The organism is Xanthomonas sp. NCPPB 3200 (genome assembly GCF_056393585.1).
Genome location: NZ_CM150785.1, coordinates 1,376,882 through 1,492,224 on the forward strand (window position 1 = coordinate 1,376,882; position 115,343 = coordinate 1,492,224).

A 115,343-nucleotide genomic window follows, 5' to 3' on the forward strand; every position below is an offset into this window, starting at 1 on the left:
GGCCGCTGATCTTCTGGTTCCTGGTGGCGTTCGGGCTGGTGCTGCTGGTGGCCACGCTGACCTGGCTGCCGGAGACCCACCCGCCGGAGGCGCGCACGCCGCTGCAGCTGCGCCGCCTGATGCACGACTACGTGCGGATCGGCTTCAACCCGCGTTTTCAGCGGCTGGCGGCGGCCGGTGCGTTCAACTTCGCCGGCATCTTCCTGTACATCGCCTCGGCGCCGGTGCTGATCATGCGCCACCTGCACCTGGGCGAGGGCGACTTCGCCTGGCTGTTCATTCCCACCATCGGCGGCATGACCCTGGGCTCGTTCCTGTCCGGGCGCATGGCCGGCAGCATGGACCCGGTGCGGCAGATCCGCATCGGCTTCATCTGCTGCGGCGTGGCGGCGCTGGCGAACCTGGGCTACACCATGACGGCGGCGCAGATCGCGCTGCCCTGGGCGGTGCTGCCGATCTTCCTGGCTGGCGTGGGCATGGCGCTGATCTTCCCGATCCTGGCGCTGGCGGTGCTGGACATGTACCCGCATCAGCGCGGCCTGGCCTCCTCGCTGCAGGCCTTCACCCAGCTGATGACCAATACGCTGGTGGCCGGGGTGCTGTCGCCGCTGCTGAGTGAACACCCGCGCCATCTGGCGATCGGCATGACCGGTTTTTTCCTGCTGGGCTGGCTATTCTGGCGCTGGGAACGCCGCAGCGGCCGCCGTCTGCGCCGCCGCCAGGCCGAGGAGGCAGTGCCTCTGGAGCCGGCCGACCATCTCTGACCTCACAGGAGCCTGCATGTCCACCGATTCCAAGCTGCGCCGCGATGCCCGCAAGCGCGCCGCCGAGCGCCAGCGCAACCAGGCCGCCGCCAATCCCGCGCCGGTTTCGCCGATCGAGCCGCATGCCGAACTGCGCGACCAGCAACGCACGCTACTGGCCGGCATCGTCCGCCGCGACGGCGAATGGGTGCTGGGCATGGACGGCCGCATTGCCGGCGAAAGCACCAGCGCCGCCCAGGTGCTGGCCCTGATCATGCGCGCGGCCGAGCTGCACGAACGCCAGGGCACGCCGGTGCGGCTGACCTATTCGGACGCGCTCAAGGACGCGGCGCATGCCGAGGCGGCCGCCGATGGCAGGGATTTCGAGGCGTTCCGGATCGAGTTCGCGCAGAAGCTGGTGCCTGCGCGCACCAACTGAGGTCATAACGCAGCGGTGTCGGCGAGACCGGCTCCGGACACGGCCCATTCCGCGTCAGCGGGCAGTGTTCGGTGCTGACCTGCGCCAGCGCTTGGCTGCGGATCAGCCAGCGCGCTGAATCAGCGCGCCGGTGCCTGTCGCTGGACGTCCTGCTGCTGCGCCTGTTCCTGCGCTGCGGCGTTGCGATCCTGCTCGGCGCCCACTGCCTGCGCGCGCTGCAGGCTGTGGTCCACCGGCGTCTGCTGCGCGGCCTGGGCATCGAAGGGTCCGCGCAGGTGCGCCGGCGAATCCAGCGCTCCCTGGACCACGAAGCCCTGTGCCGGGTCGCGGCCGAGCACCACGTGGTCGACGCGCTGCAGCCCGTGCTCGCGTGCGGCCACCAGCGCGCCGGCTGCCAGGCGCTCGCTGTCCGCATCGGGTACGCGGCCGCGCGCGGCCTCCAACTGCTCCACCGCTGCGGTGCATTGGCTCAGCAGCGCATGGTCCGGACTGGCCGGATTGCGCGGATCCGCCGCCGCGGTTTCCGCAGCCGCCTGGCGCGGAAGCGCCTCGGCATCGATGCGCTGCAACCGGCCGTCGTATGTCCCATCGGCGCCGTCGGCGATGCGCTGCAGCCGCTCGACGAACGGATACGGCTCGCCGCCCACATTGCGCGCCATCGCGATCGCGAAGCGTTCGGGTGACTGCGGTGCGGCGTTGCGGTCGCCAACCAGCGCCGTCAGCGAGCTGCCGCCGATCCTGCCGGCTTCGACGCTGGCCTGGGTCTGCTGCATTAGCGCCTGCATCTGCGCCTCGCTGAAGGCCAGCGTGGTCTTCTGCCCTGCCGCAATCGCACCGGTGCCCGCCATGTCGCCGCTCAGCGCGCTGTTGAGATTCTGTGCAATCGCCTTCTCCTCGCTGGCCTCGTTGCGCCCGCCCAGGCGTTGCAGCAGCCCCGGCGCGGCGACATCACCATCGATCTCGAAGCGGTAGCTGCGTTCCTGCACGCGTTCGGTGTCGTTGCCGTCGTACTGGCGCACGATCGTCAGCGGCACGTTGCCGCCGTATTGCAGCTGCTGCACCACGGTGTAGCCGTCCTGGCCCGGTGTGCTGATGCGCACCTGGCTGCCCTGATTCCGGTTGCCGGCCACATCGGCGCTGAGCGGGCCCAATTCCAGCTGCAGACGCTGCTGCGAGCTGAAACTGATCCGCTCCACCGTCTGTAGCTCATCGACGCCGGGCACACCCGGTGCCATCTTGCCCTCGCGTATGAACGCGCCCATGGCTGCACGCGCACGCGGATCGGCCAGGTCGAATTGCGCGCTCTCCACACGCGACTGGCCCAGGGCGTCGGCGCGCCCGAGCAGGGCCTGCGCCGGTCCCACCTTGACGCCAACGGCGTTCACTGCCTCGATGGCTGCATTGGGCCCGGTCACCACACGCACGTGGCGCTCGTCCACGCGCTCGATCAGGTAGCTGCGGCCGCTGGCTTCGGTGATCTCGCTTTGCATGGTGAGGTGTTGCAGACTCGCCGAGGCGTCGCGCTGGGTGTAGGTCTGCGCGTCCATCACCGCGCGCGCGCCGATCGGCAGGCTCTCCGGCTGCAGCGGATTGACGCGTGTGGCCGCTTCTGCAGGCTGGTCTGCACCGGGCAGCGTCAGTGCGTAACGCATGCGCTGCCCGGCACTGGTGCTGGTCTCGATGCTCAGCTTGCTGTCGCCGAGCTTGGTCTGCAGGCTTTGCTGCTGGCCGGTGTTGGCATCGGCCTCGAGGTTGAAGGTGGTGGTCTTGGCCTCGGCGTCGCTGAGCTTGCCCAGGCCGAGCGAGCGGCTGGTGCGCAGGCTGTTCTCGCCCAGCGGCTGCGTCGGACTGCCGCTGCTCTGCTCGCTGGTATGGGAATACTTGACCGTCTGATCTTCGGGGCTGAGCTCGATGTTGCTGCCACCCACTTCCAGCGCGTAGTCGCTGCTCTTGCTGCTGTAGATCGGGTCGAATGCGCGGTCGTTTGCGTCGTCGATGAACTGCTTGTTGCGGTCCGCGTCGCGCGGGTCCGGGCCGGTGGAGGGGTTGTTCACTGGATGCATCCTGCATGCTGCGCCGGTGCAGCGGGCGCGCAGTATATCGCCGGCGTTTTGTGCGTTTATCAAATCAACGTTATGCGGCGGCCAGGTGAGGGCCGCCGCATTCCGCGCGAAGCGCGTGCGTCAGTGCGTTGCGGCGGGCACAGGCGTCGTGCTGGTGGCCGCGGGTGCGTTCGCCTGCCAGCCGCACAATTTTCCCTGGTTCTGCTGCTTCAGCCACTCGTTCATCGGCGCGAAATATTCCAGCATCGGGCCGGCATCCAGGCGGTCGTTGCCGGTAAGTTCCTTCAGCGTGGTCTGCCAGGGTTGGCTGGAACCCCGTTGCAGCATCGACCAGAACTTCTGCCCGGCGTCCTTGTTGCCGTAGAAACTGCACTCGTACAACGGGCCTTGATGGCCGGCGGCTTCGCACAGGCCCTTGTAGAACTGGAACTGCAGGATGTGCGCAAGAAAATACCGGGTGTACGGCGTGTTGCCGGGCACATGGTACTTGGCGCCGGCATCGAAGAACTCTTCGCCGCGTGGGTTCGCCGGTGCAACGCCCTGGTACTTGGCTTTCAGTTCCCACCAGGCCTGGTTGTAACGCTCGGGGGGGATCGAGCCGTCGAACACGCCCCAGCGCCAGCGGTCGATCATCAGCCCGAACGGCAGGAAGGCAACCTTGCTCAGCGCCATGCGCATCTGCGAATTGATCAGCGCCTCGCGGCTGGTTTGCTGTTCGCCCACCATGCCGATCGACTGCAGATACTTGGGCGTCATCGCCAGCACGATGGTGTCGCCGATCGCTTCGTGGAAACCGTCGTTGGCGCCGTTCTGGAACAGTGGCGGCAGCGGGTTGTAGGCCAGGTCGTAATAGATGTGCCCAAGCTCGTGATAGATGGTGGTGAAATCTTCTTCGGTCGGCTTGATGCACATCTTGGTGCGCACGTCCGCACCGATGTTCTGCGTCGCTTCGCCGCCCATGTTCATGTCCCATGCGCTGGCATGGCAGACCACGTCGCGGTCCAGCGGTTTGATGAACTGCGAACGCTGCCAATAGGTGTCGGGGAGCTTGGGCATGCCGAGCGAGGTGTAGAAATCCTGCGCACGTTCGGTCATCTGTTTTGCGGTGCGCAGCTGCGCTTCGCGCTCGGCCTGGAAGCGCGCGCCACTGCCGCCCTCCGTGCCGGTGGTGCGCGCCAGCACCGCACTCAGGTTGCCCTGGTACTGTTTTTCCAGCGCAGCGGTGATGTCCAGGTCGCCGGCACCCGGGTACGGCTGCAGCAGGTCCCACAGATTGCTCCAGTCCTGCTGCCACATATTGCCCATCAGATGCGCCGGCAACATGCCGCCGGCGAGCTCGCCCTTGTCCTTGCCGTACTGCGTATCGAGCTTGCCGCGCGCATAGCACTGCAGTTGTGCGTATAGCGGCTTGACCTGGTCCCAGAGACGGTCGGTCTCGCTGGCCAGTTGCGCTGGCGGCATGTCGTAACCGCTGCGCCACAGCACGCCGACATCGGCAAAGCCCAGCCCGCGCGCGCCCTCGTTGGCGAGCTCGACAAAGCGCTGGTAGTCCTTGCGCATCGGGACTGCAGTGCCATGCCAGCCCTGCCAGGCATCCAGCTGTTCGGCGTAATCACGGCTGCTGGCCAGCACCTGTTCCAGCTCGCCAAGCTGGCGGCAGCGGCGTTGTTCGCCATCGCCCACGCAATAACTGGCCGCACCATAATCGCCTTCCATCTTGGCGGCGATCCGGGTGAGCTCTGCCAGCTTGGCCGGGTCGCGTGGGGCGGGCAGGGCGCTCATCAATTTCAGCAGTTGCAATGCACGCGCGCTGTCGGCCGACATCGGGGTGCCTGCATACTGCTTGGATTGTTCGATCCAGCGGTCCAGTTGCGCCAGCGAGCGTTCGTTGGCCTTGGCGGCCAGCAGTTGCGAGTCACCGTTGATGTAGGTCGAAGACAACCACTGCGCGGCGGTGAGTTCCGGGTAAGCGGCCTTGTACTCGGCGCCGATACGCGCGACGAACTGGTCGGCGCTTTCCTCCGGCGCGGCTTTGGCGGCAGCGGGCTTGGCGGGTGCCGCCGCGTCCTGACGGCAGGCCGACAACGACACGGTGCCGGCGGCCACGGCCAGTGCCAGCCACAACAAACGAGGATTCACGGGTGGTCCTTGCGGTGAAGTCCGACGCAGGCTAGAGCGCGTCGGGGTTCACCGCAAGCGCTGTCACGGTGTACGCGACTTGGGTGGGCTACAAATTCATCTGTGCTCGTCAGAGCAAGTGCCACATTGGCGTGCTCATCGCAGGCGGGCACGGCCGTTACCTGTTTGCCCGCCATGTACTGCCAGTTGCTTCAAGACTGGGGGACCGGTGGCATTGGGTTGATGGAGCGGTGCAGGCGGATCAGTTGCAGAGCGGATGATCTGCCGCTTGGCTGCAAGGCCCTCGCCCGCCCACCATCGCGGGACACGCCGCAAGTACGTCCGTGTAGGCTCTTACGCGGCATCCATGCCGCGTAAGGTCCCGCGACGGTAGGCGGGCAAGGACCAGTGGAGATGGTCGGTGTGCACGGTAAGAGCAGTGCGTCATGCGCGTTGTCCGATACTCGACGTCCGATACACGCGCGACAAGCAGCTTTTCACGAGCTTGCTTTTGGTGTTTTGCTCCAAAGGATTGGGCGACGCCGATGCATCAGCTGCGGAGCGGCTGATCTGCCGCTTGGCTGCGGGGCCCTTGTCCGCCCACCCTTGCAGGACACGCCGCAAGTACGTCCGTGTAGGCGCTTATGCGGCATCCATGCCGCGTAAGGTCCCGCGACGGTGGGCGGGCAAGGACCCGTCGAGATAGTCGGTGTGCACGGTAAGAGCAGTGCCTGATGCGCGTTGTTCGGAGCGTCGTGCGTCCGAAAATCTTTCCATCGCAAGCCGCGCAGCAAGTCTTCAAGAAAGAAGCCGACCAACTTACTGGCGCGGTGTCCTTGCCGGCATGGATGCCGCCAAGGAACCTCCACGGGAGGATTCACGGCGTGTCGCGCGAGCGGCTAGGGCACCGTGCCTTCGATAAGCCATGCTTGAAGAAATCCAGCCGCATTTATCCCGTGCATTGCGCGAACAGATCGCGCTCGCGTGCATAGGCGCTGGTCTTGACCTGCATCAACCCGAGCACCGACGGAAACAGCGCGTCCTGATCGGTGTACTGGCCGGCACGGTGGCGCAGGCAGGTTTCGTCCAGGCCGCGGTCACGTGCGAACTCCGGCGAGAACCACATCACCATCGGCACGTGGGTCTGTTCCTTGGGCGCGATCGCGTAGGGCACGCCATGCAGGTAGAGGCCTTTTTCACCCAGCGATTCGCCGTGATCGGAGAGGTAGATCATCGCGGTGTCGTAGTCCTGCAGCCCGCGCAGCGTGTGGATGGCCTGGTTGAGGAAGTGATCGGTATAGGTGATGGAATTGTCGTAGGCGTTGACGATGTCCTGGCGGCTGCAACTGCCCAGGTCGGCGGTCTTGCACACCGGTTTGAAGCGCTCGAACTGTGCCGGGTAGCGCTCGAAGTAACTCGGCCCGTGGCTGCCGAGTTGATGCAGCACCAGCACGCGGTCGCCGGGCTTTGCGCGCACTTGCGCAGCCAGGTCGCTCAGCAGGATCTCGTCCATGCAGCGGCCATCGGCGCACAGCCCTGGCGTGGTGGCATCGTCCAGCTTCTGGATGTCCAGGCCATCGCAGACGCCCTTGCAGCCGGACTGGTTGTCGCGCCACAGCGTGGAAATGCCGGCATGTTCGAGCACATGCAGCAGCGACTGGTGGCCGCGGATCGTGTCCTCGTTGTAATCGCGGCGGCCGAACGGCGAGAACATGCACGGCACCGAGACCTCGGTGCTGGTGCCGCAGGAATGCATGTCGGGGAAATTGATCACTCCGGCCTGGGCCAGCTCGGGCGTGGTCTGGCGCGCATAGCCGTTGAGGCCCCAGTTCTGTGCACGTGCGGTTTCGCCCAGCACCAGCAGCAGCAGGCGCGGACGGCTACCCGGTGCACGTGGTGTGGCCATGGCATCGTGTTCGACCGGTTGCTTGGGCGCATGCTTGATCGGCGAATCGGATTTGAGGTTCTGCCGCAGTGCCACGATGTAGTTGATCGGCGTGGCCAGGTAACGCACCTCGCGGTGATTGCGCATCAACGCCGAGACGTCCTGTGACGACAGCATCGCGCCGGCCGCGCCGCCCACTGCCACCACCAGCAAGAAGCCGGCACGGATTGCCAGTGATCTGCCGATGCCGCGTGCCTGCAGGCGCGTGCGCCACAACAGCGTGGCCGGAATCAGGAAGTAGCACAGCAGCGGCAGGATCAAGCCGGGCGTGAGCAGTTCGCGCGATTCCTTGTGGTCGGTATGCAGCACGTTGCGCAGCATGTCCGCATCCAGGTAGACGTTGTAGCTGTCCATGTAATGCGCAGCCAGCGCGGTGGTGAACAGCAGCAGCGTCAATAGCGGTTTGGCGTTCCAGCGCCACACCAGCAGGCCCAGCAATAACGCATGCACGGCCACCAGCAAGGCCATCAACGAGATGGCAAACCCGAGACTGCCCGGATGCGTGGCCATGGCCGTGTGCCAGAACAGCTGGTTGCACACCAGTGCGAAGAACAGACTCGACAACAACACCAAGGTTTCGGTCGAGACCGTCGGTCGCGTCGTCCAGCTCAGTGCGCGCAGGCGCTTGAACCCACGCGATTGCGGTAGATAGGTACTCATGCTGCATCCCCCGATTGCAACACCACAACATTGGCGCGATGCGGTCGAGCCAGCATCACGCAGTACAGTGCAAGTGCAGTTCCCCAACACACCGCCAGCGACCACAGGTCGTGCGACAGAAAATGCGCGCCGCGTAATTGCTGTGCAATCCCGAACAACAACCCTGCCGCGATGCCCAGCCACAATGCAGGAACACGCCACGCGGGACGTAGTGCCAGCGCACAGAAATACAGCGCCACCCACGCATAACCGGCGCTGGCATGGCCTGCAGGAAAACAGCCGGACGCAGCAATGCCGTGGCGCGATTCGAATAGCCCGATCATCTGCTGGGTGCCGCCGTAACGGCTCAGATCCCACGGGCAATCCATCGCCGTCCACGACTTGAGCAAGGACACCAGCGAGGTCGACAGTGCGATCGATGCAGCCAGATACGTCAGCGGCCAGCGCAGCACACGCAGGCGCGGCCGGCACCAAGCAACCAGCGCCAGCACCAGCACGCTGACAGCGCCAGCGGTGCTCAACCATTTGCCGACACGGTGAATCACGCCACTGGTGAACCAGTGGTCCTTGAGCAGCCACTGCCCACCTTCCAGCCGATACAGCGCATCGGCAACCCACTGGTCGCCGCCGGCGCCCATCAACAACGCGCTGAGCACCAGCACGCCTGCCAGCGGCAGCCATAGATGCCGAACGAGAAAGCGGGTTTGCGCAACAGTGGCTGTGCGCGCCAGGGCAGGTGCGTATACGGGAAGCGTGGTCATCGAAGCATCGGCCGGTGGTCTATGCCCGGCATCTTCGAAAGCGGCATGTCGGAAAGCGGTCGGACCGGAGTTGTCCGGCGGTTAACGCGCTATCCGGCGTTCAGTCTGTTTCGCTGTCGCCACCGCCGGTGTTGGTGTCGGAGGCGGTTGCAACGCAACCGGCATGCCAGGCCGTGCCCGGCACCAACTGCCATTGATTGCGGTTGGACTCGCCAATATCGATCCGTTGCGCCGGATCGATGCACGCCGGTACCGCCTGCTTGAGGACGAACAGCCAACGGCGCTCAGGTGCGTGTGCAAGCCATGGACCTGCCTTGGCCCACTGTTGCTGCCAACTCGCCTTGAAGCCGAAGTCGGTGACCGGTCGATCCGCCTGCAGCATGTTCTGCTCGCGCCAGGCCAGCATGCCGAGCTCGGCCTCCGGGCCGATGCGCTGTCCCACGCGCTGCATCAAGCGGGCGGCAGAACTGTACGGGTCCAGTGCCGGCATCAAGCCCAGGCCATACACGCTCCACAGCGCGGCGGTCACCACCACCACCGCGGTGCCGGTGCGCTTGCCACGCGACCATGCAATTGCCGCCAGGCCGACCACACCCAGGCCGATCAACCACAGAGCCATCGACCGCAGCGAGGCCAACTCCATCCCGCGCTGCAGGGCGGTGTTTTCCGCCCAGTGCAGATGCAGTGCGATACCGCTGCCCAATGCAAGAGCGGCCAGCGCAAGCAGCAGCAGGTAGCCGGTCAGCAATACGCGGACGCCACGTTTGCGCAGCAGCCCGGCCAGAAGCGGTGCGGCGGCGATGCACAGGGCCGGCAGCATCGGAAAGATGTAGACCTCGCGCTTGCCCGGGCTGGCGCTGAAAAACACCAGCACCAACATGCTCCAGGCAAGCAGCAACAGATAGCGCGGGTCGCCGCGTCGCAGCCGCCGCCACCAGGCCGGCAGCAGCCAGGGCAACAGCAGGCAGCCGGGCAACCACAGCGTGGCGATCACCTGCAGGTAGTACCAGGCCGGCTTGAGGTGATGCCAGGCGTGCGCATAACGGGTACCGGTCTGCTTGAACAACAACTCGTGCGCGTAGGCATGCAGCGCCGGGTCGTTGCTCTGCCACAACGCGATGCCCAGCGGACCAAGCCACACCGCGGTCCCCGCCAGGAACGCGGGCAGCACCAGCAACCAGCTGCGCCCGGCCTGTGCGCGTGCCGGCAGCACGCGCCAGTGCCTGCGCGGCAGCGCCATCCACGGCAGCAACAGCAGCAAGGGCAGAAAGCCCACGCCCTTGGTCACCGTACCCACGCCGGCGGCGAACAATCCCAGCGTCCATGCGCGCCAGTCCGGCCCGCGCAGCAGATGCCGCAGCATCCCCCACAACGACAGCGTGGTCAGCGCCACCAGCACCATGTCGATCTGCGCACGCTTGGCCATCAGGCCGAACTGCAGCACCGCAAACAACGCCAGTACCGCATGCCGCGCCACGCGTCGGTTCCACAACCGCCGCGCAATGTCCCAGGTCAGCCATAACGTGGCGAGCGCAGCCAGCAGCGACGGCAGCAGGAACGCGACCGACCAGTGCGGCACCAGCTCGTAGCTGGCTGCCTGCAACCACATGAAGACCGGCGGTTTTTCGGCATACAGCTCGCTGCCCCGGTGCGGCAATAGCCACTGACCGGTCGCGACCATGCCGCGTGCGGCCAGCACAAAGCGCGGCTCGTCCGGCGGGTTGGGCTGGCGCAGGCCCAGCCCGGCCAGCAGGCTGACGACGATCAGCAACACGGCGGCGAGCAGTGCGCGCTGGCGGGAAGTGGCGGCGGAGATGGCAGGCGACACGCGCACGCCCCGATCGGTGGGGCGCCACACTATCCGGCAAGCAGGTCGGAATTTTGTCGGAGCCATCCAGAGCGGCTGTGTTCGGCCAGGCTCGGTTAGGATGCGCACATCGTCCCTGCCGGGCCGCCCTGGAAACGCGCTCATGCGGCTGCTGGTCATCGAAGACAACCGCAACATGGTTGCCAACCTGTTCGACTATTTCGAAGCGCGCGGGCACACCCTTGACGCAGCGCCCGACGGCATCACCGGCCTGCATCTGGCCACCACCCAGCAGTACGACGTGCTGGTGCTGGACTGGATGATGCCGCGCATGGACGGCCCGGAAGTGCTGCGCCGCCTGCGCGAGCAGCACCAGTCCGAGCTGCCGGTGATCATGCTCACCGCCCGCGACGAGTTGCCCGACAAGATCGCCGGCTTCCGGGCCGGTGCCGACGACTATCTGACCAAGCCGTTCGCGCTGCCGGAACTGGAGGTCCGCATCGAGGCCCTGCTTGCGCGTGCGCATGGACGCCGACGCGGCAAGTTGCTGCAGGTGGCCGATCTGCGTCTGGACCTGTCCACCCTCGAAGCCACCCGCGCCGGCCAGGTGCTGCACCTGTATCCGGCCTGCCGCAAGCTGCTGGAAGTGCTGATGCAGGCCAGCCCCGCCGCGGTCACCCGGCAGCGGCTGGAGCAATCGCTATGGGGCGACGATCCGCCCGATGGCGACATGCTGCGCTCGCATATCTACGAGTTGCGCCGCAGCGTGGACGGCCCGTTCGCGCAGAAACTGATCCACACCCTGCCGCGGCTGGGCTATCGCCTGGCGCCGCTGGAAGGTGCCGGCGATCCGGCCGCGGGCGAGTGCAGCGATGCTTAGGCAGCGCCCGTTGGGCCGCCGCGTGCTGGTGTGGTTGTTCGGCTACACGCTGTTGATGGTGCTGGCGGTGTTCGGCACCGCGCAGTATCTGCACGAGCGCGCAGAACACGGCGTGTGGCGCTCGTTGTTGAATTCGGAGCTGGACAGCATCCTGGACCGCAGTGCGCAGAATCCGGATTACCGCTGGCAGGACTCGGACACCCTGCGGCTGTATCGCGTCGACGGCGGCGCGGCAGTGCCGCCGGTGTTGCGCACGCTGCATCCCGGCCTGCACGACGAGCTGGAAATCGCCGGCCGCCAGAGCGCGGTGATGGTGCGCGACACGCCGCATGCCGGGCGCCTGGCGCTGGTGCTGGATATCACCGACTTCGAGGCGCTGGAGCAGTTCATCACCCGCTGGATGCTGGCGGCAGGCGTCGCGCTGATCGGCATCACCTTGCTGATGGGCACTTATGCGATGGCGCGGCTGGTGCGCCCGCTGGTGGAGCTGGCGCGCGACATCGGCGCGCTGCGTCCGGAGCGGCGTGCACAACGCATTGCTGTTGGCCCGCAGGGCAGCGCCGAGCTGTACGTGATTGCCGACGCGCTCAACGACTATCTCGATCGCAACGGCCAGTTCGTCGAACGCGAACGCGCCTTCATCGACAGTGCCAGCCATGAGTTGCGCACCCCGCTGGCGGTGATCGGCAATGCTGCCGAACTGGCGCTGGAACAAGCCGGCACACCGCCGGCGGTGCGCCACCAGCTGGAGCGCATCGCCCAGACCAGCGCCGCGGTGGAGCAGTTGATTACCTTGTTGCTGGTGCTGGCCAAGGACCCCGGCCGGCTGACGCGCAGCAGCGATACGCTGCGTCTGGACCAGTTGCTGCCGGAGATCGTCGCCGACCACGCGCATCTGCTCGCCGACAAGGACCTGCAGGTACTCACCGACCCGCTTCCGCCATGCAGCCTCACCGCACCGGTGGCGATCGTGCAGACCGCTATCGGCAATCTGTTGCGCAACGCGATCGAGAACAGCGACCGCGGCATCATCCGCGTCTCGCTATCGGCACCAGGTGTGGTGCGCATTGCCGACCCGGGCCACGGCATGACGCCGGAGGAGATCAGCGCAATCTACGCGCGCCTGGCGCGCGGCAACGCACGCCAGGGCAACGGCATCGGACTGGAACTGATCGGACGGCTCTGCGAGCATCTGGGCTGGCATCTGAACCTGGATTCTAATGCCGGGCAGGGCACGGTGGCGACGCTGGACCTGTCCGGGGCATTGGCCGCGACAGCGAAGGGATGATGGGGCAGTCACGCAGGCGGTGACATCGCACGTGGTCGCGCACACGCCACGTGTGTGGCATCTGCCAGCGCCCGACGGCTGTTTACTACGGCGTGGCAGCCACTGCGTTGAGTGGACGCATCGACTGATCTCGAGAGCCGCATCCAGCGTAACGCCCCTCGACCACGGCGCGGGCACTCAGGCCGGCAGCAAACCGCGCGCGCTCAACCAGCTGCGCGCATTTTCTGCGTCCTGCTCGAACCAGGCGCGCGTGGATCCCAGCCGGTAGGTGTAGCCCCAGGTGTCCATGTCGGTCATCAGGCGCGCGCTGCCCACGCCCGGCAATTGCTCGGCCAGCAGGATCTGCAGATAACAGGTGGCGTCTTCCTCATCCACCGAATCGGTGGCGTCGGTATGCACAGCCGCGCGTTTGTCGGCCGGCAGGACGATCAGGTGCCCGGCCTCGTGCAACAGCGAATGCACCGGCGTGTCGTCACGCACATAGACATCGCAGCCGATGATGCCGGCTTCCGGTTCGCCCCAGAAACTGCCAGGGATCGGCGCGCCGGCTTCCACGCGATGCAGGTGCAGGCCATAGCGGGCGAGCAGCGCGGCCGGCGCGTCCAGGCCGATATCGCCCACGCACAACACGCTGGCTGGCTCGGGGCTGGGAGAGGAATCGATGGTCACACGCAAAGGCTCGCGGTCGGTTCGGGCCGTCAAGGCGGCACCGTGCAAACACGGTGCCGCAGGGGCGCTTACTTGTCGCCGTCTTCGGGCAAGGCAACCGAAATATCGAGCACGTCATGCTCGCCATCCTTGACCAGATCAACCCGCACCGCATCGGCGTCGATGTTGACGTACTTCTTGATCACTTCCAGCAATTCGCGCTGCAGCAGCGGCAGGTAATCCGGCCCGCCGCGGTGGTTGCGCTCTTGCGCAATGATGATCTGCAGGCGGTTCTTGGCCGTCTCGGCGGTGTTCTTCTTGCTCTTGAGAAAATCGAGCAGGCCCATGCTTACCCTCCGAACAGCTTGCTGAAGAAGCCTTTCTTCTCCACGGATATGAATCGCATCGGGCGCTCTTCGCCCATGATGCGGGCGACCGCGTCGTCGTAGGCCTGGCCGGCCGGGGACTCGGCATCCAGGATCACCGGCTCGCCCTTGTTGGAGGCGTTGAGCACATCGCCGGATTCGGGAATCACGCCGATGGCCTTCAGCCCCAGCACTTCTTCCACGTCGGTGATGCTGAGCATCTCGCCGCCTTCCACGCGGCCCGGGCTGTAGCGGGTCAGCAGCAGGAAGGCCGGCACGGTCTGGCCTTGCTCGGCCTTGCGGGTCTTGGAATCGAGCAGGCCGATGATGCGGTCCGAGTCGCGGACCGAGGAAACTTCCGGATTGACCACCACCACCGCGCGGTCGGCGAAATACATCGCCAGGAACGCGCCTTTCTCGATGCCGGCCGGCGAATCGCAGACGATGTAGTCGAAGCCGTCGGCGGCCAGGTCCTTGAGCACCTTCTCCACGCCTTCCTGGGTCAGCGCGTCCTTGTCGCGGGTCTGCGAGGCAGCCAGCACGTACAGGTTGTCGAAGCGCTTGTCCTTGATCAGCGACTGCTTGAGCGTGGCTTCGCCATGCACGACGTTGACGAAGTCGTACACCACGCGCCGCTCGCAGCCCATGATCAGGTCCAGGTTGCGCAGACCGACGTCGAAGTCGATGACGGCGACCTTCTTGCCGCGCCGTGCCAGCCCGCAGGCCAGGCTCGCGCTGGTGGTGGTCTTGCCAACGCCGCCCTTGCCGGAGGTGACTACGATGATTTCAGCCAAAGGATTTCTCCGAATATTTCTGTGGTTGGGCTGCGTCAGTCCAGCGCAGCGATCTTGATCTGATCCTGCTCCAGCCAGACCTGGACGGCCTTGCCACGCAGGTCCATGGGAACATCGTCCAGCACCTTGTAGTGGCCAGCGATGGCAACCAGTTCGGCGTGGAAGTCGCGGCAGAAGATGCGCGCGTCAGGGTTGCCCTGGGCGCCGGCCAACGCGCGGCCACGCAGGGTACCGTAGATATGGATGCTGCCGTCGGCGATGACCTCCGCCCCGGCACCGACCGTACTGAGCACAGTCAGGTCGCAGTTCTCCGCATACAGCTGCTGGCCCGAGCGCACCGCGTTGCGTTGCATGCGCCCAGGCGCCGGCCGCGCCGCTGGCGCTGCGGGTTCGGCACGCGCCGGTGGTGGCGGGGGTGGCGGCGGGCTCACCGCGGTCGGCTCGTATTGCGCGCGGAACTTGGCCAGCAGCGGTACGCCGAGCTGTTGCGAGAGCAGGTCGATCTCGCTGGTGCCGTAGGCCAGCGCCACCGGCAACACGCCGGCATCGCGCAGTCCGTCCAGCAGCGCCTTGGCCGTGGCCAGGTCCGGTACCTGCGACAAGCCGCCGAAATCCAGGATCACCGCCGCGCGTCCGAACAACTTCGGCGCGCGGGTCACGCGCTCGCGCATCTCGCGCACCAGGCGCGGCACGTCCAGCGTGCGCACGCGCAGGTTGGCAATGCCCACCTGGCCGATCTTCAGTTCGCCGGCCTGTTCAAAATCCACATTCACGCTCGCCACGCCTCAGCTCCCCGTCGACGGGTTGTCGGTGGCGGCGGCATGACGCGGCCGGCCGACCCACGGCAGGTGGTCGGGCAACTTGCCGGCATAGGTCTCCTTGACCCACGGATAGCTGCACATGTCTTTCATCAGCATGCTGGCGCGCACCTCGACATCGGCCATGGTGTTCTGGCCGACCTCGCGGAAGCCGAAGCTGCCATGGAACAGCAGCGCCGCATCGGCGCCATGGTCCAGGAACACCTCGCAGGCCAGTTGCGGGTAGCGCAACTCGGTGTAGCTCTGCACATCGGCATAGAACGCACGCCCGACGCCACCGCCGCGACGGCGGCTGGCGACCACGATGCGGTCGATATAGAAGAATTCCGGGTAACGGTCCCGGAACCAGGCGAAATTGCTGCTGTCATGCGCACTGCCGCTGCCGAACCCGACCAGGAACCCGGCCAGGTTGCCGTCGCGCTCGGCGACGCGGAAATATTCGGCCTGCTCGTAGAAACGTTGCAGCTTGGTTGAATCCAGCGGCAGGATTGCCAGTCCGGCATTGTTGTTCAGGGCCAGGACGGAATCGAGCTCGTGCTCGCGCACGTCGCGGATAACGATCGACATTGGGACTCCGTGGGGTAACGCTCTCGACCCGAAATCGGATCTGCGTCGGATTATTGCATGCGTGGCCTGAAGCGGCGACCCGCCGTGTGCTGCCAGCCAGGCATGAGAACCGACTGCAGCATGCCAATGCCGGCAGCTCCTGCTGCCAGGCCCGGCGCGCCATGCCACACGCATGCATGACTTCCGGCAAGAGGGCAGCCGCCCGGCGAGCGCCTAAGATGCCTGCATGTTGGGATACCTCAGTCATACGCGCGTCCTGCGCTTCGCCGGCCTGTTCACCTGGGCGATGATCGCCATGCCCTTGGTGTACACCTACTGGCCAGCCGCAGAAGAGGGCGACCACCGCAGCGTGGCCGAAGGCCTGCTGATGTCGGCGTTCTTCGTCGGCTTCGGCGCCAGCTACTTCTGGCTGACCCGCGGCCTGAGCAGCGGCGGCCATGCGCATTGGTACGACCGGCTGATCCTGCTGCTGCTGACCATCTTCGCGCTGGCGGTCAGCTATCTCAGCGGGACCGGGCTGGGCAGCATTCTGATGATGGTGGCGGCGGGGGTGATCCCCTGGTTGCTGCCGCTGCGCATCGGCGTGGCCTGGCTGGTGCTCAGCCAGCTGGCGGTGCTGCCGGTGTTCTATTACCTGCGCCCGGACTTCACCCTGTTCGCCGCGCTGATGCAGTCGCTGCTGTACGGCGGCTTTTCGATGTTCATCTTCGTGACCAGCCTGGTCGCGCGCCAGCAGACCGATGCCCGCGAAGAACAGCGCCGGCTCAATGCCGAGCTGCGCGCCACCCGCGCGCTGCTGGCCGAAAGCGCCCGCGTCAACGAGCGCACCCGCATCTCGCGCGAGCTGCACGACCTGCTCGGCCACCACCTCACCGCGCTGAGCCTGAACCTGGAAGTGGCCGGCCACATCACCGACGGCCAGGCCCAGGAGCACGTGCGCCAGGCGCATACGCTGGCCAAGCTGCTGCTCACCGACGTGCGCGAAGCGGTCAGCCACCTGCGCGACAGCGGCGCGATCGACCTGGAAGCGGCCCTGCGCCCGCTGGTGACCCAGGTGCCGTCGCTGGACATCCACCTGGACATCGCCCAGCCGCTGACCCTGGACGACCCCGAGCGCGCCCACGTGCTGCTGCGCTGTACCCAGGAAATCATCACCAATGCGGTGCGCCATGCCGGTGCGCGCAACCTGTGGATCCAGGTGCGGCGCGATGCCGACACCGTGTTGATCGACGCGCGCGACGATGGCCATGGCGCCGACACGGTGGCGCCCGGCAACGGGCTGCGCGGCATGCGCGAGCGGCTGAACCAGTATGGTGGCCAGCTCGAGATTCAAACCCGGCGGGGTGACGGCTTCGGCCTGCGCATCTCCGTCCCAGGCGCGCCGGCACTGATGCCTGCGGCCGTGACTCAAGGAGTGTTCTGATGATCCGTGTGTGCCTGGTCGACGACCAAACCCTGGTACGCCAGGGCATCCGCTCGCTGCTGGCGCTGGATAACGGCATCGAGGTGGTGGCCGAGGCCTCGGACGGCAAGCAGGCGGTTGAGCAGATCCCGCAGGTCCAGCCCGATGTGGTGCTGATGGACATGCGCATGCCGGTGATGTCCGGCCTGGAGGCGCTGCAGATGCTCTCGCGCAACGGCACGCTGCCGCCGACCATCATCCTGACCACCTTCGACGACGACCAGCTGGTGCTGGCCGGGCTCAAGGCCGGCGCCAAGGGCTACCTGCTCAAGGACGTCTCGCTGGAACAACTGGTCGGCGCGATCCGCACCGTGGCCGACGGCGGCTCGCTGGTGCAGCCGGCGGTGACCCAGCGCCTGCTGTCGGGCCTGGAGCACATGCGCAACGAGTTCGTCAGCCTGGACCGGCCCGATCCGCTGACCGACCGCGAGACCGAGATCCTGCGGCTGATGGCCAGCGGCTTCTCCAACAAGGAGATCGCCAACTCGCTGGGCGTGGCCGAGGGCACCATCAAGAATCACGTCTCCAACATCCTGTCCAAGCTCGGCGTGCGCGACCGCACCCGCGCGGTGCTGAAGGCCTTCGAGCTGCAATTGGTCTGATCGGCAGCGCAGGGGGTGCAGCTGCCGGCGCGCGGCGCTGCGCGCGCTTCGCCGCGCATGTGGCAACGCGCGTGGCGGGGTGGTCTGGTCGTTTCCACGCCGATCATGCGTGCTGCCGGAGGAACGAAAACCGCGCCGGCGGCAATCGCATCACACACAGGCATCGCGCGATGTGCATGATAGCTGCGCGCAATCTGCCCAAACCCTTGTGCAGGTTGGGATTGCGCAGTCATGGACTGCGCGGTTGCGCGGTGGATGACACCGCAAGACCGCGCTACCCGTCGCACAACTGAACATCTTTCTCGAAGCCTGCTAGGATGGCGGCTTCGCTTCACTCAACCCGGCCGTGGGATCGGCCCCGGAGACCTCCTGAATGACCCGTATTATCGAGTTCCTGATCGCCTTGGGGATCGTGGCTGGCTTGTTTGTCGTGGTGGGCTTGGTGTTGCCCTCGGAGCGGCAGATGTCCGAGAGTGTTGAGACCAACCGCAGGATGACGATTGTTTACGACACCGTGAACAGCTTCCGTCGTTTCAAGGATTGGAACCCGCTTGTGCTGCGTGACCCGAAGATCCAGCTGAAGCTGGTCGGCCCGAACGAGGGCAAGGGTGCACGCGTCGAATACAGCTCCACCGAAGGCTACATCGGCGACGGCAGCTGGGAGATCACCAACAGCGTCAAGAACGAGCGTGTTGAGATTTCGATCGACGATCCCACCAAGGGCTACGACAAAGTCACCAACTTCACCCTTGCGCCAACCGGCAAGAACAACAAGAACGTCAAGATCACCCAGGACTACAGCGTCAAGTACGGCTGGAACCTGTTCGGTCGTTATGCCGGCCTGTATGTCAGCCGCCACGTGGGCGACGACCTGAAGCTGGGTCTGTCGCGTCTGGCGACCGCGCTGGCCACCGTGCCGAATTTCGACTACCGCGCCCAGCTCGACGGCAAGCCGGTGTTGAGCGATCTCAAGCTCGTCGATGTGCCGGCCGAGGACCTGCTGGTCGTCAACGCGGGCAACATCGATCGTGACAACGAGACGATCAAGAAGTCGATCAAGGACAACCAGGAGTGGATCAAGCGCGTGATGGACGCCAACGGCCTTGAGGCTGCTGGTCCGGTCCGCATCGTGACCACCGACTTTGCCACCGACAAGTACGCGTTCGACGTGGTGCAGCCGGTCCGCAAGCGTGCCGGTGGCGCGCCGAAGACCGATGCCAAGGCCGACACCGCCAAGGCCGATGCCAAGAAGGATGACGCCGCGGCTGCCGCACCTGTGGATGCAACCCCGGTTGCTGCAGCGGGCGAGGAGTTGAAGGTCAACATCCCGTCGGAAGCACCGGTCAAGTACGAGCGCACCAAGGCACACCGTTCCGCGTTTGCGACCTACGCAGGCCACATGGCCGGCCTGGACGCAGTGCGTAGCTCCCTGCGTGCCTGGGCTGCCACCAACGGCAACGACGTGACCGAGCGTCCGTACGAGTCGTGGAAGGGCGGCGTGGACAAGTCGTTTACGCAGGACGGTACCTACGACGTCTACTGGGCCATCAAGTAATCGTCTCACCACGATGATCTGATCCAGACGAAAACGCGCCGCAGTCCTGCGGCGCGTTTTTTTTTGCGCCACGGCGCTGCAATGGAATCGCCTTTATGTCACTGCTCGAACGTCGCAAGAAACATCCGTCGCTGCTGGCGTTTTGCGGCGCCTTGCTGGCCGCCAGCGCGGTGGGCCTGTCGGCCTATGCCTCGCACGGGGTAGCCGATGCGCTGGTGCAATCGCGGCTGCAACTGGCAGCGCTGTATGCCTTTGGCCACGGTGCCGTGCTGACGGTACTCGGCGCCACCGAAACGCGCGCGCTTGGCCGGCTCGGCCTGTATCTGCTGTTGCTCGGCACGCTGCTGTTTGCCGGCAGCCTGGTCGGCGGCGCGCTGCTGCACTGGCCCACCAGCCTTGCACCGGTGGGCGGCGTCAGCCTGATGCTGGGCTGGGCGGTGCTGGCGATCGGCGCGTTGAGGCGCTGAGCATGCCGCGCCATGCCCGCGGATTCGATGTGGAGGCCGCCTTCGCGCACCTGACCCGGCGCGATCGCGCGCTGGGCGCGTGGATGAAGCGCATCGGCCCGATCGCCGCGCAGCCGGGTTGGCGCAAGCCGTTCGATCCGGTGGACGCGTTGGCGCGCGCGATCCTGTTCCAGCAACTCAGCGGCAAGGCCGCATCGACGATCGTGGCGCGGGTGGAGGCGGCCATCGGTGCGCCGCGCCTGCATGCAGACACGCTCGGTCGCATCGACGACGCGGCACTGCGTGCGTGTGGCGTGTCCGGCAACAAGTCGCTGGCGCTGCGCGATCTGGCGCGCCGCGAGCGCGATGGCGAGATTCCCTCCCTGCGCAGGCTCGCCTTCATGGACGAGGAAGCGATCGTGCAGGCGCTGATCCCGGTGCGCGGCATCGGCCGCTGGACGGTGGAGATGATGCTGATGTTCCGCCTGGGGCGCCCGGATCTGCTGCCCGTCGATGACCTGGGCGTGCGCAAGGGCGCCCAGCGCGTGGACAGGCAGGAACAGATGCCCACGCCGAAGGAACTGGCCATCCGCGGCGAACGCTGGGCCCCGTACCGCAGCTACGCCGCGTTTTATCTATGGAAGATCGCCGACTTCAGCGTGGCAGCCAAAGTGCCGACGCCGCGCTCGCAGGAGTAGGGCGTTGCAGTGCGGTGCGTGCGGCTTGCCGCGCGCATTACGCCGCCGACCAACGCCAATGCCAGGGCTCGTAGATGATGCCGTAGGGATTGTCGCGCGGATAACTCAGCCGGTAGCCAAAGCGATCCGCGTTGTCGCGCAGCCACGCGAAGGCCGGCGTGGTCTCGAAGGATTCTTCCACCGGCGGCTCGCCGGGCGTGCCGATATCCAGTGCATCGCCGCTGTGGTGTTCGCTGAAGCCGGGCGCGGTGTTGACCGCCAGGATTTGCGGCACCGTCAGGCCGCGCGCCAGCTTGCGTTCGAAGATCGCCAGTTGGTAATCGTGGCTGCGATACCCGGACAACGCATCCAGCAGCACGCCAGCGCGTGCAGCGTCGGCCTGCATCTGCCGCCATGCACGGCTTGCGCCGGCGCTGAGCCACAACGGCCGTGCAAAACGATCGCGTCCGGCAAAGTGCAGGGCAGCAGGTTCGGCCACCAGGCTCAGCCCGGTCTGCCGTGGATACGCCTCCACGTCGATTTCCAGTTGCGCCAGCCGCTGCTGCACGCCGCTGACCGGCAACAGCGTGTTCGTCCGGTCCGATGCACGCCCGCCTGGCAGTTCCAGCAGCGCCAGTGCCTCGTCCAGCCCCGGCTCGTACGCCAGTCGCGGGATCAACGGCATCACGCCCTGCGGCAGATGCGCGGCCAGGTAGCGTCCGTCGCGCTTGCGCCGCAGCAGCCAGTCGGCCTGCGCCAGCACGCGTGCATCCGCATTGCCGCGCGCACGCAGCAGGTCTGCCGGCCACAGTTCGATGTCGGAGGTGTTGAGCAGAAAGCGTGGGGAGTTGCGCATCGCCGCAGCTTAGCGGGTGCCACGTGAGGGCTGCCAGTCCGGAGCGGCGCGAACGCTTGCCTGCAGCGATAAAGATGCTCCGCTGAGCGGCGGCGGGGCGGATGCATGCGAGCGGAAGCTGATCCGTTCTGACGATCACTCACGCCTGTGCTTGTTCTCAACCGGGCTTACTTTCAAGCATCGGCGTCCTTGTCGCCCTGCGGCTTCGGCAGGCGCCCGGCCTTGCGTAGCGCATCGCGCAGCACGTATTCGATCTGCGCGTTGAGGCTGCGCAGTTCGTCGTCGGCCCAGCGCTGCGCGGCGGCCAGCACGTCGGCGTTGATGCGCAGCGGGTAGGCCTTCTTCTCGCTCACTCGCGCTCCTGGCGGCCGCTGTGGCGGCGCAGGTGCATCACCATCGACACGATCAACGCATTCACACCGACGAGCATGCCGATCACCACCGCATAGATGCCGGCGCGGTTGTCGCCGGCCCAGTACAGGCAGGCAGCACCGATCAGGATGACCAGGCTGATCAGGGCCCAGCGCAGCCCCAGGCCGCGCGCGCGGTCGTCGTCGTCCGCACCGATGGAGGCGGCGATTGCCAATGCAGGCAAGCCGGAAAGCGCGACGACCAACGGCACCATGACATTCATTGCATCACCTCAATACAGCGAGCCGGCGTTGACCACCGGTTGGGTGCCACGATCAGAACACAACACGGTGAGCAGGTTGCTGACCATGTGCGCCTTGCGCTCTTCGTCCAACTGCACCACGCCGTTTTTCTGTAGCTCGGCCAGCGCCATTTCGACCATGCCCACCGCACCGGCGACGATGCGCGTGCGTGCGGCGATCACCGCATTGGCCTGCTGGCGTTGCAGCATGGCCTGGGCGATTTCCGGCGCGTAGGCGAGGTGGCTGATGCGTGCTTCGATCACGTCCACGCCGGCCTGGGTCAGGCGCTCGTCCAGATGGCGCTTGAGTTGTTCGCTGATTTCGGCCGGATGGCTGCGCAGCGAGATCTGATCGTCTTCGTGCTGGTCGTACGGGTAGCTGGTGGCCATCGCGCGTAGCGCCGCTTCGGACTGGATATGCACGAAGCTTTCGTAATCGTCGACGTTGTAGACCGCCTCGGAAGCGTCCAGCACCTGCCACACGATGACCGCGGCGATCTCGATCGGGCTGCCGTCCAGTTCGTTGACCTTGAGCCGGCCGCTCTCGAAGTTGCGCACGCGCTGGCTGACCCGGCGCTTGGCATAGAAGGGGCTGTTCCAGCGCAGGCCCGGGTCCTTGACCGTGCCGACGTACTTGCCGAACAGGCTCAGCACCGCCGCCTGGTTCGGCTCCAGCGTGTACAGGCCGGCCAGCATGAAGATGCCCGCCGCCACCACCAACAGCGCAATCAGGAACCCGGCTGGAGTCGGGCTGCCGGCCGCCAGGGTCGTGAGAATGAACCAGGCGGCGCCCGCGAACGCGGCGCCAGCGGCGAGGATGACCGGAATGCCCGGCAGTGAGCTGATCGGCTTCTCTTTCATGAGGTGGGTGTCCTTGGGGAGTGGAAAAAAGATATCAAAGTGATATCAGTCTCTGCAAGTCGTGCGGTCGGCGGCCGTGGTGACGGCCCGTTAGAATGGCGGCCCCCTCCCGATCTGGACCGCGCTCATGACTACTCTCGGCACGCCGTTGTCGCCTTCCGCCATCCGCGTGTTGTTGCTGGGCTCGGGCGAGCTGGGCAAGGAAGTGGCGATCGAATTGCAGCGCTTCGGGGTGGAAGTGATCGCCGCCGATCGCTATGCCGACGCGCCGGCGATGCAGGTCGCGCACCGCTCGCATGTGCTGGACATGCTCGATCCCCAGGCGCTGCGCGCGCTGATCGCCCAGGAGCAGCCGCATCTGATCGTGCCGGAGATCGAGGCGATCCATACCGAAACGCTGCTCGCGCTGGAGCGCGAGCAGGGCCAGCGGGTTATCCCGACCGCGCGCGCCGCACGCCTGACCATGGACCGCGAGGGCATCCGTCGCCTGGCTGCCGAAACACTGGGCCTGCCGACCTCGCCGTATCGCTTCGTCAACACGGCTGCCGAGTATCGCGAGGCGATCGTCGCCGTGGGTCTGCCGTGCGTGGTCAAGCCGGTGATGTCGTCCTCGGGCAAGGGCCAGAGCACCCTGCGCAGCGAAGCGGACATCGAGGCGGCCTGGGACTACGCGCAGACCGGCGGACGTGCCGGTGCCGGCCGCTGCATCGTCGAGGGCTTCATCGACTTCGATTACGAGATCACCTTGTTGACCGTGCGGCATGCCGGCGGCACCTCGTTCTGCGACCCGATCGGGCATTGGCAGAAGGACGGCGACTACCGCGAGAGCTGGCAGCCGCAGCCGATGTCAGCGGCCGCCTTGCAGCGCTCGCAGCAGATTGCGCAGGCCATCACCGACGACCTGGGCGGTCTGGGCCTGTTCGGCGTGGAATTGTTCGTCAAGGGCGACGAGGTGTGGTTCAGCGAGGTCTCGCCACGCCCGCACGACACCGGCCTGGTCACGCTGGTCTCGCAGGAGCTGAGCGAATTCGCCCTGCATGCACGCGCGATTCTCGGCCTGCCGGTCGGTGCGGAAAACGGCGGCGTGATCCGTCAGAGCGGCCCGTCGGCCTCGTGCGCGCTGCTGGCGCACGGTCATGGCGTGCCGGCCTTCGACAATGTCGCGCAGGCTTTGCGCGACCCGGACACCGCACTGCGCCTGTTCGGCAAGCCGCGCGTGGACGGTCACCGCCGCGTCGGCGTCACGCTGGCGCGCGCGGACAGCATCGACGCCGCGCGCGAGAAGGCGCGGGTAGCCGCAGAGGCAGTGCAGATCCGGCTGGACTGAGCGCTGCGCGGGTCATGGCGCGGTTGCGGCGACCAGCCGCAATCGCGCCACGAAACAAGCAACCACCCGACGCGTCAAATCCCCAATCCCGAATCACCGCTGCCGAATCACTGCGCCCCAGCCACATCCACCCAAACCGCATGATGATCGCTGCCATCGGCGATCGCCGCTTCCGGCGTGGCGCTGGCGGGCCAGAAGATGCCGCTGCCGACCAGGGTGAACTGGCGCGAAGGCAGCACGTAGTCCAGCCGCATCGTGCCCGCCTGCGGCCCGAAGTCGCCGGTGACCTGGTGTGGGTCGCCCGCATGTGCAATGCCTTGCGCGGCGTATTCGGCGGTTTTTTCCGGGCCGCCTGCACTGTGCGGCGTGGGGTACTGCAGCACCCGCGGGTGCGTGATCAAGGCGCGGATCGCATCGTGCCTGCCGGCGCCGTCGACCGGGTCGTTATTGAGGTCGCCGAGAATGACGAAGCGCGCGTCGGCGGGCAGCCCGCCGCAGCGGCCCTGGTCGTCGCACAGCCAGCTGGCGTCCTTGGGATTGTCCAGATACTCGCGCCACAGCCGCAGCTCGTCGTGGTTGCGGGCGACGTTACGCTTCTCGGCGCCATCGAACACCGGCGGGGTGGGGTGCGAGACCAGCGCGTGCACCACACCGAGCGGCGTGCGCACCGGCACGTCCCAATGCGATTTGGACGACAGCCGCAGCTGCGCCCAGATCGCGTCGCGATAGAACGCTTGTTTGCTGGACGGGTCGGTCGGGCGCAGCGCACCCGGCAGCGCACTCCATTTCAGCAACTGGAAACTGCGCACCGCCTGCGTGTCGATCGGGTAGCGCGACAGCACCAGCATGCCGTACTGGCCGGGATGCAATCCGTAACCCCAGGCATCGTTGCCGCGGGTGCGGCCATCGCCACCGACGCTGCCGTTGTTGTCCAGATCCAGGCCGCTCGGCACGCCGGTATTGACCGGGGCCAGGTAGCGATACGGGTAGCGCAACGCTGCGCCGCCGCTCGGCTGGGCGACCTGCAGATAGCGCTGCTGGAACAGATCGGCGGCGCGGTGCTCGGGGTCGAAGTCGAACTCGTTGAGCAGCACCAGATCCGGACGCACCCGCTGCAGCACCGCGGCGATCTTGCGCGCATGCGCGCTGTCGCCCTGCAGTTCGCGCACCAGGCCGCCGGCCTGATCCGAATACAGCGAGGTGTTGTAGGTCGCGATGCGCAGCTGGGCCGGCGCGGAGGCGGCAGTTGCCTTGGCGCTTGTCTCCGGAGAGGTCGCCTGATGGGCGCAGGCGGCGCAGAGCGCGGTCAGCGCAAGCAGTAAGAGAGGTCTGATCATCGCCACATTCTCGCATGTGCAAGACGACAGCCCGATGTCGTCCCGGCGGGGTTCACCCTTCCGGTGCAGCGGCAGGAAGCCCGCGCCACTGGCGGCCGTCGTAGGCCTCCAGCGCGCTGAAGCGGCGCTTGTAGTTCATCTTGGCATGGCCGTCGATCCAGTAGCCCAGATACACATGCGCGCGGCGCTCGCGTTGCGCCCACTGGATCTGCTGCAGGATCGCAAAGGTGCCCAGGCTGCGCGCAGTGGCATCCGTTGCGTAAAACGTATAGACCGCCGACAACGCATGCTCGGTGACATCGGTGACCGCAACGGCGAGCAGCCGCCCAGGCGCATGCGCCACCGCCGGTTCGCGGATTTCCAGGAAGCGTCCATGCGACCAGCCGCCGATCAGGAACTGGTCGAATTCGGTGGCGCCGTGTTCGTCCATGCCGCCGCCAGGATGGCGGTGCTTGAGGTACTGCCGGTACAACGCGAGTTGTTCGTCGGTGCGCTCGGCAGCGACCACGCGCACCACCAGGTCCTGGTTGCGCGCCAGGCAACGGCGCTGGCTGCGATCGGGCCGGAACGCATCCACCGCGATGCGCACCGGCACGCAGGCGCGGCAACGTTCGCAATGCGGCCGGTAGACCAGATCACCGGAGCGACGGAATCCCCATGCCAAGGCCTGCGGATAGATCGCACCCAGACGCGGGTCGTGTGGATCCAGCACCAGGTCGCGCGCACGGCGCTCGGACCAGTAGCCACAGGCATGCTCGCCGGTCTGGAACAGGCGCAGGTCGTCATGGGTGTCGGCGTGGATGGCCATGGCGTCAGGATAGCGCCTGCGCGTCGCAACGGCGGCGACTGTCCGCCGGATGAATACGCCCGGTTGCCGCGTCAACGCGCACGCCGATGGCTCGTTGATGTGGGTGTTGGTGGCAGCGCACGGTGGATCCGGATGCGCCACCCACGCGATGCGGCCCATGCAGGTGCCGCGTGTGGTTCCCACATTCCAGGAGTTTCTCATGACGTCTCGCAAACCGTTTTTCGCACTGGCCGTGCTGGCTGCCCTGTCCACCGGCGCGGTGTTCGCCGCTCCGCCCGCAGCCGGCGATGCGCCGCGTCCTGCCAAACTCGACAAGAACGGCGATGGCGTGATCGATCGCAGCGAAGCCGCCGCCGACCCCAAGCTGGCCGCACAGTTCGACACGCTGGACACCAACAAGGACGGCAAGCTGTCGCGCGACGAGCGCCCGCATCATCGCGGCCCGGGGCGCGGTGGACGCGGCGAATGGCTGAGCAAGCTCGACACCAACAAGGACGGCCGCATCAGCCGCGAAGAGGCCAAGGCCGACCCCAAGTTCGCCGGGCGCTTCGATGAGATGGACATCAACAAGGACGGCTTTGTCGATCGCGCCGACCGTGAGCTGCGCATGCAGCAGCATCGCGATGCATGGTTTGCCAAGGCTGATACCGACAAGGACGGCAAGTTGAGCAAGGCCGAGTTCGATGCCGCATCCAAGCAGCGCGGCGAGCATGGCCGCTGGGGTCAGGGCGAGCATGGCGATCACGGCAAGCGTCCGATGCCGGCCAAGCCTGCCGCGGGCAACTGAGTTCATCCAGTCGCTTACCCGGTCGCAGTGCTGCGACCGGGGCAGCACTGACGTCACACGCAGCATGTAAACCGCAACACGCAACAAGGCGCCGATCGACCAACGGCCTCCCGCGCAAGCAGGAGGCCGTTTTTGTTGATTGGAATGGCCGCACTTGCCGCATGCGGCGATGAGCTCACGCCGGGATCAGAGCATCCCCAGCTTCATGTAGTGCCGCACGATGGGCAGCATGACCGCCGCCGTGCTCACCAGCATCGCGGCCGGGCTGAACATGCAGCGATACAGCAGCGGTGCCCGCGTGGTGCCGCGTCGTTGCGCATCGCGTTCCAGCATCGGGCGCATGACGCGTGGCAGCACCCGGATGGATTGGTAGTTGAGCACCGCCATGCCTGCGCCCAGCAACAGCAGCGACGTCCATGCGCCGGCATCCAGGCGTTTGAGCAGCAGCGTGCTGCCCACCACCAGCACCGACGTTAGTGTGGTGATGTGCAGGAAACGACGAATCGCCGCTGCTTCGGCGGCGGTCTGCGCAAAGCGCAGCAGATACCAGCACGACCAGTACGTGCCGACGCCGGCAACCAGCACGGCGCCGGCGGCGAATAGCGATGGCAGGCCGAGCCAGAGGCTTAGCGCACCGGCGGCGCTACCCCCGCCCAGGGCCGAGCCGGTCAGCCCGCTCACGCCTAATTTGCCCGCGCCCCCCATGCCGGTCAGCACGATGGCCGCGCTCGCGGTCCCCGGCGCGGCCAGCAGGGTTGCCGAGGTCACCGCGGTGGCAAAGGCCACGCTGGGCGCGCTGGCACGGGCGAACTCGCCGAACCGGCGCAGCAGCTCGCCGCGCACGCTGGCACGTGCCCGCGACAGGCGTTTGCGCACGGCCGCATCGCTCAGTCCGAGCAGCGAAGCGACCTGCCGCGAACTCTGGCCTTCGCGATAAAACAGCAGCAGCGTCTCGCGGCTCTCTTCGGGCAATGCAGAAATGATGTCGAGCGCGGCGATCTCTTCTTCCACCTGCAGCAACTGGTCGGCGGGCGAGGGGGCCGGGTCGGCAGCCATCGCGATCGCCAGGTCCGCCGCTTCGCCGCTGAGCGCGCGATGCCGGTTGGCGCGCAGCCAGTCGCGCGCCAGGTTGCGGGTGATCTGCCGCAGCCACGGCAGGAAACTAGCCGGCTGATGCAATTGCGCCAGCCGCTGCCAGGCGCGCAGAAAGGCTTCCTGGGCGATGTCTTCGCTGGCGGCGATATCGCGGGTGATCGCCAGCGCGATGGCGGTCACCGTGTTCTGGCAGGCGCGCACGATGCGGCCGTAGGCCTGCTGGCAGCCGGCGGCGGCGACCGGCAATTCGCGTTGCAACATCAGGTCCAGCGTGTCGGTGTGCATCGGCGCAATCCATGTCCTGGTCCCAGCATGACGCAGGCGAGCAGCGGATGTGACCAACGTGATGGCGGTGGCGCCTGGCGCACCGCCGGGTGACTGCGCTCAGCGCGCCGGCTGGATCCGTACACGCACTTCGTCGTCCTCTGCGGCGGGCGGTGCGGTGGTGGCGGGCGCTGGCTGCGCGGCCGGCGTTGCCACTGGCCTGGCCGCATCCGGGGCATTGCGATGGCGCAGCACCACGAACATGGCGACCGCGCCGATCACCAGCAGCAGCACCAGCCGGATGCGCCAGGCCCAGCTGCGCGCATTGGTGCTCGAGCCGTTTTCGCCGTCGCGGAAGGTGTACTCCACATTCGGCAGGTCGCGGCGGGTGGTGTCGAGCAGGCGTGCGTCGCGCAGCAGATCGCGGGCGCGCGGCTGGTCGTCGGCGTGCACGATCCACACCGTGGGGTAGGCCTGGGCGTTGCCCTGTTCGAGATAGCTGAACTGGCCGCTGCGCTTGCTCTCGTAGGAGCGGCCGTTGCTCATGCGCACGTCGATACCGGCGTTGCGCAGGAGATCGGCCACGCCTTCGGCGGTTTCGATACGTTGACTGCTGAAGATCTTGCGCATGCTTAAGGGGTGCCAGCGATTGCCGAGCAGGGCGCGCTGCGAATGCGCTTGCTCGAGCTGAAAGAAAGGAGCGGCAAGGACGTCGATCCAGGCCGGAAAGTGCAGGCGGCCATCAGCATGCCTGCGCGCGACGAACGCGGTGCAGCGATCAACATGGCGAGTCGTTTGCCGGCACCGCGATCGCGCTGCCGTCGGGCACCACCCGGATCAGGCCTTCCTGGGTGGTGCTGGCGACCAGCACGCCATCGCGGGTGAAGAACTGCCCGCGCGCCAGGCCGCGCGAACCCTGTGCGGTGGGGCTGTCGAGTGAGTACAGCAGCCAGTCGTCGGTGCGGAACGGGCGGTGGAACCACAGTGCGTGATCGAGCGAGGCCATCTGCACATTCGGCGTGTAGTAGCTGATGCCATGCGGAAAGGTGGAGGTGCCCAGCAGCTGAAAATCCGAGGCATAGGCCAGCAAGGCCTGGTGCAGGCCGACGTCGTCGCCGACCGGGTCGCTCAGGCGCAGCCACATCTGCTGGAAGGGCGGGCGCTTGGGCGGCTTGAGTTCGTCGCGCGGAAACACATGGCGAAACTCGAACGGGCCGCCACGCGACAGCCAGCGCTGCACCTTGGCAGGCAGTTTCTCCAGCACCTCCGCCGCCAGCGGCGGGGTGGGTTCGATGTCTTCGGGCGGCGGCACCACCGGCATCGCGGACTGGTGTTCGGCGCCGTCTTCGCGCTGCTGGAACGAGGCCGCGCAGAAGAAGATCACCTTGCCATGCTGGATCGCAGTGACCCGGCGCACCGAAAAACTGCCGCCATCGCGGGTGCGATCGACGTCGTAGACGATCGGGTGGTCGATGTTGCCGGCGCGCAGGAAATAGGCATGCAGGGAGTGCGCCTGGCGCCCGTTGTCCACGGTGGCCTGCGCGGCGGCCAGCGCCTGGCCCAGCACCTGTCCGCCGAACACGTACTTGGTGCCGATATCGCGGCTCTGGCCGCGGAACAGGTTGTCTTCCAGGCGCTCCAGCGACAGCAGGCTGATCAGTTCGGAGACGACGGGTTCGGCAGTGGCGGACAAGGGGCTGGCCTGGGCGTGCGACGGACCGCGATTATAGCGGGCCGCCCCCTGCGCGCCGTGCGGGAGCGCCTTCAGGCCTTCTGCAGCCGCGCCACCAGGCCGTGCAAGGCGGCCTGCGCATCCGGCGCGTACCAGCCGTCGATGAAGCGCTCCAGCTGGATCAGCTCCGGCGCCAGTGCCGCGCGCAGATCGGCGCGGGCAATCGCGCGCGTGGCCAGCATCGGCTGGCGCGGCAGCTGCTGCAGGTCCTGCAGCCAGGCCACCGCGCGGGCGGTGACCAATTCGCCATCGACCAGTTCGTCGACCAGGCCGATCGTGACCGCCTGCTCGGCCGGCAGCAGCTGCCCGGAGATCAGCAGGCGCTCGGCGCGGTGCGCGCCGACCACGCGGCGCAGCAGGCGCTGGATGCCTTCCGGCGCAGCCAGGCCCACCTGCACCTCGTTCAAGCCGATCGCATACGGTTTGGCGGTATCGGCGCTGCGTGCCATCACCCGGTAGTCGCAGCACAGCGCCAGCACGCAGCCGCCGGCCGGCGCATGCCCGCCGATGGCCGCGACCACCGGCACGCGGCTGTTGGCCAGCGCCTGCGCGGCCTCGAAGAAGGCCGTCCAGCTGGCCAGCAACGCGGCGCGGTCGGTGCCATGCGCCAGCAGGTGCGGCACGTCCATGCCACCGGAAAAGATCCGCTCGCTGCCCGACAGCACGATGCCGTCGGTCTCCTCGCCGGCCTGCTGCACCGCAACGCTCAGGGCCTGGCACAGCGCGCTGTCCAGTGCATTGACCGGCGGGCGCGCCAGACGGATTTCGCGAAGACGGCCATGGTCTAAGATCTGGATGCTCATTCGGGGCTCCTGGAGGTTGGGTCATGATAGACGGCAGTCGAAGCAGGCAGCGCATGTACGCACGCGTGTTCGGTGCATGGGTGATGCTGGCAAGTGCAGGCGCTGGCGCGCAGTGCCTGCCCGAGTTCAAGGGCGGCTGGATCCGCATTCCGCCACCCGGTGGCATGGGCATGGCAGCGGGCTTCGGGCAGTTCCACAATGGCTGTGCGCAGCCGTCGAAGGTCACCGCGGCCAAGAGCAGTGCGTTTGCCGATGTGTCCATCCACGAGACCACGCAAACCAACGGCGTCAGCCGCATGCGCGCGGTGCCGGAGCTGGCGTTGCCGGCCGGCAAGTCGGTGCCGCTTGCGCCGGGCGGCCTGCATCTGATGCTGATGGAAGCGCGTGCGCCGCTGCAGGAAGGCGCGCAGGTGCCGGTGACCTTTACCTTGCAGGATGGCCGCGAGGTCAAGACCACGCTGCAGGCGCGCAAGCGCGCGCCGGGCTCGTAAACGCGCGCGCAGTGCGTGGACGAGCGAGGCTGCAGCCTGCAGCCTGCAGCCTGCAGGTTGCAGTTCTTGCAGAACCCACTGCGCGATGTTGCCGATCAAACCCAATGCGTGGTGGCAGGCAGGCTGCCACTTCACTGTGTCGGTCTGGTCTCGATCACGTGGCCTGTCGGTGGTATCGCGCAGCGGCACGACAGGATCGCTGCAAACAACAACGGCGGCTCCCGGAAGAGCCGCCGTCGTCTTATGGCGCTGGAGATCCAGCGCGCAACCGGCAAATCTCAGCTGCTGGCGGCGCGTACCGCGTCCGGCAGCGATGCGCTCTTGCCGGTCTGCGTATCGATCCACACCACCACCACGTTGCCATCGGAATACAGCACGCCCTCGTCCTTCTGGTCGAGGATGCGGTGACCGATGGTGATGCTGCTGCTGCCCAGGCGCTCGACGAACAGTTCCACCAGGATGTCGTTCGGCCATACCAGCGGGCGCTTGTAGTTGACGTTGGTGGCCGCAACCACCGGCGCGATGCGGTCGGTCATCGCCACGCCTTCAACGCCCAGCATCCAGCGCACGCGCGCTTCCTCCAGATACGAAATGTACTTGGCGTTGTTGACATGGCCCATGCTGTCCATGTCGCGCCAGCGCACGCTGATCGGGATGCGTGCCAACACCTTGTGCTCTTCGCTCATCAGCTTGCCTTCTTCTTTGCGGTTTTCTTGGTGGCGGACTTGGCGACTTTCGCCACCTTCTCCGGTTTGATCTTGCGTGGCGGGCGCGCATCGGGCTTGTTGGCCATCGCCGCCGGCCGGGTCTCGCGCGCCTTCACCGATGGCAGCATCTTGGCCAGGAACTGCCCGGTGTAGGACGCCTTGTGCGCGGCCACATCTTCCGGCGTGCCGGAGACCAGGATGCTGCCGCCGCGATGGCCGCCTTCCGGGCCCAGATCCACGATCCAGTCGGCGGTCTTGATCACGTCCAGATTGTGTTCGATCACCACCACCGTGTTGCCCTCGTCGCGCAGCTTGTGCAGCACGCCGAGCAGCGCTTCGATGTCATGGAAGTGCAGGCCGGTGGTCGGCTCGTCGAGGATGTACAGGGTGCGTCCGGTATCGCGGCGCGACAGCTCCTTGGACAACTTGACGCGTTGCGCCTCGCCGCCGGACAGCGTGGTCGCGCTCTGTCCCAGCTTGATGTAACTCAGGCCCACATCCACCAGGGTTTCCAGCTTGCGTGCGATCGACGGCACCGGCTCGAACAGCCGCAGCGCGTCCTCGACGGTCATCTGCAGCACGTCGCTGATGTTGAAACCCTTGTAGCGGATCTCCAGCGTCTCGCGGTTGTAGCGCTTGCCGTGGCAGACATCGCAGGGCACGTAGACGTCGGGCAGGAAGTGCATCTCCACCTTGATCAGGCCATCGCCCTGGCAGGCTTCGCAGCGGCCGCCGCGTACGTTGAAGCTGAAACGGCCCGGCGAATAACCGCGCGCGCGCGCCTCCGGCACCTGCGCGAACAACTCGCGCAACGGCGTGAACATGCCGGTATAGGTGGCTGGATTGGAACGCGGCGTGCGCCCGATCGGCGACTGGTCGATATCCACGACCTTGTCGAACAGATCTAGATTCTCCACCTCGCGATGCGCGGCCACCGGATGCGAGGCGCCGTTGATCTCGTTGGCCGCCAGCGAGAACAAGGTGTCGTTGATCAGCGTGGACTTGCCCGAGCCGGACACGCCGGTGATGCAGGTCAACAGGCCGGCCGGAATATCCAGGTCGACATTCTTCAGGTTGTTGCCGGTCGCCCCGCGCAGATGCAGCATCATCTTCGGGTTGGGCTTGTGGCGCTGCTTGGGAATCTCGATGCGGCGCTTGCCCGACAGGTACTGGCCGGTCAGCGAGCCGGGTGCATCCAGGATGTCCTGCAGCGTGCCCTGCGCGCAGATTTCGCCACCGTGCACGCCGGCGCCGGGGCCGATGTCCAGCACGTAATCGGCCAGGCGGATCGCGTCCTCGTCATGCTCGACGACGATCACGGTATTGCCCAGATCGCGCAGCCGCGTCAGCGTGCCGAGCAGGCGTTCGTTGTCGCGCTGATGCAGGCCGATCGATGGCTCGTCCAGCACATACATCACCCCGACCAAGCCGGCGCCGATCTGGCTGGCCAGCCGGATACGCTGCGCCTCGCCACCGGACAAGGTATCGGCCTTGCGTTCCAGGGTCAGGTAATCCAGGCCCACGTCGACCAGGAAGCCCAGCCGTTCGCCGATCTCCTTGACGATCTTGCTGGCGATCTCGCCACGCCAGCCCGGCAGCGACAAGCCGCGGAAAAAGCTCAGCGCCTCGTTGACCGGCAGCACCACCAGTTCGGGCAGCGGGCGGTCGGCGACGAACACGTTGCGCGCGGCACGGTTCAGACGCGTGCCGTTACAGGCCGGGCAGGGCTGCTGGCTGACGTACTTGGTCAGCTCTTCGCGCACGGCCGGCGATTCGGTTTCGCGGTAGCGGCGTTCCAGGTTCGGCAGGATGCCCTCGAAGCGGTGCTTGCGCGTGGTGCGCCCGCCCGCATCGGTGAAGTAGGTGAAACTGATCACCTCATCGCCGCTGCCGAACAGCACCGCCTGGCGCACCTTGGCTGGCAGCGTGTTCCACACCGCGTCCACGTCGAACTTGTAGTGCTTGGCCAGCGAGGCGATCAGCTGGAAATAATAGGCATTGCGGCGATCCCAGCCGCGCACCGCGCCGGCCGACAGCGACAGCTCCGGATGCACCACGACGCGATCCGGGTCGAAGAATTCGGCCACGCCCAGGCCATCGCAGCTGGGGCAGGCGCCCACCGGTGCGTTGAACGAAAACAGCCGCGGCTCCAGCTCCGGCAGCGAGTAATCGCAGACCGGGCAGCTGTACTTGGACGAGAACAGGTGCGGCGCCGCGGCCGGGTCGTCCAGCGACTGCACTGCGACCATGCCTTCGCCGAGCTTGAGCGCAGTCTCGAAACTTTCCGCCAGCCGTTGCTTGATGTCTTCGCGCGGACGGAAGCGGTCGATCACCGCCTCGATGGTGTGCTTCTGGCGCAGCGCCAGCGGCGGCACCGCGTCGATCTCGTATAGCTCGCCATCCACGCGCACGCGCACAAAGCCCTGCGCGCGCAGCTGCTCGAACACCTGCGCATGCTCGCCCTTGCGCTCGCGGATCACCGGTGCCAGCAGCATGTAACGCTGCTCCTGGTCCTGCGTGAGCATGTGGTCGACCATCTGGCTGACGGTCTGCGCCTCCAGCGGGAAGCCGTGGTCCGGGCAGCGCGGCTGACCGACGCGCGCGTACAGCAGGCGCAGGTAGTCGTAGATCTCGGTGATCGTGCCGACCGTGGAACGCGGGTTGTGCGAGGTCGACTTCTGTTCGAGCGAAATCGCCGGGGACAGGCCTTCGATGTGGTCCAGGTCCGGCTTTTCCATCACGCTGAGGAACTGGCGCGCATACGCCGACAGCGACTCGACGTAGCGGCGCTGGCCTTCTGCATAGATGGTGTCGAACGCCAACGACGACTTGCCCGAGCCGGACAGGCCGGTGATCACGATCAGTTTGTCGCGAGGCAGGTCGAGGTCGATGTTCTTGAGGTTGTGCGTCCGCGCGCCGCGGATGCGGATGAAATCCATCGCCATGGGGGATCCGATGTCGGGCCGGCGAACCGGCAGTGGTGCGAGCGTGCTCAGCAGGAATGAGTGGCAGTCGATCAGCCTACCCGCCGACCTAGGTGAGGGCAATTGCCCCAAATGCCAGTCTGACCGGGCGCCTGTGGCGGCCGGATGATGCGTTGCACGGGTGGATCGGGCAGGGCCATGGCCGGCTGGCCGGCAGGTTGACCCCAAACCCCGCAAGCCCGTACAATCCCGCTCCTGTCTGCCCTAGGGCACGTCAGTGCGACCATAATAACTACAGAGGAAAACCTGGTCATGTACGCAGTTCTGGTAACCGGCGGTAAGCAATACCGCGTCGCGCAGGGCGAAACGCTCCGCGTGGAAAAGCTCGATGTCGAAGCTGGCAACGAGATCAAGTTCGACACCGTCCTGATGCTGGGCGATAGCGATGGCATCAAGCTGGGCGATGCGCTGAAGGGCGCCTCGGTCACCGCCAAGGTCGTGGCCCATGGCCGCGCCGACAAGGTGCGCATCATCAAGTTCCGTCGCCGCAAGCACCACATGAAGCGTCAGGGACACCGTCAGCACTACACCGAAATCGAGATCACCGGCATCGCCGGTGGCGATAAGAAGTAAGGAGAACCAGTCATGGCACACAAAAAAGGCGTAGGTTCCTCGCGCAACGGTCGCGATTCCAACCCGAAGTACCTGGGTGTGAAGATCTTCGGTGGCCAGGCCATCGATGCCGGCAACATCATCGTGCGTCAGCGTGGCACCCAGTTCCATCCGGGCGCCGGCGTCGGCCTCGGCCGTGACCACACCCTGTTCGCGCTGGTCGACGGCAAGGTGGAGTTTTCCACCAAGGGCCCGAAGAAGCGTCGCACCGTCAGCGTGGTTGCCGAGGCGTAATCGCCCGCTCCATGCAGGCCAGTCCGTCAGGCATCGCTGCCTGGCGGACGAGACGGAAAGCCCCGCTTTTGCGGGGTTTTTCGTTTGACGGCCGGGAGTGGAGAATCGGGAATCGGGAATCGGAAAAGCCGGCTCCTGGTCTCTTCTCGCTCCTTGCTGTCTTGCTGGTGAGTGCGCTCGCCGGCAGGGGTCAGGCTGGTTTCTTTGGCCGATTCCCTATTCCCCATTCCCAATTCCCGGTTGCAAGCTCATGAAGTTAGTCGACGAAGCAGAAATCCTGGTCAGTGCCGGCAATGGCGGCAATGGCTGTGTCGGCTTTCGCCGCGAGAAGTTCATCCCGCTCGGTGGGCCCGATGGTGGCGACGGCGGTAACGGCGGCAGCGTGTGGATCGTGGCCGACGAGAACGTCAATACGCTGGTCGACTTCCGGCATGAGCGGACCTTCAAGGCGCAGCGCGGCGAGAACGGCATGGGCCGCCAGGCCTACGGCAAGGGCGGCGAAGACCGCATCATCGTGGTGCCGGTCGGCACCGTGGTGATGAACGTGCAGACCGACGAAGTCATCGGCGACCTGACCCAGCATGGCGATCGCCTGCTGGTGGCCAAGGGCGGCAAGGGCGGCCTGGGCAACATGCATTTCAAGAGCTCGGTCAATCGCGCGCCGCGCCAGTCCACCACCGGCGAAGAGGGCGAGGAGCGGTTGCTCAAGCTGGAGCTGAAGCTGCTGGCCGACGTCGGCCTGCTGGGCTTTCCCAATGCGGGCAAGAGCACCCTGATCCGCGCGGTGTCCTCGGCAACCCCGAAGGTGGCCGATTACCCGTTCACCACCCTGTACCCGAATCTGGGCGTGGTCAGTGTCGAGGCATACCGCAGCTTCGTCATCGCCGACGTGCCGGGCCTGATCGAGGGCGCGGCCGACGGTGCCGGGCTGGGCACGCAGTTCCTGCGCCATCTGCAGCGCACCCGTCTGCTGCTGCATCTGGTGGACATTTCGCCGATGGATGGTGGGGTGGAGGCGTCGCCGGTGGATCAGGTGCGCACCATCGAACGCGAGCTGGAGCGCCACGATCCGGAGTTGCTGAAGAAGCCGCGCTGGCTGGTGCTCAACAAGGCCGACCTGATGTTCGAGGACGAGGCGCGCGCTGCGGCCGAGACGATCGTGGCAGAACTCGGCTGGACCGCGCCGTGGTATCTGGTCTCGGCGCTGGGTCGCGATGGCACCTTCCCGATCATGAAGGACATCATGGCGTTCTTCGACCGGCAGCGCGAGGACGAGCTCGAGGCGCGCAATGCCGGCTGAGCGCATGCGCAGGCACACAAAAAACCCGGCCAAGGCCGGGTTTTTCTATGCCACCGCAAGCCGGGCCTGCGGTGATGCCAGCACGGCTCGCTTACGCGGCCTTGATGGCCTTGATGCGAGCGGTCAGACGGCTCTTGTGACGCGCAGCCTTGTTCTTGTGAATCAGGCCACGGGCGCTGAAACGGTCGAGGATGGGCTGGGCAACGGCGAAAGCAGCTTCGGCGCCTGCAGCATCGTTGGCGTCAAGGGCCTTGATCACCTTCTTGACGGCGGTGCGCAGCATCGAACGCTGGCCCGTGTTGCGCTCATTGCGCACGACGGTCTGCTTGGCGCGCTTCTTGGCGGACTTGATATTGGCCACGGTGGTGGGTTCCTGAAAAATCGGTGTAGTGGAAAAAGCAAGCGGGAAAGTATGATGGGCTTAGTTATGTACGTCAAGTCAGTTGTCAAGAGGGATGCAGCGTGAGCAAGCCCGGCATGTTGAGAGGCCTGCTCTCATTCAGCAGTATGACCATGGTGTCGCGGGTGTTGGGCCTGATCCGCGACCAGGCGATCTCCACCACCTTCGGCGCCAATGCGGTCACCGACGCGTTCTGGGTGGCGTTCCGGATCCCCAATTTCCTGCGTCGGCTGTTTGCCGAGGGCTCGTTCGCCACCGCCTTCGTGCCGGTGTTCACCGAGGTCAAGGAGACCCGTCCGCATACCGACCTGCGCGAGCTGATGTCGCGGGTGTCCGGCACGCTCGGCGGCATGTTGCTGCTGATCACCGCGCTGGGGCTGATCTTCACCCCGCAGCTGGCGTCGGTGTTTTCCGATGGAGCGGCCACCGATCCGGATAAATACGGCCTGCTGGTCGATTTGTTGCGGCTGACGTTTCCGTTTCTGTTGTTCGTCTCGTTGACCGCGCTGGCGGGCGGGGCGCTCAACAGCTTCCAGCGGTTTGCGATTCCGGCGCTGACGCCGGTGATCCTCAACCTGTGCATGATCGCCGGCGCGCTGTGGCTGGCGCCGCGGCTGGATGTGCCGATCCTGGCGCTGGGCTGGGCGGTGCTGGTGGCCGGGGCGCTGCAGTTGCTGTTTCAGCTGCCGGCCCTGAAGGGCATCGACCTGCTGACGCTGCCGCGCTGGGGCTGGACGCACCCGGATGTGCGCAAGGTGCTCACCCTGATGATTCCGACCCTGTTCGGTTCGTCGATCGCGCAGATCAACCTGATGCTGGACACGGTGATCGCCGCGCGGCTGGCCGACGGCTCGCAGTCGTGGCTGTCGCTGGCCGACCGGTTCCTGGAACTGCCGCTGGGCGTGTTCGGGGTGGCGCTGGGCACGGTGATCCTGCCGGCGCTGGCGCGCCATCACGTCAAGACCGACCGCAGCGCGTTCTCCGGCGCGTTGGACTGGGGGTTCCGCACCACGCTGCTGATCGCGATGCCGGCGATGCTCGGCCTGCTGCTGCTGGCCGAGCCGCTGGTGGCGACCTTGTTCCAGTACCGCCAGTTCACCGCCTTCGATACGCGCATGACCGCGATGTCGGTCTACGGCCTGAGCTTCGGCCTGCCGGCGTACGCCATGCTCAAGGTGTTGTTGCCGGCCTTCTACGCCCGTCAGGACACCCGCACCCCGGTGCGTGCCGGTGTGGCGGCGTTGATCGCCAACATGGTGTTCAACTTCGCGTTGCTGGCAGTGGTCTACCAGATCATGGTGCCGCCCGAGCTCAAGGCGCAGGGCGTGATGCAGGCGCTGGGCAAGCAGCCGGGTCTGCATCTGGCGCTGGGCATTGCCAGCGCGCTATCCAGTTATCTCAACCTGGGTTTGCTGTGGTACTGGCTGGGCAAGTCCGGCGTGTACCAGCGCCGGCCGGGTTGGGCTGGCTATGCGCTGCGCCTGCTGCTGGCATGCGCGGCGATGGTGGCGGTGCTGTTGGGCCTGCTGTGGTGGCTGCCATCGTTCACCGTGATGGACAAGTGGGATCGCATCGGCTGGCTGGCGGTGCTGGTCGGCAGCGGTGGGGCGACCTACCTGGTGGCGCAAGTGGCGCTGGGATTGCGGCCGCGGCATCTGCGCGAGGGCTAGTCGTCCGCCGAACTGGCCGAGTGGGTCCGCAGCCAGCCGTAATGACGGTGGGCGGGGCCAATCCCGGGCCGGGAAGGCGCGCAATCGTCTGCCCGCTTCCGGGACGCGGCGGCACAGGCCCGCCCGGGGCCGCGCCCATGCGGATTGACAGGCACGGCTATACTTGCGGGTTATGCATCAACGAGGGTCGGCCGGCAGGCCGGCATCTGTTTGGATCGAGGAATGAGCAGGCTGTTTAGAGACGTCGAGGGCGGGACGCTGTTCCCGCACGGAAGCGTGGTCTGCATCGGCGCCTTCGATGGCCTGCACCTGGGGCATCGGGCATTGGTGCAGCACGCAGTCGCGCGCGCGCGCGCGCTGGGGGTGCCGGCGGTGGCGGTGAGCTTCGAGCCGCTGCCGCGCGAGTTTTTCGCCCCGGCCGCGCCGCCGCCGCGGCTGACCCTGGCCCGCGCCAAGATCGAAGGGCTGCACGGCTTCGGTGCCGACAGCGTGGGCATGATCCGTTTCGACGGTCGCCTGTCGGCGATGAGTGCCGAAGACTTCGTGCGCCTGGCCCTGGTCGGCCGGCTGTGCGCCAAAGAGGTCTGGATCGGCCCGGAGTTCCGTTTCGGCCATCGGCGTGGCGGCGATATCGGCCTGCTGCGCTCGCTTGGTGCCCAATACGGCTTTGCAGCGGGCGAAATCGCGCCGGTGCACCTGCACGGCGAGCGCATCTCGGCCACGCGCATCCGTGAGCTGCTGGGCGCGGGCGAGTTCGCGCACGCCGGGCAATTGCTTGGCCGTCCGTATGCCATCGGCGGGCGGGTGGTGCGCGGCAAACAGCTTGGCCGCACCCTCGGCTATCCCACCGCCAATCTGCGCTTTCCGCGCACGCCGGCGCTGTCGGGCATTTACGCGACCTGGGTGCATGGCGTGGCCGAGCGGCCGTGGCCGTCGGTCTCGAGCTTTGGCACGCGCCCGACCGTGGCCGGTGTGGAGCCGCTGCTGGAAGCGCATCTGTTCGATTTCCAGGGCGATCTGTATGGCCGGCATATCGAGGTCGAATTCGTCGCCAAGCTGCGCGACGAAGAGAAGTTCGACGGCCTGGACGCGCTGACGGTGCAGATGCATCGAGATGCCGAGCAGGCGCGTGCGGTGTTGGACAGGCACGCAGTTTCTGCAACACATGCGAGTTCCTCGCAACAGCCCGCCTATGATGCGAGTCCCTCGCAAGAGCCCGCACATCCATGTGCGGACTTATTAAAAAATCCAGCGCAACGGTAGAGACCTGTGACCCAAGACTACAAAGCCACTCTCCATCTGCCCGCGACGGAATTCCCGATGCGTGGCGACCTGCCCAAGCGCGAGCCGGCGATGCTGGACCGCTGGGAGCGCGAGGGGCTGTACGCGCAACTGCGCGCCAATGCGGCAGGGCGCCCGCTGTTCGTGCTGCACGACGGCCCGCCGTATGCCAATGGCCAGATCCATCTGGGCCATGCGGTCAACAAGATCCTCAAGGACATCATCGTCAAGTCGAAGTACCTGGCTGGCTTCGATGCGCCCTACATCCCGGGCTGGGATTGCCACGGCCTGCCGATCGAGATCGCGATCGAGAAAAAGTACGGCAAGGTCGGCGTCAAGCTCGATGCAGCGCAGTTCCGCCAGAAGTGCCGCGAGTACGCCACCGAGCAGATCGATCTGCAGCGCCGCGATTTCAAGCGCCTGGGCGTGATCGGCGATTGGGACAACCCGTACAAGACGCTGGATTTCCGCTTCGAAGCCAACGAGATCCGCGCGCTGGCCAAGGTGGTCGACAACGGCCACCTGACCCGTGGCGTGAAGCCGGTGCACTGGTGCTTCGATTGCGGCTCGGCGCTGGCCGAAGCCGAGATCGAATACGCCGACAAGTTGTCGCCGACGGTGGATATCGCCTATCCGGCGCGTGATCCGGCGGCTGTCGCTGCCGCGTTCGGCGCCAGCCTGCCGGCGGGCGTGGGCGTGGCGGTGCCGATCTGGACCACCACGCCGTGGACACTGCCGGCGTCGCTGGCGGTGAGCCTGGGAGCGGAACTGGACTACGTGCTGGTCGAAGGACCGGCCGATCGCGGCCAGCCGCGCTGGTTGGTGGTGGCCGAGGCCCTGGCCGGCAAGGCGCTGTCGCGCTATGGCGTGGACACGGTGGTGGTGCACGGCCATGCCAAGGGCGCGGCGCTGGAGCAGATGCTGCTGAACCACCCGTTCTATGCCGAGCGCGAGATTCCGCTGCTGCTGGGCGACCACGTGTCGGCCGAGGACGGTACCGGCGCGGTGCATACCGCACCGGGCCATGGCCAGGAGGACTACCAGGTCTCCAAGCAGTACGGCCTGCTCGAGCGTTACGGCGCGGCGCAGATCAACCCGGTGGACGGGCGCGGCGTGTACCTGCCGTCGACGCCGCCGCTGGGCGACACCGTGCTGGCCGGGCTGCACATCTGGAAAGCCAACGACATCATCATCGAGGCGCTGCGCGATACCGGCGTGTTGCTGGCGGCCAGCAAGATGGAGCACAGCTATCCGCATTGCTGGCGGCACAAGACGCCGATCGCGTTCCGTGCCACGCCGCAGTGGTTCATCTCGATGGAGCAGGCCAACCTGCGCGCCGATGCGCTCAAGGCCATCGACAACGTGCACTGGTATCCGTCCTGGGGCCAGGCGCGTATCGCCGGCATGGTCGACGGTCGTCCGGACTGGACCATCTCGCGCCAGCGCACCTGGGGCGTGCCGATCGCCTTGTTCGTGCATCGCGAAACCGGCGAGCCGCATCCGCGCAGCACCGAGTTGCTGCGCCAGGTCGCCGACCGGGTGGAACTGGGCGGCGTGGACGTGTGGTACACGCTGGATGCGGCCGAACTGCTGGGCGACGAGGCGGCCGATTACGACAAGATCACCGACATCCTGGATGTTTGGTTCGATTCCGGCGTGACCCACGAGGCGGTGCTGGTGGACCGCGGCCTGCCCAAGCCGGCCGACCTGTACCTGGAAGGCTCCGACCAGCACCGTGGCTGGTTCCAGTCCTCGCTGCTGACCGGCGTGGCGATGGACAAGGCGGCGCCGTACAAGCAGTGCCTGACCCACGGCTTCACCGTGGACGAGCACGGCCGCAAGATGTCCAAGTCGTTGGGCAACGGCATCGAGCCGCAGGACATCATGAAGACCCTGGGCGCGGACATCCTGCGCCTGTGGATCGCCTCGGCCGATTACAGCAACGAGATGTCGCTGTCGCAGGAGATCCTCAAGCGCAACGCCGATGCGTATCGCCGCCTGCGCAATACCGCGCGCTTTTTGCTCGGCAACCTGCATGGCTTCGATCCGCTGCAGCACCTGGTGGCGCTGGACGACATGGTGCTGCTGGACCGCTGGATCGTGCACCGCGCGCACGAATTGCAGGAAAAGATCGTTGCCGCGTATGCGCGCTACGACTTTGCCGAAATCGTGCAGGCGCTGCTGAATTTCTGCAGCGTCGACCTGGGCTCGCTGTATCTGGACGTGACCAAGGACCGCCTGTACACGATGGCCGAGGATGCACGCGGCCGCCGCTCGGCGCAGAGCGCGATGTATCACGTGGCCGAGGCGTTCGTGCGCTGGATCGCGCCGGTGCTGAGCTTCACTGCCGAGGAACTGTGGGGCTACCTGCCGGGCAAGCGGGTCGACAACGTGTTGTTCGCCACCTGGTACGACGGCCTGGCGCCGTTGCCGGCCGACGCCGCGCTGAGCAGTGCCGATGTCGACAGGCTGCTGGCCTTGCGCGAGCAGGTGGCCAAGGTGCTGGAGCCGATGCGTGCCAACGGGGCGATCGGCGCGGCGCTGGAAGCGGAGATCACGGTGGCCGCCGATGCGCAGACCGCCGCGCGCTGGCAGCCGCTGGCCGACGAGCTGCGCTTCCTGTTCATCAGTGGCGATGTGACCGTGACTGCGGCCAGCACCGACGACATCTTCGTCAGCGCGCAGCCGACCAGCAAGGCCAAGTGCGTGCGTTGCTGGCACCACCAGGCCAGCGTGGGCAGCGATCCGCGTCACCCGGAACTGTGCAGCCGCTGCGTCAGCAATATCGAAGGCCCCGGCGAGCAACGCCGCTGGTTCTGACGGTGTTGCGTGAAGGCGCGTGGCGGGCAGGTCCTGCCACGCGTTGTCGAGACCCCGTACGGGCTGCGTGCGCCTCTATCGCGGCATCATGGGCAGGCGCTGGTGCCGGATGACGAGTGCCTCGGCGCTGCACGCACGCCCTTGCTGAAGCGTGGCGCATGCGGCACAGCGGGGCAGGGGAGCCGGCTCCGGTGCCCATGCCATCCTTGCCTGCCTGTCATCCCGCCTTCGTCAGCTTCATCTGCCACCGCCGTCACCTATCGCCATCCAGGCATCTTCTCCGACGTCGGAGAAGTCACCACCAACTGCGACCTTCCGACATGAGTCAACGCCCCAAACCCTCCGCCCTAATCTGGCTGCTGCTGTCGGCACTCGTGGTCGGGCTGGACCAGTGGAGCAAGGCCTGGGTGCTGTCCAGCCTGCCCGAATACACCCCGGTGCCGGTGATCGACGGCTTCTGGAACTGGTACCGCACCTACAATACCGGCGCGGCCTTCAGTTTCCTGAGCGATGCCGGCGGCTGGCAGCTGTGGTTCTTCACCGCGTTGGCGGTGGGCATCAGCGGCCTGCTGGCGTTCTGGCTGTCGCGCACCGCGCGTGGGCAGTGGCGCAGCGCGCTGCCGTATGCGCTGGTGATCGGCGGGGCGATCGGCAACGTGATCGACCGCCTGATGCACGGCCACGTGGTCGATTTCATCCAGTGGTACATCGGCACCCATACCTGGCCGGCGTTCAACATCGCCGACTCGGCGATCGTGGGTGGCGCCATCGGGATTGCGGTATTCGGTCTGTTCGACACGGCCGGCAAGCAGAAGTCGGAAATCGGGAATCGACGCTGAAGTCGCGGCGCACCGGCGCCGCCCGGTCCCATCCTCCAGTCCCCATTCCCGTAGAATGCCCGCCATGGATGTCCTGCTCGCCAATCCCCGTGGTTTCTGTGCCGGCGTCGACCGTGCGATCGAGATCGTCAAGCGTGCGATCGAAACGCTGGGCGCGCCGATCTATGTGCGCCATGAGGTGGTACACAACCGTTTCGTGGTCGACGACCTCAAGCAGCGCGGCGCGGTCTTCGTCGAGGAACTGGACGAGGTGCCCGACAACGCCACGGTGATCTTCAGCGCACACGGCGTCTCGCAGGCGGTGCGTCAGGAAGCCGAGCGCCGCGGGCTCAAGGTGTTCGACGCGACCTGTCCGCTGGTGACCAAGGTGCATTTCGAGGTGGCGCGGCATTGCCGGGCCGGCCGCGACGTGGTGCTGATCGGCCACGCCGGGCATCCGGAAGTGGAAGGCACGATGGGGCAGTGGAGCCGCGAGCGCGGTCCGGGCACGATCTATCTGGTCGAGGATATCGAACAGGTCGCCACGCTGCAGATCCGCCAGCCGGAGAACCTTGCCTACACCACCCAGACCACGCTGTCGGTGGACGACACCATGGGCATCATCGAGGCCCTGCGTGCGCGCTACCCGGCGATGCAGGGGCCGCGCCACGACGACATCTGCTACGCCACCCAGAACCGCCAGGATGCGGTGCGCGATCTGGCGCGCCAATGCGATCTGGTGCTGGTGGTCGGGTCGCCCAACAGCTCCAATTCCAATCGCCTCAGTGAGCTGGCCCGGCGCGACGGGGTGGAGTCCTACCTGATCGACAACGCCGGCGAGATCGACCCGGCCTGGATCGTCGGCAAGCAGCACATCGGCCTGACCGCCGGCGCCTCCGCACCGCAGGTGCTGGTCGATGGCGTGCTGGCGCGGCTGCGCGAGCTGGGCGCCGAGGGTGTGTCCGAGCTGGAAGGCGAGCCGGAATCGATGGTGTTCGCGCTGCCCAAGGAACTGCGGTTGCGTCTGGTCAGCTGACGCTGGGCACGCCGCACTGGCTGAGCCGGCGTCGACTGCCTGCAGCAAGTTGGTGTGCCTCACTGCTGCAGGTGGCCATATCGGCCAGCCACAGCCCGCGTCCGTCGCCGGACATGCCGTCCTCCGCCTGGTGGCGATTGACCCGGCACCGGCTCCGCTCCTACAATTCACGGCTCGCCGGAATAGCTCAGTTGGTAGAGCGGCGCATTCGTAATGCGTAGGTCGTAGGTTCGATTCCTATTTCCGGCACCATCGCTTCAGTACTGGGTCGACCATTGGTCGGCCCAGTTGCGTTTTGGGCCGATCACGCACATCCCGGCGCTGCGCCGCCATATACGCCGCACATCACACAGGCCGCAATCGATGGCCGCAAGCGCATCTTTTCCGCCCTGCGCAGCGCTGCGACAACATGTCGCACAGTTTTGCGCGCATTAATTGCGGCAGATCATTGCCGATGGGTTTCGTGCAGGTGCAGCAAAGTCTAAAATCAGGGAGCTAACTCGTGTCTTCGGTCTGCGTGGCTGCCTTCCCCCGGGAAGCGCGCCGTCAGGACGAGTCCACATGGATACGACGAACGAGGCTGGCGTTCCTTCGCACTTGGATCGACCGATGATTCCGTTGAAACATCTCGGGCGTGTACTTCGTCCAGGCCTGATGCTGCCGTTCCTGCTGTTGGCAGGCTGCAACTCGGCCATTCTCAATCCGAAAGGCCAGATCGGCCACGACGAGAAGCAGCTGCTGATCACCTCGGTCGTGCTGATGCTGATCGTGGTCATCCCGGTGATCGTGATGACGATTGCGTTCGCGTGGAAATACCGCGCGTCCAACACGAAGGCGCGCTACGAGCCGGACTGGTCGCACTCCACCGCCATCGAAGTGGTGGTGTGGTCGATCCCCTGCGTGATCATCCTGGTGCTGGCGGTGCTGACCTGGCGCTCCTCGCATGCGCTGGACCCGTACCGGCCGCTGGATTCGGACGTCAAGCCGATCACCATCGAAGCGGTGTCGCTGGACTGGAAGTGGATGTTCATCTACCCGGACCAGAACATCGCCACGGTCAACGAGATCGCGTTCCCGGTGCATACGCCGCTGAACTTCAAGATCACCTCCGATACGGTGATGAACTCGTTCTTCATCCCGCACCTGGGCACGATGATCTACGCGATGGCCGGCATGGAAACCAAGCTGCACCTGGTGGCCAACGAGCCGGGCGAATACTTCGGCCTGTCGACCAACTACAGCGGTCACGGCTTCTCGAAGATGAGCTTCAAGGCGCATGCGGTCGATCAGGCCGGCTTCGATGCGTGGGTGGCCAAGGTCAAGGCATCGCCGACCGCGTTGAACGCCGCCGAGTACCAGGTGCTGGCCGCCAACCGCAACGACAAGGAACAGTATCCGGTCACCTACTACTCGTCGGTGCAGGACGGCATGTTCCGCTCGCTCGTCGACAAATACATGAATGGTCCGGGCCATAACAAAGGCCATGGCGACCATCAGGCAGCGGCTGCAGAGCCGGTTGCCATGTGCACTTCTGGAGACAAGTGATGCTAGGCAAACTTACGATCGAGGCGGTTCCGTACCACGAGCCGATCATCATGGTCGCACTCGGTGGTGCCGGCCTGCTCGGCCTGCTCATCGCGGGCGCCATCACCAAGTACAAGCTGTGGGGCTACCTGTGGAAGGAGTGGTTCACCTCGGTGGATCACAAGCGCATCGGTGTGATGTACATCATCGTGGCGCTGGTCATGTTGCTGCGCGGCTTCGCCGATGCGGCGATGATGCGCACCCAGCAGGCGCTGGCGGGTAACGGCGGCGAAGGTGTGCTGCCGCCGCATCACTACGACCAGATCTTCACCGCGCACGGCGTGATCATGATCTTCTTCATGGCCATGCCGTTCATGACCGGCCTGTTGAACCTGATCGTGCCGCTGCAGATCGGCGCACGTGACGTGGCGTTCCCGTTCCTGAACTCGCTGAGCTTCTGGCTGTTTGTGGCCGGTGCGGCGCTGATCAACATCTCGCTGGGTGTCGGCGAATTCGCGCAGACCGGCTGGCTGGCCTACCCGCCGTTGTCGGGGCTGGAATACAGTCCGGGCGTAGGTGTCGACTACTACATCTGGGCGTTGCAGGTCTCAGGCCTGGGCACGTTGCTGACCGGCATCAACTTCTTCGTGACGATCATGCGGATGCGCGCACCGGGCATGACCCTGATGCGCATGCCGATCTTCACCTGGACCGCGCTGATCACCAACATCCTGATCATCGCCGCATTCCCGATCCTGACCGTGGCGCTGGCGCTGCTGGGTGCCGACCGTTACCTGGGCACGCACTTCTTCACCAACGACGGTGGCGGCAACGCCATGATGTACGTCAACCTGATCTGGATCTGGGGTCACCCGGAAGTCTATATCCTGATCCTGCCGGCGTTCGGCATCTTCTCCGAGCTGATCGCGACCTACAGCCGCAAGCGCCTGTTCGGCTACACCTCGATGGTCTACGCCACCTCGTGCATCGGCGTGCTGTCGTTCGTGGTGTGGTTGCACCACTTCTTCACCATGGGCTCGGGTGCCAACGTCAATGCCTTCTTCGGCATCACGACGATGATCATCTCGATCCCGACCGGCGTGAAGATCTTCAACTGGCTGTTCACCATGTTCCGCGGTCGTGTGCACATGACCTCGCCGGTGCTGTGGACGATCGGCTTCATCATCACCTTCACCATCGGCGGCATGACCGGCGTGATGCTGGCGATTCCGGCCGTGGACTTCGTGCTGCACAACAGCCTGTTCCTGATCGCGCACTTCCATAACGTGATCATCGGCGGCGTGGTGTTCGGCTACCTGGCCGGCCTGACCTACTGGTTCCCGAAGGCGTTCGGCTTCAAGCTCAACGAGAAGATCGGCAAGGCCTCGTTCTGGTGCTGGATCATCGGTTTCTTCGTGGCCTTCATGCCGCTGTACGTGCTCGGCTTCATGGGCATGACCCGTCGCATGAACACCTACAACCACCCCGAGTGGGCGCCGTGGCTGTACGTCGCTGCGGCCGGTGCTGCGATCATCGGCCTGGGTATCTTCCTGAACCTGGTGCAGATCGGTTACAGCGTGTGGAAGCGCAAGGAGCACATGGACTACACGGGCGATCCGTGGGATGGCCGTACGCTGGAGTGGGCCACCTCCTCGCCGCCGCCGTTCTACAACTTCGCCGTGCTGCCGCACATCGACGACCGCGATCAGTTCTGGGCCGACAAGCAGAACGGCAAGGGCTGGGTGCGTCCGTCCAAGTACGAGGCGATCCACATGCCGCGCAACACCGGGGCAGGTGTGTATATCGGTGCCTTCAGCGTGCTGATGGGCTTCGGTCTGATCTGGCACATCTGGTGGCTGGCCATCATCGGCCTGGTCGGCATGATCGGCAGCTTCATTGCGCGCACCTTCGATGACGACATCGATTACTGGGTGCCGGCCGACGAAGTGGAGCGCATCGAAAACGCGCGCTTTGCCCTGCTCGAACAGCAACATGCGGCGCAGGCCGCGAAGGTGGTATGACCATGTCTTCCTCGACCACGTTTGACCACGCCGCCCACGCGGGCGGCCACGACGACCACGAACATCACGACGCCGGTGGCAACACCGTCTTCGGGTTCTGGGTCTACCTGATGAGCGACTGCCTGCTGTTCGCCGGCCTGTTCGCCACCTATGCGGTGCTCTCGGGCGCCACGGTGGACGGACCGACCGCCAAGGAGTTGTTCGACCTGAAGTTCGTGCTGGTGGAAACCTTCCTGCTGTTGTTCAGCAGCCTGAGCTTCGGCGTTGCGATGATCTCCGCGCACAAGCGCAGCATGACCGGGCTGTACGCCTGGCTGGGCGTCACCGCACTGCTGGGTATCGGCTTCCTGTGCATGGAAGTGTGGGAGTTCAACCACCTGATCCATGAAGGGGCGGGTCCGGGGCGCAGCGCGTTCCTGTCGGCCTTCTTCACCCTGGTGGGCACGCACGGCCTGCACGTGGCCTCCGGTCTGTTGTGGATGGCAGTGCTGGTGATCCAGATCTCCAAGAACGGCCTAACCCCGCGCAACAGCACGCGTCTGGCCTGCCTGAGCCTGTTCTGGCATTTCCTGGACATCATCTGGATCGGTGTGTTCACCGTCGTCTACCTGCTGGGAGCGCTGTAATGGCCAATCACCACGCGCATGAAACCGCTGCCGACGCACATGCCGGCGGCCTGAAGTCCTACCTGATCGGCTTTGTGATGGCCGTGATCCTCACCGTCATCCCGTTTGCGATGGTGATGAGCGGGGCGTTCTCCAAGGGCGTCACCGTCATCGTGATCTCGCTGATGGCCGCAGTGCAGATGCTGGTGCACATGGTGTACTTCCTGCACATGGATCGCTCGCCCGAGCAGCGCTCCAACGTGCAGGTGGGCCTGTTCTCGCTGCTGATCATCGGCATCGTGATCGTCGGCTCGCTGTGGGTGCTACACAACATGAACGTCAACATGATGCATTGAGACGGCGCTGTGCCGGATTACGGCACGCCGGATCCAAGCATGCTGGACAAAAAGCCGCCGGGTCACCGGCGGTTTTTTTGTGTGTGAATCGCTGCGCAGCATGACCTATGGCATACGGGGAAGCGCGGGCAGGCGCTTAGCATCGTGGGCTTGCCTGTTCCAGGTCCCTGCGGAGTTGCGATGAAGATCCCCACCTTGTTGTCCGTGTCGTTGCTGGCGGCACTGTCGTTGCCTGCGGCCGCACAAACTGCCGCGCCGCAGGACGTGCCGTTCGACGGCACCTTGAAGATCGACGTCGATGCCACCGATCTGGCCCATCGCATCTTCAAGGTCAAAACCACCATGCCGGCCCGGCCGGGCCCGATGACGCTGCTGTATCCGCAGTGGATTCCCGGCAATCACTCGCCGACCGGGCCGATCGACAAGCTCGCCGGTCTGGTGATCAAGGTCGATGGCAAGGTGGTGCCGTGGAAGCGCGACCAGTTCGATGTGTATGCCTTCACCGTGGACGTGCCGCAGGGCGCCAGCGAGCTGGTGGCCGAGTTCAAGTTCCTCTCGCCGCAGGCCCCCAACCAGGGCCGGGTGATGATGACCCCGGAGATGCTCAACCTGCAGTGGAACACCACGGCGCTGTATCCGGCCGGCGTCTTCGCACGCAACATCAAGGCCCAGGCCAGCGTCACGCTGCCAGCCGGCTGGAGCTATGCCACGGCACTGGAGACCGACCGCCGGGTTGGCGACACGGTGACCTTCAAGCCGATCGACTTCGACGACCTGGTCGACTCGCCGATGTTCGCCGGCAAGTACTACAAGCGGGTGGAGCTGAGCGGCGGCAAGCAGCCGGTCTACCTCAACGTGTTCGCCGACGAAGCCAAGTCGCTGGAGGCCAAGCCCGAGCAGATCAAGGCGCATGCATCGCTGGTGCAGCAGATGGACAAGCTCTACGGCGCGCGGCATTTCGACCACTACGAATTCCTGCTGGCGCTGACCAAGAAGTTGGGCGGCATCGGCCTGGAGCACCATCGTTCCAGCGAAAACAGCGGCGTGCCGACCTACTTCACCGAGTGGGACAAGAGCTGGACCGGCCGCGACCTGCTCGCGCACGAGTTCAACCATTCCTGGAACGGCAAGTACCGCCGTGGCGCCGACCTGGCCACGCCCAATTTCAACGTGCCGATGGGTGACAGCCTGCTTTGGCTGTACGAAGGCCAGACCCAGTTCTGGGGCGAAGTGATGGCTGCGCGTTCGGGCCTGTGGACGCAGGATCAGGCGCGCGAGATGCTGGCCGGCGTGGCGGCGAACTACGAGCGTGGTCGCCCCGGCATGGCCTGGCGCACCGTGCAGGACACCACCAACGACCCGACCATGTCGATGCGCCGGCCCAAGGCCTACCGTAGCTATCAGATGGCCGAAGACTATTACTCCGGCGGCCAGATGATGTGGCTGGAAGTGGACAGCAAGCTGCGCGCGCTGACCAACAACAAGCGTTCCATCGACGATTTCGGCAAGGCCTTCTTCGGCATGAAGAACGGCGACTGGGACGTCAACCCGTACACCTTCGACGACATCGTCGCCACGCTCAATGGCATCGCCGCCTACGACTGGGCGAGCCTGTTGCGCAGCCGCATGGACGGGCATGGCTCCTTGAACGGCGGTATCGAAGCCAACGGCTGGAAGCTGGTCTATAACGAGGAGCCGAACCTGGCCACCAAGGCCGACGAGAGCGACGACAAGGACGCCAGCCTGACCTATTCGCTTGGCGTGTCCCTGAAGGCCTCTGGCGATATCAGCGATGTGCTGTGGGACGGCCCGGCCTTCAATGCCGGCCTGATCGCCGGCAACACCATCGTGGCGGTCAACGGCCGCGCCTTCAGCAGTGAGGTGATCAAGGACGCGATCAAGGCGGCCAAGGGCACCACCGCGCCGATCGAACTGCTGGTCAAGCGCCTGGACCGCTACGACACCGTGCGCATCGATTACCACGGCGGCCTGCTGTATCCGCATCTGGAACGCATCCCCGGCAAGCCGGATCGCCTGAGCGAGTTGTACAAGCCGCGCTGAGTGGCAGCCGCCCGCTCGCAGCCGTTGAAGCGGGCAATGGCAAGACCTGGAGCTGCATGACCGGCTGCGATCGATCATGCGGCTCCAGACGCTGGTTCTGGTCGGTACCGATGCCGACCGACCAGAAGACAGCGCGCCAGCCAAACGCTCGGCGCCATCGATGTCCGAGTGAAAACGCAGCAGCAGGAATGCGCGGTTGCATCCATTCCAGCGCCGCCGCAGCCTGGCCGACTCCCGACTCCCGACTCCCGACTCCCGACTCCCGAATCCCGAATCCCGAATCCCGAGCCAGCGTCGCGCATCCTGAGACCAACGCCGACTATCCTGTCGCTCCAGAAGCGATTGGTTAACTGACGATGGCGAAGGCGAAAACGGCCTATGTCTGCGGCGAGTGCGGCGCCGAATACAACAAGTGGCAGGGGCAATGCACCGAGTGCGGGGTCTGGAACACGCTCAGCGAGATCGTGCTCGAAAGCGCCACGCCCGGCGGCAAAGCCTCGCCTGCGGCATCGCGGCGTAGCGGCTGGGCCGGCAAGGCCGAGGCGCCCAAGATCACCGCGCTCAAGGACGTGCAGCAGTCAGAGCAGGCGCGCGTGTCCACCGGCATTGGCGAGTTCGATCGGGTGCTGGGCGGCGGCCTGGTCGAAGGTGCGGTGGTGCTGATCGGTGGCGATCCCGGCATCGGCAAGTCGACGCTGTTGCTGCAGGCGCTGGCGAGCATGGCCAGCACGCTGCCGGTGCTGTACGTCACCGGCGAGGAATCGCTGGCGCAGGTGGCCGGGCGCGCGGTGCGGCTGGATCTGCCGTTGGAGGGCCTGAACGCGCTGGCCGAAACCGGCATCGAAAACATCCTGCAGCATGCCAGCGTGGCGCGGCCGAAGCTGATCGTGGCCGACTCGGTGCAGACGCTGTGGACCGAATCGCTGACCGCAGCGCCGGGCTCGGTCAGCCAGGTACGCGAGAGCGCGGCGCGGCTGGTGCGCTATGCCAAGGAGACCGGCACCGCGGTGTTCCTGGTCGGCCATGTGACCAAGGAAGGCGGCATCGCCGGCCCGCGCGTGCTCGAGCATATGGTCGATGCGGTGCTGTACTTCGAAGGCGAGAGCGGCAGCCGGTTCCGGCTGTTGCGCGCGTTCAAGAACCGCTTCGGTGCGGTCAACGAGTTGGGCGTGTTCGCGATGGGCGAGAAGGGCCTCAAGGAGGTCTCCAATCCGTCGGCGATCTTCCTGTCCGGTGGCAGCACCCAGCAGCCGGGCAGCTGCGTGATGGTCACCCGCGAAGGCACCCGTCCGCTGATGGTGGAGGTGCAGGCGCTGGTGGACGCCTCGCCGCTGTCCAATCCGCGGCGCGTGGCGGTGGGTCTGGAGCAGAACCGGCTGGCGATGCTGCTGGCGGTGCTGCACCGCCACGGCGGCATCGTGGTGGGCGACCAGGACGTGTTCGTCAATGTGGTCGGCGGCATCCGTGTGCAGGAAACCGCTGCCGACCTACCGGTGCTGCTGGCGGTGTTGTCCTCGCTGCGCGATCGGCCGCTGTCCGAGAAGACCATCGCCTTTGGCGAGGTGGGGTTATCCGGCGAGATCCGGCCGGTGCCCAACGGCGAGGACCGTCTGAAAGAGGCCGCCACCCACGGCTTCAAGCGCGCGATCGTGCCCAAGGCCAACGCGCCCAAGACCACCAGCATCAAGGGCATGGAGATCGTTGCGGTGGAGCGGCTGAGCCAGGCGCTGGAAGCGGCCGCCGAGTGATGCCGGTGCGGTAGGGGGAGCGACTGTCGGCACAGGCGTCGCTCTGCACGCGATGAGCTGACCCCGCACCGCCGTGCAGTGGGCGGTATGGCCGCCTGCGCCATGCCGGAATGACATCAATGAAGTTTCGGGCTGGCTGTCGCCAGCTCCGGTGACCGTCCGTCGGCCAGCAGGTCGCGATCTGCCATTCGTCGATAAGAAAACGTTTTCAGCGCAGGGCGGCTATGGCAACATGCGCGGCCCGTTGCACTGTGCACCGGATCACGGACAGCGCTCACTGCGCGTTATCAGGAGAAACACGATGGAATGGATGTTGTTGCCACTCAAGCGCTACGCCGACTTCAATGGCCGCTCGCGCCGCAAGGAATATTGGATGTTCATGCTGCTGCAGGCGATCGTCCTGCTGGTGTTGGGCGGCCTGTTCGGCATCGCGGCTGCACTGATGGGCGGCGAGAACGGTCCTGGTGCATTGGCGTGGCTGGTCGCTGCCGTCATCGGGATCGTGGTGCTGGCATTGATTGTGCCGAGCATTGCAGTGACCGTGCGTCGCTTGCACGACCAGGGCAAGTCGGGCTGGTTCTATCTGATCAGCCTGGTGCCTTATGTGGGCGGCTTCATCGTGCTGGTCTTCATGTGCCTGGAAGGCACGCCCGGCCCGAACGAGTACGGCGAGAATCCCAAGCAGTAAGCGGGTGCAAGGCCTGATCGAACAATGGCGCGGAGACTTCTCCGCGCCATTGTCGTTTCTGGAGATGTACGGTTGGCGCAGGCTGACCAACAACACGCGTGCGTTTGAGTGCCGGATTCGGCTCGATTGATGCGTTCTTCAACTGCCGGCAAAAACCTGGACGTCCTGCCAGGGTGTAGGAAGCAGTCGACCGGCAATGCGCCAAGCTCTATTTGTATATTCAATACATTATTGAACTATTAACTGGGTGCGTTTCCACTCAACATGGAGCCGGCGAACAAGCTCTGCCAGTTAATGCCTGACCAGGTCAACGCACGGCAACGGCCGATTCACTGCCATGCAGGCGCCGGTAGCAGGCAGCAAGCGCAGGTCGCCGCGCTTCGCTCTTGCAGGGCCGCATCGGTCAACAGGCCGCAGCATGATGGCCGGTGCTGGGGCTGACGACCTTGCCGGGCGTCGGTGCGTCCTTGTCCTGCAGGGCAAGTTCCAGCTTGTACCCATGCGAATACACGGTTCTGATGCGCACCACGCCGCTGTGATTGCACAGCTGCAGCTTCTTGCGCAGCTTGTAGATGTGTTGCTCCATCGTGCGGTCGGTGAACTCGGTGTGGCTACCCCACACCGCCTTGGCCAACTGGCAGCGGCGGAAACACACACCGGGGCTGGAAAACAGCAGCCAGGCGATCGAGAACTCGCGTGCGGTCAACACGATCGGCTTGCCGTGCAGGTATACGGTATTTTCGTCGCGGATCAGCTGGTAGGGGCCCACACTCAGCTGTTGGCTCTCGGAGCACGCCTCGGCCACCGGCGACAGCGCCAATGCTGCGCGCACATGCAGCTCGTGCGAATTGAAGGGTAGGGCGAGCACATCGTGTGCGCCGGCGCGGTACCAGGCCAGGATGTCGTGGGCACAGTCGAAACGCCCCAGCACGATCAGCGGCGTGGGATGGCCGCTGTGGCAGCGTTGCCAGGCCAGCAGCGAGCTGTCGTCCGACGCGACGCAGGTCGCATCGAAGATCAACAGCTCGCAAGGGGAATGCCGCAGCGAGCGCAGAAGTTCGAGTTCATCGGAAAACACCGCAAAACTCGGGGCGAGCGGTGCGAGGCTCGCGTTGACCTGCGATGCCAGACGCGCGTCCTGCGTCAACAGGAAAGCCGATCCTTGCTTGCCGGGAAGGTTGCCGTGCATCAGCCGGCCTTCCCGTGTCTGCACACGTACCAGTCGTACGTCGGATGCCTGTTGCGGACAGCAGGCGCCAATACAAAACCCACGTGTATAGATAAGTGCATCGCCATCGCCTTTGGCTGCCAAGGGATCCGACATGGGGTCGGACGAATGGTATGTACCATTGCCGAGCCAGAAAGTTTCACTGCTGCGTACTTTTCTTCGGCTTTGGGTAGGCCGGCTTTAACGTACGCTCATCTAGGCGTAAAGCAGCTCTTACATCCAGGGCATGTGTCGTCAGTAACTAACAAAATTCCGACATTGCGCAACGCGCAGTCGGTCGACGTGGCGAGACAATGGGCGCGGTCGCAGAGTCCATTCCATTGCGCGTCCAGGTCTATACCACGGTATTGCGATTTGCATGCGCTTGCAGCGCACATGGAATATCTGAGCGATCCGCCGATGCAGCACAACGGCGCGGCCATCGTTTGACGCGCATCTTTCATTTACTGAAGCGCCGCGCCAGCAGCCATTGCCACGTCATGCCAGGACAGCGCTCAAGCTAATGCAAGGCTTGGTCTTTGGATCGCCTTGCGAATCCTCTCCGGCAGAAATCCTGTCTTCAATACGGTTTCGCATGGCGTGCAATGTCCTATGCACGACAGCGCCGGCGGTATGCAAAAAGTGCCCTTTATCTGCATGCCGCATAACTGGGTTGGCAGGAGACAGAGTGAGGTTTTTTGATTTTCTTAGTGCCTTGGAGTGAGAAATTCCATTGGATCCGCTGCATACAATCGGTTGCGCCAGCCAGACCGGCGCATTGTTGTTTTTGCTCATCCCCCTATGAGAGAGCCCGGCATGATCCTTTCAACCTACTTCGCGGCGATCTCTGCGTTGTCGTACGCAGACCGTCTTCCTACCTATACAAGCAGGATGCTGGTTGGTGCCTGGCCGCAAGGTCTGCAACATCTTCAACAACGCCGTGATGGCCAGGCCGCCGCGGATGGCGCCGACGACGAAGTCGGCCTGCTCGGCGCCAGCGGCGACGCCTTGTTGATCCTCGAATACCAGGAGGAGGCCGAAGATGCCTACCGCCACGCCTTGAAGGCGATGCGCGGGCACCAGCGCCAACTGCGGCTGCTGTCCTGCCGCAATACCGCCTGGTTGATGCTGAGCCAGCGCCGCCTGAGCGCTGCACTGAACTGCTTTGCGCAGCTGGCGATGGACCGCGAGACGCCGGCCTGCCTGTGCGGTGAGAGTCTGCTGGGCAAGGCGCTGACCCACTTCCATCTGGGCCAGAGCACGCTGGCACTGCAGACGCTGGAGCGTGCCAACGACGTGCTGGCGGACCTGGACAGCGGCGCAACCGAGTGGCTGCGCATCGCCACTGCGCTGCGCCTGGACATGATTGCGCAGTTGCGCATCCGGCGCGCCGACCGGATGAGCGACCACGTGTTCTGGCAGGCCACGCTGCGCCAGGAGGATGCGGCGCACGCGTTCGAGCCCAACGAGCTGCGCGCCTGCATCGCCGACCTGGCCGAGAGCATGCCGGTGCTCGCACAGCGCATGCGCCACGTGCGCAATCTGCTGCGCATTGCCGGTGGCGACACCTTCGGTTTCGATGCGCAGATCGATGCGCTGCCGGCCGCCGCCACCGGTTGCCCGCCCTGCGCCCGACAGGACGCGCAGGTGGAGCTGGCGCTTGCCGCATTGGCAGTGGGACGTGCCGATCTGGCAGAGCGCGCCCTGGCCGGCGCCGGCCGGCACCATGCGCCGCGCTGGAATCTGGAGTTCGAGTATTGCCAGGCCAAGATCAGCCAGGCGCTGGGCAAGACCGAGCAGGCACTGCTGCTGTACAACCGCTATGCGCTGGGTGCGGTGCAGTGCCTGCGCAGCGAGGTACAGGCGCCGCGGCTGCTGGAAAGCGGCACGCCGGCGCATGTCAGCGACGACATCTCCGCGCGGCTGCCGGCCAAGTACCGGCGCGCCTACGCCTACATGATCACCAATGCGCACCGCTCGGATCTGTCGATCAACGAGGTGGCCGCGCAGATCGGCGTCACCGGGCGCGCCCTGCAGCAGGCGTTCAAGTCCGCTACCGGGCTGTCGCCGACCCAGGTGTTGCGTCGTTACCGGATGCAGAGCATTCGCGACGAACTGCTGGCCGAAGGCGGCTGCGGCAGCGTGCTGCAGGCGGCCAGCCGCTGGGGCGTGGGCAGCCGCTCGGCGCTGGCCAAGGGCTATCGCCAGCACTTCAATGAGGCACCGATGGAAACCCTGCAGCGCTAGGCCGTTGCGCGCCACGGCCGGGCGTCGATGCAGGCCGTGGCGTGTCGTTTCCGAAGCGCATGCTGCAGTGGCGACCGAACGGCCGGCCAGCCATTGGAAGCCGTGAGAGTGCGGCGCGCGTGCGTACGACGTGGCTTGCGGCTATCCTGTTCGGCTCGCACTGCCACCCAGGAAGGCGCGTCCGAGGATGGGCGTGGCCGCCAAGGAAACGATGAACGATCATGCAAGATCACACCTCCGAGGCGACGGACGCCTCCCAGATCCGCCGTGCAGGCGTCGATCTCAACGGACTGATGTCCGTCCTCAGCAAGCATCTGTATTCCACGCCGGTGGTCGCGCTGCGCGAGCTGGTGCAGAACGCGCACGACTCGATCCTGCGTCGCCGGCTGGAACAACCCGACTGGCAAGGCGAATCGCGCATCGAAGTGCATGCCGACGCTGCCCAGGGAATCGTGCGCATCATCGACACCGGCGCCGGGCTGACCCAGCAGGAGATCCACGATTACCTGGCCACGGTCGGCGTGGGGTATACGCGTGGCCTGCGTCAGGGCGGGCATGAGGACAGCGGCCTGATCGGCATGTTCGGGCTGGGCTTTCTGTCGGCCTTCGTGCTGGCGCGCCGCGTCACCGTGCGCACCACCTCCTACCAGAGCCCGACGCTGGGGCATTGCTATATCTCCAGCAATGCCGAGCAATACACGGTGAGCCCGATCCCGGCGCGTGCGCAGGTCGGGACGGAAGTGGTGCTGGAACTGCACCAGGACTATCTGTTGTTGGCCCAGGAAGCACGGCTGCGCGAAATCCTGTCGCGCTATTGCGCGCTGCTGCGCGAGCCGATCTGGATCGGCTCCGATACCCAGGCGATCAACCCCGAGCCGCCGCCGTGGCGCATGCACGATGCGGTGCCGTTGCATCCGGTGCAGGCCTGGCGGCGCCAACGCGAGTTTGCTGCACGTTTCGAGCGCAACTTCGAACCCTTGTGCTGCATGCCGGTGCGCGCGGAGGAGGGCAGCGACGCGGTCGGCCTGCTGTGGGTGCAGGACGGGGCCACCTATGGCACCAGCGACAACCGCAATCTGTCGGTGTTCCTGCGCGGCATGCTGCTGGACGACAACGCGCGTGAACTGTTGCCGCCGTGGGCGGGCTTTATCGGGGGCGTGATCGAATCCAACCGCTTGACGCCCACCGCCAGCCGCGAAGACCTGCAGCGCGATGCCACCTACGCGGCCGTGCAGCACGCGTTGTCCGAGGCGCTGGTGCAGGGCCTGGCCGATGTGGCGCGTCAGCAGCCGGAAGCCTGGCGGCGCATCCTGCTGCGGCACAACGAGGCATTGCTGGGCGCTGCCTTGTGCGACGAGCGTCTGTTCGAGTTGCTGATGGAACACGTGCGGGTGCCGACCTCGCAGGGCGACCTGCCGGCGCAGCAATTGCCGGCGCGTGGTGCGGTGCACGTGATCCTGGACAGCGACAGCGGTTTCGAAGAAATGCTGTTCCGCGCGATGGGCGTGCCGGTGGCCTACGGAAATCGCTATGCGGTGGTGCCGTTCCTGCGCCGCTGGACGCAGGCCAAGGGCGTGCGCCTGGTCGAGCTGGGCACCGAGCAGGGCAACCGGCAGTTGTTCCAGCTGGACACGCTGCCGGCCGACGAACTGGCCTGGCTGGAACAGCATCTGGGCGATGGCGAAGCGCTGGTGCCGGCGCGTTTCAGCCCCGAGGCATTGCCGTTGGTGGTGGTGCCCGACCGCGAGGCCGAACTGAAACGCCGCCTGGAGCAGGACGAGAACGACAAGCGGGTGTCCACCGCTGCGCTGCGGCTGGCCCGGCAGTTCACGGCGGGGATCGAAGCACGGCAGACCCAGCGGCTCTACCTGAATCTCGATAACCCGGCATTGCAGGCGCTGCTGGCGGCGCAACGCGCCGGCAATCCGCAGGCGGCGGTGGCGGCACGGCTGCTGCGCTCACTGAAGGTGATCGTGTCGGCGCAGGGGCGCACCCAGCCGCAGCCCGGTGCCAACGCATCGGGCGGATCGGATTTGAACCGGGCCTTCGGCGATCTTGCCGAGGCCGTGACCCAATTGCTGGCACGCTGAGCGCCGCATCGAAGGAGCAACACGATGGAAATCTGGAACTGGGTAGAGAAGCTGCAGGACGATCTGGGCGAAGCCGGGCAGCCGCAGAATGCGCAACTGCTGACGCGCCTGACCGACCATATCTGCGACCTGCAGATCGAACGTGCCGAAGCGCTGTTGCCCGAGGCGCGTGCGCTGGGCAAGACGCTGGCCAATCCGTGGCTGGAGGTGTTCGTCGGGCATTGGGAAATGCGCAACCGGGTCGGCAACCTGTGCGAGGGCGAGCGTGCGCTGAGCGATGCGGTGACGCTGTTCGAGCGTGCGCACCGCCCCGATGCGGTGGAGTGCCCGCAGTCGGTGTGCGTGACCCAGGATCTGGCCGCGTGCTACGCCAACATCGACGGTCCGGGCTGGGTGGAAGAGCGCATCGAGGTGTGCGAGGAAACGCTGGGCCGCATCGATCCGAGCTGGTCGTGCTACCAATGCCTGAGCTGCGAAAAAGCCGATGCCTTGCTTGACGACGGACGCGGCGAGGCGGCGCTGAGTTATCTGGAGCAGCAGTCGCAGACCATTGTTGCGCATGGCGGGCAGATCTACGACGGCGTGCCGGACATGCGCATTTCGATCCTGCTCTCGCTGGGCCGCGCGGAAGACGCGCTGGCACTGATCGAGCAGCGCGAGCGCGAGGCCGCGCGCGAAGGCGCGGAGTGGGCCAACTGCAGTCAGCCGCGGCGTTTGCAGAAAGCCCGCGCCCTGGCGATGTTGAATCGCGACGACGAAGCACTGGAAGCGTTTCTGCCGTGGCGCGAGGTCGCGCCGCGCTACCGCCTGCACTGGTTGCGTGCGGTGGTGGTGCTGGTATCGCGCCAACCCGAGCGCAACACCTGGGATCTGGGCAGCCGCCTGCAGGTGATGCTCGATCATTACGCGCAGGTCGGTGCGCATCGCATCCTGATCGAGGCGGCCGAGATGGCGATCGGGCTGGCCTTGCAACGTGGCGCGGTGTGGACCGCACGCCGCCACCTGGCGCTTGCGCGTGCGCATGTGCCCAAGTTGCGCCAGGACCGGGGCGCCACGCAACTGCTGGACGGTCTGGCCGTGCGCATCGAAACCGCACCGGCCGGCGAGCCGGCGCCGGTGCCCGCCGAGCAGTTGCTGGCATGGCTGGATGCGCAGGGCGAAGACGTGGCGCGTAACCCCGAGCGCGAGGCGCAGTGGTTGCTGCAGGCAGTGGCCGAGCGACCCGACGATGCCGAGTTGGTGGACACCACGGCGTCGGCATTGAGCGCGTGTGCGGCCGACGACGAGGCGATCGCGCTGCTGTGGTCATTCGTGCAGCGGCATGCCGATCGCGAAACCAGCCCGACCTTCCGGCTGATGAATCTGCTGCTGGGCCGTGGCGACGAGGCCGGCCTGCGCCGGCTGGCGCAGCTGTATCGCCCGCTGGTGCCGGTGGCGGCGTTGTGGTGCGAGGCGCAGCTGGCCCAGCGGCTGGCCGATTGGCCGGCACTGGAGCAGGCCTGCACCGCGTTGCTGGAACTGTCGCCCGGCTCGCACGGGGCGCGCGGCTTGCTGGGGCGCATGTATCTCAATACCGGCCGCTTCGCCGATGCCACCGAGGTGTATCGACAGTTGACCGAGTTGATGGAAGAACCGCGTTCCGCGCATTGGGATCACATGACTGCGGCCAGCGCGGCGCAGCAGTGGGACGCGGTGCGCGCCTCGGCGCTGGCGCTCGGCATGGAGCTGAGCAGCACCAGCGGCGTGGTCGAAGAAACCTGGGGTTGGGTGATCGTGCGCTGCGTGGATGACGGCGAGGCAGCCGAGTACTACGCGCGGCGCACCGGCCCGGTCACCGCGCGTATCGTCGAAAATGCACCGGCGCATCGGCGCCAGCATGTCGGCGACTGGGTGGTGTTCGATGCGGAGTTGTTGTATCCGCCGCCGGAGGACGAGGCCGAGCGCGAGCGCTTCGTGCCGACCTATGCGCAGGTGCATGTGCTGGAGGCGGGCGGTTACGGCAGCAGCTGGCTGGTGGATGGCGTGCATCCCGGCGAGCAGGCGATCGAGGCCTTGCGCGAGGACATCGAAGCGCGTGGCTGGAAACTGTGGCTGCATAGCCGCGACGACTATCGCGTGGTCGATCCGCAACACGCGGAGGCGTTCGACCCGGAAGATGCGAGCACGGGTCTGCCGGGCGTGCTGTTCACCGTGGCGCTGCCGGAAGCGGCGCCGCCGCTGGAACTGCATCGCGTCCTGCTGGCCACAACCGCGCAGTGGGCGCACCCGATGTGCTGGCTGCGCCTGGCCGAGGCCTGCGATCAGGACCCGCGCCCGCATCTGGACGCAGTGGAGCGTTACGGGCTGTAGGGCGGCGATCAAGCTCGTCGCGCATTAGCTGCTGACGCGGCCGCCGCCGGGATTGGGGATTGGGGATTGGCCATTCGGGATTGGCATGCGTGGTTGCGTGCCAACTGCTGGCCTGTCGTCAGGAATGGTGATGCTCGGAAGAACGTGCAGCCCATCTGGCTGTTCGCATTTCTTTCCGCAACCGATAGCAATCGGTGGTGCTTGCGCGGTTGCCGGCGTGGGACCTTGCGCGGCATGGATCTCGCGCCAGAGCCTACACGGACGTACTTGCGGCGTGTCCCACGCCGGTACGCGGGCAAGCGCCCTCGGCAGACCGAAGCATTCGCGTAGAACCGGTGGATGTCGTGCGCGAGATTGATCGGTGTGCGGAGTCGGTCGGCGGCGCGGCGCCGCATCCAGTGTCGGGACACGCCGTGAATCCGTCCCTGGAGGCTCGGTGGCGACATCCATGTCGCCACACGGTCCCGCCACCGGACGCGGCGCCACGCTCCCCATATTGCTATCGCTGATCGGCAAGCAATGCTTCAAGCAGGTGTTGATGCCTGCGGACTTCGTGGCCGATGTAATCAGTAAGCCTTCCATCTACTGTCACGTCGCCAGGAATGGACGCTAGGAAGAACGTGCAGCTCAGCTGACCCTCCGCATTTCTTTCAGCAACCGACAACAACCGGTGGTGCTTGCACGCGTGCCGGCGTGGGACCTTGAGCGGCATGGATGCCGCGCCAGAGGCTACAGGGACGTACTTGCGGCGTGTCCCACGCCGGTACGCGTGCAAGCGCCCTCGGCAGACCGCAGCATTCGCATGGAACCGGCAGAGGTCTTGCACAAGATTGCCAGGTCTGCGGAGCTGGTCGGCGGCGCGGCGCCGCATGAAGTGTCGGGATACGCCGGGAATCCATCCCTGGAAACCCGGTGTAAGCGCCCGCAGCAGACCTAAGCATTCGCCTGTACGGCTATCTCGCAGTGCATGGCAGCTGCCCGATCAGCTGCGCTTGCCGTAGCGCTCCAGCCAGTGCGCGTACGAGGGCGGCAGCACCCACGACGGGCGTTCTTCGCCCAGGGCCAGTGCGGCGTGATACGGCCAGTGTGGGTTGGCCAGGTGCGCGCGGCCGACCATCACCAGCTCCATCTGTCCGGCGGCGACGACGCGGTCGGCTTCCAGCGGATCGTCGATGTTCCAGGACGAGGCAACCGGCAGCTGCGCCTCGCGGCTGACCCGTTCGGCGTAAGGCGCCAGCAAGGCCGGTCCCCATGGAATCTGCGCAGTCGGGGTGCTAAAGCCGATGCTGACGTTGAGCAGATCCAGGCCGCCTTGCTTGAAGTTGCGCGTCAGTGCGATGGCTTCCTGCAGGGTCTCTTCGTCGCGGCCATCGAATTCGATCACGCCAAAGCGTGCGGTGAGCGGCAGCTGTTCCGGCCAGACCGCACGCACGGCCTGCAGCGTTTCCAACAGGAAGCGCGCACGGTTGTCGGCAGTGCCGCCGTAGTGATCCTGGCGTTGATTGGCGTGTACCGAGAAGAAGCTTTGCGCCAGATAGCCATGGGCAAAATGCAGCTCCAGCCACTGGAAGCCGGCATCGCGCGCGCGCTGCGCGGCGGCGACAAAATCGCCGCGCACGCGGGCGATGTCGTCCAGCGTCATCTCACGCGGCACTTTGGGCAGGCCGCCGCCGAAGGCGATGGCCGAGGGCGAGATGGTGTCCCAGCCGCGCGGGTCGCCGTCGGGGATGTGGTCGTCGCCTTCCCACGGCAGGTTGGCACTGGCCTTGCGGCCGGCGTGGCCGATCTGGATGCCCGGCACCGCGCCGGCAGCGCTGATCGATGCCGCGATGCGCGCCAGTCCCTCGGCCTGGGCGTCGTTCCACAGGCCCAGGCACCCGGGGGTGATGCGTCCTTCCGGCGATACGCCGGTAGCTTCGACGATGACCAGGCCCGCACCGCCGCGCGCCATGCTGGCGTAGTGCACCTGATGCCACGCGTTGCTGAGGCCGTCGACGGCGGTGTACTGGCACATGGGCGGCACCGCGATGCGGTTGCGCAGGGTGACGTCCTTGAGTTGATACGGAGAGAACAGCGATGACATGGAGAGCGACCACCTGAGAAAAAGCAGGCTGCGATCAGACCACGCCTGGCTGCCGCGCAGACACCCTGCCGGTGGCACAGCGCGTTGCATGCGGTGCCGGTTGTGGACGAGCGGGCCAGCCGGCGCAGCGGGCGCGTCCGCTGGCATGGGATGCGCGCTTCCGACAGGTATGGGGCGGCGTCAGACGCGCTCTGCCCGCAAAACCATGACCACCGTTGCGTAGCGGTCGGCGGCTACACGCACGGCCGAGCCGGCGGTGGACGCCAACCGGCGGCCGTCGCGCCTGCAATCGTCGCGCCTGTGGCAAGGGAACGGGACGGCAGTTATCGCATCTTTCCAGGCGTGGTCGCGCTCACGTTCACCGCGTGCGCCGCAATGTCAAACTCTGTCTGCACGTTCCACTGACCGCTACAGGTTCGTCGCTGGTTGCCGAAACTGAATTGCTTTATTCTGCTGCGCTTCGGCGTGGGGGCGCCGCGCCAGTCAGGGGGCGCCATCGTCCCGCATGCCCAGCCTTCTCTCTTCTACTCTCGGCGGGTGAACTCATGGTGGCATTGCAGCAGCGCTCGATCGATGCGATTCGTGGCCAGGAAACGGCGTTGTTGGCTGCATGGCTGAGCTCCAGCCTGGGCAGCGATGGACGTATTTCCCGGCAGGACGTCGAAACCCAGAGCGCGGACTTTTTGCATCTGCTGGTCGCTTCCCTGAAGGACGGCGGCAGCAGCCTGGATAGCGCCGACTGGAGCGAGGTGCGTCGTTTCCTGGAAAACCTCTCGCGCGACCGCGCCACCCGTGGCTTCGATTCGCAGGAAACCGCCAACTTCATCTTCTCGCTCAAGCGGGTGCTGTTTGCGCTGATGCAGCGCGAGTATGCCGATGCGCCGGAGGATCTGGGCCAGCAGCTGTGGGCGCTGTCCGAGCTGCTGGACCGTCTGGGCCTGTACACCGTCAAGGCGTTCCAGAAGACCCGCGAAGACATCATCGTGCGCCAGCAGGAAGAAATGCTGGAGCTGTCCACCCCGGTGGTCAAGCTGTGGGAGGGCGTGCTGGCACTGCCGATGATCGGCACGCTGGATTCGCAGCGCACCCAGGTGGTGATGGAGTCGCTGCTGCAGCGCATCGTCGATACCGGCTCGGAAATCGCCATCATCGACATCACCGGCGTGCCCACCGTGGACACGCTGGTCGCGCAGCACCTGCTCAAGACCGTCACTGCGATCCGCCTGATGGGCGCCGACGCCATCATCAGCGGCGTGCGCCCGCAGATCGCGCAAACCATCGTGCACCTGGGCCTGGACCTGCAGGGCATCGTCACCAAGGCGAACCTGTCCGACGCACTGGCGCTGGCGCTCAAGCGCATCGGCGTGACCGTGGGCAAGGCGGGCTGACATGGAGCGCATCCCGATCCTGCGGATGGGCGACCTGCTGCTGGTCACCATCCAGGTGGACATGCACGACCAACTGGCAATGACGCTGCAGGAAGACCTGTCGGAAAAGATCAGCGCCACCTCCGCGCGCGGCGTGCTGATCGACATTTCCGCACTGGACATCGTCGACTCCTTCATCGGCCGCATGATCAGCACCATCTCCGGCTTGGCGGCAATCATGGATGCCAGGACCGTGGTGGTGGGCATGCAGCCGGCCGTGGCGATCACGCTGGTCGAGCTGGGCCTGACCCTGCCGTCGGTGCGCACCGCGCTCAATGTCGAACGCGGCATGCGCCTGTTGCAGCAACCCGATCGCGCTTCGTGACCACCGGTTCGCAACCGGTGCGCACCGAACAGGATGTGGTGCTGGCCCGGCAGACGGTACGCAAGCTGGTGGTGCAGTGCGGCCTGCGTCTGGTCGACCAGACCAAGCTGGTCACCGCAGCCAGCGAGCTGGCCCGCAACACCGTGATCTACGGCGGCGGCGGCGACATGGATTGGGCCCTGGTGGAAAGCGGCATCCGCAAGGGCGTGCAGCTGACCTTCCGCGACGAGGGCCCCGGCATTCCCGACCTGGATCTGGCGCTCACCGATGGCTGGACCTCCGGCAGCGGGCTGGGGCTGGGCCTGTCCGGCAGCCGTCGGCTGGTGGATGATTTCGTGCTGGACACCGCGGCCGGCAAGGGCACGCGGATCACCATCACCAAATGGAAGTGATGCTCGCCGGCGAGGTTACGCGCGCGTTTCGCGTCGACGAAACCAGCCAGGTCGGGCAGGCACGCCGCGAGGCGGCGGTGCTGGCTCAGGCGCTGGGTTTCGATGAGGCCGCCTGCGGGCGCGTGGCGCTGGTGGCTACCGAGCTTGCCACCAACATGGTCAAGCATGGACGTGGCGGCGTGCTGCAGTTGTCCACGGTCGCCACCGCCCAGGGCATGGGTGTGGAGATCTGCGCCATCGACGGCGGCCCCGGGTTCGCACTCGTGGACGGCCTGCGCGATGGCTATTCCACCGCCGGCACGCCAGGTACCGGGATGGGTGCGATCCAGCGCCAGGCGCAGGTGCTGGATGCGTATTCCGATGCCAAGGGTGCGGTGGTGATGGCACGGTTGTTTGCGCAGCAACGCGCCGAGCTGGACCTGCCGTACGGCGCCATCCGCCTGCCGCTGCACAACGAAACGGTGTGCGGCGATGCCTGGCATCTGGCGATTGGCGAGCAGCGGGCGACCGTTACCCTGATCGATGGCCTGGGCCACGGTCCGGGCGCCGCCGAAGCCGCCGACGCCGGCGCGCGCGCAGCGGCGGCGGCCCGCGGCGAACCCGGCGAGCGCATCGCGCAGCTGCATGCCGGCATGTCGGGTACCCGCGGCGGCGCGGCCGCGGTGATGCAGTTCGACAGCAGCACCGGCCGGGTGCGCTTTGCCGGGGTGGGCAATATCGTCGCCTCGCTGTGCGATGGCGACGGCGTGCGTGGCATGCCGTCGCATCCGGGCATCGTCGGGGTGCAGTTCCGCAAGGCGCAGCCGTTCGATTTTGCGGATGCCGCCGGCAAGCTGCTGGTCATGCACAGCGATGGCCTGCAATCGCGCTGGAACCTGCGCGATCACCCGGGCCTGCTGTCGCGCCATCCGCGCCTGATTGCGGCGGTGCTGTTGCGCGATTACACGCGTGGCCGCGACGATTGCGGCGTATTTGTCATGCGGCTGGGAGGCCTGCAATGAATGCTTCCGGTGAGACACCGCCGCTCGATCCGCTGGCCGAACTGGATGCGCTGCGGCGGCAGAACCAGGCCCTGCGCGAAGAGCTGGAAGAGACCAACCAGGGTGTGCTGGCGCTGTATGCCGAGCTGGATCAGCAGGCCGAGCAGCTGCGCGATGTGTCCGAGCTCAAGAGCCGCTTCCTGTCGTACATGAGCCACGAGTTCCGCACCCCGCTCAGTTCGATCCTGAGCATCACGCGGCTGCTGGAAGACGGCATGGACGGGCCGCTGACTGCCGAGCAGTCCAAGCAGGTGCGCTTTGTCAGCGCCTCGGCGCGCGAGCTCACCGAGATGGTCGACGACCTGCTGGATCTGGCCAAGATCGAGGCCGGGCGCATCACCATCTCGCCGGGCTGGTTCGATCTGATGGACCTGTTTGCGGCCTTGCGCGGCATGTTCCGCCCGCTCACCGATGCCGGCAGCACCACCTTGATCTTCGAAGACCCGCCGGTGCTGCCGATGCTCTATACCGACGACAAGAAGCTGGCGCAGATCCTGCGCAACTTCATTTCCAACGCACTCAAGTTCACCCCGCAAGGCCATGTGCGCGTATTTGCGCAGCTGGAAGGCGAGACCCATGTGCGCTTCAGCGTGCAGGACACCGGCATCGGCATTCCGGCCGAGCTTCACGACGCCTTGTTCGAGGATTTTGTACAGGTGGATTCGCCGTTGCAGAAACGCCTCACCGGCACCGGTCTGGGGCTGTCGATCTGCAAGCGGTTTGCCGAGTTGCTGGGCGGCACGGTGGGGATCAACAGCGTGGTCGGGCAGGGCTCGGAATTTTTCGTGGTGCTGCCGGTCACGCTGGCAGCGGAGGATGCACTTGGGCAGTAAGCCACACATTCTGGTCGTCGACGATAACGCGGTGACGCGTTATTCGGTGCGCCGCGTGCTCGAACACCATCAGTTCGTGGTCGAAGAAGCCGGCACCGGCACCGACGGCCTGGCCAAACTGGCCGAGCAGGCATTCTCTGCGGTGGTGCTGGACGTCAATCTGCCGGACATGAGCGGCTTTGACATCGTGCGCACGCTGCGCGCCGAGCCGCGCACCGCGTTGCTGCCGGTGGTGCACGTGTCGGCCGCGTCGATCGCCACCGGCGACATGATCACCGGCCTGGAGGCCGGTGCCGACGCCTACCTGATTCACCCGGTCGACCCCAGCGTGCTGGTCGCCACGCTGCGCACCCTGCTGCGCGCGCGCCAGGCCGAAGACGCCTTGCGCATCAGCGAGGCGCGCTTCCGCGAGATCTTCGAGCACATCAGTGCACCGATTGCGGTGGTCGATGCGAGCTTGCACACGCATGAGGCCAACGCGGCGTTCCAGCGCTTGATCGGTACCGTCACGCCCGGCGAGGCGCTTGCCGTACCCGGCGTGGACCAGGCCGCCACCGTGCAGGCGCTGACCAACGCACTGGCGCAACGCGAGCGCTGGAGCGGTGCCTTGTCGATCCTGCGCGAGGGCAAGGTGCGCGAAACCGAGTGGCGCGTGTCGCCGTATCGCGAACCGGATCTGGGCCTGCTGCTGGTCGAGGACGTCACCGAACAGCGCCTGCGCGAGCGTGAGCAGCGCCAGGAGCTGGATACCGCCACCACCGAGCTGGCCCACCAGATCGCCGAGCGCCAGCGCACCGAAATCCAGTTGCTGCAGGCGCAGAAGATGGAGGCGCTGGGCAAGCTCACCGGCGGCATCGCGCACGACTTCAACAATCTGCTGACCAGCATCATTTCCGGCCTGGACATGATCCAGCTGGCGGTCGAGTCCAACCGCATCGAGCGGGTGCCGCGGCTGGCCGAGATCGCCACCGGCTCGGCGCATCGCGCCGCCGCACTGACCCAGCGCATGCTCGCCTTCGCGCGCAAGCAATCGCTGGATGCGCAGGCCTTCGACATCAACACACGCGTGCGTTCGCTGGAAGACATGCTGCACCGCTCGATCGGCGAGAACATCGTGCTGGAGCTGGAGTTGGCCGACACGCCACTGGTGGCGGTGGCCGATGCCAACCAGCTCGAAAACGTGGTGCTCAACCTGGTGATCAACGCACGTGACGCCTTGAAGGGTCGGGGCACCATCCGCATCCAGAGCGCGGCCTACACCGCGCAAGGCGATCCGGAACTGGACGATGGTGATTACGTGGTGCTGAACGTGATCGACAATGGCAGCGGCATCGAACCGGCCATCCTCGATCAGGTCTTCGAGCCGTTCTTCACCACCAAGCCGATCGGCGAGGGCACCGGCCTGGGCTTGTCGATGACCTATGGCTTTGCGCGCCAGTCCGGCGGCACCGCACGCATCACCAGCACCGTGGGCCGCGGAACCACGGTGGCCTTGCTGCTGCCGCGCGGGCTCACTGCCAGCGCAGTGCCGCCGGCACCGGCACCGAGTTCGCCCCGTACACGCAGCGAGCGCATCTTGCTGGTGGACGACACCGATGTGGTGCGCATGATGGTCAGCGAGGTGCTCAGCGATGCCGGCTACCACGTGGTGGAAGCCGATGATGCCAACGGCGCGCTGGATCAGTTGCGTGCCGGGGTAGAGATCGATCTGGTGGTGTCCGACGTCGGCCTGCCCGGCATGAACGGGCGCGACATGGCCGACGTGGCGCGCGCGCTGCGGCCGGGCTTGCCGATCCTGTTCATCACCGGCTACGCCGAAAACGCCGCCACCCGCCAGGAATTCCTGGCCGACGGCATGGCGCTGCTGCCCAAGCCTTTCAGCCTCAACGATCTGCTCAACATGGTCGGGCAGATGCTCGATAGCAGCGTGATCGCCGCCCGCGCCTGACGCGGTTTACGCGGCGTAGGCGCCAGCTGTCGGTGCCTGCCTGCCGCGCAACGATAACGATAGCGATGTGCCGCGACGCCTCAGGCGTTGCGCGCGTCCAAACCAGTGTCCAGCTGCGTGTGTTTCAGGTGTGCGCCGCCTGTGCCTGACACGCCGTGCTGCACGCGCCTGGCTGCAGTGGATGCCTGTGCAGTGCGCCGGCAGCACCGGCGTGTCGTTGGCGTGCGTGCGCTCACTGCGCGTACGCGTACGGGCCAAACGTGGCACCCAGGAAACCGCCGGCGCTGTCGGTACTGAGCATGCGGGCATCGCCCTGTTCCAGCAGCGTCTGCCACTGGCCGCTGCCGACTGCGTAATCCACATGCACGCGTGCGCCATCCAGGGCGAAGCGCAGCGTGACCGGTTGGGTTGCATCGGCCAGCGGCGCGCGCGCCAGCACGGTGCCGCTGCCTGGCTCCTGCGTCCCGGCGCGGCGCGACAGCACCACCGACATGCCGGCATCCTCGCGCACCAGCAGTAAGGCCAGGTAATGCGTTTCCCTGGCGACGATCGCCAGCCCCGCCTGTTCGCCCGCTGCCAGCGTGCTGCCATCGACGGTCGCCGCCAGCGTGGCGTGGTGATGCTGCAGACGGTGGCCCAGATACGCCGGCTGCCCGCGGCCGATATCGCCCAGCGCCACGCTCGAGGGCGTGATGCGCAGACCCTGCGGGCCGGTGACATACCACGGCGCCGTTGGCGGATGGATGGTCATCCATTGCATCGGCACGCGCGCGTCCTGGAAATGCTCGCTCCACTGCATTGGCCCGCTGGTGGGTGCGTCCTGCGTGCCTGCCGGCAGCGGCGGGCGCGTGGCAACCGCAGGCACAGCCGTGCCGTGCGGCAGTATCACCGGCCAGCCGTCGCGCCATTGCACCGGCAGCAGGAAGGTTTCGCGACCCAGGGTGTAGTGGTTGCCTTGATACGGGCGGGTGGCCAGGAATACCGCCCACCAGGAGCCGTCCTGCAATTCGACCAATTGCGCGTGGCCTGCGGAGGTGATCGGCGCGCTGCGGCTGGGGTCCAGATCGCGCTGGGTCAGCACCGGATTGCCGCTCCAGGGCTGGTAGGGCCCGGCGATCTGGCGGCTGCGGTAGATCATCTGTGCATGCTGCTCGCCGGTGCCGCCCTCGGCTGCGGTCAGGTAGTAATAGCCATCGCGACGGAACAGGTGCGGGCCTTCGATATGCTCGGGGTTGCTGGCCGGCTGGAAGCCCGCATCCACCAGTACCTGGCGCGTGCCGACCAGTTTCATGCTGGCCAGATCCAGCCGCTGCAGCCAGATCGCGCGGTGCCCGTCGTAACGCAGCTTGCCGGCCGGCACATCGTTGTTGACCAGCCAGGCGCTGCCGTCGTCGTCGAAGAACAGCGATGGATCGATGCCCTTGGCATCCAGCCAGATCGGGTCCGACCAGGGCCCGGCCGGGTCCTTGGCGGTGATCAGGAAATTGCCGCCATCGCAGTAGAAGCAGGTGTTTGCGATGTAGAAGGTGCCGTCGTGGTGGCTGATGCTGGCGGCGAACAGGCCGCGGGTGAGTTCGTCGTTGCCGTATTTGATCTGATCGGGGCGATCGATCGCGTTGCCGATCTGCGTCCAGTGCACCAGATCGCGGCTCTTGAACACCGGCAGGCCGGGGAAATAGCCGAAGCTGGAATTGACCAGATAGAAGTCGTCGCCGACGCGGACCGCCGACGGGTCAGGATGGAAACCGGCCACGACCGGGTTGCGGTACTGCGCCGCGGTCGGTATCGGGCCGCCGTCATCGCCCTGGTAGTCGATCCGGCTGAACACCGCGCTGCCGGCCTGCGCCAGCTGACAACTCACTGCGGCCAGTACGCCCGCCATCCATCCAAGTCGTTTCAAGCTCTGTTCCTCTCCGCTGAGCGCGTCCGCATGGCGCCAGCATGACAGCACGCGGCCAGCGCAGGCATGCCGTTTCGAAATGCCTGGCGCGCGTCGCGGCATGGCTCTGCAACGGCGGCCATGTGCGCAACGGCACGCTTGCCATAGAGCTGCAACATTGCTGACATATCGTGCGCGCGGCGCCACCTTGCGTCGTCGGCCGGCATGCCCGGTGCCGACGGACGCTGGAGTGGCCAACAACACGTGGCGAGCAGGGGTCAGGTGGGTGCGGACGGTGGGGGAGGAACCGGCGTGTACGAGTGCGACGTGCCGATTCCAAGTACCGGCCGTGCCCGACTGATCGCCGCGCAGTCATGTTGATCGCCACGTTTGCCTCCGTGTCACCCCTCGCGTCACCTACCCAAGGATCATCTCGCATGTCGTTGTACTCGTCTGTCTCCGCGTCCCTGACGTCCGCCACCACGCACGCACCCGCACGCCGTCGCGCCGCCTTGCAGCGCACGCCGCTGGCGCGTGCCTGCGCCGGCCTGCTGCTTGCCTCGCTGGCCGCTGCTGCCTCTGCGCAGCAGGCGCCGACGCGTGAGGGTGAGGGCAGCCCGACCGCGCTGGATACGGTCACCGTCACTGCCGAACATCGCGAGCAGAACCTGCAGGAAGTGCCGGTGTCGGTGGGCGTGGTGCAGGGCGCGGCGATGCGCGAGTTCACCGCCGGTGGCGACGACACGCTGCTGGCGCTGTCCGGCCGCGTACCGGGCTTCTATGCCGAGACCACCACCGGGCGCATCTTCCCGCGCTTCTATATCCGTGGCCTGGGCAATATCGACTTCTATCTCGGCGCTTCGCAGCCGGTGTCCATCATCCAGGACGACGTGGTGCTGGAACACGTGGTGCTCAAGTCCAACCCGGTCTACGACGTGGACCAGGTCGAAGTGCTGCGCGGCCCGCAGGGCACCTTGTTCGGCCGCAACACCACCGCCGGCATCGTCAAGTTCGACACCATCAAACCCGGCGATACGTATACCGGTCGCGTCGATGCCAGCTACGGCAGCTACAACACCGTGTCGCTGGATGGCGGCTTCGGTGGGCCGATCAACGACGTGCTGTCGTTCCGCGTGTCGGCCCTGTACCAGCACCGCGACGACTGGGTGGACAACACCTTCGCCGGCAGCAGCGCCGACGGCACGCGTACCCCGCGCAAGGATGCAATGGGCGGCTACAACGACCGCAATGCGCGCCTGCAGTTGCTGCTCAAGCCCAACGACGCGTTCTCGCTGCTGGGCTCGGTGCATACGCGCGACTACGACGGCACCTCCACGTTGTTCCTGCGCAATGCGGTCACGCGCGGCAGCGACAAGGTCGACGTGCCGCGCGATCGCGTGGCCTACGACGAGGCGCACGACAACCCGCAGGCGTATCAGACCGACGGCGGCTCGATCAAGGCGATCTACGATTTCGGCGGCGTGTCGCTGACCTCCATCACCGCTTACGAGACCACCTCCGGCTATAGCCGTGGCGACACCGATGGCGGCGCAGCGGCGAACTACCCGGTCAACGGCGTGCCGAACGGCTTCGGCCAGTCGATGGGGCAGATCCGCGACCTGGACCAGTACACCCAGGAACTGCGTCTGGCCAGCGAAGGCGACGACGCTCTGCAATGGCAGGTGGGCGCGTTCTACTTCGACGGGCGCGACACCACCGATTTCTATCAGCGGGCGTATTTCCTGCAGACCGCCGCGCGCAACCCCAACAACTGGGTGCGCCTGCGCAACACCAATACCTCCTGGGCCGGCTTCGGGCAGCTCAGCTACAAGGCCACCGACGCGCTCACCCTGACTGCCGGTCTGCGCCAGACCAAGGACAGCAAGGAAACCCGCCTGCTCAAGACCGCCGATACCGCCGCCGGTGCGGTGACCTATCGCGGCCGTCGCGACGTGCGCATGTCCGACACCCAGCCCAGCTGGGATCTCAGCGCGATGTATGAGGTCAATCCCGAGCTGAGCGTCTATGCGCGCGTGGCACGCGGTTTCCGCGGCCCGACCATCCAGGGCCGCAGCGCGGTGTTCAATTCGGATTTCACCACCGCCGATTCGGAAACCATCCTGTCGTGGGAAGCCGGCATCAAGAGCAGCCTGTTCGACAACCGCCTGCGTCTGAACGTCAGCGGCTTCTCCTATACGGTGGACGACATCCAGCTCAACGGCAACGACTCGGACGGTAACGGCGTGCTGTTCAATGCCGACAAGGCCAAGGCCTACGGCCTGGAGGCGGATCTGGACTGGCGCCCGATCTCCAACCTGTCGCTGACCGCCGGCCTGAGCCTGTTGCATAGCGAAATCCACGACGATCGCGTCTACGCGCAGGCCTGTGCGCTCAACGGCGTGGTGGTGTGCACGGTCAACGACCCGACCATCCGCGTCGGTGCCAACACCTTTGCGCAGATCGACGGCAACCCGCTGCCCAACGCGCCCAAGTACAACCTCAACCTGGCCGCGCGCTACGACATTCCGGTGGGCAACGATGGCGCCTTCTTCGTCTCCACCGACTGGAACAAGCAGGGCGAAACCAGCTTCGTGCTGTACGACTCCACCGAGTTCCGCGCCAACGGCAATTTCGAAGGCGGCCTCAAGCTCGGTTACACCGGCGGCTATGGCGCGTGGGAGGTGGCGGCGTTTGCGCGCAACATCACCAACGAGAAGAACGTCAAGGGCGTGATCGAAAACTACATGGCGGCGGTGTACAACGAGCCGCGCGTGGTGGGCGTGTCGGTCAACGTCAACTGGCAATAAGAGCGACTGAAAAGTCGCCAGCGGCTGCACAGTGCTCTGGTCAGCCGCTCCCGGTGCTTGATCGATCGACTGCATCACTGCGCGTGTGCCGCAGTGATGCCGATCGTAGAACGTAGAACAGACCCGCTGCGTGCATCATGCAGCGGGTTTTTTGTATCAACGGCTGCGCAACACCGACTGCACCCAGCTGACGATCTGCGCGCTGCTCGCCGCGCCGGAGTGACGGCCCAGCTCACTGCCGCCGCGGATGACCAGCAAGGTCGGGATGCTGCGGATGCCGAAGCGCGTGCCAAGCGCCGGATGCAGATCGGTATCGACCTTCGCCAGCCGGACCTGCGGTTCGAGCAGTGCCGCGGCTGCGGCAAACTGCGGCGCCATGCTCAGGCACGGCCCGCACCACGGCGCCCAGAAATCCACCACCAACGGCAGCGCGCTGCGCACCGCATGCTTATCGAAATCGGCCTCCGACAGCGCCACCGGCGTGCCCAGGAACAATGGCTTGTGGCAACTACCGCAGTTGGGTGCATCGCGCAGACGCGCAGCTGCGACACGGTTCATCGCAGCGCAGCTCGGGCAGGCGACTAAAAGCGGTGCGTCGGTCATGCGGTGGTCTCCGGTGGCAGGCAATGCAGTCGCTGCGCCCGCGCATCGTGGGCGGCGAGCGCGGCTGCATGCGGCCAGTGTAACTGCCATTGTCTAAGGCCCGGTGCCGTCGGCCACTGCCGCAACACCGGGTGTGCGGCGCTCATGCCACAAGCTGGCGCACGCGCGCTGCAGTGCTCAGCCCGATTGCCCCAGGCTCAGGATCGGAACAAAGCCGCCGTAGATCAGTCGCTTGCCATCGAACGGCATCGGGTTGACCGACGGGTCCATGCGCGGGTCGTCCATCATCTTGCGCATGCCCGCATCGCGGGTCGCCTTGTCCGGCCATTCGATCCACGAAAACACCACGGTTTCGTCCTCGCCGGCAGCGACCGCGCGGTGGAAGTCGGTCAGTTGTCCATGCTGGACGTCATCGCCCCAGCACTCCACCACGCGCAGCGCGCCGTATTCGATGATGATGGCATCGCCCATGCGGGCATGTTCCAGAAACGCGGCCTTGTTGGCCGTGGGTACCGCGAGTGCAAATCCATCCACATACGACATGACCACCTCCTCGGACATGGCGCACGGCGTGCGCCGGATGATGACGACAGATGCTGGTGCGATCGAAACAGGCTGCAACGCTGCGCCGGGACGGGGCGTGGAGTACGAGCATACGGCGCATCCGTCATGCGGGCACTGGTCGCGCCCGCATGACGATGCAAACCGTCTTCGTGCCGGCTTCCGTTGTCGGATCGCATGCGCCGCGCGCTGCGTGAGGCGTCCTGGATGAGTTCGTCAGAGGGATTATGTTGTCGCGATGGGCTGGGGTTGCGACAGGCCGCCAGCATCGGGGTTGCACGGGCTTCGATCACCCATCACGTCTTGCCGGGCGCCGCGGCGAACGCCCGGCGTGATGCTTGTCGCCCCGTTGGCCGCGATTACGCGGCCAGATTGTGTCGCCGCAGCACGGCTTCAAACACCACGTCGCCGTCTTCGTTGCGCGCCTGCAGCGTGCCGCCGTGCGCCTTGACGAACTGGTCTGCGATGAACAGGCCCAGCCCCAGGCCCTGGCTGGCATGGAAGCTGGCCTTGAACGGCTCGAACAGGCGCGGCATCAGGCTGTCCGGGATGCGCCCGACATTGCGCACCGACAGCCGCAGCGTGTCGCGTTCGCGTCCGTCCAGATGCACCCGCACCGGCTGGCTGCCGCCATGCAGCACCGCATTGCCGACCAGGTTGGACACGACCTGGGCCAGGCGATCGCCATCGCCATCGCCGTCCAGATCGCCTTCGGTACGCAGGTCGATCGGCGTGTGCGGGTTGGCCTGCGCCACTTCGCCCACCACGCTGTGGGTGACTTCGCCCAGATTGCAGGGGCCGAACTGCATCGACAGCCCGTCGCTGCGCAGCCGCGAGAAATCCAGCAGCTGCTCGACCATCCGCGCCATCCGCCGCGCGCTGTTTTCCAGGTGATCGAGCGTGCGTGCGGCCGAGCCATCGGCCTCCACATCCAGGCCGAGCTTGTCGGCGCACAGCAAGATCACCGACAGCGGCGTACGCAGGTCGTGGGTGAGCACCGCCATCATGGTTTCGTTGAGGGTGAGCGCGCGTTCCAGCGAGGCGTTGCGTGCCTTGAGCAGGCGCCGCTGCTGGTACAACTCGATGAACACATTGACCTTGCTCAGGATCACGTGCGGCTCGATCGGCTTGTGCAGGAAATCCACCGCGCCGGTTTCGTAGCCCTGGAAGGCGCGCATCGGGTCGTTTGGCGATGCGGTCAGGAAAATGATCGGCACATGCCGGCTGCGCTGCGAGCCGCGCATCAGTTCGGCCAGCGAAAAACCGTCCATTTCCGGCATGTGCACATCCAGCAGCGCCAGCGCCACGTCGTGTTCGAGCAGCAGCTCCAGCGCCTGCGCGCCGGACGCGGCACACAGCACCTGGAGGCCGTCACGCTGCAGCAGCGCTTCCATCGCCACCAGGTTCTGCGGCACGTCGTCGACGATCAGCAGCTTGGCGGGTTCGTCGCCATTGCTGTGCGCAGCCAGGCCGGTCGCGGTGAGATTCATGGGTGAAAGGCTTCCAGTCGGCTGCAGATCGCCTGCAGGGTGAGCACCGCATCGGCGCCAGCATAGGCGAGAGCGGAGGCGGGCATCAGCGGTGAAGCGGCATCGTCGGGGCGCTGGATCCAGGCGGTGCCACCGACTGCGCGCACCGCCGCCACGCCGGCGCTGCCGTCGCTGCTGGCGCCGGTGAGCAGGATCGCCAGCAGGCGCCGCCCGAAGACGTCGGCCGCCGATTCGAACAGCGGGTCGATCGCCGGGCGCGAGAACAGCACCGGTGCATCCATCGACAACGCCAGGCTGTCGCGCGTTTCCACCAGCAGATGGTAGTCGGGCGGGGCGATGGTCACGCTGCCGGCAAGCAGTGGCTGCTTGTCTTCGGCCTCGCGCACCGGCAAGGCGCAGCGTGCATCCATCAGCTCGGCAAGATGGCTGGTGCGGTCGCGCGGCAGGTGCAACACCACCAGCACCGGCATCGGCAGGTCTGCAGGCAGGCTGGACAACAGCGCCTGCAGGGCCATGACGCCGCCGGCCGAGGCACCGATCACCATCGCGTCGAACTGCGCCGCCGCCGCGTGCATTGCGTTCATGCCGCCGCCTTGCGGAACAGGCGCTGCTCGCGCGCCACGGTTTCGAACGCCTGCGCATGTGCACCGAACTGCAGCGACTCCTTGCTGCCCAGGCCCAGGAACCCACGGTGCACCAATGCATCGTGGAACAGGCCCACGGCACGGTCCTGCAGGCTGCGGTTGAAATAGATCAGCACGTTGCGGCACGACACCAGGTGTACTTCGGAGAACACCGTATCGGTGGCCAGGCTGTGGTCGGCGAAAACGATATTGCGCTTCAACCGGCGATCGAACACCGCGCCATCGTAGGCGGTGGTGTAGTAATCCGAGAGCGAGCCGCGGCCGCCGGCATCCAGGTAATTGCGGCTGAACTGCGCGATGCGGTCGATGCCGAAGGCGCCGGCCTCGGCCATGCCCAGTGCTTCGGGATTGATGTCGGTGGCGTAGATCACCGCCTTTTCCAGCAGGCCTTCTTCGTGCAACAGGATCGCCAGCGACCAGACTTCCTCGCCGGTGCTGCAGCCGGCCACCCACAGCTTGATCGACGGATAGGTGCGCAAGACCGGCACCGCATGCTCGCGCAGTACGCGGAAGTAGGCCGGGTCGCGGAACATCTCCGACACCTGCACGGTGAAGAACTGCATCGCCTGCGCAAAGGTGTCCGGTTCGTGCAGCAGGCGGTGCTGCAGATCGGCCACGCGGGTGCACTCCAGGCGTGCCATCGCGTGGCGCATGCGCCGGCGCAGCGACGACACCGCGTAATCGCGGAAGTCGTAGTGGTAGCGCTGGTAGACCGCTTCCAGCAGCACCCGCAGCTCCAGGTCGAACAGCTCCACCGCGTTCATTGCCGCGAGCACCACACCCGGCACAGCGACACCAGCTTGTCCACGTCGATGGGCTTGGCGATGTAGTCGTTGGCACCGGCCTCCAGACAGCGTTCGCGATCGTCGGCCATGGCCTTGGCGGTCAGCGCGATGATCGGCAGATCCTGCCACTGGCGATTGGCGCGGATCTGGCGCATCGCGGTCAGGCCGTCCATCTCCGGCATCATGATGTCCATCAGCACCAGGTCCACCTCGTGCTTGGCCAGATGTTCCAGCGCCTCGCGGCCGTTGCGGGCGATCTGCAGCGTCACGCCCAGCGGCTCGAGCACGCTGGAGAGCGCAAAGATGTTGCGCACGTCGTCCTCGGCCAGCAGCACGGTGGCGCCGTCCAGCACCGCGTCGCGGCGGCGCGCTTCGCGCAGCAGGCGTTGCTGGTCGCTGGGCAGCGAGGCTTCCACGCTGTGCAGGAACAGCGTCACCTCATCGAGCAGGCGTTCGGGCGAGCGCACGCCCTTGATGATGATGCTCTTGGAATAGCGGCGCAGGCGTTGTTCCTCGTCGCGGGTGAGCGCGCGCCCGGTGTAGACGATGACCGGCGGAAACGCGACTGCATCGTTGCCGGCCATGCGCTCGAGCAGGTCGTAGCCGCTGCCGTCGGGCAGCGCCAGATCGGTGACCATGCAGTCGAAGGTCGAGCCGGCCAGTTGCTGCATCGCCTCGGCAATGCTGCCCACCGCGATGATGTCCAGCTGATCGCGCGCCAGCAGCAATTGCAGATTCGCACGCAGCGCGCTGTCGTCTTCGACGATCAGCAGGCGGCGCACCGCGCGTGCATTGGTGTCTTCCAGTTGACGGATCGCGCCCGCCAGCAGCTCGCGCGTGGCCGGCTTGATCAGATAGCCCACCGCGCCCAGTTCCAGCGCAATCTGGCTGCGCTCCAGCGCGGAGACCACATGCACCGGAATATGGCGCGTGGCCGGATCGCGCTTGAGGCGCTCGAGCACGCTCAGGCCGGACGCATCCGGCAGGCCGATGTCGAGCAGGATGCCGCTGGGGCGCAGTTCGGCGGCCAGACGCAGCGCTTCTTCGGCGCTGGGCGCCACCACGCAATCGAAGTCCAGCTCGTGCGCCAGGTCGACCAGCGCCTGTGCAAAGCGTGCTTCGTCTTCCACCGCCAGGATCAGCCGGCCGGGGCGGGTACGTTGGTCGCGATCATCGTCGGCGCGCTGCAGCGGCGGGGCGGCGGCTGCCGGAATCGGCAGCGGCATCCCCGTGGACGCACCCGTTGCGCGCCCATCGAGGCGCGAGGCCATGGCCGTGCCACTGGCGGATTGCGACGACGGCGCGGTGCCGATCGCCATCGCGCCCGCGTTGGCCTGTGCTGCAGTGACCAGCTCGGCCGGCGCGCCGTCGATCGGCAATTCCAGCGTGAAACAGCTGCCGTGTCCGGGCTGGCTGTCCACCCGAATGCTGCCGCCCATGCGCTGGGCCAGATCACGCGAGATCGACAGGCCCAAGCCGGTGCCGCCGTAGCGACGGCGCGTGCTGCCATCGGCCTGACGGAACGCTTCGAAGATGATCTCGGTCTGTTCGTGCGCGATGCCGATGCCGGTGTCGTTGACCTTGAACAGCACTCGTCCCGGCGTGTGCGCCTGGATCGACAGGCTGACGCTGCCGTGCTCGGTGAACTTGATCGCGTTGGCCAGCAGGTTCTTGAGGATCTGCTGCAGGCGCTGGCTGTCGACGACCAGTTGCGTCGGTGCGTCCGATTCGGCAGCCAGCTGCAACGCCAGGCCCTTCTGGCGCGCCAGCGGCTCGAAGGTTTCGCGCAGGCGCTGCAGCACCGAACTGGTGGCGACGGTTTCGTCGGCCAGTTCCACATGCCCGGCCTCGATCTTGGACAGGTCGAGAATGTCGTTGATCAACGCCAGCAGATCGTTGTTGGACGACAGGATCGCCTGCGCGTATTTCACCTGCTCGGGGCTGAGCGTGCCGTCCTTGTTGTCCGACAGCAGCTTGGCCAGGATCAACGCGCTGTTGAGCGGCGTGCGCAGCTCGTGCGACATGTTGGCCAGGAACTCGGATTTGTAGCGCGAGGCGGTGGACAGCTCGTTGCTGTTGCGCACCAACTGATTCTGCGCGATGAGCAAGGCCTGCTTCTGCGCTTCCAACGCCTGGGTGCGTTCTTCCAGCTGCACGTTGGTCTGTTCCAGCTCGGCTTGCTGCAGTTCCAGATCGCTCTGCGACTGCTGCAGGCTGCGGCTTTGTTCCTCCAGCTCCTCGTTGGCCACGCGCAGCTCTTCCTGCTGGGTCTGCAGCTCTTCGCTTTGGCGCTGGGTTTCTTCCAGCAGGGCCACCAGCTGCGCGCGCAGCAATGCCGTGCGTAAGGCCAGGCCGATGTTCTCGCCGCAGCGCGTGAGGAGTTCTTCCTCGCGCGTGCGGGCCGTGCCCGGCGCAGCGGCGCGGCCCAGCTCGAGGATGCCGATCACCCGCCCATCGGCGATGACCGGTGCCAGCAGCAGCTCCTGGCAGGCGCTGCGGCCCAGGCCCGAGGCGATCTGCAGATGTCCGGCTTCCACACCGCGCACCCGGCGCACCGTGCCGCTGCGCAAGGCCTCGCCGAGTTGGCCGGCATCGGTCGGCAATGTCCTGGACACATCGGCCGGCAGCGCGGCGCCGCCGGTCAGACGCAGGCGTTCGCCCTCGATGCGATACAACGCGCCGACCTGCGCATCCAGCGTGTCGCACAGCGCGCGCACGGCGGCATTGGCCAGATCGTCGGGGCTGTGATCGCCGCGCAAACTGGCTTCAACGGTGTTTTCGGCCTGCTGCAGCCACAGCGCCAGTTCGGCCTGGCGGCGCGCGCGGATGGCCTGCATCACCACCAGCGCCATCGCCAGGAACGACACCCCGCCGATGCTGCGGTTGATCGAGGAAAAACTCGAGCTGGTACTGGACGGCGCCAGCTGAAAACCGACGGCCAGCAACACGCACGAGAGCGCGGCGACCACCAGGGGCACCTGCACGCGATTCTGGAAGACCGTCACGCCCACCGCGACGAAATAGGTCAGCCACACCGCATAGCCGAGCGGCGTGACCAATTCCACGCCGAGCGTTCCGGCCATCAGGGCCCCCGCGATCACCCACACCCAGCGGTCGCGTGTGGTCGAGATGTTCTGCATAAAGGCGCGGACCGGACGGGGAGGGCGGTCATGGTAGCCGATAACTTTCACGCGCAAATCGCCGGGATTTTGACGCTCTGCAGCCGGGTCGGCTTGCACGCAGCCTTCACGCACTCGTCACTATGGTCGCGCGCTTTTCCGGGGGAAAGTTGCGTGATGGATGCGGAAACGGCCGTCGACAGTGCGGGGCCGCTTTCTCACGACAGCCGGCAGTGCCAGCTGTTGGTGCAGAGCGTGTCCGATTACGCGATCTACATGCTCGATACGGGCGGCCACGTGTGCAGCTGGAATCCCGGCGGCGAGCGCATCAAGGGTTACACCACCGCCGAGATCATTGGCTCGCATTTTTCGCGCTTCTATCTGCCGGAGGATGCGCAGGGCGGCGAACCTGCCCGCAATCTGGACACCGCCAGACGCGAGGGGCGTTTTGCCACCGAAGGCTGGCGGGTGCGCAAGGACGGCAGGCGCTTCTGGGCAAGCGTGGCGATCGAGCCGGTGCTGGAATTCGGTGTGCTGGTGGGGTTTGCCAAGGTCACCTGCGACATCGACCAGCGGCACCAGGCGCAGCAGCTGTTGCAGCATGCGCAGCATGCCCTGCTGCAGTCGCAGAAGGTGGATGCGCTGGGCCGCCTGACGCTCGGCATGGCGCACGATTTCAATAACCTGCTGACCGTGATGGTGACCAGCCTGGACCTGATCGCGCTGCGTGCCGGCGACGACGCGCGTACGCGCATGCTGGTGGACGCGGCGCAGACGGCAGTCGATCGGGGCACCTTGCTGACGCGCCAGCTGCTCGCCTTTGCGCGCGGGCAGCGGCTGATTCCCGAACGCCACGGCGCCAACGCGGTGGTGACGCGCTCGCTGGAGCTGCTGCGGCGTGCCTGTCCGGCCGGGATCGTGCTGTCGCTGGCGTTCGCCGAGCAGTTGCCCGATATCCGCGTGGACCCGGGCCAACTTGAGGCGGCCTTGCTCAATCTGGTGTTCAACAGCTGCGATGCCATGCCGGGCGGCGGCACCATCGTGCTGGAAACGGCGCTACAGCAGCGTGCTGCGCCATCCGATCCGCATGGCCGGCCGCGCGCTTACGTCAGCATTGCTGTACGCGATGATGGCCCCGGCATGTCGGCACACGTGGCGCAATGCGCCAGTGAGCCGTTTTTCACCACCAAGGACGTGGGCAAGGGTTCGGGCCTGGGATTGAGCCAGGTACACGGCTTTGCGTCCCAATCCGGTGGCTTCGTCGAGCTGGACACTGCGCCTGGCCGCGGCACCACCGTTACCCTGTTTCTCCCGGCCATCGAGGAGGCTGAGCATGACTGAATCCCTGCGTCTGTTGATGGTGGAAGATCAGCAGGAATTGCGCGAACTGATCGGCGAGGCGCTGCGCGACGCAGGCATCACCGTCGAAACCGCCGACGACGGCCACACCGCCTTGCGCATGCTGCGCGAGAACGGCCCCTACGATGTGGTCTTCAGCGACATCCGCATGCCCAACGGCATGTCGGGCATCGAACTGAGCGAACACGTGGCGCAGCTGCTGCCGCAGGCGCGGGTGATCCTGGCCTCGGGGTTTGCAAAGGCGCAATTGCCGCCGCTGCCGGCGCAGGTGGATTTCCTGCCTAAACCGTATCGCCTGCGTCAGCTGATCGATGTGTTGAAAGGCGTGGCAACCAACGCCTGAGCGTTGGCTGCGGTGTCCTGCGCTGCAGGGGCCGTGACCGAGCGTCCTGCGCCTGCGCTGCTCAACGGCTCTGGTAATACACCTTGTCGATGGCGATCTCCACTGGCGCAGCCGGCGGATCGGCCACCAGCATGAACATCTGTTTGACTGCCTGCAGATCCAGGTCGTAGAACGCACTGAAGGGAATGGTCACCTCGTGCCAGGCGCCATCGCGCACCAGGCCGTACTGATTGCCGCCCGCGACAAAATCCACCCAGCTGTCGCCAAAGCTGGTGTTGATGCCGATCTTGAAGGTCGATGGCGTGGTGGTTTTCAGGTGCAGCTTCAGCGCGCCGCCGGCATAGGCGGCCATGTTGCGATAGTCGGTCTGGATGCCCAGGCCATACCAGGCACCGGCGTTGGCGCGGTAGGCCATCACGTTACTGCCTTCGAACGGCGCCTGCGCAATCGGGGTGAGGTTGTTCCACAGATACAGTTCGGCATCCTGGCCGAAGTTGAGCCGCCCGCTGGTATCGGCCTGCTCGGTGAACACGCCGAAGCGCCCTGCGGGCGCCGCGTGTTGCGCGCCCACGTACAGCTGCGAATCGGGGTTTTGATACAGGCGGATGTAATCGATCTCCATCCTGCCCGGCAACGGCGCGGTCACCGCCGCAGGCGAGGTGATGCCGGTATAGGTGCCGCCCACGGCGAGATTGAGCAGCAGATACTGCTGCTGATGGAATTCGTGCAGCGAGGCGCCTTCGATATTGGAGATCGCAAACTCGAAGTACTGCTGGCCATCGATCGACACGCGGATGAACTGCGGGTCCCAGGTCATGCGGTACACATGGAAGTCGGCATGCAGATCCACCGGGCTGGTGTAGCTGGTGTCGTAGTCGGCTTGCTGGCCGTTGTAGTCCCAGTGCACCGCGGCGCCGATACGGCGATTGGCGGTGCCATTTGCGATCGCCGCGGCCATGCCGGCTTCCAGCAGGTCGATCTCGCCGCGACCTGGCCACACGCCGATGGTGCCCAGCATCCAGTACGCCGGCCATAGCCCGTTGCCCACCACCGGCGTCTTGATGCGCGCCTCCAGCGTGCCGTATTTGAAGTGCATGCGGCCTTCGGTCTTGAGACGCGCCGAGGTAAACGGCATGCCCTGGAACGCTTCGCGTCGCGCTTCGATCACCAGCCGGCCGTTATCGATACGCGCGTTTTCGGCGCGGCTGGTGTAGTACTGCATCTCCCCGTTACCCCAGCCGCACAGGCCGATCTGACAGCCGTTGCCGACGTCGTAGGTCCACTTGTTGCCATCGATGCCGGGGCCATTGAAGTTGTCTTCCCAGACCAGGGTTTGCGCGTGCGCACCTGGCGTCATCGCCACTGCGCATAGCAAGGCGAACTGCACAGCGACACTGCGTAGCATGTTCATTGCGTGCGTCTCCAAAAAGTGGACCGACGTCCAGGGAGAGGTGACGCTGCGCAGCGGCTACTTCAGTGTCAAAGCAATTGTGTGGCGCGTTTCAGTTCCGTGGTGTTCATTCCGGAATAATCCATCATTGGCATGACGGCGGTCGCAGACTGCATGGGGCGGATGCTGCGTGGCAGCAGCTAGATGCGGATGTTTCGTTCTGGCGCGACGGCATCTGTGGCGTCCAGGTCACTGCATTCAAGCCGGCAGATGCTTCGAGCGCCAACGCATGCACGCGTTGGCAGGCTCTGGAGTGGCTACGGCGCTGGGAACGCCATCGGAATGCCACCGTGGCAGGCAAGCCGCGTGCTGCGGCACATCGATGGCCTTGCGGATGCATCGGCACGATTGCCTGCGGCAGCGTTTCGCGCATGCCGCATACGCCAGACTCAATGCCCGGCATGCACCGTCCAGGCCACCAGCCGTATCACCAACGGTCGCACCACCAGCACGCAGCAGAACGCGGTGGGCATCGCAATGCGGTAGGCATCCAGCACGCGCCACAGGTAGCCGGGGGCAAGGCCGGTATTGGCGCCGGTGATCACCAGGCACATCAGCAAGGCCATGATCGCGGCCATATAGAACGCGAACACGAACGGGGTGGTGCGCACGCCGAGTTTCCAGCGCGGGCGCAGCAATGGGGAGGAGGGGGGAGATGACGACATGCAGTGGCCTTTGGTTGCCGCGGATCGGCGTGATGGGCAGCACTGTAGAGACGCCACCGCGGGCGGGGTAGATCGCGTAGCCTTGCGGCTTACGTAAGAAAAACTTACGAATCGTTTGGTAATACTCGCCTGACCAATGAACATTCTTCAGTCCATCCGTAGCTTTGTCAGTACTGTCGATGCCGGCAGCATTGCCGGAGGCGCCAAGTTGCTGGGCATCAGCGCGGCTGCGGTCAGCCAGAACATCGCGCGGCTGGAGCAGCACCTGGGCGTGCGTCTGCTGCACCGGACCACGCGCAGCCTGGCGCTGACCGAGCGCGGCACGCTGTACTTCGAGCAGGTGCGGCAGCTGGAGCGCGACTTGGAGCGCGCGCGCCAGTCGGTGGCTGGGCCGCAGCAGGCGCCGGCGGGGCGCTTGCGGGTGGCCAGCACCGCGGCCTTCGCGCGGCACGTGCTCGCCCCGATGCTGCCGGCCCTGCGTCAGCAGTACCCGCAGCTGGAGATCGAGCTGCTGTGCACCGACCGGGCGGTGCAGCACGCGCAGGAAAGCGTGGATGTCAGCCTGCGCATCGAAGCGCAGCTGGAAGACGGCCTGGTCGCACGCTGCATCGCCCAGGTGCCGCTGGTGGTGTGCGCAGCGCCCGAGTATCTGGCGCGCTGCGGGACGCCCCAGGGTGCGGACGACTTGAAATATCACGATTGCCTGCTGTTGCGTTATCCGGTCGACGGGCGCTGCCTGCCGTGGAATTTCGTGCGCAATGGCGTGCGCTTCCAGCCCGAGCTGGGCAAGGCGATGGTCAGCGACGATATCGATGCGCTCGCCACCATGGCCGCGGCCGGCGGCGGCATCGCGCGCCTGGCCGCCTATGTCGTGCAGCCTTACCTGCAGCGCGGCGAGCTGCAGCCGCTGTTTGTCTCCGATCTCGGCAGCACCGCCCAGGCATTACCGGAGCCGCTGCGGATCTACCTCTGCGTCGCCGATCGCCGCGACTTCACCCCGAAGGTGCGCGCCTTCATGGAGCACGTGCTCGAACGCCTGCCGGTGCAATGGCGTATTGCCGAGCCCGCGCCGGCGCCGGCTCATGCAGCGACCGGGGGTGTAGCCAGCATCTGACATCTGGAGAGCGCCTGGTCCGTGCGCTGTTCGGTGGGGCGCACGCGGGCGTGACGTGCTGATGCGTGATGGACGCCGGGTTGCTTGAGAGCGAACGACGCTGAAGACGCAGTTTGCGCAGTCGTCGTTCTCGACCAACGACTAAGGCGGCAGTTGATGCTGCCGCCGCCATCGCTCACTCCAGCTTGAGCATCACCACCGAGCGTGCCGGCAGCTCGATAGTCACTGCGTTGCCTTGCATGCGTGCCCCCTTGAACGCCTTGGGTTCCACCGCATGTGGCTGGGCGAAAGTGTTGTGCGCAGTGATCGCCGGCCCGGTCAGAATCTGTCCGGTCACCCCGCGCGCCGTCAGGCCATCCACCTGCACACTGACGCTCGCGGCCGACGTCGCATCCAGATTGGTCAGGGCGATATAGACGTGTCCATCCCTGGCCTTGACCGCCGAGCCGTGCACTGCGGGCACGTGGACGTCGCCATGGCGATACTCGGGTGTACTTAGTTGCAACGGAAGCTGGGTGGCGTCCTGGTAGGGCTTGTACAGCGCGAACACATGGTAGGTGGGCGTCAGCACCATCTTGTCGCCGTCGGTGAGGATCATCGCCTGCAGCACGTTGACCATCTGCGCGATGTTGGCCATGCGCACGCGCTCGGCATGCGCGCTGAAGATGTCGATGTTCAACGACGCCACCAGTGCATCGCGCAGCGTGTTCTGTTGATGCAGGAAGCCCGGGTTCGCATCCGGCAGCCCGGCGTACCAGGTGCCCCATTCGTCCACCACCAGCGCGACCTTCCTGCCCGGGTCGTAGCGGTCCATGATCGCGCTGTGTTTGCGGATCAGCTCGTCCATCACCAGCGTGCGCGACAGGGTGTCGATCCAGGCGGCTTCGTCGAAGTCGGTGGAGGAGGCGCGCGGTGGCCAGCCACCTGGCACGGTGTAGTAGTGCAGGCTCAGGCCGTCCATCAGCGTGCCGGCCTCGCGCATCATCACCTCGGTCCAGTGGTAATCGTCGTTGTTGGGGCCGGGCGCGATCTTGAGGATCTTCTGATTGGCCGGCGGCTTGACGAAGGTCTGGTAGCGCCGATAGACGTCGGCCGCGTATTCCACGCGCATGTTGCCGCCGCAGCCCCACAACTCGTTGCCCACGCCGAAGTAGGGCACCTGCCACGGTGCATCGCGGCCATTGGCGCGGCGTTCGTTGGCCAGGCTCGAGCGGGTCGGCGCCGTCATGTATTCGGCCCACTGCGCAATCTCGTCCGGCGCCGCATTGCCCACATTGCCGGCGATATAGGCCTGGGTGCCGAGCAGTTCGGTGAAGTCCATGAACTCGTGCGTGCCGAAGCGGTTGGACTCTTCCACGCCGCCCCAGTGCGTGTTGACACTGACCGGGCGCTTGGCCGGCACACCGACGCCATCGCGCCAATGGTATTCGTCGGCAAAACAGCCGCCGGGCCAGCGGATGTTGGGCACTGCAATCGCCTTCAACGCGGCCAGCACATCGTTGCGATAGCCGCGCGTATTGGCAATCGCCGAGTCCTCGCCGACCCACACCCCGCCGTAGATGCCGGTGCCCAGATGCTCGGCGAACTGGCCGAACAGCTGCCGCGACACCTGCGCACCGGGCTGGTCCACGCGCAGCGTGCCGGTCACCTTGACCTCGGCCGCAGGGGCGGCGAGCGCGCTGGCGAGCAAGGCCGCGCCAACGACAGCCTGCAACAGCCGTCCCGGTGAGATTCGCAAAGCGAGGGAAATCCACTGCATCGGCTTGGCGCTCCTATGCTGATCGATCGAGGTGGTCACACGCCGCTGCGGGGCGGGCGCGTCGCTAGCCTAGTGCCTGCAATGGCAAGTTGTCGCTGCATCGCAATCAATCAGCCAGGGCTAGCGCAGGTCTCGCCGACACGATCATCGCATCGCACGCCAGGATGTGCGCCGGGGCATGGTCGGCGACCGCGCTCCCCCGCTATGCTCGCCAGCTTCCAGTATCGGCAGGACGATCCATGCAGCGAGTGTTCGGGCAGTTGCCAGACGGTGTCGAAGTCCACGCGCTCACGCTGCGCAGCACTGCCGGGCTGGAGGCGGAGGTGCTCACCTACGGCGGCATCCTGCATGCGCTGCGGCTGACCACCGAGCATGGGGTGGTGCCGCTGCTGCTGGCATTGCCGGATCTGCCGGCCTACGCCGCCGATGGCGACAGCCTCAACATCCTGGTCGGCCGCTTCGGCAACCGCATCGCCGGCGCGCGCTACACGCTGGATGGGGTCACCCACACGCTGGCGGCCAACGAAGGGCGCAACCAGTTGCACGGCGGCCTGCGCGGCTTCGGTCGGCGCGTGTGGAGCGTGCTGGAGCAGGCACCGGATCAGGTACTGCTCGGTTACGACTCGCCCGATGGCGAAGAAGGCTATCCCGGCAATCTGCAGGTGCGGGCGCGGCTGCAATTGCGCGGACGCAGCCTGCAGCTGGACTTCGAGGCGCAATGCGATGCCGCCACCGCGTTGAACCTCACCCATCACCCGTACTTCAACCTATCCGGCGACCCGCATCGGCGCGCCGCGCTGCAGGTGCTGCGGGTGCCGGCCGATCGCTATCTGCCGGTGGATGCCGAATCGATCCCGACCGGCGAAATCGCCTCCGTCGCCGGCACGCCGTTCGATTTCCGCCATGCTGCGGCGTTGGCCGACAAAAGCGATCCGTCGCATCCGCAGGTGGTGCTCGGCAAGGGCTACGACCAATGCCTGGTGCTGGCCGCCGGGGCCGATTGCGTTGCCGAGTTGTACTCGCCGCACAGTGGCGTGGCGCTGCGCATCAGCAGCGACGCACCGGCGGTGCAACTCTACGAAGGCCAGCATCTGGACGACCACCATCCCGGACTCGGCCGCGGCGTCTGCCTGGAGCCCCAGGACTACCCGGACGCGCCCAACCACCCCAATTTCCCATCGACGATCCTGCGGCCCGGGCAGGTCTACCGCCGCCACATCGCCTATCACTTCGCCAGCCCGGGGCCGGATCAGCCGTGGGCGGCGGTGAGCGCTGCGCTGGACGCCTGAGCGCGGGCGGTGTGGCGAAGGCGGGGCCTGGACGGGCCTGGAGCCAACGCGATCAGCGCGGCCCCAGCACCAGTTCGATCACGAACTTGCTGCCGAAGAACGACAACACCAGCAGCGCCATCGCGGTCAGCGTCCAGTGCACCGCCTTGGTGCCGCGCCAGCCATTGCGCCAGCGCCCGATCAGCAGCGCACCGAACACGATCCACGACAGGATGCTGAGTACGGTCTTGTGCAGCAGCCGCTGCGCCAGGAAGTCCTGCACGAACAGCAGGCCGGTCAGAAGGGTCAGGCTCAACAGCACGAAGCCGACGGTGATCGTGCGGAACAGCAGCGTCTCCAGCTCGGTCAACGGCGGCAGCGCGCGCAGCCAGGTGTGGAAGTCGCGCCGGCGCAGGGCGCGCTCCTGCAGCCACAGCATGATCGCCAGCAACGCGGCGATGCCCAACGTGGCGTAGGCCAGCAGCGCCATCCACGCGTGCAGTTCCAGCCGCCAGCCCAGGTCCGAGCTCGGTTCGTGGCCGTAAGCGTGATAGCAGGCCAGCAGGATCGCCGACAGCGGGAACACCACCACGCCCACCGCCGCCATGCGCCCGCGCGCGCCGAACACCGCCGTCAGCGCGGCCATGCCCAGGCCGCACAGCGATAGCGCCGCGAAGAAGTGCATGTCCGGCCCGCCGGCGGTGCGCAGCGCCACCAGTACGTGGTACCCGGCGTGCAGAGCCACGGCCGCCAGTGCCGGGATCAGCCAGCGTGCAGGCGCCTGGTTGCCATCGCGCAGCACCGAGCGGGTGAGCAGTGCCGTGGCCAGCAGATACAAGGCGAACGCGATGAGAACGATTGTCATCGTGGAAGTTTCGCATATTGGGGGCTGGGATTCGGGATTCGGGATTCGGGAATCGGGAATCGGGTATCGGGTATCGGGTATCGGGTATCGGGGAAAGCAGTTGCGAGCTGCGGGGCTGGAGGTGGGCTGGCGTGCTGGGGGCGGAGCGCGAGCGGGCAGGGGCTACCTGCTGGCACCGCAGTTGCCGTTCCTGTCCTGGCGCTGCTGCGCTGGTTGGCCGTGCGCGTTGGTGAGGCTGCTCGCTGATCTGGCTTTGCCGGTCGGGCGATGGCGGCCGCCGGGGCGGCCGGCTGGCCGCTGCCGCTATAATCGACGCCCGTTTCCCCTCACGCGGTCCCTTGCGCATGTTCGAGTCCCTTACCCAACGTCTCTCCGGCACCATGGAGCGCCTGCGCGGCCGCGGCCGCCTGACCGAGGAGAACATCCGCGAAGCCACCCGTGAAGTGCGCATCGCGTTGCTCGAAGCCGACGTGGCGCTGCCGGTGGTGCAGGCGCTGATCGAGCGCATCAAGGTGCGCGCGGTCGGTCAGGAAGTGCTCAAGTCGCTGACCCCGGGCCAGGCGCTGATCAAGATTGTTCGCGACGAGCTGACCGCCGTGATGGGCGCGGCCGCCACCGACCTCAACCTCAACGTGCCGGCGCCGGCGATCATCCTGATGGCCGGCCTGCAGGGCGCGGGCAAGACCACCACGGTCGGCAAGCTCGCCAAGCACCTGAAGGAAAAGCGCAAGAAGAAGGTCATGGTGGTCTCGGCCGACGTCTACCGTCCGGCCGCCATCGAGCAGCTCAAGACCCTGGCCGAGCAGGTCGGCGTGCTGTTCTTCCCGTCCGACGCCTCGCAGAAGCCGGTCGACATCGTGCGCGCCGCCATCAGCGATGCGCGCAAGTCGTTCGCCGACGTGCTGCTGGTCGATACCGCCGGCCGCCTGGCCATCGATGCGGCGATGATGGAGGAGATCAAGGCGCTGCACGCCGCGGTCAACCCGACCGAAACCCTGTTCGTGGTCGATGCGATGACCGGCCAGGACGCGGCCAACACCGCCAAGGCCTTCGGTGAGGCGCTGCCGCTGACCGGCGTGGTGCTGACCAAGACCGACGGCGACGCCCGTGGCGGCGCCGCGCTGAGCGTGCGCTACATCACCGGCAAGCCGATCAAGTTCGTCGGTACCGGCGAAAAGACCGACGGCCTGGACGTGTTCCATCCCGACCGCGTCGCCAGCCGCATCCTGGACATGGGCGACGTGCTGTCGCTGGTGGAACAGGTCGAGCACAGCGTCGACCAGGAAAAGGCCGCCAAGCTCGCCGCCAAGGTCGCCAAGGGCAAGAAGTTCGACCTCAACGACATGAAGGAACAGCTCGAGCAGATGCAGAACATGGGCGGCATCCATGGGCTGATGGACAAGCTGCCGGGCATGGGCCAGATCCCGGACAACGTCAAGCAGCAGGTCACCGGCAAGGAAGTGCCGCGCATGATCGCGATCATCAACTCGATGACCAAGAAGGAGCGCCGCAACCCGGCGCTGCTCAACGGCTCGCGCCGCGCCCGCATCGCCCGCGGCTCCGGCATGCAGCCGGCCGACGTCAACAAGCTGATGAAGCAGTATCAGCAGATGGAAAAGATGATGGGCAAGCTGGCCGGCGGTGGCATGAAGGGCCTGATGCGCAACATGAAGGGCATGATGGGCGCCATGGGCGGCCGCGGCGGCATGCCGTTCCGTTGAGTTTCAATCGGCGACGCGCGCGGTAAGGCCTTCGACAGGCACGCGTGGCGTTGAACTCGCGCACAACGCGTCATCACTTCAGGCCGCGCACGATGGGTTCGTTTTCGCAGATCGACGCCTTCCAGCAGCGTTTTGGTTTAGGCCTTCCCATCCTGCTCAGCCCCATGGCCGGTGCCTGCCCGGTGCCGTTGTCGGCGGCGGTTGCTGAGGCCGGCGGCATGGGCGCGATGGGTGCGGTGTTGTCGCAACCGCAGGACATCGTGGCGTGGATGGCGGCGTTTCGCGGCGCGAGCGCCGGGCCCGCCCAGGTCAATCTGTGGATTCCCGATCCGGCCCCTGTGCGCGACGCCGCGGCAGAGGCGCGCGTGCGTGCGTTTGTGTCGCAGTGGGGGCCGCCGGTTCCCGAGGATGCGGGCGACGCAACACCGGCCGACTTCGATGCCCAGTTCGACGCCTTGCTCGCCGCACGGCCCGCCGTCGCCTCATCGATCATGGGCGTGTTCCGGCCCGATCAGGTTGCGCGGCTGAAAAGCGCCGGCATCGCCTGGTTTGCCTGCGCCACCACGCTGGACGAAGCGCGTGCGGCCCAGGCGGCCGGTGCCGATGCGGTGGTTGCGCAGGGCGCCGAGGCCGGTGGGCATCGCGGTGCATTCGATGCCGGTCGCGCCGAGCGGCAGATGACCGGGTTGTTCGCCTTGTTGCCACGATTGGTCGATCACCTGGATCTTCCGGTGATCGCCGCAGGCGGCATCGCCGACGCGCGCGGCATTGCCGCGGCGCTGACGCTGGGTGCGAGCGCCGTGCAGATCGGTACCGGCCTGCTGCGCACGCCGGAGGCTGCGCTGCCCAGTGCCTGGGCCGACGCCCTGGCCCAGGCCGAACCGGAACAGACCCAGCCGACCCGTGCATTTTCCGGCCGGCTGGGGCGTGCGCTCGCCACGCCCTATGTGCGTGCTGCCATTGCGGCCGAGGCGCCGGTGCCGGCGCCGTATCCGGTGCAGCGCGCGCTGACCGCACCGATGCGTCAGGCCGCCGCGCGCGACAACCGTCTGGACGCCATGCAGGCCTGGGCCGGGCAATCGGCCTGGATGGCATCTACCCAGCCTGCCGCGCAATTGCTAACCCAGTGGTGGGCTGAAGCACAGGCGCTGTTGTGCCGCTGATCTTCTGCAACGGCGCAGTGGCGACAGCGCAGCAGTTGGGCGCGGCCGCATTGGTCAATTACGGCCACTTCACCACCCTGCAGGTGCGCGGCGGAGCGGTACGCGGGCTGGACCTGCATCTGCAACGACTGCAACACGACGGCGCTGCCTTGTTCGGTGCATCGATCGATGAGGTATCCCTGCGCGTCCAGTTGCGCGCTGCGTTGTCGGCTGCGAACTGCGAAGACGCCAGCGTGCGCATCACCGTGTTTGCGCAGGATTTCGACCTGCGCGATCCATTGCGCCAGCTTGCGCTCGATGTGCTGATCTCCATCGCGCCCGCAGCCCGGATGCCAACCACCGCGCTGCGCGTGCAGCCGGTCCGTCATGTGCGCGAGCAACCCCGGCACAAGCATGTCGGCACCTTCGCGCTGCTGCATCTGCGTCGCCAGGCCATGGCGGCTGGCTACGACGATGCATTGCTGATCGACGCGCAGGCGCATCTGCTGGAGGGCGCCTTCTGGAATCTGGGCGTGTGGCAGCAGGGCAGGGTGGTGTGGCCGCAAGGGCCGGCGCTGCCCGGCACCCAGCAGCGTCTGCTGCAGGCCGGTCTGCAGACGCTCGGTATCCAGCAGGAGTTTCGCCCGGTCGTGCTGAGCGAGCTGGGCGGCTTCGATGGCGCCTTCAGCTGCAACGCGCGCGGCCAGCAGGCGATCGTGCAAGCCGGCGCGGCGTCGTGGCCGGCGCAGGCCGCGCAGCTGCCATTGCTGGAGCAGGCCCTGCAGACCCAGGCCTGGCAGGGGATCTGAGCGATTCCGGGGTGACTTGGCTTCGCTGCCGTAGCCCGCTATAATCGCCGGCTTACCGCGCCATTCTGGCGACTGGGCAACTCAGGAAAACGACACCATGGTCAAGATTCGACTGACCCGCGGCGGCGCCAAGAAGCGTCCGTTCTACCACATCATCGTGACCGACGTGCGCAGCGCGCGCGACGGCCGCAACATCGAGCGTCTGGGTTACTACAACCCGGTTGCGCAGGGCGCAGAACCGCGCGTCGTGCTGGACGTTGCTCGCGTCGACCATTGGGTCGGCCAGGGCGCTCAGCTGACCGACAAGGTGCGCAACCTGTATCGCGAAGCATCCAAGTCCCAGGCCGCTGCGGCCTGATCCTGGAGGGCCGGGCGCCAGCGCCTGGCCCAGAGTCGACGCAGATGAAGCCGACCGAGCGCCGCATCCTGTTAGGCAGGATTGTCGGCGCTTTTGGTGTCAAGGGCGAGCTCAAGCTCGAATCCTGGACCGAGCCGCGCAGTGCGATCTTCCGGTATCAGCCGTGGATCGTGCGGACGCCCTCGGGGCAGGAATCGGTCGTGAGCGGCGTACGTGGGCGCGATCAGGGCAAGAATCTGATTGCGGTGTTCCCCGACGTCACCGACCGCGACACCGTCGAGGCCATGCACGGAACCGAGATTTACGTCGCGCGCAGCGTGCTGCCGCCACCCAAGCCCGATGAATATTACTGGGTGGATCTGGAAGAGCTGCAGGTGGAAACCGTCGAAGGCGTCAAGCTCGGCACGGTGTCGCACCTGTTTTCCACCGGCTCCAACGACGTGATGGTGGTGCGCGGCGATCGCGAGCGGCTGGTGCCGTTCGTGCTGCCGGATTTCGTCAAGTCGGTCGATTTCGAAGCCAACCTGATCGTGGTGGACTGGGATCCGGATTTCTGACCGGAATGGCGCATCGCGCCGCTCCGCTATTGCTTTCCCCATTCCCACTTCCGATTCCCCAGTGCGCATCGACGTCATCAGCCTGTTCCCCGAGTTCATCGCGCAATGCGCGGCGTTCGGCGTGGTCGGGCGGGCGCAGGAGCGTGGCTTGCTGGAATTGCAGGGCTGGAATCCGCGCGAGCATGCGCAGGGCAATTACCGCCGGGTGGACGATCGTCCGTTCGGCGGCGGGCCCGGCATGGTGATGTTGATCGAGCCGTTGCGGGCCTGTCTGGACGCGGTGCAAGCGGCAGACGCGCGTCCGGCGCCGGTGATCTATCTCAGCCCGCAGGGGCGGCCGCTCACCCAGCCGCTCGCTCGCGAGCTGGCGCAGTTGCCACGCATGGTGTTGCTGTGCGGGCGCTACGAAGGCGTGGACGAGCGCTTTCTGGCGCAGGCGGTGGATATGGAAATCTCCATCGGCGACTATGTGTTGTCCGGTGGCGAGTTGGGCGCGGCGGTGCTGGTGGATGTGGTGACGCGGTTGCAGGAGGGCGTGTTGAACGACGCCGAATCCGCAGCCCAGGACAGTTTCGAAGGCCCGCAAGGCCTGCTCGACTGCCCGCATTACAGCCATCCAGCGACCCATGACTGGGGCGATGTGCCGGAAGTCTTGCGCTCGGGCAATCACGCTGCAATTGCGCGCTGGCGTCGGCAGCAGTCGCTGGGCCGGACCTGGTTGCGTCGCCCGGACCTGCTCGATGAGGCCGGGTTGGACAAGAACGATCGCCGTCTGCTGGACGAGTTTCGCCGCGAACTCGCCCCGGACGACGAGAAATAAGGGCTCACCCCTAGCTCTTGCACTATCGATTGGGGTACAATATGCGGCTTGCTGGCCAGCCTTGCGTCTGGCCCTCCTACGAACCTCGAGCAATCGCCGTGCGGCGACTGCCGGTCCAATATCACCAGACACGCGGTGCCCATCATGAGCAAACTCAACAAGACCATCCTGGCTGACTTCGAAGCCGCCCAGATTCAGCGCAAGCTTCCCGAGTTCAACCAGGGCGACACCGTCGTGGTGAACGTCAAGGTGAAGGAAGGCAACCGCGAGCGCGTGCAGGCCTATGAGGGCGTTGTGATCGGTACCAAGAACGCCGGCCTGAACTCCGCGTTCACCGTGCGCAAGATCTCGCACGGCTTCGGCGTCGAGCGCGTGTTCCAGACCCACAGCGCCATCATCGACTCGGTCGAAGTGAAGCGTCGCGGTAAGGTGCGCGCCGGCAAGCTGTACTACCTGCGTGGTCTGGAAGGCAAGGCTGCCCGCATCAAGGAAGATCTGGCCGCCGCTGCACAGGCCAAGGCCGCTCGCCAGGCTGCTGCCAAGGCTGAGTAAGTCACTGGCAGGCTTGTCCTGCTGTTGCCAGACGGCCGCCTTTGGGCGGCCGTTTGCGTTGTGGGGATTGGGGAATCGGGATTGGGGATTGGGGATTGGGGATTCGCCGGTTGTGCGTACGCGATGCTCATAGGTTTACACGTGAGCGCGCGGCTGCTGCGCAGTGGGCGGGATGTCTTTTCGTCGCGACTCGGCGAGCGATGGCGTCGGTCGGCTGGGCCGATCACTCAAGAAATCCCTGCGCGCTGTATCGATCATTTCAGTGCAGCGTCCGGCTCTTGCCTTCGCGTGTAATGTCGGCCGGTGTGGCAGCGTGCCGCCTGGTGCTAGCCGATGTCAGTGCCGGCGGGGCTGCGGCGCGTCCGCGATCGGCGCGGTATCGGCGACCGGCGAGGCCGGATGCGCCGGCACTTCTGCGGCGGCGGCCAGTTCGGCAGGATCTGCCGGCGTGGTCAGCATGCGTGCCTTGCGCCAGCCGCCCCAGCGGTAATACGCCAGCGACAGCAGCATCGAACACAGCGAGCTGATCGGAAGACTCCACCAGATGCCGTCCGCTCCCAGCTGCGGAATCAAGGCGTTTGCCAGCGGCACGCGCACGCCCCACAGACCGAATGCCAGGATCAGCAGCGGCGGGATCACCGCACCGGTGGCCCGCACCACGCCGGAAACCACGAAGCTCACGCCGAACAGCAGGAACGACCAGATCCCGATGTGGTTGAGATGCCGCGCAACCTCCAGTGTCGGGCTGTCGGTCGGCAGGAACAGCGCCAGCGTCCAGCGATCGAACACGATCAGCAGCCCGATCAGCACGCCGGTCATCAGGAAGTTGGCCGCGATGCCGGTGCGTGCGGTCGCATCCACGCGTGTCCACAATCCCGCGCCCACGTTCTGCGCGGCCATCGTCGAACACGCCGCGCCCAGCGCCATCGCCGGCATCTGCACATAGGTCCACAGCTGCAACGCGGCGCCGTAGGCGGCTGCGGTGTCGGTACCGAAGCCGTTGACCAGCGTCATCATCGCGATCATGGCCAGCGAAATCAGCACCATCTGCAGGCCCATCGGCACGCCTTTGACGATGAGCGCGCGCAGGATGGTCGGCGCGATGCGGAACAGGTGCAGATCGGCGCGGCCCAGCCACAGCACATGGCGTTTGCTGCGCAGATACAGCAGCAAACCGCCCAGTGCCACCGCCTGCGCCAGCAACGTGGCCCAGGCCGCGCCGGCGATGCCCAGCGCCGGGAACGGGCCCAGGCCGAAGATCAGCAGCGGGTTGAACACGATGTCCAGCACCACCGACACCAGCAAGAAGCGGAACGGCGTGCGGGCATCGCCGGTACCGCGCAGTGCCGCCGACAGAAACGCAAACACATAGATCAGCGGCATCGCCAGGAAGATCACCCGCAGGTACTCCTCGGCCAGTGTCTGCGATGCGGGTGGCGTGCCCATGGCGGTCAACAGATGCGGGGCCAGAAACCAGCCCAGCACCGCGATCAGTGCCGACAGCCCGCCGAAGAAACTGGCACTGGTGCCCATGACCTTGCGCGCCTGCGCGATGTCGCGCGCGCCCATCGCCTGGCCGATCAGGATGGTCGAGGCCATGCCGATGCCGAACACCGAGCCGATCAGGAAAAACATGATGCTGTTGGCGTTGGCCGCCGCAGTCAGCGCCGCCTCGCCGAGGTAGCGGCCCACCCAGATCGCATTGATCGAGCCATTGAGCGATTGCGCGATGTTCCCGGCAAGGATCGGCATCGCAAACAGCAGCAGATTCTTGCCGATCGGGCCTTCGGTCAGGACAGCGGATTTGGGCATCGCAGGCGCGCCGTGGTGCGGAAGCTGCGAACACTAGCATTGGCAGGTGTGAGGCGTGCTGTCGCCAGGCCGATGACACGACGCACGCTGTGCGGATCAGTCTGTATGAGTCAGCCAGCGTGTGGAAGGTAGGCTGTACTTGGACGGCAGCCACGCTTGAGTTACGGCGGGCTTGCCCAGATATTTCCCGCTCAACGCAGCCCGTTGCGACGCGCCGATACAGTGGCGATCACGGCAGCGGCCCGCAGCCCATTGGATCCGACGGCAAGCACAACGCGATGACTCAACTGGTGGAACAAGCGACGACGGTCAGGCTGGATGTCTGGCTGTGGGCGGCGCGCTTCTTCAAGACGCGCAGCCTGGCCAAGACGGCGGTGGACAACGGCAAGGTGGACGTCGCCGGCCAGCGGCCCAAGCCCTCGCGCACGCTGCGCAGCGGCGAGCAGTTGCGCATCGACCGTGGCGGCGAAATCTTCGAAGTCACCGTTGCCGCGCTGAGCGATGTGCGCGGCCCCGCTCCGGTCGCACAGACGCTGTACGTGGAAAGCGATGCCTCACGCGAAGCGCGGGCGCAATGGCGACTGCAGCGCGCCGCCGAACGTACCGGCTATCGCGCACCCGAGGGCAAGCCGGACAAGCGGGCACGTCGGCTGATCAACGCGCTGGGCGATATCGACGCGTTGTAGCACTGCGCGGGCTATTCGCTGCGAATCGACTGACGGAAACAAGAAACGCCTTGGCATCCGTCATGTTGTTCAATCAATAAAAACGGCGCTTCTCCATCGCGGGGGAAGCGCCGTTCGTGATGCTCTGCTCTCAACCATGCACACCGACCATCTCGACGGGTCCTTGCCCGCTCACCGTCGCGGGACCTTACGCGGCATGGATGCCGCGTAAGAGCCTACAGGGACGTACTTGCGGCGTGTCCCGCGATGGTGGGCGGGCAAGGGCCTTGCAGCCAAACCGCAGCCCCGCCGCTCCACTGACGTCTTCCGTGCCGAGTCGAGCTCTTGCGTGTATTTCAATACCGCTGCAGGCGCACGCACGATGGCGTGCGCCTTGCCACTCACGCCAGATCGAAACGATCCAGCTGCATCACCTTGGTCCAGGCGGCGACGAAGTCCTGGACGAACTTCTCCTGTGCGTCGGCACTGGCATAGACCTCGGCCACCGCACGCAGGATCGAGTTGGAACCGAACACCAGATCCACGCGCGTGCCGGTCCATTTGGCTTCACCGGTGCTGCGGTCGCGGCCTTCGTAGATCTCCTTCGATTCGGAGGTGGCCTTCCACTCGGTGCGCATGTCGAGCAGGTTGGCGAAGAAGTCGTTGCTCAGCACGCCGGGGCGGGCGGTGAACACGCCGTGGCTGGAGTCGCCGACATTGGCGCCGAGCACGCGCAGGCCGCCGACCAGCACGGTCAACTCGGGCGCGGTCAGCGTCAGCAGCTGTGCCTTGTCGATCAGCAATGCCTCCGCGGGCACCGCATAGCGCTGCTTGGCATAGTTGCGGAAGCCATCGGCCACCGGTTCCAGCACCGCGAACGATTCGACATCGGTCTGCTCCTGCGAGGCATCGGTGCGGCCGGGTGCGAACGGCACGGTGACGCTGTGACCTGCGGCCTGTGCGGCATGTTCGACCGCGGCGTTACCGGCCAGCACGATCAGGTCGGCCAGCGAGATCTGCTTGCCGCCCGACTGCGCGCCGTTGAAGTCGGCCCGGATGCGCTCCAGCGTGCCCAGTACCTGTGCAAGCTGCGCGGGTTGGTTGGCCTGCCAATCCTTCTGCGGTGCCAGACGGATGCGTGCGCCGTTGGCGCCGCCACGCTTGTCCGAACCGCGGAAGGTCGATGCCGACGCCCACGCGGTGGACACCAGCTGCGCCACGCTCAGGCCGGAATCGAGGATGGCCTGCTTGAGGGCGGCGGCGTCCTGCGCATCGACCAGCGGGTGGTCGACGGCCGGCACCGGGTCCTGCCACAGCAGTTCTTCGCTCGGCACTTCGGTTCCCAGGTAACGCGAGCGCGGGCCCATGTCGCGGTGGGTGAGCTTGAACCAGGCGCGGGCGAAGGCGTCGGCGAACTGGTCGGGGTGTTCGTGGAAGCGACGCGAGATGGCCTCATAGGCCGGGTCGAAACGCAGCGCCAGATCGGTGGTCAGCATGGTCGGCCGATGCTTCTTCGCTGCATCGTGCGCGTCGGGAATGATGGCGTCGGCATTCTTGGCCACCCACTGGTGGGCGCCGGCCGGGCTCTTGCTCAGTTCCCACTCGAACTTGAACAGATGGTCGAAGAAGTCGTTGCTCCACTGCGCCGGGGTGGTGGTCCAGGTGACTTCCAGGCCGCTGGTGATGGTGTCGGCACCCTTGCCGCTGCCGTAGCGGTTGTGCCAGCCCAGGCCCTGGCTCTCCAGCTCGCCGGCTTCCGGCTCGGCACCAACGTTGTCGGCCGGGCCGGCGCCGTGGGTCTTGCCGAAGGTGTGGCCGCCGGCGATCAGCGCCACGGTCTCTTCGTCGTTCATTGCCATGCGTGCGAAGGTGTCGCGGATGTCGCGCGCGGCGGCGACCGGGTCGGGCTTGCCGTCCGGGCCTTCCGGATTGACGTAGATCAGGCCCATCTGCACGGCGGCCAGCGGGTTCTCCAGATCGCGGGTGTGCGGCACTTCGCTGTCGTCGTCCTTCACCAGCACGCCGTGCGCTTCGTCCACGCCGGGCGAACCACGCGAATAGCGCTCGTCGCCACCCAGCCACTTGGTTTCGCGGCCCCAGTACAGGTCCTGATCCGGTTCCCAGGTATCTTCGCGGCCACCGGCAAAGCCGAAGGTCTTGAAGCCCATGCTTTCCAGCGCGACGTTGCCGGTGAGGATCATTAGGTCGGCCCAGGAGATCGCCTGGCCGTACTTTTGCTTGATCGGCCACAGCAGGCGGCGCGCCTTGTCCAGGCTGACATTGTCCGGCCAGCTATTGAGCGGTGCGAAGCGCTGCTGGCCGCGACCGCCGCCGCCACGCCCGTCGCCGATGCGGTAGGTGCCGGCGCTATGCCAGGCCATGCGCACGAACAGCGGACCGTAATGGCCGAAGTCGGCCGGCCACCAGTCCTGCGAGTCGGTCATCAGCGCACGCAGTTCCTGCTTGAGCGCGGCCAGATCGATGCGCTTGAACGCCTCGGCGTAATTGAAGGTCTGGCCCAGCGGGTTGGACTTGCTCGAATGCTGGCTGAGCAGGTCCACGCGCAACTGCTTGGGCCACCAATCGCGGTTGGTGGTTCCGGTACCGACGACGGCGTGGTTAAAAGGGCACTTTGCTTCGGTTGTCATGGCAATACCTGTGTGCATGAGCACTTGGGGAGCTGTGTGCCGAAACTGCGGACACGTGCTGGTGGAATCGAAACGGTGGGCAATGCGTCAGTTGTGGTCATCGATCGAGGGCGCAGATGCGGCCATGGGAGTCATCGAGAATCGCCGCCGCATGGGCCGATGCTAGCGCCTGCCTGCAGGCGCCGGTATAGGTCGATATGCAGACTGTGACTGGCAGACAGACGCATCAGGCGGGCTCATCGTGGTGGCGTGCGCACACGATAAGCAGCATCGATCGGTTAGGGAATTCGAATTATTCAACCATATCGATAGTGAGACGCTATGGATGACGCGCCGGTGCCGAACCGACCTGCGCCTGCGATCTCAGCGCTTGCCGAACAGGCTGCCGCCGAGCTTCATGACATCGCCCAGTCCAAGCTTCCCGTCGCCGTCCTGATCCAGCACGCTGCCCAGCAAGCCGTTGATCCCGGTGTCGCTGCTGGCGCGCTGCTGTTCCTGCGCCAGGGCCGGGCCGAGCTGGCTGCTGGCATCGGCATTGCCGCCGAGGAAGCGCTTGGCCAGATACGCCATCACGATGGGCGCCAGCAACTGCAACAGTTGATTGGCCTTGCCGGTTTCCAGGCCGGTGGCCTGGCCCAGACCAGCGGCAGCCTGCGGCGCCCTGTCGCCGAACAGATGCCCCACGATACCGGCGCCATTGCCTTGCGCACCGGTGGCCGAGCCGCCGAGCAGCGCACCGAACAGGCTGCCGATGTCCGGGCTGCCGGCATGATCGCGCTGCAAGGCACCCAGCAACGCATCGGTGCCGCCGGCCTGCTGGCTGTTACGGCCCAGGGCGCCCATCAACAGCGGCAGCGCGGTCTGCACCGCCGATTGCGCCTGCTCGGGCGCAATGCCGAGCCGGCTGGCGAGCTGCTGCAACTGCGGGCCTTGCAACTGCGCGGCGAGTTGATCGGTCAACGAGGCGGACGTGGTCATGGGTGTCTCCGGTTGGACAAAACGTTGCCGCAGCGTGCGCCCGTCGCGGCAGCAGAGCAACACGGCACGCGTCGCACTGCAGGGCGAGGGCAGCGATGCCGCACAGTGGCAGTCAAGTCACTTCATCCGACAACAACACAGCAACGGGTTGACCAACCCCGCAAAGCATTAGAGCCAGGCAACTACGCTCCTACGATTCCCGATTCCCGATTCCCGATTCCCGAATCCCCGCACTCAAAGCAACGCCTTCAACCGATACAAGGCTTCCAGCGCCTGCTTGGGCGTGAGTTCGTCCGGGTCCAGCGCCTGCAGCGCTTCCTGCGCAGCGGACGAGGGCGCGGTGAACAGGCCGAACTGTTGCGGGGCGTCCAATGCGGCCGGCGCCATCTGTGCGACATGGCTTTCGCCGCCGCGTTGTTCCAGTTCGGCCAGGCGATGACGCGCCTGGGTTACCGCGGCCTTGGGCAAGCCGGCGAGCGCGGCCACCTGCAGGCCGAAGCTGCGATTGGCCGGGCCGTCCTTGACCGCATGCATGAACACCAGGCGCTCGCCGTGTTCGACTGCGTCCAGATGCACGTTGGCGATGCCGCTGGCACCGCCGGCATGCGACTCGTCGGCCAGTGCGGTGAGCTCGAAGTAATGCGTGGCAAACAGCGTGTAGCAGCGATTGGTATGCGCCAGATGGCGTGCGACGGCATCGGCCAGCGCCAGGCCGTCGTAGGTGGAGGTGCCGCGGCCGATCTCGTCCATCAGCACCAGCGATTGCGGCGTGGCGTGATGCAGGATGTAGCTGGTTTCGGCCATTTCCACCATGAAGGTGGACTGCCCGCGCGCCAGATCGTCGCCCGCGCCGATGCGGGTGAGGATGCGGTCGATCGGCCCGATCACCGCGCGGCTGGCCGGCACATAGCTGCCGATGTGCGCCAGCAGCACGATCAGGGCGTTCTGGCGCATGTAGGTCGATTTACCGCCCATGTTCGGGCCGGTGATGACCAGCATGCGGCGGTCGGCATGCAGCTCCAGATCGTTGGGTTCGAACGGCTGGTCGCGCACCGCTTCCACCACCGGATGGCGGCCGCGTTCGATACGCAGGCAGGGGGCACTCTCCAGTTCCGGCTGCGCCCAGTCCAGCGCCTGCGCGCGCTCGGCGAAGGCGGCCAGCACATCCAGTTCGCTCAATGCACTCGCGCAACGCTTGAGACCTTCCAGCTCGCTGCCGAGTGCATCGAGCAGGCCTTCATACAGCAGTTTTTCGCGCGACAACGAGCGCTCGCGCGCCGACAGCACCTTGTCCTCGAAGCTCTTGAGTTCTTCGGTGATGTAGCGCTCGGCGTTGGTCAGCGTCTGCCGGCGGCTGTAGTGCAGCGGGGCCTTCTCGGCCTGGCCCTTGCTGATCTCGATGTAATAGCCATGCACGCGGTTGTAGCCGACCTTGAGCGTGGCGATGCCGCTGCTGGCGCGTTCGCGCTGTTCCAGGTCGATCAGGAATTGATCGGCATTGGTGGACAGGCGGCGCAACTCATCCAGATCGGCGTCGTAGCCGGTGGCGATCACGCCACCGTCGCTGAGCTTGAGCGGCGGTTGTTCCGCCACTGCGCTGATCAACAGGTGCGCGGTGGCATCGTGCTCGCCGAGTTCGGCGTGCAGCGTCTGCAGGCGCGGCGAATCCAGTGGTGCGAGGATCGTACGCACCTTCGGCAACAGCGCCAGGCCATCGCGCAAGGTGGAAAAATCGCGCGGGCGCGCCGAGCGCAGCGCCACGCGGGTGAGGATGCGTTCCAGATCGCCCAGCGCGCGGAAGGCCTCGCGCACGTCGGCATCGGCGCCGCTGTCGATCAGCGTGCCGACCGCGTGGTGGCGCTGCACCAGCACCTCGCGCAGGCGCAGCGGGCGGTGCAGCCAACGCCGCAGCAGGCGCCCGCCCATCGGCGTGACCGTGCTATCCAGCACCCCGAGCAAGGTGTTGCGGGTGTCGCCATCGACGCGCGTGTCCAGCTCCAGATGCCGGCGCGTGGCCGCGTTCATCGAGATCGCCTCGCTGGCCACTTCCATCGCGATGGAGGTCAGATGCGGCAGCCGCTGTTTCTGGGTCTCCTCGACATAGCCCAGCAGCGCGCCAGCGGCGGCGGTAGCGCAGGGCTTGTCGTCGATGCCGAAGCCGGACAGGTCGTGCAACTTGAAGAAGGCCAGCAGCTGGCGCCGGCCGCTGTCGGCGTCGAACAACCACGGTGGCCGCCGCCGCACGCCGACGCGGCCACGCAGGAACTCCGGCCAGTTGTCTTCGTCGGGCACCAGCAGTTCGGCCGGTTCTAGGCGTGCGATCTCCGCTTCCAGCGCGTCCACGCTGTCCACTTCGTTGACCAGAAAACGCCCGCCGGCCAGATCGGCCCAGGCCAGGCCGTAGCCTTGCTTGCTGCGCGAGATCGCCATCAGCAAGGTGTCGCGGCGCTCGTCCAGCAGCGCCTCGTCGGTGACCGTGCCGGGGGTGACGATGCGCACCACCTTGCGCTCGACCAGGCCTTTGGCCAGCGCCGGGTCGCCGATCTGTTCGCAGATCGCCACCGACTCGCCCAACGCCACCAGCCGCGCCAGATAGCCCTCGTAGGCATGCACCGGCACGCCCGCCATCGGGATCGGCGCACCGCCGGAGCTGCCGCGCTGGGTCAGGGTGATGTCGAGCAGCCGCGCAGCCTTGCGCGCATCGTCGTAGAACAGCTCGTAGAAATCGCCCATGCGGAAGAACAGCAGCAGGTCGGGGTAGTCCGACTTGGCGGCGAAGAATTGCTTCATCAGCGGGGTGTGCTCTACGGCCCCGTTGGTGTTCTTGGTTTTTTCTTTTGTATCAGTGCTTTGCAAGAAATGTTCTTCCGGGATGTGGCGGTCAATCAGGATCGCTAGCGGCGAGTAACGGTGATTTGTTGCGAGGCTGTTGCGACGACCCTCCAAACGAGATCAATCGATGTTGCGACGAAACGGACGAAGCGTTGGAATGGCACAGGATGTTGCGACGGAACCAGGAGCCGCCTCACGTCGGCGCGGACGCAAGTTTAAGCCCACCCACCGACAAATCCTTGCGCTGGCGGTCGAGAGGGTGCCGGCCCTGGGTCCCGGTGGGCGATTTGCCATTGGGCCGGGGTCTTCAAACGTCCATTGCCGGATCGCTCAACGCATACTGCCGCTGTCGCGGATGAATCTGCGACAGCGGCGCTAGTGCGCACCGCTGCCGGCTGGGCGGCCTGATCCCTGAGCGTGTGGCTCGGTCAGCCCGGGCACGTGCCGCTACGTCATGACCTGTGGACTTGCCGCAAGTCAGTACCAGCCAAGATGAGACCTCGACGGTCAATGTTGATGCCAAAACTTGGCAGGTGTTGGCACGCCGACGCTGTCGTGCGGTCCTTGTTGGTTGTCGTCGGTCAGCCATTGTGCGTTCTGTTCGCGGAACGCGCTTCGCGTACGCAAGATGCAGCCATGCGAGCACCCACAACGCAGCGTGCGGCGCGGCCATCAGCCGTCAAACGACGCATGCCCGGCTTGCTTGGCACGCTGTTCGGCGCTCGCCGCGCAAAGGCCGCGTGTGCGCGGTGCATTGCACGAACCGCCTGCTGTTTTGGGACTCTTTCGCCTTGGGAAAAGCTAAGATCGAAACTTGTGCAAAGTCGGAGGCGCTAATGATCGATCGTCGTACCTTTCTTGCCACGGGTGTGGTGGCCGCCGCCAGCTTCAGTGCCTCGGCAGCTCGCATCGCGCAAACGCCAGGCGCCAGCAGCCCCGCGCCGTGGGGTGCGGTGCCCAGCGCGCGACAGCTGCGCTGGCATCGGTGGGAGCAATACGCCTTCGTGCATTTTGCGATGAACACCTTCACCGACAAGGAATGGGGCTACGGCGACGAGGATCCGCGCAAATTCGATCCCAGCGATTTTTCAGCCGATCAGATTGTTGCTGCTGCCAAGGCCGGCAATCTGAGAGGGCTCATTTTCACGGCCAAGCATCACGATGGGTTTTGTCTTTGGCCGACGCGCCTGACCGAGCATTGCATCCGGAACTCGCCCTACAAGAACGGCAAGGGTGACATCGTCGGCGAAATGGCAGCGGCGTGTCGACGCGCTGGCCTGGCATTCGGCATCTATCTCTCTCCCTGGGATCGCAATCATGCCGAGTATGGGCGTCCCGGCTATCTCGACTATTTCCGCAAGCAGATCGTCGAACTCTGCACAGGCTATGGCGACCTGTTCGAGTTCTGGTTCGACGGCGCCAATGGCGGCGACGGCTACTACGGTGGAGCGCGCGAATCGCGCAAGATCGATGCGCCCGCTTACTACAACTGGCCACGGATGATCGAGCTGGTGCATCGGCACCAGCCGATGGCCTGCACCTTCGACCCGCTCGGCGCCGACATCCGCTGGGGCGGCAACGAGGACGGTATCGCTGGCGATCCGAGCTGGCCAACCATGCCCAATGCCCCGTACACCCAGGAAAACGGCAATTCCGGCGTGCGCGGCGGGGCGCTGTGGTGGCCGGCCGAAACCAACACCTCGATCCGCCCTGGCTGGTTCTACCATGCCGATGAAGACGGCAAGGTACGCAGCCCGGAAAATCTGGTGCGCTATTTCGACACCTCGGTCGCGCGCGGCACCAACATGAACCTCAATCTTCCGCCCGACCGACGTGGCCGCATCCCCGACCACGATGTGGCGGTGCTGCAGAGTTTCGGCGACGCGATCCGCGCCAGCTTCGCCATCGATCTGGCCAAGGGTGCCAAGGCCAGTGCCAGCGCATCGCGCGGCCCCGGGTTCGAGCCGGCGCGCGTCCTCGACCGCCAGCCGGACAGCTACTGGTCCACGCCGAACGAGGTCACCACGCCGACGCTGACGCTGGAGTTGTCGGCGGTGCACAGCTTCGATCTGATCCGGCTGCGCGAGTATCTGCCGCTGGGCGTGCGCGTCACCCGCTTCGCGGTCGAAGCCGAGGTCGATGGGCAGTGGCGGCGGCTGGCCGAAGCGCAGTGCATCGGTGCACAGCGCATCGTGCGACTGGATCGCCCGATCGCCGCACGCCGGGTGCGCCTGGTCGTGCTGGAGGCGCCGGTGTGCCCGGCGATCAGCGAATTCGCGCTGTTCCGCGCCGTTGCGCCAGTGCCGGTCGCGCGGCCGACCACGAACGCGCCAGACGTGCTGTCCACCGCCGGCTGGCGAATCGTCGAGGCCAGCGCGCCAGGGGCGGACATGTTGCTCGACGACGATGCCAGCACGATCTGGATCACGCCCGCTCCCACGCCGGGCCATCCCGTACAAGCGACCATCGACCTTGGTGCGCTGCGTCAGGTTGCCGGCTTCAGCCTCACGCCCTCGCGCACGGTGATGAACGGTGCGGCGCCGCCTAAAGGCTATCGCGCTGAAACCAGCGAAGATGGGCAGCACTGGCAGCCGGCTGGCGCCGGCGAGCTATCCAATATCGCCTATGCGCTCTCGACCCAGCGCCTGAATTTCCCCGAGGTTCGCCAGATCCGCTACCTGCGGCTGTCGTTCGCGGAGACGGCGGTGCCCGCCGATCGGTTGGCGATCGCGGGTATCGGTGCGTTCTCGCGCTTGCGATGAGGCTTGCGCTCCCGCGCCGCCACGCGCCGCGCGGGAGCACATCGTTGCGGTGATGCAGTGTCGCGGGCCTGAGATGGCTCAGACGAAGCGATGGAGAGAGCAATCATGTGTTCGCATCACGTGGTGACCTGAATCTCGAACCGTGCTTGCACACGGCCGTTCCGGATGGCGCGCTATGGTGCGCGGCGCACGAGGCAAGCGAGTCGGTTGGGTATGGAACAGAAACAGCAAGAGTGGATGCAGGCCGTGACCGAGGCGCTCAGCGACCTGCTGGCCGCACGCGTGGCGCAGGCCACGCTGCTGGAAGCGATGATGGTCTCGCATCCCGATCCGGTGATGCTGCGCAAGGCGTGGGACGAGCTGTCGTCCCAGCGGATCGCGTATGTGGCGCAGAAAAAGGCGGTCGCCGCCGATCCACGGCCGATGGATGCCTACACGCTTGAGCAGTTCCAGGCGTGGGAAGAAAAGCTCAGCCGCTACTTTCCGCGTGCGCCGGATGCAGGGAGCACGGATGCTTGAACCCGCCCGCCAGCGGTCCAGTCGCGCGACCTAGCGGCGGTGGGCCGGGCGGGTGTCGCCACTGCCTGTCGCTTGCGCACGCAGGCGCAGGCGACTGACTGTGCCGGGAGCCGGTCATGGCTCCCGGCATTGCGGCGCGCTCAGGTGGTGCGAACCTGGTCGTTGGTGATCACTGCAGCCGCTGCGACGGCCTGCGTCAGGCCACCGATGCGCGCGGTTTGGCCTTGTCGGCCTCCAGGCGCAGGGTGGCAGCGGCAAGGCCGGGTGCGGTGGCCTGCAAGACGGTGCTGCCGGCGCTGCGCGTGCTCTGCAGCAGGGCCGCACACAGTCCATTGAAGGCCTTGCGTTGCGGCGCCTTGTCGTCCTCATGGCTGGCGGGGTCGCCGTTGCCCACGCCGATCAACCGCGCAGGGCCGCGCAGCGCGAACTGCACCAGGTTGTCGGCGGTCGGTACCAGGCGGCCCTGCGCATCGACGATCTCCACCTTGACCACCGCCACGTCTTCGGCATCCGCGCGCACTGCGTCGCGGTCGCAGCTCAGGCGGATCGCTGCCGGCTTGCCGGCCGTCTCGCGGCGTTCGCTGAGCACCAAGTTGCCGCCGCGATAGCCGCGTGCCTCGATCACGCCCGGTGCGTAGGCCACGCGCCATTCGACATGGCCGTAGGCCGGCACCTGCTGCAGGCCCTGGCTGACGCCGTTGACCAGCAGTTCCACCGCTTCGAGATTGCTGTGGCACCAGACCTGGACGCGGCCCTTGTCATCGGGCTGCAGTAGGCCGTCCCAGTTCCAGTGCGGGAACAGATGCAGCACCGGTTCGCTGGTCCATTGCGCGCGGTAGTACCAGTAGTTGTCCTTGGGAAACCCGCAGCTGTCGAGCACGCCGAACTGCGAGGCGACATTCGGCCAGCGGTTGTAGGGCGTGGGTTCGCCGCGGTAATCGAAGCCGGTCCAGATGAAGCCGCCAGCGATATACGGGCGCTGCGCGACATAGCTCCACCAGGCTTCGGCGGTGCTGGCCCACCATGGGTGGTCGGTGTCGTAGGCGCGGGTGTAGCCGCGCGCATCGTCGCGCCGGTAGTTGCCACGCACCGACACCGTGCTGCCGGTTTCGCTGCCGTAGATCGGAATATGCGGATATTGCGCGTGGAAGCCATCCATCTGGCTGGTGCGGTAGTTGAAGCCGACCACATCCACGACCTGGCCGACGCCATCGCCAAAGCCCTTGTCCATGGCGAAGGTGGTGGGGCGGGTGGGATCGAGCTGGCGTACGCGTTGCTGCATGCGGCTGACGATGCGCGCGCCGCGCTCGGTGACCTGCTGCGGTTCTTCGTTGCCGAGCGACCACAGGATCACGCTGGGATGATTGCGCCCGCGCCGCACCATCGTCTCCAGTTCACCCATGGCTTCGGGGTCGGTGGACATGCGGCGGGTTTCCTCGATCACGAACATGCCGAGCCGGTCGCACAGCGCGAGCAGTTCGGGCGTGGCCGGATTGTGCGAGCTGCGGTACGCGTTGCAGCCCATCGATTTGAGCTGGCGCAGGCGCCATTCGTGCAGGCTGTCGGGGATGGCGGTGCCGACGCCGGCATGGTCCTGGTGGTTGTTGGTGCCGTGCAGCTTGAGCGGCGTACCGTTCAACAGGAAGCCGCGCTGTGCATCGAAGACGGCCGTGCGCACGCCGAATGGAGTGACCAGCGCATCGACCGCCTTGCCGTCGCTGTGCACGCTGGTGGTCAAGCGGTAGAGCTGCGGGGTGTCGATCGACCATAGCGCCGCTTCGCCGAGCGGCAGGGTCTGTTTGACGAGGTGCACCTGGCCGGGTGCAACGGTGACCGCGGTGCTGGCTGCCTGTGCGACGACGCGTCCATCCGGTGCGGTCACGCGCGCCTGCACCGTGCACTGGCGCGGGGCGCTGCCGTCGTTGCGCACCTCGGTGGACAGCTGCGCGGTTGCGGTGGCGCCTTGCAGCGTGGTGCGCACGAACACGCCGTCCTGCGGCAGATGCAGCGGGTCGGTCTTGTGCAACCACAGATGGCGATAGATGCCGGCGCCTTCGTAGAACCAGCCTTCGCCCAGCGTGGCATCCACGCGCACCGCGATCAGGTTGGGCTTGCCGTAGTCGAGCACTTCGCTGAGGTCGACCTCGAACCCGCAATAGCCGCTGGCATTGCGCCCGACGATGTGGCCATTGCAGAACACGATGCAGTCGCGGAACACGCCGTCGAACACAAGGCTGATGCGCTTGCCCAGATCGTCTGCGGGAATCTGCAGCACGCGGCGATACCAGCCCACGCTGGTTTCCGGAAAGCTCGTGCCCAGCGGTTTGTAGCCGTGCGCGGCGGCCGGATCTTCCTCGGTGATGGTGGCCGAGATCGGTTCCTGTTGGAAGGGCAGGGTGACGGCCCAGTCGTGCGGCAGATCCAGCAGTTCCCAGCCACTGTCGTCGAAGGCGAGTTGCGCGGCGGTGGCGGTGTCCTTGCCGGCCTTGGCGAAGCTGCGCTGGAAGGTACCGAACTCGAAGTCGCGCGATGGGTCGCTGGCATGGCCCAGATGGAAGCGCCAGCCGAAGTCGAACAGCAGCCGTTCGCGTGGTGCCAGGGCTGCATCGCCGAGCGCGACAAGCGGCGTGGCGGTATTACCTGCAGCTGGTGCTGCAGCGGCAATGCTGGGCAGCAACGCACCGGCCGTACCGACCGGAAGTGCGGCGCTCACGCCGCTGGCGAGCATGCCGCGCAGCAGTTCGCGGCGATTGATCCCGGTCATGGCTGGGTCCTCTTGTCGGTATCCGCAGCGTTGCCTTGTGTGCCCGCAGCAGGCTTGCTTGTCGTTGCAGGTACGCCGGTATACGGGTGGCGCATGAAGTCGATCGCCGGCAGCACTTCATTGGCGTGCTTGAAGTCGAAGAAGCTGGCGTTTTCCCACGACGAGCCGGTACCCCAGCGGGTCTTGCAGCTGCTGCTGGTCCATGCCGGCTCCCAGTACACGACGCCGGCACCGCCGGTATCGATCACCAGCTGGGTGAGATCGACCATGTAGCGGAACTGGCCCTGCGGCGTGGCCGGGTAGCCGGGAATCAGCGAGTCTTGGCCGAGCAGATTGTGCGAGGTGTCGCCGGAGTCCAGCGTCCACGGATAGGCGGTTTCCACCACCACCACGTCGGCATCAAAGCGGCCGCGCAGGCGCTTGATGGTCTTGCCCAGCTCGGCCATCGACTGGGTCGACCACTTGCGGTAGTAGCTGATGCCGATCAGATCGTAGTCGGTGACGCCGGCCTTGGTCGCGTCGGCAAACCACGGTTCCACATTCTCCGGCTGGGCGATATGCAGCATCACCCGCGGCTTGATCGCCGAGCGTGCGCCGATGTCGCGTACCGCCTTGATGCCGGCGTTGAACAGCTTGGCGTTGCGCTGCCAGTCGATGGGGCGCTTTTTGTCCCACGGCTTGCTGTCCATCAGATCGGAATTGCTTTCGTTGCCGACCTGCACCAGCTCCGGCATCAGGCCGGCACGGTCGAGCGCGCTGAGCGTGTCATAGGTGAAGCCGTACAGGGTGCGTGCCAGTTCATCGGTATCGGTGATGCTGGCCCAGGCCTTGGGAATCAGCTGTTTTTCGCCGTCGGCCCAGTCGTCGGAATAGTGCAGGTCCAGCAGCACCTGCATGCCTTGCGCGCGTGCGCGTGCGATGGTCTTCTTGACGTCGGACAGGTCGCTGTAGCGGGTCCAGCGGGCATCGTTCCACAACCGCACGCGCACCAGATTGGCGCCGTGCGCATGGAACAGTTCGAACGGGTCCTTGACCACGCCGTTCTCGCGGTATTGCACACCGCATTCCTCCATCTCGTTGACGTAGGACAGGTCCGCGCCCAGATACAGCGTGGCGGGGGCCGGGGCGGCGTGTGCGAAGGTGGAGATGGCCAGCGCGAGCAGCGCGGGCGTCCAGAGGCGGCGTGTGGAGCGCATGCAATTCCTCGACAGATGAAACGCGGAGCGGGTGACAGCCTGCCGCATGCGGCGGTGCCGTCGTGCGGGCGGTGCGCGCAATCACAACGTCAGTGACGTAGGCGATTGCGCACACCGCGCGCAGTGGTGGAGCAGGCGTGCAACAGCGGTGTCAGCGGTGCTTTAGAACTTGTAGGTCGCTTCCAGCGCGTAGCGACGGCCGAACACCTGATAGCCGCCGTCGTCCTGGTTGGCCAGACGGTTGGGCTTGTTGTCGGTGTAGGCGCGCAGCGGTTCGTTGGTGAGGTTGCCGGCCTGGAAGCGGAAACCGAGCTGCTTGCTGTACTGCCAGTTCAGGCTCAGATCCACCGTGCCTTCGCTCTGCAACCGTGCCAGCCGCGCCGCATTCCAGCCGTACACCACGGTGTAGGGGCTGTGGTACTTGTAACCCACGCGCGCTTCGAAGCTGCCGTTGCTGTACCACAGGTCGAAGGTGCCGGTCTTGCGTGCCAGCCCGCTCAGCGGCAGCGGGTTGTCTTCCGGCGAGAATTCCTTGAGGTTGGAATCGACCAGCGAGAAGTTGGAGTAGACGCCGAAGTTTTCCATGTGCGGGATGAAGTAGAACGGCGTCTGGAAGGTGAGTTCCACACCGTTGATATGCCCGCCGCCGCCATTGAACGGCGCGCTGACCAGGTAATCCAGGCCGTTGATCACTTCGCGGTCGGTGCGGTAGCCGATGCTGGAATCCACTTCCTTGCGATACACCGCAATCGCCGCCAGCGCTTCCTTGTGGAAGTACCACTCGTAGGACAGGTCGACCTGGGTGGCCTTGAATGGATCCAGCTGCGGGTTGCCGCCGCTGCCGGTGAGCTGGCCGACGGTGACGTTGGGGTCGTCCAGGCGCCGGCCGGTGCGCAACTCGTCCAGCGGCGGACGTGCGATGACCTTGGCCACCGCAAAGCGCAGGATGCGTTGATCGTCGATCAGAAAGTTGACGGTTGCACTGGGCAACACGTCGGTATATTCCTTGCTGTCGCTGCTGGCCTGCACGGTGGTGCCGACCGAATCGAAGCCGTCGCTGGTGGTCTTGGTGTTGACCAGGCGCACGCCGATGTTGCCGGTGACATCGGTGCCGAACAGCTGCGAGCTGAACACCGCCTTGGCGAAGGCTTCGCGCACGTCTTCCTTGACGTTCCAGTGGTCGAGCAACTGCTCGTCGAGCGTGGCCGGGTCGAATCCGCCGAAGCCGATCTGGGCGATGGCATCCATGTTGCCGCCGGTCAGCGTGGGCACGTTCAAGTCCGGCATGGTGACCGGATAGATCAGGCCCTGGTACGCCGAGATCGGTTGGTCGTAACCGGACTGGTTGCTGATGAAGCGGCGGTTCTGCTTCTCGCGGCGCGCGGCGCGTGCGCCGAATTCCAGCGAGGTGAACGCCGCGGCATCGACCGGGCGGCTGGCGTTGAGCGCCAGCGCGGCGATCTTGTCGCGCAGCCCCTGCGGCTCGGTCTGGCCGGCGATGCCCCACTCGGGCGTGTCCGAGCTGGTGCTGATGGTGGGGGTGACGCTGCGGCGGAAATCGAACGAGACGGTGTCCGGGTTGCTGCCGAAGCGCACCGCCTGCCAGGTGTTGTCGCGCTTGGCCTGCGAGAACGACAGGTCACTGCCCAGCGTCCACACATCGCCGCTCCACTTGGCGTTGAGGCCGCCGGCAGTGAGCGTCTTGACCTCGTTGTAGTGGCTGACCACATGGTCGACCTGCAGGTTCGAGTTGGCCAGCGTGCCGGCCACCACGTCGCCATCGACGATGGTGTAGGACGAGCCCGGCGTGGTGTACGGATTGGCGCCGGTCGAGAAGGTGCTGTAGGCCAGGCCGTTGAACCAGTTCTGCAACTGGTCCTCGTCGATCTCGATACGCGAATACAGGCCGTCGAACTTCAACTCGAGGTTGCCCGAGCGCCATTGCACCGTGCCCATCGCACCGGTGCGGGTCTGCTCGGTGAGCTTGAGCTGGTCGGCCGCGCCCCACGGGGTCGGGTCCACGCGGCCGTCGCCGTCCAC

The 115,343-nt window shown here is 66.1% G+C and carries 95 protein-coding genes, 1 tRNA gene and 1 other RNA gene (2 of these 97 running past the window's edge); 52 read left to right on the forward strand and 45 right to left on the reverse strand.

What is annotated here, in order from left to right:
* Positions 1-764 carry the 3' portion of a multidrug effflux MFS transporter gene (locus tag AC06DU_RS05925; RefSeq protein WP_024939474.1) on the forward strand. The gene continues 490 nt to the left of window position 1, outside the view, so only the last 764 of its 1,254 coding nucleotides appear in the window; its start codon lies off the left edge, out of view; it ends in the stop codon at positions 762-764.
* Positions 765-780: 16 nt separating this feature from the next.
* Positions 781-1,182 carry a hypothetical protein gene (locus tag AC06DU_RS05930; RefSeq protein WP_016901679.1) on the forward strand — a complete coding sequence of 134 codons (402 nt, stop codon included), beginning with the start codon at positions 781-783 and terminating at the stop codon, positions 1,180-1,182.
* A 119-nt stretch (positions 1,183-1,301) separates the two neighbouring features.
* Here AC06DU_RS05930 and AC06DU_RS05935 read toward each other — a convergent pair whose 3' ends face one another.
* The 5 genes from AC06DU_RS05935 to AC06DU_RS05955 all read right to left on the reverse strand — a co-directional run bounded on the left by AC06DU_RS05935 (position 1,302) and on the right by AC06DU_RS05955 (position 10,563).
* A complete protein-coding gene (locus AC06DU_RS05935) occupies positions 1,302-3,236 on the reverse strand; it encodes an XVIPCD domain-containing protein (protein ID WP_478203793.1) in 1,935 nt (644 codons plus the stop codon).
* A 129-nt stretch (positions 3,237-3,365) separates the two neighbouring features.
* Positions 3,366-5,384, reverse strand: coding sequence for a M2 family metallopeptidase (locus tag AC06DU_RS05940; protein ID WP_478203795.1), 2,019 nt, complete (start codon positions 5,382-5,384; stop codon positions 3,366-3,368).
* A gap of 928 nt (positions 5,385-6,312) precedes the next feature.
* Positions 6,313-7,968, reverse strand: coding sequence for a phosphoethanolamine transferase (locus AC06DU_RS05945; RefSeq protein ID WP_478203797.1), 1,656 nt, complete (start codon positions 7,966-7,968; stop codon positions 6,313-6,315).
* Complete coding sequence (locus AC06DU_RS05950; protein WP_104594180.1) at positions 7,965-8,729, reverse strand: phosphatase PAP2 family protein; 765 nt, start codon at positions 8,727-8,729, stop codon at positions 7,965-7,967. Before AC06DU_RS05950 ends, AC06DU_RS05945 begins: the two co-directional genes overlap by 4 nt.
* Before the next feature lie 100 nt (positions 8,730-8,829).
* Positions 8,830-10,563, reverse strand: a complete 1,734-nt coding sequence (locus tag AC06DU_RS05955) for an ArnT family glycosyltransferase (RefSeq protein WP_478203798.1) — start codon at positions 10,561-10,563, stop codon at positions 8,830-8,832.
* Between the two features lie 136 nt (positions 10,564-10,699).
* On the opposite strand from AC06DU_RS05955, the gene AC06DU_RS05960 reads away from it, so the two are divergent.
* A complete protein-coding gene (locus AC06DU_RS05960) occupies positions 10,700-11,416 on the forward strand; it encodes a response regulator transcription factor (RefSeq protein ID WP_016901685.1) in 717 nt (238 codons plus the stop codon).
* Positions 11,409-12,704 (forward strand): sensor histidine kinase, encoded by a 1,296-nt coding sequence (locus AC06DU_RS05965; protein ID WP_054590900.1) that lies wholly within the window; start codon positions 11,409-11,411, stop codon positions 12,702-12,704. Before AC06DU_RS05960 ends, AC06DU_RS05965 begins: the two co-directional genes overlap by 8 nt.
* 177 nt (positions 12,705-12,881) lie before the next feature.
* On the opposite strand, the gene AC06DU_RS05970 is transcribed toward AC06DU_RS05965, so the two are convergent.
* The 5 genes from AC06DU_RS05970 to AC06DU_RS05990 form a co-directional block, all read right to left on the reverse strand.
* Complete coding sequence (locus tag AC06DU_RS05970; RefSeq protein ID WP_054590972.1) at positions 12,882-13,373, reverse strand: hypothetical protein; 492 nt, start codon at positions 13,371-13,373, stop codon at positions 12,882-12,884.
* Positions 13,374-13,441: 68 nt separating this feature from the next.
* Complete coding sequence (gene minE, locus AC06DU_RS05975; protein WP_005994583.1) at positions 13,442-13,699, reverse strand: cell division topological specificity factor MinE; 258 nt, start codon at positions 13,697-13,699, stop codon at positions 13,442-13,444.
* Positions 13,700-13,701: 2 nt separating this feature from the next.
* Complete coding sequence (gene minD, locus AC06DU_RS05980) at positions 13,702-14,511, reverse strand: septum site-determining protein MinD (RefSeq protein ID WP_016901689.1); 810 nt, start codon at positions 14,509-14,511, stop codon at positions 13,702-13,704.
* 35 nt (positions 14,512-14,546) lie between these two features.
* Positions 14,547-15,293 (reverse strand): septum site-determining protein MinC, encoded by a 747-nt coding sequence (gene minC / locus AC06DU_RS05985; protein WP_016901690.1) that lies wholly within the window; start codon positions 15,291-15,293, stop codon positions 14,547-14,549.
* Between the two features lie 3 nt (positions 15,294-15,296).
* The gene (locus tag AC06DU_RS05990; RefSeq protein ID WP_024939465.1) at positions 15,297-15,896 is read right to left on the reverse strand and encodes a GNAT family N-acetyltransferase; all 600 of its coding nucleotides are present in this window, start codon (positions 15,894-15,896) and stop codon (positions 15,297-15,299) included.
* A 226-nt stretch (positions 15,897-16,122) separates the two neighbouring features.
* On the opposite strand from AC06DU_RS05990, the gene AC06DU_RS05995 reads away from it, so the two are divergent.
* From AC06DU_RS05995 to AC06DU_RS06015, 5 genes are all read left to right on the forward strand, one after another.
* Positions 16,123-17,319 (forward strand): sensor histidine kinase, encoded by a 1,197-nt coding sequence (locus tag AC06DU_RS05995; RefSeq protein ID WP_016901692.1) that lies wholly within the window; start codon positions 16,123-16,125, stop codon positions 17,317-17,319.
* Positions 17,319-17,960, forward strand: a complete 642-nt coding sequence (locus tag AC06DU_RS06000; RefSeq protein ID WP_016901693.1) for a response regulator — start codon at positions 17,319-17,321, stop codon at positions 17,958-17,960. The genes AC06DU_RS05995 and AC06DU_RS06000 overlap by 1 nt, the downstream gene beginning before the upstream one ends.
* 373 nt (positions 17,961-18,333) lie before the next feature.
* Positions 18,334-19,515: a polyketide cyclase gene (locus AC06DU_RS06005; RefSeq protein WP_184615362.1), complete on the forward strand. Its 1,182-nt coding sequence runs from the start codon at positions 18,334-18,336 to the stop codon at positions 19,513-19,515.
* 95 nt (positions 19,516-19,610) lie between these two features.
* A complete protein-coding gene (locus AC06DU_RS06010) occupies positions 19,611-19,982 on the forward strand; it encodes a DUF423 domain-containing protein (protein WP_039815377.1) in 372 nt (123 codons plus the stop codon).
* Between the two features lie 2 nt (positions 19,983-19,984).
* Complete coding sequence (locus tag AC06DU_RS06015) at positions 19,985-20,659, forward strand: DNA-3-methyladenine glycosylase family protein (RefSeq protein WP_154831633.1); 675 nt, start codon at positions 19,985-19,987, stop codon at positions 20,657-20,659.
* A 37-nt stretch (positions 20,660-20,696) separates the two neighbouring features.
* On the opposite strand, the gene AC06DU_RS06020 is transcribed toward AC06DU_RS06015, so the two are convergent.
* The 4 genes from AC06DU_RS06020 to AC06DU_RS06035 all read right to left on the reverse strand — a co-directional run bounded on the left by AC06DU_RS06020 (position 20,697) and on the right by AC06DU_RS06035 (position 23,007).
* Entirely contained in the window at positions 20,697-21,494 is a 798-nt protein-coding gene (locus AC06DU_RS06020; RefSeq protein ID WP_184615360.1) for a M15 family metallopeptidase, read from the reverse strand.
* Positions 21,495-21,667: 173 nt separating this feature from the next.
* Positions 21,668-21,847 carry a type II toxin-antitoxin system antitoxin gene (locus AC06DU_RS06025; RefSeq protein ID WP_024939461.1) on the reverse strand — a complete coding sequence of 60 codons (180 nt, stop codon included), beginning with the start codon at positions 21,845-21,847 and terminating at the stop codon, positions 21,668-21,670.
* A complete protein-coding gene (locus tag AC06DU_RS06030; protein ID WP_184615358.1) occupies positions 21,844-22,128 on the reverse strand; it encodes a hypothetical protein in 285 nt (94 codons plus the stop codon). Before AC06DU_RS06030 ends, AC06DU_RS06025 begins: the two co-directional genes overlap by 4 nt.
* A gap of 9 nt (positions 22,129-22,137) precedes the next feature.
* Positions 22,138-23,007: an SPFH domain-containing protein gene (locus AC06DU_RS06035; RefSeq protein ID WP_016901700.1), complete on the reverse strand. Its 870-nt coding sequence runs from the start codon at positions 23,005-23,007 to the stop codon at positions 22,138-22,140.
* A 127-nt stretch (positions 23,008-23,134) separates the two neighbouring features.
* On the opposite strand from AC06DU_RS06035, the gene purT reads away from it, so the two are divergent.
* A complete protein-coding gene (gene purT, locus AC06DU_RS06040) occupies positions 23,135-24,334 on the forward strand; it encodes a formate-dependent phosphoribosylglycinamide formyltransferase (RefSeq protein ID WP_184615356.1) in 1,200 nt (399 codons plus the stop codon).
* A 107-nt stretch (positions 24,335-24,441) separates the two neighbouring features.
* Here purT and AC06DU_RS06045 read toward each other — a convergent pair whose 3' ends face one another.
* Both AC06DU_RS06045 and AC06DU_RS06050 read right to left on the reverse strand, forming a co-directional pair.
* Positions 24,442-25,671 (reverse strand): endonuclease/exonuclease/phosphatase family protein, encoded by a 1,230-nt coding sequence (locus AC06DU_RS06045; RefSeq protein ID WP_260286113.1) that lies wholly within the window; start codon positions 25,669-25,671, stop codon positions 24,442-24,444.
* A gap of 52 nt (positions 25,672-25,723) precedes the next feature.
* Positions 25,724-26,638, reverse strand: coding sequence for an arginyltransferase (locus AC06DU_RS06050; protein WP_184615500.1), 915 nt, complete (start codon positions 26,636-26,638; stop codon positions 25,724-25,726).
* Here AC06DU_RS06050 and AC06DU_RS06055 point away from each other — a divergent pair.
* The gene (locus AC06DU_RS06055) at positions 26,529-27,266 is read left to right on the forward strand and encodes an EF-hand domain-containing protein (protein ID WP_425598420.1); all 738 of its coding nucleotides are present in this window, start codon (positions 26,529-26,531) and stop codon (positions 27,264-27,266) included. The two genes, AC06DU_RS06050 and AC06DU_RS06055, sit on opposite strands and share 110 nt — an antisense overlap.
* A 186-nt stretch (positions 27,267-27,452) precedes the next feature.
* Here the strand turns inward: AC06DU_RS06055 and AC06DU_RS06060 are convergent, their stop codons facing one another.
* From AC06DU_RS06060 to AC06DU_RS06075, 4 genes are all read right to left on the reverse strand, one after another.
* Complete coding sequence (locus tag AC06DU_RS06060; RefSeq protein ID WP_184615352.1) at positions 27,453-28,646, reverse strand: RNA polymerase sigma factor; 1,194 nt, start codon at positions 28,644-28,646, stop codon at positions 27,453-27,455.
* Positions 28,647-28,745: 99 nt separating this feature from the next.
* Positions 28,746-29,255 (reverse strand): putative signal transducing protein, encoded by a 510-nt coding sequence (locus AC06DU_RS06065; RefSeq protein WP_184615350.1) that lies wholly within the window; start codon positions 29,253-29,255, stop codon positions 28,746-28,748.
* 148 nt (positions 29,256-29,403) lie between these two features.
* The gene (gene tesB, locus AC06DU_RS06070) at positions 29,404-30,318 is read right to left on the reverse strand and encodes an acyl-CoA thioesterase II (RefSeq protein ID WP_016901707.1); all 915 of its coding nucleotides are present in this window, start codon (positions 30,316-30,318) and stop codon (positions 29,404-29,406) included.
* Positions 30,319-30,389: 71 nt separating this feature from the next.
* On the reverse strand, positions 30,390-31,160 hold the full coding sequence (locus AC06DU_RS06075) for an enoyl-CoA hydratase/isomerase family protein (protein ID WP_046342022.1): 771 nt from the start codon (positions 31,158-31,160) through the stop codon (positions 30,390-30,392).
* Between the two features lie 53 nt (positions 31,161-31,213).
* Here AC06DU_RS06075 and AC06DU_RS06080 point away from each other — a divergent pair, with 53 nt between their 5' ends.
* Complete coding sequence (locus AC06DU_RS06080) at positions 31,214-31,651, forward strand: copper chaperone PCu(A)C (protein ID WP_478203800.1); 438 nt, start codon at positions 31,214-31,216, stop codon at positions 31,649-31,651.
* A gap of 278 nt (positions 31,652-31,929) precedes the next feature.
* On the opposite strand, the gene AC06DU_RS06085 is transcribed toward AC06DU_RS06080, so the two are convergent.
* Together AC06DU_RS06085 and uvrA are read right to left on the reverse strand one after the other, a co-directional pair.
* A complete protein-coding gene (locus AC06DU_RS06085) occupies positions 31,930-32,337 on the reverse strand; it encodes an acyl-CoA thioesterase (RefSeq protein ID WP_016901710.1) in 408 nt (135 codons plus the stop codon).
* On the reverse strand, positions 32,337-35,303 hold the full coding sequence (gene uvrA / locus AC06DU_RS06090) for an excinuclease ABC subunit UvrA (protein ID WP_478203801.1): 2,967 nt from the start codon (positions 35,301-35,303) through the stop codon (positions 32,337-32,339). The genes AC06DU_RS06085 and uvrA overlap by 1 nt, the downstream gene beginning before the upstream one ends.
* A 291-nt stretch (positions 35,304-35,594) precedes the next feature.
* Between uvrA and rplU the strand changes: the two genes are divergently transcribed.
* From rplU to obgE, 3 genes are all read left to right on the forward strand, one after another.
* Positions 35,595-35,915, forward strand: a complete 321-nt coding sequence (gene rplU / locus AC06DU_RS06095) for a 50S ribosomal protein L21 (protein WP_046342025.1) — start codon at positions 35,595-35,597, stop codon at positions 35,913-35,915.
* A gap of 12 nt (positions 35,916-35,927) precedes the next feature.
* Positions 35,928-36,188 carry a 50S ribosomal protein L27 gene (gene rpmA / locus AC06DU_RS06100; RefSeq protein ID WP_003484326.1) on the forward strand — a complete coding sequence of 87 codons (261 nt, stop codon included), beginning with the start codon at positions 35,928-35,930 and terminating at the stop codon, positions 36,186-36,188.
* A 250-nt stretch (positions 36,189-36,438) separates the two neighbouring features.
* The gene (obgE, locus tag AC06DU_RS06105) at positions 36,439-37,488 is read left to right on the forward strand and encodes a GTPase ObgE (RefSeq protein ID WP_016901714.1); all 1,050 of its coding nucleotides are present in this window, start codon (positions 36,439-36,441) and stop codon (positions 37,486-37,488) included.
* Positions 37,489-37,579: 91 nt separating this feature from the next.
* Here obgE and rpsT read toward each other — a convergent pair whose 3' ends face one another.
* Positions 37,580-37,849 (reverse strand): 30S ribosomal protein S20, encoded by a 270-nt coding sequence (gene rpsT / locus AC06DU_RS06110; RefSeq protein WP_002807888.1) that lies wholly within the window; start codon positions 37,847-37,849, stop codon positions 37,580-37,582.
* Between the two features lie 116 nt (positions 37,850-37,965).
* Between rpsT and murJ the strand changes: the two genes are divergently transcribed.
* The 13 genes from murJ (at position 37,966) to AC06DU_RS06175 (ending at position 54,516) form a co-directional block, all read left to right on the forward strand.
* Positions 37,966-39,558 carry a murein biosynthesis integral membrane protein MurJ gene (murJ, locus tag AC06DU_RS06115; protein WP_184551549.1) on the forward strand — a complete coding sequence of 531 codons (1,593 nt, stop codon included), beginning with the start codon at positions 37,966-37,968 and terminating at the stop codon, positions 39,556-39,558.
* Between the two features lie 222 nt (positions 39,559-39,780).
* On the forward strand, positions 39,781-40,821 hold the full coding sequence (locus tag AC06DU_RS06120) for a bifunctional riboflavin kinase/FAD synthetase (protein ID WP_478203802.1): 1,041 nt from the start codon (positions 39,781-39,783) through the stop codon (positions 40,819-40,821).
* Between the two features lie 6 nt (positions 40,822-40,827).
* Positions 40,828-43,659 (forward strand): isoleucine--tRNA ligase, encoded by a 2,832-nt coding sequence (gene ileS, locus AC06DU_RS06125; RefSeq protein ID WP_478203803.1) that lies wholly within the window; start codon positions 40,828-40,830, stop codon positions 43,657-43,659.
* A gap of 320 nt (positions 43,660-43,979) precedes the next feature.
* On the forward strand, positions 43,980-44,498 hold the full coding sequence (gene lspA, locus AC06DU_RS06130; RefSeq protein ID WP_046342029.1) for a signal peptidase II: 519 nt from the start codon (positions 43,980-43,982) through the stop codon (positions 44,496-44,498).
* Positions 44,499-44,562: 64 nt separating this feature from the next.
* Positions 44,563-45,513 (forward strand): 4-hydroxy-3-methylbut-2-enyl diphosphate reductase, encoded by a 951-nt coding sequence (ispH, locus tag AC06DU_RS06135; protein ID WP_104563214.1) that lies wholly within the window; start codon positions 44,563-44,565, stop codon positions 45,511-45,513.
* 176 nt (positions 45,514-45,689) lie between these two features.
* A tRNA-Thr gene (locus AC06DU_RS06140) sits at positions 45,690-45,765 on the forward strand.
* A 357-nt stretch (positions 45,766-46,122) separates the two neighbouring features.
* Positions 46,123-47,058, forward strand: coding sequence for a ubiquinol oxidase subunit II (gene cyoA / locus AC06DU_RS06145; protein ID WP_024940071.1), 936 nt, complete (start codon positions 46,123-46,125; stop codon positions 47,056-47,058).
* Positions 47,058-49,058 carry a cytochrome o ubiquinol oxidase subunit I gene (gene cyoB / locus AC06DU_RS06150; protein WP_039511404.1) on the forward strand — a complete coding sequence of 667 codons (2,001 nt, stop codon included), beginning with the start codon at positions 47,058-47,060 and terminating at the stop codon, positions 49,056-49,058. The genes cyoA and cyoB overlap by 1 nt, the downstream gene beginning before the upstream one ends.
* Positions 49,055-49,684, forward strand: coding sequence for a cytochrome o ubiquinol oxidase subunit III (gene cyoC, locus AC06DU_RS06155; protein ID WP_478203805.1), 630 nt, complete (start codon positions 49,055-49,057; stop codon positions 49,682-49,684). The genes cyoB and cyoC overlap by 4 nt, the downstream gene beginning before the upstream one ends.
* Positions 49,684-50,019 (forward strand): cytochrome o ubiquinol oxidase subunit IV, encoded by a 336-nt coding sequence (gene cyoD / locus AC06DU_RS06160; protein ID WP_006450195.1) that lies wholly within the window; start codon positions 49,684-49,686, stop codon positions 50,017-50,019. Before cyoC ends, cyoD begins: the two co-directional genes overlap by 1 nt.
* Positions 50,020-50,199: 180 nt before the next feature.
* A complete protein-coding gene (locus AC06DU_RS06165) occupies positions 50,200-52,080 on the forward strand; it encodes a M61 family metallopeptidase (RefSeq protein WP_166771045.1) in 1,881 nt (626 codons plus the stop codon).
* Between the two features lie 356 nt (positions 52,081-52,436).
* A complete protein-coding gene (gene radA / locus AC06DU_RS06170; RefSeq protein ID WP_016901522.1) occupies positions 52,437-53,828 on the forward strand; it encodes a DNA repair protein RadA in 1,392 nt (463 codons plus the stop codon).
* Between the two features lie 301 nt (positions 53,829-54,129).
* The gene (locus AC06DU_RS06175; RefSeq protein WP_024940069.1) at positions 54,130-54,516 is read left to right on the forward strand and encodes a DUF805 domain-containing protein; all 387 of its coding nucleotides are present in this window, start codon (positions 54,130-54,132) and stop codon (positions 54,514-54,516) included.
* A 403-nt stretch (positions 54,517-54,919) separates the two neighbouring features.
* Here AC06DU_RS06175 and AC06DU_RS06180 read toward each other — a convergent pair whose 3' ends face one another.
* Both AC06DU_RS06180 and AC06DU_RS06185 read right to left on the reverse strand, forming a co-directional pair.
* Positions 54,920-55,705 carry a winged helix-turn-helix domain-containing protein gene (locus AC06DU_RS06180; protein WP_478203806.1) on the reverse strand — a complete coding sequence of 262 codons (786 nt, stop codon included), beginning with the start codon at positions 55,703-55,705 and terminating at the stop codon, positions 54,920-54,922.
* A gap of 516 nt (positions 55,706-56,221) precedes the next feature.
* Complete coding sequence (locus AC06DU_RS06185; protein WP_478203807.1) at positions 56,222-56,518, reverse strand: hypothetical protein; 297 nt, start codon at positions 56,516-56,518, stop codon at positions 56,222-56,224.
* Between the two features lie 96 nt (positions 56,519-56,614).
* On the opposite strand from AC06DU_RS06185, the gene AC06DU_RS06190 reads away from it, so the two are divergent.
* The 3 genes from AC06DU_RS06190 to AC06DU_RS06200 all read left to right on the forward strand — a co-directional run bounded on the left by AC06DU_RS06190 (position 56,615) and on the right by AC06DU_RS06200 (position 62,409).
* Positions 56,615-57,970, forward strand: coding sequence for a helix-turn-helix transcriptional regulator (locus AC06DU_RS06190; RefSeq protein WP_179465022.1), 1,356 nt, complete (start codon positions 56,615-56,617; stop codon positions 57,968-57,970).
* A gap of 221 nt (positions 57,971-58,191) precedes the next feature.
* The gene (locus AC06DU_RS06195; protein ID WP_184431807.1) at positions 58,192-60,060 is read left to right on the forward strand and encodes an ATP-binding protein; all 1,869 of its coding nucleotides are present in this window, start codon (positions 58,192-58,194) and stop codon (positions 60,058-60,060) included.
* Between the two features lie 24 nt (positions 60,061-60,084).
* A complete protein-coding gene (locus AC06DU_RS06200; RefSeq protein ID WP_478203809.1) occupies positions 60,085-62,409 on the forward strand; it encodes a tetratricopeptide repeat protein in 2,325 nt (774 codons plus the stop codon).
* A gap of 982 nt (positions 62,410-63,391) precedes the next feature.
* Here AC06DU_RS06200 and AC06DU_RS06205 read toward each other — a convergent pair.
* A complete protein-coding gene (locus AC06DU_RS06205) occupies positions 63,392-64,492 on the reverse strand; it encodes an NADH:flavin oxidoreductase/NADH oxidase (RefSeq protein ID WP_046342034.1) in 1,101 nt (366 codons plus the stop codon).
* A gap of 545 nt (positions 64,493-65,037) precedes the next feature.
* Between AC06DU_RS06205 and AC06DU_RS06210 the strand changes: the two genes are divergently transcribed.
* The 6 genes from AC06DU_RS06210 to AC06DU_RS06235 are packed head-to-tail and all read left to right on the forward strand — an operon-like array spanning position 65,038 to position 70,457.
* Positions 65,038-65,880: an STAS domain-containing protein gene (locus AC06DU_RS06210; RefSeq protein WP_046342035.1), complete on the forward strand. Its 843-nt coding sequence runs from the start codon at positions 65,038-65,040 to the stop codon at positions 65,878-65,880.
* A gap of 1 nt (position 65,881) precedes the next feature.
* Positions 65,882-66,244 carry an STAS domain-containing protein gene (locus AC06DU_RS06215; protein ID WP_039511434.1) on the forward strand — a complete coding sequence of 121 codons (363 nt, stop codon included), beginning with the start codon at positions 65,882-65,884 and terminating at the stop codon, positions 66,242-66,244.
* Complete coding sequence (locus AC06DU_RS06220) at positions 66,241-66,636, forward strand: ATP-binding protein (protein ID WP_016901512.1); 396 nt, start codon at positions 66,241-66,243, stop codon at positions 66,634-66,636. Before AC06DU_RS06215 ends, AC06DU_RS06220 begins: the two co-directional genes overlap by 4 nt.
* On the forward strand, positions 66,627-67,637 hold the full coding sequence (locus AC06DU_RS06225; protein WP_478203810.1) for an ATP-binding protein: 1,011 nt from the start codon (positions 66,627-66,629) through the stop codon (positions 67,635-67,637). The genes AC06DU_RS06220 and AC06DU_RS06225 overlap by 10 nt, the downstream gene beginning before the upstream one ends.
* A complete protein-coding gene (locus AC06DU_RS06230) occupies positions 67,634-68,509 on the forward strand; it encodes a sensor histidine kinase (protein ID WP_065031873.1) in 876 nt (291 codons plus the stop codon). Before AC06DU_RS06225 ends, AC06DU_RS06230 begins: the two co-directional genes overlap by 4 nt.
* Entirely contained in the window at positions 68,499-70,457 is a 1,959-nt protein-coding gene (locus AC06DU_RS06235; protein WP_478203812.1) for a response regulator, read from the forward strand. Before AC06DU_RS06230 ends, AC06DU_RS06235 begins: the two co-directional genes overlap by 11 nt.
* Before the next feature lie 232 nt (positions 70,458-70,689).
* Here the strand turns inward: AC06DU_RS06235 and AC06DU_RS06240 are convergent, their stop codons facing one another.
* Together AC06DU_RS06240 and AC06DU_RS06245 are read right to left on the reverse strand one after the other, a co-directional pair.
* On the reverse strand, positions 70,690-72,339 hold the full coding sequence (locus AC06DU_RS06240) for a glycoside hydrolase family 43 protein (protein ID WP_478204372.1): 1,650 nt from the start codon (positions 72,337-72,339) through the stop codon (positions 70,690-70,692).
* Positions 72,340-72,588: 249 nt separating this feature from the next.
* Positions 72,589-72,665, reverse strand: a non-coding RNA gene (locus AC06DU_RS06245) — sX9 sRNA.
* Between the two features lie 108 nt (positions 72,666-72,773).
* Here AC06DU_RS06245 and AC06DU_RS06250 point away from each other — a divergent pair.
* On the forward strand, positions 72,774-75,143 hold the full coding sequence (locus AC06DU_RS06250) for a TonB-dependent receptor (protein WP_478203814.1): 2,370 nt from the start codon (positions 72,774-72,776) through the stop codon (positions 75,141-75,143).
* A gap of 156 nt (positions 75,144-75,299) precedes the next feature.
* Here AC06DU_RS06250 and trxC read toward each other — a convergent pair whose 3' ends face one another.
* From trxC to AC06DU_RS06280, 6 genes are all read right to left on the reverse strand, one after another.
* On the reverse strand, positions 75,300-75,746 hold the full coding sequence (trxC, locus tag AC06DU_RS06255) for a thioredoxin TrxC (protein ID WP_478203815.1): 447 nt from the start codon (positions 75,744-75,746) through the stop codon (positions 75,300-75,302).
* A 177-nt stretch (positions 75,747-75,923) separates the two neighbouring features.
* Entirely contained in the window at positions 75,924-76,289 is a 366-nt protein-coding gene (locus tag AC06DU_RS06260; RefSeq protein ID WP_046345870.1) for a DUF1428 domain-containing protein, read from the reverse strand.
* A 377-nt stretch (positions 76,290-76,666) separates the two neighbouring features.
* Positions 76,667-77,797: a hybrid sensor histidine kinase/response regulator gene (locus AC06DU_RS06265; RefSeq protein WP_024938077.1), complete on the reverse strand. Its 1,131-nt coding sequence runs from the start codon at positions 77,795-77,797 to the stop codon at positions 76,667-76,669.
* Positions 77,794-78,372, reverse strand: coding sequence for a chemotaxis protein CheB (locus AC06DU_RS06270; RefSeq protein WP_167763526.1), 579 nt, complete (start codon positions 78,370-78,372; stop codon positions 77,794-77,796). Before AC06DU_RS06270 ends, AC06DU_RS06265 begins: the two co-directional genes overlap by 4 nt.
* A gap of 5 nt (positions 78,373-78,377) precedes the next feature.
* Positions 78,378-79,229: a CheR family methyltransferase gene (locus AC06DU_RS06275; RefSeq protein WP_172454412.1), complete on the reverse strand. Its 852-nt coding sequence runs from the start codon at positions 79,227-79,229 to the stop codon at positions 78,378-78,380.
* Positions 79,202-82,366, reverse strand: a complete 3,165-nt coding sequence (locus AC06DU_RS06280) for a response regulator (protein ID WP_478203816.1) — start codon at positions 82,364-82,366, stop codon at positions 79,202-79,204. Before AC06DU_RS06280 ends, AC06DU_RS06275 begins: the two co-directional genes overlap by 28 nt.
* 156 nt (positions 82,367-82,522) lie before the next feature.
* On the opposite strand from AC06DU_RS06280, the gene AC06DU_RS06285 reads away from it, so the two are divergent.
* Both AC06DU_RS06285 and AC06DU_RS06290 read left to right on the forward strand, forming a co-directional pair.
* Positions 82,523-83,686 (forward strand): ATP-binding protein, encoded by a 1,164-nt coding sequence (locus AC06DU_RS06285; protein ID WP_478203817.1) that lies wholly within the window; start codon positions 82,523-82,525, stop codon positions 83,684-83,686.
* Positions 83,679-84,047 (forward strand): response regulator, encoded by a 369-nt coding sequence (locus AC06DU_RS06290; RefSeq protein ID WP_102581770.1) that lies wholly within the window; start codon positions 83,679-83,681, stop codon positions 84,045-84,047. Before AC06DU_RS06285 ends, AC06DU_RS06290 begins: the two co-directional genes overlap by 8 nt.
* A gap of 61 nt (positions 84,048-84,108) precedes the next feature.
* On the opposite strand, the gene AC06DU_RS06295 is transcribed toward AC06DU_RS06290, so the two are convergent.
* Positions 84,109-85,458 carry a glycoside hydrolase family 16 protein gene (locus tag AC06DU_RS06295; RefSeq protein WP_478203819.1) on the reverse strand — a complete coding sequence of 450 codons (1,350 nt, stop codon included), beginning with the start codon at positions 85,456-85,458 and terminating at the stop codon, positions 84,109-84,111.
* 428 nt (positions 85,459-85,886) lie between these two features.
* Complete coding sequence (locus tag AC06DU_RS06300) at positions 85,887-86,162, reverse strand: DUF2798 domain-containing protein (RefSeq protein WP_039511453.1); 276 nt, start codon at positions 86,160-86,162, stop codon at positions 85,887-85,889.
* A 136-nt stretch (positions 86,163-86,298) separates the two neighbouring features.
* Between AC06DU_RS06300 and AC06DU_RS06305 the strand changes: the two genes are divergently transcribed.
* Entirely contained in the window at positions 86,299-87,276 is a 978-nt protein-coding gene (locus AC06DU_RS06305) for a LysR family transcriptional regulator (RefSeq protein WP_102581767.1), read from the forward strand.
* Between the two features lie 175 nt (positions 87,277-87,451).
* On the opposite strand, the gene AC06DU_RS06310 is transcribed toward AC06DU_RS06305, so the two are convergent.
* Positions 87,452-89,035: an alpha-N-arabinofuranosidase gene (locus AC06DU_RS06310; RefSeq protein ID WP_478203821.1), complete on the reverse strand. Its 1,584-nt coding sequence runs from the start codon at positions 89,033-89,035 to the stop codon at positions 87,452-87,454.
* A 239-nt stretch (positions 89,036-89,274) separates the two neighbouring features.
* Between AC06DU_RS06310 and AC06DU_RS06315 the strand changes: the two genes are divergently transcribed.
* Positions 89,275-90,324, forward strand: a complete 1,050-nt coding sequence (locus tag AC06DU_RS06315) for an aldose epimerase family protein (RefSeq protein WP_478203822.1) — start codon at positions 89,275-89,277, stop codon at positions 90,322-90,324.
* A 52-nt stretch (positions 90,325-90,376) separates the two neighbouring features.
* Here AC06DU_RS06315 and AC06DU_RS06320 read toward each other — a convergent pair whose 3' ends face one another.
* On the reverse strand, positions 90,377-91,168 hold the full coding sequence (locus AC06DU_RS06320; RefSeq protein WP_016901491.1) for a cytochrome C assembly family protein: 792 nt from the start codon (positions 91,166-91,168) through the stop codon (positions 90,377-90,379).
* Between the two features lie 344 nt (positions 91,169-91,512).
* Here AC06DU_RS06320 and ffh point away from each other — a divergent pair, with 344 nt between their 5' ends.
* From ffh to rplS, 7 genes are all read left to right on the forward strand, one after another.
* Complete coding sequence (gene ffh, locus AC06DU_RS06325) at positions 91,513-92,889, forward strand: signal recognition particle protein (protein ID WP_016901489.1); 1,377 nt, start codon at positions 91,513-91,515, stop codon at positions 92,887-92,889.
* Between the two features lie 92 nt (positions 92,890-92,981).
* A complete protein-coding gene (locus AC06DU_RS06330) occupies positions 92,982-94,052 on the forward strand; it encodes an NAD(P)H-dependent flavin oxidoreductase (protein WP_478203823.1) in 1,071 nt (356 codons plus the stop codon).
* Positions 94,043-94,840 (forward strand): aminotransferase class IV family protein, encoded by a 798-nt coding sequence (locus tag AC06DU_RS06335; protein WP_478203825.1) that lies wholly within the window; start codon positions 94,043-94,045, stop codon positions 94,838-94,840. Before AC06DU_RS06330 ends, AC06DU_RS06335 begins: the two co-directional genes overlap by 10 nt.
* A gap of 97 nt (positions 94,841-94,937) precedes the next feature.
* Positions 94,938-95,198 (forward strand): 30S ribosomal protein S16, encoded by a 261-nt coding sequence (rpsP, locus tag AC06DU_RS06340; RefSeq protein WP_011036396.1) that lies wholly within the window; start codon positions 94,938-94,940, stop codon positions 95,196-95,198.
* Positions 95,199-95,242: 44 nt separating this feature from the next.
* On the forward strand, positions 95,243-95,755 hold the full coding sequence (gene rimM, locus AC06DU_RS06345; RefSeq protein ID WP_016901486.1) for a ribosome maturation factor RimM: 513 nt from the start codon (positions 95,243-95,245) through the stop codon (positions 95,753-95,755).
* A 61-nt stretch (positions 95,756-95,816) separates the two neighbouring features.
* A complete protein-coding gene (gene trmD / locus AC06DU_RS06350; protein ID WP_184615319.1) occupies positions 95,817-96,575 on the forward strand; it encodes a tRNA (guanosine(37)-N1)-methyltransferase TrmD in 759 nt (252 codons plus the stop codon).
* A 144-nt stretch (positions 96,576-96,719) separates the two neighbouring features.
* A complete protein-coding gene (gene rplS / locus AC06DU_RS06355) occupies positions 96,720-97,127 on the forward strand; it encodes a 50S ribosomal protein L19 (protein WP_005989873.1) in 408 nt (135 codons plus the stop codon).
* Between the two features lie 336 nt (positions 97,128-97,463).
* On the opposite strand, the gene AC06DU_RS06360 is transcribed toward rplS, so the two are convergent.
* Positions 97,464-98,939 carry an MATE family efflux transporter gene (locus AC06DU_RS06360; RefSeq protein ID WP_478203826.1) on the reverse strand — a complete coding sequence of 492 codons (1,476 nt, stop codon included), beginning with the start codon at positions 98,937-98,939 and terminating at the stop codon, positions 97,464-97,466.
* Between the two features lie 278 nt (positions 98,940-99,217).
* Between AC06DU_RS06360 and AC06DU_RS06365 the strand changes: the two genes are divergently transcribed.
* The gene (locus AC06DU_RS06365) at positions 99,218-99,625 is read left to right on the forward strand and encodes an RNA-binding S4 domain-containing protein (RefSeq protein WP_039528472.1); all 408 of its coding nucleotides are present in this window, start codon (positions 99,218-99,220) and stop codon (positions 99,623-99,625) included.
* A 380-nt stretch (positions 99,626-100,005) separates the two neighbouring features.
* Here the strand turns inward: AC06DU_RS06365 and katG are convergent, their stop codons facing one another.
* The 3 genes from katG to mutS all read right to left on the reverse strand — a co-directional run bounded on the left by katG (position 100,006) and on the right by mutS (position 106,020).
* Complete coding sequence (katG, locus tag AC06DU_RS06370) at positions 100,006-102,252, reverse strand: catalase/peroxidase HPI (protein ID WP_166771058.1); 2,247 nt, start codon at positions 102,250-102,252, stop codon at positions 100,006-100,008.
* 363 nt (positions 102,253-102,615) lie between these two features.
* Positions 102,616-103,230: a DUF937 domain-containing protein gene (locus AC06DU_RS06375; protein ID WP_166771059.1), complete on the reverse strand. Its 615-nt coding sequence runs from the start codon at positions 103,228-103,230 to the stop codon at positions 102,616-102,618.
* 234 nt (positions 103,231-103,464) lie between these two features.
* Positions 103,465-106,020: a DNA mismatch repair protein MutS gene (gene mutS, locus AC06DU_RS06380; protein WP_434982975.1), complete on the reverse strand. Its 2,556-nt coding sequence runs from the start codon at positions 106,018-106,020 to the stop codon at positions 103,465-103,467.
* 878 nt (positions 106,021-106,898) lie between these two features.
* Here mutS and AC06DU_RS06385 point away from each other — a divergent pair.
* Entirely contained in the window at positions 106,899-108,824 is a 1,926-nt protein-coding gene (locus AC06DU_RS06385) for an alpha-L-fucosidase (RefSeq protein ID WP_434983027.1), read from the forward strand.
* A 165-nt stretch (positions 108,825-108,989) separates the two neighbouring features.
* Positions 108,990-109,343, forward strand: a complete 354-nt coding sequence (locus AC06DU_RS06390) for a hypothetical protein (RefSeq protein WP_104552909.1) — start codon at positions 108,990-108,992, stop codon at positions 109,341-109,343.
* A gap of 196 nt (positions 109,344-109,539) precedes the next feature.
* On the opposite strand, the gene galA is transcribed toward AC06DU_RS06390, so the two are convergent.
* From galA to AC06DU_RS06405, 3 genes are all read right to left on the reverse strand, one after another.
* On the reverse strand, positions 109,540-112,107 hold the full coding sequence (gene galA, locus AC06DU_RS06395) for a beta-galactosidase GalA (RefSeq protein WP_478203828.1): 2,568 nt from the start codon (positions 112,105-112,107) through the stop codon (positions 109,540-109,542).
* Positions 112,104-113,303 (reverse strand): glycoside hydrolase family 53 protein, encoded by a 1,200-nt coding sequence (locus tag AC06DU_RS06400; protein WP_478203829.1) that lies wholly within the window; start codon positions 113,301-113,303, stop codon positions 112,104-112,106. The genes galA and AC06DU_RS06400 overlap by 4 nt, the downstream gene beginning before the upstream one ends.
* 162 nt (positions 113,304-113,465) lie before the next feature.
* Positions 113,466-115,343, reverse strand: partial view of a TonB-dependent receptor gene (locus AC06DU_RS06405; protein ID WP_478203830.1) — the 3' portion only. The gene runs 807 nt beyond the window's last position; only the last 1,878 of its 2,685 coding nucleotides appear in the window; its start codon lies off the right edge, out of view — the gene reads right to left on this strand; the stop codon is at positions 113,466-113,468.

What these genes read in the sequence shown, in the direction of transcription:
- trxC (WP_478203815.1), bottom strand. Translation starts at nt 75,746, where the DNA reads ATGACCGACGCACCGCTTTTAGTCGCCTGCCCGAGCTGCGCTGCGATG.
- AC06DU_RS06375 (WP_166771059.1), bottom strand. Translation starts at nt 103,230, where the DNA reads ATGACCACGTCCGCCTCGTTGACCGATCAACTCGCCGCGCAGTTGCAA.
- AC06DU_RS06190 (WP_179465022.1), top strand. Translation starts at nt 56,615, where the DNA reads ATGCTGGTTGGTGCCTGGCCGCAAGGTCTGCAACATCTTCAACAACGC.
- galA (WP_478203828.1), bottom strand. Translation starts at nt 112,107, where the DNA reads ATGACCGGGATCAATCGCCGCGAACTGCTGCGCGGCATGCTCGCCAGC.
- AC06DU_RS06305 (WP_102581767.1), top strand. Translation starts at nt 86,299, where the DNA reads ATGAACATTCTTCAGTCCATCCGTAGCTTTGTCAGTACTGTCGATGCC.
- AC06DU_RS06175 (WP_024940069.1), top strand. Translation starts at nt 54,130, where the DNA reads ATGGAATGGATGTTGTTGCCACTCAAGCGCTACGCCGACTTCAATGGC.
- AC06DU_RS06230 (WP_065031873.1), top strand. Translation starts at nt 67,634, where the DNA reads ATGAATGCTTCCGGTGAGACACCGCCGCTCGATCCGCTGGCCGAACTG.
- ffh (WP_016901489.1), top strand. Translation starts at nt 91,513, where the DNA reads ATGTTCGAGTCCCTTACCCAACGTCTCTCCGGCACCATGGAGCGCCTG.
- AC06DU_RS06010 (WP_039815377.1), top strand. Translation starts at nt 19,611, where the DNA reads ATGTCACTGCTCGAACGTCGCAAGAAACATCCGTCGCTGCTGGCGTTT.
- AC06DU_RS06260 (WP_046345870.1), bottom strand. Translation starts at nt 76,289, where the DNA reads ATGTCGTATGTGGATGGATTTGCACTCGCGGTACCCACGGCCAACAAG.
- cyoC (WP_478203805.1), top strand. Translation starts at nt 49,055, where the DNA reads ATGACCATGTCTTCCTCGACCACGTTTGACCACGCCGCCCACGCGGGC.
- rplS (WP_005989873.1), top strand. Translation starts at nt 96,720, where the DNA reads ATGAGCAAACTCAACAAGACCATCCTGGCTGACTTCGAAGCCGCCCAG.
- lspA (WP_046342029.1), top strand. Translation starts at nt 43,980, where the DNA reads ATGAGTCAACGCCCCAAACCCTCCGCCCTAATCTGGCTGCTGCTGTCG.
- rimM (WP_016901486.1), top strand. Translation starts at nt 95,243, where the DNA reads ATGAAGCCGACCGAGCGCCGCATCCTGTTAGGCAGGATTGTCGGCGCT.
- AC06DU_RS06290 (WP_102581770.1), top strand. Translation starts at nt 83,679, where the DNA reads ATGACTGAATCCCTGCGTCTGTTGATGGTGGAAGATCAGCAGGAATTG.
- ispH (WP_104563214.1), top strand. Translation starts at nt 44,563, where the DNA reads ATGGATGTCCTGCTCGCCAATCCCCGTGGTTTCTGTGCCGGCGTCGAC.
- rplU (WP_046342025.1), top strand. Translation starts at nt 35,595, where the DNA reads ATGTACGCAGTTCTGGTAACCGGCGGTAAGCAATACCGCGTCGCGCAG.
- AC06DU_RS06315 (WP_478203822.1), top strand. Translation starts at nt 89,275, where the DNA reads ATGCAGCGAGTGTTCGGGCAGTTGCCAGACGGTGTCGAAGTCCACGCG.
- AC06DU_RS06180 (WP_478203806.1), bottom strand. Translation starts at nt 55,705, where the DNA reads ATGCACGGCAACCTTCCCGGCAAGCAAGGATCGGCTTTCCTGTTGACG.
- AC06DU_RS06265 (WP_024938077.1), bottom strand. Translation starts at nt 77,797, where the DNA reads ATGAATCTCACCGCGACCGGCCTGGCTGCGCACAGCAATGGCGACGAA.
- cyoD (WP_006450195.1), top strand. Translation starts at nt 49,684, where the DNA reads ATGGCCAATCACCACGCGCATGAAACCGCTGCCGACGCACATGCCGGC.
- AC06DU_RS06165 (WP_166771045.1), top strand. Translation starts at nt 50,200, where the DNA reads ATGAAGATCCCCACCTTGTTGTCCGTGTCGTTGCTGGCGGCACTGTCG.
- AC06DU_RS06085 (WP_016901710.1), bottom strand. Translation starts at nt 32,337, where the DNA reads ATGAGCGAAGAGCACAAGGTGTTGGCACGCATCCCGATCAGCGTGCGC.
- AC06DU_RS06020 (WP_184615360.1), bottom strand. Translation starts at nt 21,494, where the DNA reads ATGCGCAACTCCCCACGCTTTCTGCTCAACACCTCCGACATCGAACTG.
- AC06DU_RS06080 (WP_478203800.1), top strand. Translation starts at nt 31,214, where the DNA reads ATGTACGCACGCGTGTTCGGTGCATGGGTGATGCTGGCAAGTGCAGGC.
- mutS (WP_434982975.1), bottom strand. Translation starts at nt 106,020, where the DNA reads ATGAAGCAATTCTTCGCCGCCAAGTCGGACTACCCCGACCTGCTGCTG.
- AC06DU_RS06365 (WP_039528472.1), top strand. Translation starts at nt 99,218, where the DNA reads ATGACTCAACTGGTGGAACAAGCGACGACGGTCAGGCTGGATGTCTGG.
- radA (WP_016901522.1), top strand. Translation starts at nt 52,437, where the DNA reads ATGGCGAAGGCGAAAACGGCCTATGTCTGCGGCGAGTGCGGCGCCGAA.
- AC06DU_RS06280 (WP_478203816.1), bottom strand. Translation starts at nt 82,366, where the DNA reads ATGCAGAACATCTCGACCACACGCGACCGCTGGGTGTGGGTGATCGCG.
- AC06DU_RS06195 (WP_184431807.1), top strand. Translation starts at nt 58,192, where the DNA reads ATGCAAGATCACACCTCCGAGGCGACGGACGCCTCCCAGATCCGCCGT.
- AC06DU_RS05965 (WP_054590900.1), top strand. Translation starts at nt 11,409, where the DNA reads ATGCTTAGGCAGCGCCCGTTGGGCCGCCGCGTGCTGGTGTGGTTGTTC.
- AC06DU_RS06210 (WP_046342035.1), top strand. Translation starts at nt 65,038, where the DNA reads ATGGTGGCATTGCAGCAGCGCTCGATCGATGCGATTCGTGGCCAGGAA.
- rpmA (WP_003484326.1), top strand. Translation starts at nt 35,928, where the DNA reads ATGGCACACAAAAAAGGCGTAGGTTCCTCGCGCAACGGTCGCGATTCC.
- uvrA (WP_478203801.1), bottom strand. Translation starts at nt 35,303, where the DNA reads ATGGCGATGGATTTCATCCGCATCCGCGGCGCGCGGACGCACAACCTC.
- AC06DU_RS06200 (WP_478203809.1), top strand. Translation starts at nt 60,085, where the DNA reads ATGGAAATCTGGAACTGGGTAGAGAAGCTGCAGGACGATCTGGGCGAA.
- AC06DU_RS06390 (WP_104552909.1), top strand. Translation starts at nt 108,990, where the DNA reads ATGGCGCGCTATGGTGCGCGGCGCACGAGGCAAGCGAGTCGGTTGGGT.
- AC06DU_RS06215 (WP_039511434.1), top strand. Translation starts at nt 65,882, where the DNA reads ATGGAGCGCATCCCGATCCTGCGGATGGGCGACCTGCTGCTGGTCACC.
- AC06DU_RS05930 (WP_016901679.1), top strand. Translation starts at nt 781, where the DNA reads ATGTCCACCGATTCCAAGCTGCGCCGCGATGCCCGCAAGCGCGCCGCC.
- AC06DU_RS06030 (WP_184615358.1), bottom strand. Translation starts at nt 22,128, where the DNA reads ATGAATGTCATGGTGCCGTTGGTCGTCGCGCTTTCCGGCTTGCCTGCA.
- AC06DU_RS06285 (WP_478203817.1), top strand. Translation starts at nt 82,523, where the DNA reads ATGGATGCGGAAACGGCCGTCGACAGTGCGGGGCCGCTTTCTCACGAC.
- minE (WP_005994583.1), bottom strand. Translation starts at nt 13,699, where the DNA reads ATGGGCCTGCTCGATTTTCTCAAGAGCAAGAAGAACACCGCCGAGACG.
- AC06DU_RS06330 (WP_478203823.1), top strand. Translation starts at nt 92,982, where the DNA reads ATGGGTTCGTTTTCGCAGATCGACGCCTTCCAGCAGCGTTTTGGTTTA.
- AC06DU_RS06310 (WP_478203821.1), bottom strand. Translation starts at nt 89,035, where the DNA reads ATGCAGTGGATTTCCCTCGCTTTGCGAATCTCACCGGGACGGCTGTTG.
- AC06DU_RS06120 (WP_478203802.1), top strand. Translation starts at nt 39,781, where the DNA reads ATGAGCAGGCTGTTTAGAGACGTCGAGGGCGGGACGCTGTTCCCGCAC.
- AC06DU_RS06185 (WP_478203807.1), bottom strand. Translation starts at nt 56,518, where the DNA reads ATGAGCAAAAACAACAATGCGCCGGTCTGGCTGGCGCAACCGATTGTA.
- AC06DU_RS06225 (WP_478203810.1), top strand. Translation starts at nt 66,627, where the DNA reads ATGGAAGTGATGCTCGCCGGCGAGGTTACGCGCGCGTTTCGCGTCGAC.
- AC06DU_RS06385 (WP_434983027.1), top strand. Translation starts at nt 106,899, where the DNA reads ATGATCGATCGTCGTACCTTTCTTGCCACGGGTGTGGTGGCCGCCGCC.
- AC06DU_RS06205 (WP_046342034.1), bottom strand. Translation starts at nt 64,492, where the DNA reads ATGTCATCGCTGTTCTCTCCGTATCAACTCAAGGACGTCACCCTGCGC.
- AC06DU_RS05995 (WP_016901692.1), top strand. Translation starts at nt 16,123, where the DNA reads ATGTTGGGATACCTCAGTCATACGCGCGTCCTGCGCTTCGCCGGCCTG.
- AC06DU_RS05990 (WP_024939465.1), bottom strand. Translation starts at nt 15,896, where the DNA reads ATGTCGATCGTTATCCGCGACGTGCGCGAGCACGAGCTCGATTCCGTC.
- AC06DU_RS06400 (WP_478203829.1), bottom strand. Translation starts at nt 113,303, where the DNA reads ATGCGCTCCACACGCCGCCTCTGGACGCCCGCGCTGCTCGCGCTGGCC.
- AC06DU_RS06060 (WP_184615352.1), bottom strand. Translation starts at nt 28,646, where the DNA reads ATGCACACCGACACGCTGGACCTGATGTTGCAACGCGAATTGCCGGTC.
- rpsP (WP_011036396.1), top strand. Translation starts at nt 94,938, where the DNA reads ATGGTCAAGATTCGACTGACCCGCGGCGGCGCCAAGAAGCGTCCGTTC.
- AC06DU_RS06050 (WP_184615500.1), bottom strand. Translation starts at nt 26,638, where the DNA reads ATGGGCCGCATCGCGTGGGTGGCGCATCCGGATCCACCGTGCGCTGCC.
- AC06DU_RS06360 (WP_478203826.1), bottom strand. Translation starts at nt 98,939, where the DNA reads ATGCCCAAATCCGCTGTCCTGACCGAAGGCCCGATCGGCAAGAATCTG.
- AC06DU_RS06065 (WP_184615350.1), bottom strand. Translation starts at nt 29,255, where the DNA reads ATGCGCAAGATCTTCAGCAGTCAACGTATCGAAACCGCCGAAGGCGTG.
- AC06DU_RS06320 (WP_016901491.1), bottom strand. Translation starts at nt 91,168, where the DNA reads ATGACAATCGTTCTCATCGCGTTCGCCTTGTATCTGCTGGCCACGGCA.
- AC06DU_RS05945 (WP_478203797.1), bottom strand. Translation starts at nt 7,968, where the DNA reads ATGAGTACCTATCTACCGCAATCGCGTGGGTTCAAGCGCCTGCGCGCA.
- AC06DU_RS06240 (WP_478204372.1), bottom strand. Translation starts at nt 72,339, where the DNA reads ATGGCGGGCGTACTGGCCGCAGTGAGTTGTCAGCTGGCGCAGGCCGGC.
- AC06DU_RS06005 (WP_184615362.1), top strand. Translation starts at nt 18,334, where the DNA reads ATGACCCGTATTATCGAGTTCCTGATCGCCTTGGGGATCGTGGCTGGC.
- obgE (WP_016901714.1), top strand. Translation starts at nt 36,439, where the DNA reads ATGAAGTTAGTCGACGAAGCAGAAATCCTGGTCAGTGCCGGCAATGGC.
- AC06DU_RS06045 (WP_260286113.1), bottom strand. Translation starts at nt 25,671, where the DNA reads ATGATCAGACCTCTCTTACTGCTTGCGCTGACCGCGCTCTGCGCCGCC.
- AC06DU_RS06300 (WP_039511453.1), bottom strand. Translation starts at nt 86,162, where the DNA reads ATGTCGTCATCTCCCCCCTCCTCCCCATTGCTGCGCCCGCGCTGGAAA.
- AC06DU_RS06250 (WP_478203814.1), top strand. Translation starts at nt 72,774, where the DNA reads ATGTCGTTGTACTCGTCTGTCTCCGCGTCCCTGACGTCCGCCACCACG.
- purT (WP_184615356.1), top strand. Translation starts at nt 23,135, where the DNA reads ATGACTACTCTCGGCACGCCGTTGTCGCCTTCCGCCATCCGCGTGTTG.
- cyoA (WP_024940071.1), top strand. Translation starts at nt 46,123, where the DNA reads ATGATTCCGTTGAAACATCTCGGGCGTGTACTTCGTCCAGGCCTGATG.
- AC06DU_RS06075 (WP_046342022.1), bottom strand. Translation starts at nt 31,160, where the DNA reads ATGAGCATCCAGATCTTAGACCATGGCCGTCTTCGCGAAATCCGTCTG.
- katG (WP_166771058.1), bottom strand. Translation starts at nt 102,252, where the DNA reads ATGACAACCGAAGCAAAGTGCCCTTTTAACCACGCCGTCGTCGGTACC.
- AC06DU_RS06055 (WP_425598420.1), top strand. Translation starts at nt 26,529, where the DNA reads ATGAATACGCCCGGTTGCCGCGTCAACGCGCACGCCGATGGCTCGTTG.
- cyoB (WP_039511404.1), top strand. Translation starts at nt 47,058, where the DNA reads ATGCTAGGCAAACTTACGATCGAGGCGGTTCCGTACCACGAGCCGATC.
- AC06DU_RS06000 (WP_016901693.1), top strand. Translation starts at nt 17,319, where the DNA reads ATGATCCGTGTGTGCCTGGTCGACGACCAAACCCTGGTACGCCAGGGC.
- AC06DU_RS06295 (WP_478203819.1), bottom strand. Translation starts at nt 85,458, where the DNA reads ATGAACATGCTACGCAGTGTCGCTGTGCAGTTCGCCTTGCTATGCGCA.
- AC06DU_RS06015 (WP_154831633.1), top strand. Translation starts at nt 19,985, where the DNA reads ATGCCGCGCCATGCCCGCGGATTCGATGTGGAGGCCGCCTTCGCGCAC.
- AC06DU_RS05950 (WP_104594180.1), bottom strand. Translation starts at nt 8,729, where the DNA reads ATGACCACGCTTCCCGTATACGCACCTGCCCTGGCGCGCACAGCCACT.
- AC06DU_RS06035 (WP_016901700.1), bottom strand. Translation starts at nt 23,007, where the DNA reads ATGAAAGAGAAGCCGATCAGCTCACTGCCGGGCATTCCGGTCATCCTC.
- murJ (WP_184551549.1), top strand. Translation starts at nt 37,966, where the DNA reads ATGTTGAGAGGCCTGCTCTCATTCAGCAGTATGACCATGGTGTCGCGG.
- AC06DU_RS05960 (WP_016901685.1), top strand. Translation starts at nt 10,700, where the DNA reads ATGCGGCTGCTGGTCATCGAAGACAACCGCAACATGGTTGCCAACCTG.
- AC06DU_RS06270 (WP_167763526.1), bottom strand. Translation starts at nt 78,372, where the DNA reads ATGCACGCGGCGGCGGCGCAGTTCGACGCGATGGTGATCGGTGCCTCG.